This window comes from Pedococcus sp. P2_F6 (assembly GCF_056403675.1).
Map to the genome: position 1 here is coordinate 55,123 of NZ_JBFUEZ010000006.1, position 92,352 is coordinate 147,474.

The window sequence follows — 92,352 nt, forward strand, 5'->3', positions numbered from 1 at the left end:
TCGGTGCAGGTCAGGGCCGCGAGAGGGGCCTGCCAGGGGAGGGTCAGACGCCGAAGCCGACGCCGCGCTTGTCGGACTCACCGATCTGGACGTAGCCGAGGACCGCGGCCGGGACGAGGAGCTGGCGCCCCTTGTCGTCGACGAGCGTGAGGACGGTGCCCTTCTCGAGCGACTTGCTCACGGCGGCAGCGATGTCGGCTGCGTTCTCGGTCGACTCGAAGACGACCTCGCGCGAGACGTTCTGGACGCCGATGCGGACCTCCACGGTGGTTCCCTTCAGGGTTGGGTGGGCACGCGGCATACGAGCGCGTGCGGAACTCTCGACAAGGCTAACGAGCGGTGTGTCAGGAACCTTCCCCGCCCACCTTGGGGAACGACCCGAGGCCTCGCCAGGCGAGCGCACCCATGAGGAGGGCGGCCTCCTCCTTGGGGACGTCGGACCCCTGGGCGAGCCAGTGGCGGGCGCTGACCTGCGCGATCCCGGTGAGCGCCATACCCAGCAGCGAGGCGTCCTCGTCGGTCAGCCCGGTGTCCTCGGCGATGACCTCGGCCACGGCTTCGGCGCAGACCAGGCCGACGGCGTCGAGGCGGTTGCGGACCGCGGACTCGTTCGTGAGGTCGGACTCGAAGATCAGCCGGAAGGCCGCCCCGTCACGGGAGACGAAGTCGAAGTAGGCCGCGATGGTGGCGTAGACCCGTTCCCGGTTGTCCTGGGTGGACGCGAGGGCCTCGCGGACGAGTTGCTCGAGCGCCTCGCTGTGCTTGTCGAGCAGGGCGAGGTAGAGCTCGAGCTTGCCGGGGAAGTGCTGGTAGAGCACCGGCTTGGAGACGCCGGCGCGATCGGCGATGTCGTCCATCGCGGCCGCGTGGTAGCCGGACTCCACGAAGGCGGCCTGGGCCGCTTCGAGGAGCTGGGCGCGGCGGGCGGAGCGTGGGAGGCGTTGGCCCCGGGCGTTGTCGGTGCCTGGAACTGCTCGAAGGGACATGGGGACCTTCTGTTCGATGGTGCAGCGTTCGGCGGTGGTGCGGCCTGACTGCGGTGTCGTGAACATCGTACGGGTGGGTAACCTGCATCACATGGCCATCCCACCGCTGGTTGCGCCCGGACCAGAGCTGACGACCGAGCAGAAGGCCCGCTACGCCCGCCACATCCTGCTCCCCGAGGTCGGCCTGGAGGGTCAGCGAAGGCTGGCCAACGCCCGCGTACTGGTCGTCGGTGCAGGGGGGCTCGGCTCGCCCGCGCTGATGTACCTCGCGGCCGCTGGAGTGGGCACCATCGGGGTGGTCGACGACGACGTCGTGGACGCCTCCAACCTCCAGCGGCAGGTCGTGCACGGGGTCGCCGACGTCGGTCGTCCCAAGACCGAGTCCGCAGCCGAGACGGTGGCGGCCATCAACCCGCTCGTCACCGTCGTCCGCCACGACGTGCGGCTCACCTCCGAGAACGCGCTCGAGATCCTGGCCGACTACGACGTCGTCCTCGACGGGGCCGACAACTTCCCGACCCGCTACCTCGTCAACGACGCGTGCGTCTTGCTCGGTATGCCGCACGTGTGGGGTTCGATCTACCGCTTCGACGGCCAGGTGTCGGTCTGGTTCGCCGGCCGCGGCCCCTGCTACCGCTGCGTCTTCCCCGAACCCCCGCCGCCCGATGCCGTTCCCTCCTGCGCGACGGGCGGTGTGCTCGGCGTGCTGTGCGCGGCCATCGGGTCCGTCCAAGTGGCTGAGGCAGTGAAACTCATTGTGGGACAAGGTGATCCGCTCGTAGGACGCCTGCTCGTGCACGACGCCCTGCGCCAGACCTGGGACTCGCTCACCGTCCGCGCCGACCCCGACTGCCCCGTGTGCGGCGAGTCGCCGACCGTGACCTCGCTGGTGGACTACGAGCAGTTCTGCGGTATGCCGGGTGCTTCCGTGTCGGGGTCCGTCCAGGCTGAGGGCGAGGGCAGCCGCGCGCCGGCTGCCGCGTTCGCCGAGGTGTCGGCGACGGACCTGGCCGCCATGCTGGCGGAGCGGGACATCGGGGACCGGGAGTTCGAGCTGGTCGACGTCCGCGAACCGGGGGAGCGTGCGGTCGTGTCGATCCCCGGCGCCCGGGCCCTGCACCTCGACCGGTTCCGCGACGGGACGGCCGCCGACGAGCTGCCACCCGGCATACCGGTCGTGGTCATGTGCAAGTCCGGGGTGCGGTCAGCGGAGGCTGCCGGGCTGCTCGCCGCGAGGGGCCGTGCCGACGTCGCCAACCTGACCGGGGGCGTGCTGGCCTGGGTGAAGGACGTCGACCCGAGCCTGCCGGTCTACTGAAGGGGCTGGCATGGTCACGCAGCCAGGGCGGGTCGGTGGTGCCCCGAGCGACTTCGCCGACGACGTGCTCGAGGTGGTGGACACGATTCCCGAGGGCAAGGTGATGACGTACGGCGACATCGCCGAGCTGCTCGGGCGTGGCGGCCCCCGCGGTGTCGGAACCGTCATGGCGAGGTACGGCTCGGATGTGCCCTGGTGGCGGGTGATCCGGTCCGGCGGCTACTTTCCGCAAGGCCTCGAGGCCGAGGCGCTGGCGCACTACCGCGAGGAGGGCACCCCTCTCGTCCGCGGTCAGGTCGAGGGGCGACGGGTCGACCTGGCGCGCGCCCGGTGGCTGGAGGCGAAGGTCCCTGTCCCGCCGCCGGACTCCTGAGCTCCGCAGGGCGTGGCGGCCGGTCGACTGTCGGTCGCGGATGGTGGGATGAGCGGATGCTGACCTTGCGCCGCGCTCCGAGCGTGGTGGCCGAGGCGCCCCCGCTCGACGACGTCCAGCTGGCTGCCCTGGCTCACCGCCGTGGTGTGCTGCGCGTGCTCGGAGGTCCGGGCACGGGCAAGACGACCACGGCGATCGAGGCCGTCGTCGCCCGGGTCGAGTCGGGTGAGGCGACGCCCGACCAGTGCCTCATCCTCACGTCCTCGCGGGTCGCGGCCGGCAGCCTGCGCGAGCGGGTGACGGCCCGGCTCGGCGGCACGTCGACGGAGCCGCTCGCCAGGACGCACCAGGCCCTCGGTTTCGGCATCCTGCGCCAGGCGGCCGCCTTGCGAGGGGATCCCACGCCCCGGTTGCTGAGCGGACCCGAGCAGGACGTCATCCTGCGCGAGCTGCTGGCCGGCCACGTGGAGGAGGGCACCGGCCCGGCGTGGCCCGAGCGGGTCCACCTGGCGTTGGGCACCCGCGGCTTCAGGGGTGAGCTGCGCGACCTGCTGATGCGCGCGGTCGAGCACGACCTCGAGCCGGCCGACCTCGTCCGGCTGGGGCGCGAGCACGACCGGCCGGAGTGGGTCGCCGCGGCGGAGGTGCTGGCCGAGTACGACGAGGTCACCGCGCTGTCCGCACCGGGTGCCTACGACCCGGCGTGGATCCTCGGGGCCGCGGCTGACCTGCTCGAGGAGGACCCGGCGGCCCGCGCGCGGCTCGTCGACGGGCTGCGCCTGGTGGTGGTCGACGACGCCCAGGAGCTCACGTCGGCCGCAGCCCGCCTGCTGCGCACCATGGCGACCCCGGGCCTCGACCTGGTCCTGCTCGGCGACCCCGACGCTGCGGTGCAGACCTTCCGCGGGGCGGACCCGCGCCACCTCAGCGACGGCTGGACGCAACTGGTCGCGACAGCGGAGCACACGGTGGGTGCGACCGGCGTCGAAGCACGCTCCGGTGGGCCCCGCACGCTGGTGCTGCCCACGGCATACCGGCTCCCGCAGGCGGTCGTCGACGCGGCGGCCAGGGTTGCCCCCAAGATCGGCGCCCTCGGGGGTGGCCTCCAGCGCGGCGCCGCCGCGGGGCGTCCCGGTGGCCAGGTCGACGTGCGGTTGCTGCGCGCCGTGAGCCAGGAGGCCAGCCACGTCGCCGCCGAGCTGCGCGAGTCGCACCTGAGGTTCGGCATCCCGTGGTCGGAGATGGCCGTCATCGTCCGCGGCCAGGGGCGCACCGCGACCCTGCGCCGTGTGCTGATGGCGGCAGGGGTGCCCGTCGCCGGGACGGCCACCGACCTGCCCGTGCGCGACGAGGTGGCGGTCCGGCCGTTGCTGGCGCTGCTCGACGTGGTCCTCGACCTGGCCCGCGGTGCCACCGAGGCGCTCCACCCCGAGGTAGCCGTCGACACCCTCTTGTCCCCCATCGGTGGTGCCGACGCGGTCGGGCTGCGACGGCTCCGCCGGGCACTGCGCAGGTTCGAGCTCGAGAACGGCGGGGGGCGCACGAGTGACGAGCTGCTCGCCGAAGCCCTCGTCATGCCCGGTGCCCTGATCGAGCTCGGGCCCGAGGCCAACCCTGCTCGGCGGGTCGCCGCGACGATCGCCGCCGGGATCAAGGCGGCGCGGGGCGTCCTGGAGGGCGAGGGGGACGGCGCGGTCTGGCGCTGGGAGGGCGGCGTCAGCGCGGAGTCGGTGCTCTGGGCGATGTGGGCCGCGACCGGGCTCGGAGCCGAGTGGCAGGCGACCGCCCTCGGCGGTGGTGCGGGTGCAGCGCGGGCGGACCGTGACCTCGACGCCGTCGTGGGGCTGTTCGACGCGGCGGCGAAGTTCGTCGACCGGCTTCCGCAGGCCGGACCCGAGGAGTTCCTCACGCACATCGGCAGCCAGGACATCCCGGGCGACACCCTGGTCGCCCGGTCGCCGGTGGGAGAGTCCGTCACCGTCACGACACCCCAGGCGGCTGCCGGGCGTCAGTGGCACCTCGTGGTCGTGGCGGGGGTGCAGGAAGGCGTCTGGCCAGACCTGCGACTGCGAGGTTCGCTGCTGGGTTCGGAGCACCTGGTCGACGTGGTGGCGGGGCGGGCGACGACGTTCCGGGCGGCGCAGGCGGCCGTCCGCTACGACGAGACGAGGTCGTTCCTCGTCGCGCTCACCCGGGCGAGCGATCGCGTCATCGTGACCGCGGTGCGCTCCGACGACGAGCAGCCCTCGGTCTACCTCGACGTCGTCGACCCCGAAACCATTGCCATTCAAGGAGATCGACGGTTCGCCGAGGTCGCACGCACGATGACCTTGCCCACCCTCGTGGGTGAGCTGCGCCGCCAGCTCGTCTCGGAGGACCCTGCGGTGCGCGCCACTGCGGTGGCCGCGCTGTCCCGGCTCACCCGCGAGGGTGTGCCGGGGGCCGACCCCGGCCAGTGGTGGGCGCTGCGCGAGGTGTCCGACGACCGTCCACTGCGGTCCGACGACCAGGAGGTCAGGGTCTCGCCGAGCAAGGTCGAGTCGTTCGGCAACTGCGGGCTGCGCTGGCTGCTCGGCTCCGTCGGCGGGGACGGGCCGTCCGTCGGCGCCGCCGACATCGGCACGCTCGTCCACGACATCGCCGCCGAGCTGGGTGACGTCGATGCCGACACCCTGGTCGCCGAGGTGGATGCCCGCTGGGGCCGCCTCGGTATGCCGGCCGGCTGGGTCTCCGACCGCAAGCGCCTGGATGCGCACGGCATGGTCCGCAGGCTGGCGACCTACTTCGACGAGGCGCGAGCGGGCGGCTGGGTGCGGCTCGGTGCCGAGATCGACATGAAGGTCGTCCTCGGCAGGGCCGTCCTCAGCGGCAAGGTCGACCGCATCGAGAGGACGCCGGACGGCACGGCGCTGCGCGTCGTGGACTACAAGACGGGCAGCAGCAAGCCCCGCGCCGAGGAGCTCGCGCGTCACCCGCAGCTCGGTGCCTACCAGCTCGGCGTCGAGAGCGGCGCGTTCGGCGAGCTGGGCGACCGGTCTGCCGGCGCCGCCCTGCTCCAGGTCGGCAAGGCCGCGTTGGTCAAGACGACCCTGCAGACGCAGGGCCCGCTCCGCGACGACGCGGATCCGCAGTGGGCCGCCGACCTCGTGACGTCGACGGCCGAGGGGATGGCCGGCTCGACCTTCAAGGCGACGGTCGGGGACTGGTGCAAGCTGTGCCAGCTCAGGGCCTCCTGCCCGGCGCAGCCCGAGGGGCGGGTGCTCTGATGGCGCACAACCCGACGACGCAGGACCTGGCAGCGCTGGACCTGGCAACGCAGGTGCCGATGGCGCGAGATCTGTTGTCCGCCAAGGAGATTGCCCATGCTCTCGGCCAACCTGAGCCCACGGCTCAGCAGGTCGAGGTGATCGAGGCGCCGATGTCGCCGCTGCTCGTCGTGGCCGGGGCCGGGTCGGGCAAGACCGAGACGATGACCGGCCGCGTGGTGTGGCTGGTCGCCAACGGCTTCGTCGAGCCCGACCAGGTCCTCGGCCTCACCTTCACCCGCAAGGCCGCGACCGAGCTGTCCGAGCGCATCGGCGCCCGCCTGCGGCTGCTCCAGCAGCGCGACGTGTGGCACCCTCGCACCGACGACGCCGAGACGGGGGCCGAGGTCCTGGGCGGGACGCCGACCGTGTCGACCTACCACTCCTATGCAGGGCGGCTGGTGCGCGAGCACGCGCTGCGGCTGGGCTACGAGTCCGAGTCACGGTTGCTGTCCGAGGCCGCCGCGTGGCAGTACGCGTCCGAGGTGGTCGCCGCCTACGACGGGCCGATGGACGACGTGCAGTTCGCCGAGTCCACCGTGACGGCAGCCGTCGTCGACCTGGCCGGCGAGATGGCCGAGCACCTGGTCGGCGTCGGTGACGTCGCGGCATACCTCGACCGGGTCCTGGATGCACTGGCCGCGCTGCCCCCGCACGCCGGGGCACGTGGCAAGGACCTGCCCGGCGAGGTCAAGAAGATGCGCGAGCAGCTGCGGGCGCGGGCCGGCGTGCTGCCGATGGTCGAGCGCTACCTCGCGCTCAAGCGCACACGTGACGCGATGGACTTCGCCGACCAGATGGCGCTGGCCGCCCGACTGGCCATGACCTTCCCCGACATCGGCGCCATCGAGCGGCAGCGCTTCGGCGCTGTCCTGCTCGACGAGTTCCAGGACACCTCGGCCGCCCAGCTCGAGCTGCTGCGGTCGCTGTTCGTCGCGCCGGGGGAGCCGTCGCCGGTGACCGCCGTGGGCGACCCGCACCAGTCGATCTACGGCTGGCGAGGGGCCAGCGCGACCACCCTGAGCGAGTTCCGCAGCGCGTTCGGTACCGACGGCGGGCTGGCTCCCGTACTGCCCCTGGCGACCAGCTGGCGCAACGACGTGGGGGTGCTCCGGGTGGCCAACGCGGTGGCCGGTCCCCTGCGGGCGGGGTCCAAGGTCCCCGTCGACGAGCTCGTCTCGCGTGCGGGCGCAGGGCCCGGACGGGTGGTGGCTGCCCGTGTCGAGACGGCGGGCGACGAGGCTGCCCTGGTTGCCACGTGGCTGCAGGACCGTCGAGCGGCCGGGGCCACGTCGTGCGCGGTGTTGTGCCGCAAGCGGTCCCAGTTCGCTGCCCTGATCGACGCGCTCGACTCACGGGGGATCCCGCACGAGGTCGTCGGCCTCGGCGGGCTGCTGCTCACCCCCGAGGTCGAGGACATCACCGCCCTGCTGCACGTCGTCAACGACCCGAGTCGGGGGGACCAGCTCATGCGGCTGCTCACCGGCCCACTGAGTCGACTGGGGGCGGCTGACCTCGACGGACTGATGGCGTGGGCCCGCCACCAGCAGGACCTGAGGCTGGGCGTCGACGACCGCGACGCGCCACAGGACGACGACGACGCCGAAGGGGCGGTGGCAGGGCCAGCCGCTCGCACGACCCGTGACCAGGCGCCCGACAGCTCCGACCGGGTCAGCATCGTCGAGGCCGTCGACGACCCGCCTCGTCCCGGCTGGACCAGCTGGGACGGCAAGGGCGTCAGCGAGGTGGGGCTGGGTCGGCTGCGTGGCCTCCAGCAGGCGATCCGCCGGCTTCGGTCCCTGTCGGCGCTGCCGCTGGCCGATCTCGTGGGAGAGGCGGAACGCGCCCTGGGCCTCGACATCGAGGTGCTGGCTCGAGAGGGCTACACGCCGGCCGCCGCTCGCGCCCACCTCGACGCCTTCGCCGACGTCGCAGCGACCTTCACCGTCAGCGCTGACCGACCCAACCTCGGCGGGTTCCTCGCCTGGCTGGCCGCCGCCCTCAAGGAGGAGCGAGGGCTCGACAAGGGCTATATCGAGGCCTCCTCCGACGCGGTCCAGATCCTGACGGTGCACGCGGCAAAGGGCCTGGAGTGGGACGCAGTCGCCGTCCCCGGGCTCGTGGAGGGCTCGTTCCCGGCGCTGTCCTCGGCGGCCAGTCGCTCCGACGGCGAGCAGTGGCGGATGTCGCCGCCCAAGCAGCGCGGGTGGATCGGTGGGTTGTCCGACGGCGGCATCCCCTACGCCCTGCGTGGCGACCGTGACGGGCTCCCACTGCTCGACTGGCAGGCAGCGTCGGACTGGAAGGACATGGACACGCGGGTCGAGGACTTCCTGCGCGCCGGGGGAGACCACGGTGTCGACGAGGAACGTCGGCTGGCCTACGTCGCCTTCACCCGGGCCCGGTCCGACATGCTGCTGACGGCGCCGGTCTGGACCGACGGCAAGACGCCCAAGGTCACTTCGCGGTTCCTCACGGAGGTCGTGGAGGCCGAGCAGGCTCTGCCTGTCGAGCGCCTCGCGTGGGTCGACCTTCCTGACCCCGCGCTGCCCGACGAGGCGGTAAACCCGTCGGCGGCCGAGGCGGTGTCCGTCCAGTGGCCGGCCGACCCGCTCGCCCAGCGCCGTGCCGCCCTGGCGACCGGTGCGGCTGCCGTCCGGTCCGCCGTACAGGCGCACGCCGAGGGGTCGAGCCAGCCCGGTGAGGCCGCCGAGCAAGGGATCCTGCCGATGCCCGGCGCCGCGCTGCCGGTGCTCGAGGAGCTCGACCTCCTGCTCGAAGAACGCCGCCGGCTGGCCCACCGTGGCGACGTCACCGTCCTCATGCCGCGGCACCTCTCCGCGTCTGCCGTGGTGTCACTGGCCCAGGATCCTGCCCGCTTCGCGTCGGCCCTGCGGCGCCCCATGCCCGAACCCCCTGCGCTGGCCGCTCGCCGCGGGACGGCCTTCCACGCCTGGGTGGAGCAGCACTTCGCCCAAGCCGCGATGGTCGACATCCTCGACCTGCCCGGCAGCGCCGACGACGACCCCGGTGATGATGACGACCTTCCCCTGATGAAGGAGCGGTTCCTCGCGAGCGACTGGGCACACCGCACCCCGGCCGAGATCGAGATCGCGGTCGAGACGGTCATCGACGGGATTGCGGTCCGGGGCCGCATCGACGCGGTCTTCCCCCGGCCGGGCGGTGGCTTCACCATCGTCGACTGGAAGACCGGTGCCACGCCGCGGGGTGGTTCCGGGGCGGCACGTGCCCTGCAGGTCGCGGCCTACCGCGTCGCCTTTGCGCGCCTTCGCGGCCTCGAGCTGGACTCCGTCGATGCGGCGTTCTACTACGCCGCAACGGGCGAGACCGTCTGGCCGGACCTACCCGACGCCGACGCCCTGGCACAGCTGCTGGCAGGCGTGCCCGACTAGGAGTCGGCGTGCGCGGCTAGGAGTCGGCGTGCCCGACTGGGCCGCGCTGCGAGGACCGCGGGCTGTAGCCGGGCTCGAACTCCGGTCCGGGGTCCTCGCCCTCGATCGGCTCGGGAGCGCGCAGCTCGGACACGTCGATCTCCGCCGTGACGTCGTTCTCGGCCAGCCCGAGCTGGGGCGACCCGTCGTCCTCGAGATCGCTGTCCTCCTCGTCCGGCGCCGCCAGCGCTTCGTCGTCGCTGTCGCGGCTGTCCTCGCCGTCTCCAGGGCCCGGGTCAGGGTCAGCGTCAGCGTCAGCGGTCCGGCCGAACATCACCTCGACGTCGTCCTCTTCGTCGTCCTCGTCGTCGACGACCGTCGGCGGCACCAGCACCGGGCTCTTGGGCCGAGCAGGCGTCAGACCCGCGCGCCGGTAGTCGTTGGCTTCCTCTTCCTCGGCATGCACCCGCGCGTCCAGTCGGCGCAGCGCCGAGGCGTGGCGCTCGACCTCCAACCGGTCGCCTCCGGTCACGGCGGACATGAGCTGTGACAGGGTCCGCATCTGGGCGCACAGCCGGGCCCGGGTCAACAGGTGGACGTCAGGGCGTTCGGCGCGGGCGTGGGCATAGGCCTCCATCAACGTCTCCATGGCCCTCGGCGACGCCTGGGTGACCAGTGCGAAGAAGTCGTCCGCGGGATCCGCGACCTTGGCGTCCTCCCAGCCGGTGAGCGCCTTGACCCGGCCGGTCGAGGCGTCGTCCTCGTCGTCGAAGACCACCAGCACCTGGTCGCCGGTGAGGTCCCCGTGGGTCGGGGTCGGCGCGAACCGCCACAGGGTGACGTCCTCCAGCAGCTTCTCCCAGCGCGCCAGGAGCCCCGTCGGCACGTGTCCGGTGGCCGCCGCCCGGTCCAGCTCGCTGAGTCGCCGAGTGCGGTAGGTGTCGGCGTCGTAGGCCGGGAGCCCGGCTTCGTCGAACAGCCCGTGGTCAGCGTTGTGCAGGGCCGCGATGGCCCGCCCGAGCTCGGCGGCGAGCCCGGGACCGCCCGACAGCTGGGAGAAGTCGATGTTCTGCCCCGGCAGGTAGGGGTAGATCGCGGCCCGACCGCCCTCCTTCAGCGCGGCGAAACCCTTGGGCGTCGGCACGCTGAACGGCAGCCGTCGCGCCAGCAGGGCCAGCAGCCCGAAGGTCGACTCCATCTGGGCGGCGGCCGCCTGGCTGCGCGGCACGCGCACGACCCACCGTCGGTGCTGGGTGTCCTGCACGAACGCCACGTCGTAGCTGTTGGCGCGCTCGGGGTGCTCGTGCGCACCGGGGAGGGCCTCGACGCTCGCGGGGTCGAGGCCCGGCACGGCAGCACTCGCGAGAGCGGCGAGGAAGAGGGGGCTGCGGTCCACACCGTCACCGTATGCCGTGCGGGCGCGCCTAGGGTGGAGGCGTGGGCCTCCTGACCGAAACTCTCGCGAATGTCTCGCTCGCCCGTCCCGGCCTGGACCGTCACGCGGAGCGCCGGGCTGATCCGGACCTCGTTCCACGGCTGCTGGCCCAGCCCGCCACCCGGGTGCTCGTGGTCCGCGGTGACAAGGTCCCCGTGGTCACCTCCGTGGTCGGCTCGGGTGACGCGGCCTCGGACGATCCGGCACTGCTGCTGCGACCTCCCATGGCGTCAGACTCGGCCGCGCTGGTCCTCTACCTGGGGCAGGACGGTGACGGCACGGCATACCTCGCGGTGGCGGAGCCGGTCCCTGCGGAGGGAGAGGTGCCGGAGGGTGAGGGGCCGGAGGGTGAGGGCGACCACTGGCGCTCGCTGCGTCAGGTCGGCGCGGACCTGTCCGACCGCGACGCCACGATCTTCGCCACCGCGCTGGCGCTGGCGAACTGGCACGCCACCCACACCCACTGTCCGCGCTGCGGCGCCCCGACCGCGCCTGTCCAGGGAGGGTGGCTGCGCCGGTGCGAGCGGGACGGCAGCGAGCACTACCCGCGGACCGATGTCGCGGTCATCATGTCCGTCATCGACGACCGCGACCGGATCCTGCTGGCCCGGGGCGCGGGCTGGGGGACAGGGCGGTTCTCGGTGCTGGCGGGCTTCCTCGAGCCGGGCGAGAGCCTGGCCGCGGCGGTCGCGCGAGAGGTGTACGAGGAGGTCGGCCTGGTGGTCAGCGACGTCGAGTACCTGGGGGACCAGCCGTGGCCGTTCCCGAACTCGATCATGGTGGGGTTCACCGCGCGCGCGGCGTCCAGCGAGCTGCGGCTGCAGGAGTCCGAGATCGCCGAGGCCCGGTGGTTCACCCGGGACGAGTACCGCGAGATCCTGGCCGCGGGTCACGTCAGCGCGTCGACCCGGTTGTCGATCGCCCGCCGGATCATCGAGCGTTGGCTGGGCCACGACCTCGAGGACGTGACACCCGGCTGAGGGGTGTCCGGGGGGCTCAGCGCGTCAGGACGCGAGCTTCTTCTTGACCTCGTGGATCGAGGGGTTGGTTGCCGAGGAGCCGTCCGGGAAGAGCAGCGTGGGGACCGTCTGGTTGCCGTCGTTGGCGTCCATCACGAACTTCACGGCCTCCGGCACGTCCTCGATGTTCACCTCGGTGAAGGCAATGCCCTCGCGACCCATCTGGGCCTTGAGGCGGTTGCAGTACCCGCACCAGGACGTGCTGAACATCGTCACGGAGCCGGGGGCAGGGGACTTCAGGGCGGTGGCGCTCATGCGTCGCGTCGTCTCTTTCGAAGGTGGGGTCGCAGGTGGGGGCGGTCGTACGGACCGGGGGGTCTACGCGTTGGTCAACACCAACCGGGCCGCTGACCTTCCGTGCCGGAGTGTGATCTCTGTGACCATGATGTCCCATGCCGCAGACTTCCGCGCACGACCCCGCCCTGCTCGCCCTGGCTGCGGGGCGCAACCTGGGCACCCTCGCCGCCCTCAAGCGGGACGGCCGGCCCCAGCTCTCGATGGTCAACTTCGCCCTGGACCAGGCCCAGCGCAGTAGCCCCACCAGCCCTGCCGACCTCACCAGCCCCACCGGTCCCACCGTTCGGGTGTCCGTGGTCGACGGCCGGGCCAAGGTGGCGAACCTGCTGCGCGACCCGAGGGGTTCGCTCCTGGTCACCTCACCCGACGGCTGGTCGTATGCCGTGCTCGAGGGTGACGTCGAGTTCTCGCCCGTGGCGAGGGCGCGGGACGACGAGACCGTGGAGGAGCTGGTCGAGCTGTTCCGCACGATCCGGGGAGAGGAGCACTCGGACTGGGACGACTACCGGCGCGCGATGGTGCAGGACCACCGGCGGATCCTGCGGCTGCATGTGACCCGGGTCTACGGCCTGATCCAGTGACGACGGGCGTCGGTTGCCCATGACAGGATCGCGCCGATGCCTATCCAGCCCCGCGGCATACCCGTGCACGCCTCCGCAGACGACATCCTCGACGCCCTCGACCCCGAGCAGCGCGAGGTGGCCGCGCATCCCCTGGGGCCCATGGTGGTGCTGGCCGGTGCCGGCACGGGCAAGACGCGGGCGATCACCCACCGCATCGCCTACGGCGTGCACTCCGGCGCCTACCAGGGCCAGCGCGTGCTGGCGGTGACGTTCACCGCGCGCGCAGCCGGTGAGATGCGCACCCGCCTTCGCACGCTCGGCGTCGCCGGCGTGCAGGCACGTACCTTCCACGCGGCCGCCCTGCGGCAGCTGCACTACTTCTGGCCGCAGGCAATCGGCGGCGCAGCTCCCGAGGTGATGAGCCAGAAGGCCGCGGCAGTGGCCCAGGCCGCCGCGTCGCTGCGGCTCGACCTTGCCCGCGACCGCACCGCCATCCGCGACCTCGCCGCCGAGGTGGAGTGGGCCAAGGTCTCGATGCTCACCCCGGAGACGTATGCCGCGGGGGCGCGTGCCGCGCGCCGCGAGCCTCCCGGTCTGGATGCGACCGCGATGGCACGGGTGCTCGAGGCCTACGAGCAGGTGAAGACCCAGCGCGGCGTGATCGACTTCGAGGACGTGCTCCTGCTGACGGTCGGGATCCTCGCGGAGCGCGAGGACATCGCCCGAGCGGTGCGCTCGCAGTACCGCCACTTCGTGGTGGACGAGTACCAGGACGTCAACGCGCTGCAGCAACGGCTGCTCGACCTGTGGGTGGGACAGCGCGACGACCTGTGCGTCGTGGGCGACCCGGCACAGACGATCTACTCCTTCACCGGGGCGAGCCCGGCGCACCTGCTGGGCTTCCAGGCCCGGCACCCCAAGGCCCAGGTGGTCCGACTGGTCCGCAACTACCGGTCGACCCCCCAGATCGTGGGGCTGGCCAACCTCGTCGTGCGTGGGCCGTCGGGCTCGATGCGGAGCAACGCCGTGCAGCTGCAGGCCCAGGGCGCCGACGGCCCGACACCGGTGCTGAGCTCCCATCCGGACGACCCGGCCGAGGCGGCGGCGGTGGCCGGCGAGATCGCCAAGCGGGTGGCCGACGGAGTGTCCCCGGCCGAGATCGCCGTGCTCTTTCGCACCAATGGGCAGTCCGAGGCGTTCGAGTCAGCGCTGGCCGAGCAGGAGATCCCCTACCTCGTCCGGGGAGGGGAACGGTTCTTCTCGCGCAGGGAGGTCCGCGACGCGATCCTGCTGCTGCGCGGGGCGGCCCGCTCGGACGACGCGTCGAAGCCGCTGCCCGAGCTGGTCCGCGACGTGCTGCTCGGGGCTGGCTGGACCCGCGAGGCGCCGGCTTCGGGTGGCGCCGGCCGCGAGCGGTGGGAGTCGCTGAGTGCGCTCGCCGCCCTGTCCGACGACCTGGTGGTGGCGACGCCCGAAGCCCGCCTGCCCGACTTCGTGCGTGAGCTCGACGAGCGCGCCTCTGCCCAGCACGCACCGGCTGTCCAGGGCGTCACGCTGGCCTCCCTGCACGCGGCGAAGGGGCTGGAGTGGGACGTCGTCTTCCTCGCCGGAGTCTCGGACGGTTACCTGCCGATCATGATGGCCGAGACCCCTGAGGCGATCGAGGAGGAGCGGCGCCTCACCTACGTCGGGGTGACCCGTGCCCGGCGCGAGCTGCGGCTGTCCTGGTCGGGCGCGCGGACGCCGGGGGCCCGGGCAAGCCGCCGCCCGTCCCGGTTCCTCGACGGTGCGGCGAGCATCCTCGGCGACGGCGCCCGGTCGACCCCCAAGGGCTCCGGAAAGGTCGGCGCGTCCGGGTCGGGCGGGTCCGGCAGGGGAGGCCGGGGCAAGCAGCTCAAGGCCGCCCTCCCAGTGCACTGCCGCACGTGCGGCACCGAGCTGACGACGGCCGCACAGCGCAAGACCGGCCGGTGTGACACCTGCCCACCGACCTACTCCGAGGAGACGTTCGAGCGCCTGCGTGCCTGGCGACTGGCCGTCGCGCGCGAGACCAGCGTGCCGGCATACGTCGTCTTCACCGACGCCACGCTCACGGCGATCGCGGAGCGCGAACCCACCTCCGAGGGGGAACTGACCCAGATCTCGGGTGTCGGCGCCCGCAAGCTCGGACTCTACGGCGCGCAGGTGCTGGCCCTCATCGGTGGCGAGGACGTCGAATCTGTGCTCGAAAGTCGTTCTACCGCAACGGATTCCGACGACTAGGCGTTCGTTCACCAATTCTTTGCGGGAAATCTCGTTAAATGCGTTGCTGGCGCCGCAGCGCGTCCCCTACTCTGGATGAACACACCAGCCCAGGGGGTCGCGCGCGATGCGCCGGCGTCCACGAGCAGCCGAAGGAGGGAAGGTCCCAATGGAGAACATCACGATGACGATCGACGCGACTCACATGTCCCGCGTCCGTTCCGTGTGCCCCGAGGTCGGCCGTGTCCTCCTCGCAGGCAACCGTGGATGGGTCCAGGGGACCACTGTGCCCGCGCCCGTCGCCGCCCGTGTGATCACCGATGCCCCGGTTCCGACGTTCTACGTCGGCAGCTTCGGCGCCACCACCAAGGATCTCGAGTTCCGTCCCTTCGGAGAACCACCTGTCTAGGCCACCAGCCAGCAGGCCCTCTCCAAGGCCGCGGAACCCGATATCCGGGATCCGCGGCCTTTCTGTTTGTCCCGACGGCTGGTCGCCCAGCCGGTCAGGCAGCAGCACAGATTTCTTCCGCACCACCGCAAGCAGGAAGAAGCACCACCAGATGAAGTTCGACACCGAAGAGAACGGGTCGGCCCCCCACCGGGGACCAGCCGGCCAGACGGAACCAGAACTCGCCACCACCGTGGCGGGACGACGAGAGGGAGGTGACACCCGATGCATCTGAGCGCACTCCACGACCTGAACGAGCAGGCCGCGAGCGTTGGCGCCGGCATCCCGTGTCGAGACAACGACGCCGAGATGTGGTTCGCCGAGAGCCCGGCCGACGTCGAGTTCGCCAAGGCGCTGTGCCACACGTGTCCGGCCCTGGCCGCCTGCCTTGCGGGTGCCCTCGAGCGGTCGGAGCCGTGGGGCGTGTGGGGCGGTGAGCTCTTCGTCCAGGGAGCTGTCGTCGCACGCAAGCGGCCGCGGGGCCGGCCGCGGAAGAACCCGGTCGCCGCCTGATGTCGTCCACGACGCACGGTGCCGACCACATCACCCATTTCCAGTTCTCACCCACCAGGAGCTTCACCATGTTCCAGGCCTTGTACGCCGACCTGGCGCGCGCTCATCGAAAGCGCCGTCAACGGGAGTACCAGCGCCGGCTCGAGGCGCAGGCGCAGCACGACATGCTGCTCGCCCTGCCTCGCATGCTGGCCCGGTGACCCCCGTGCCCGAACCCGCCGGGACCTTCCGCTCTGGAGGTCGTCCCGGCGGGTTCTTCATGTCCGGGGGCCGTCGAGAGTGCACGACACGCTGACGGCCGACCCGCGTCGTCAGCGTGTCGTGCACTCTCGACTCGTTATCGTCCGGGCATGTCCCGCGAAGCCGTCGTCACGGCGCTGACCGCCCCCGAACTGTCCGCCGTGGTCGACCTCGTTCTCTGGGTGGACGAGGGGGTCGCCCACGCCGCCAACCACCTGGGAGTGGTGCGGTTGCACGAGGACGGCAGCCACGAGGTGCTGGCGGGCCTCGATCCCGTGGCGAGCGAGGACCCGATGGCGTTCCTGCCCTACGACGCGGAGATCGCGGCCGCCGGTCCGCGGGTGTCCACCGACAACGCCTACCCGTATGCCGCGCAACGGATCCTGTCGTTGTTCGGCGACGCTGACCGCAGTCCCGACGTCGCGATCGTGCACTCACCGAGGCACTACTTCCCCGACGAGGGCGGCCACCTCGGCGAGCACGGTTCGCTCGACGTGATCCAGTCACGAGCGCCGTTGGTCATGTCCGGACCAGGCGTCGCACGACTCGGTCTCGTCGACGACCACGCCCGGCTGGTCGACGTGGCCCCGACCCTGGCCGTGATGTCCGGGGTGCCGGAGGCGGACCTGCGCGACGGCCGAGGTGAGGCACTGGACGGTCGGCCGCTCACGGCATACCTCGAACCACTGCCCGCAGGGCAGCGGCGCAGGGTCGTGGGGATCCTGTGGGACGGTGCGCACTGCGGCGACCTGCTGCAGCTCGCCCAGGCCGGCGACTTGCCCGGGGTGGCCAGACTTGTGTCTCGCGGACTGGCACTGCGGGGCGGTGCGGTGGCGGAGTTCCCCAGCGTGACCCTCACCAACCACACGTCGATCCTGACCGGAGTCGGACCGGGGCGGCACGGCGTGCTGGGGAACGTCTACTACGACCGAGCGTTGGACGAGCAGGTCGTGCCGAACAATGCCGAGACCTGGCACCGCAGTGCAGAGTGGCTGCGCCCGGGTGTGCGCACGGTGTTCGAGATGGTGAACGACCATGTGCAGCAAGGGGACTCGCCGCGAACGGCGAGTGTGGACGAGGCGATCGACCGGGGAGCCGACTACGGCACGATGGCGTTGTTGCGGGCGGCGGGCGGGTTCGAGGCGGCGACGAACGGCATGGGCGACCTCCTTCCGGACCCGGATGCTTCGCCGTTCGTGCAGCGCGCCGAGGACCTCGAGGACGCCTACTTCCGCTGGGGGGTGCAGGTCGACGACATGGGGCTGCAACAGATGCTCCAGCTCTGGGAGGACGCCGAAGGGGCGCCGACCCTGACCTGGTGGGCGCACGTCGTGACCGACGCAGGGCACCACGCGGGCGGCCCGCGCTCGCAGATGGCGCGCGACTCGTTGCGGCAGAGCGATGCCCGGCTGGTGGCGTTCCTCGACCACCTGGAGTCCTTGGGGGTGCTCGACGAGGTGACCTTCCTGTTGACTGCCGACCACGGGTTCGAGGGGGCTGACCAGAGCGTCACCGGTTCGTGGAAACCCGCGCTGGACGCGCTCGGCATCCCCTATCGGGACGAGGGCCCCGGCTTCGTCTACCTCCTCTGAGCATCGCCCAGTTAGGCTGGCGCGCATGGCTACGCAGATCCGGATCGCCCAGGACGAGGCCGCTGACGAGGTCCTCAGCAACGACCCCTTCGCCCTGCTGGTCGGCATGCTGCTCGACCAGCAGTACCCGATGGAGCACGCGTTCCGGGGGCCGTGGAAGATCCTCGACCGGTTCGGCACGCTGGCGCCCGATGCGATCGCAGCGGCCGAGGCCGAGGCCTTCGCCGACCTGTGCGCGACGCCGCCTGCCATCCACCGCTACGGCCGGTCGATGGCGGGGCGCGTCCAGCAGCTGGCGACCGTCGTGCGCGACCAGTACGACGGCCGCGCCGAGACGATCTGGACCGACGCCAAGGATGCCCGCGACCTGCTGGACCGGCTCAAGGCGCTGCCCGGTTTCGGCGACCAGAAGGCCCGCATCTTTGCGGCACTGGTGGCCAAGCAGCTCGACGTGCGACCGGCGGGCTGGCAGGAGGCGATCGGCCCGTACGCCGAGGACGGCTCCTACCGGTCGGTGGCCGACGTCGTCGACGCGTCGTCCCTGGCCAAGGTGCGCGAGTTCAAGCAGGCCGCCAAGGCATCGGCCAAGGCCAAAGCCGCCACCGTCACGAAGAAGTAGTAGCCGTGGCCGAGTCCGCGGGACCGACCCTGCAGCCACCGGTCTGCGCGACCTGCGGCACGGTGGCGCCCGACGCGTCGCTCGCCGCGATCACCTGGACCCGCGGCGTCGAGAACGGCAGGGACACCTGGACCTGCGACCGTTGCAGTCGCGAGCACCTGCGCAGCATCGAGGGCAAGCTCGACTCCGCCTGGTGGTGAACCGCGTTGCCCTCAGAGCCGAGCGGCGCGCGACGTGTCGCCTTCTGGTGGTCACGGAGCCCCCCAAACAGGCGGTCCGTGACGATCTGCCGGCAACAAGTCGCAGAGGGGTCGCAGGGTCAGGAGACGGGCGGGGGGAGGTGACGCAGCTGCATACCGGGCATGTGGTCGACCACGATCTGGCGGGCCGGCACGGTCCCCCCGAGCTGGCACAGCACACCGATCCCGCCCAGCCAGACCCGGTGGATCAGCAGGTAGGACGGCGGCAGGTTGAGCTTCATCCCGACGAGGAACTCGGGCCGCCGGATGTCGTTGACGTGCGCCGCGACCCCTCGCAGCCAGGGCCGGCTGAAGGTGAACTCCGCGTGCGTCAGGGGCTCGATGAACGGCTGGAGGTACTCGAGCAGGGCCTCGGCGTCCAGCGACATCGACGGCTTGATGAACCCCTCGGACCGCAGGCCCTTCTCCAGCTCCGCTGCCTCCGACCGCAGGGCCGCGCCCACGAGCGAACCCATCGCCGGGGGCAGGCCTGCGGGCAGCCGGTTGACCGCGCCGTAGTCGATGACGCCGAGCCGCCCGTCGTCCAGCAACCGGAAGTTGCCCGGGTGCGGGTCGGCGTGCAGCAGCCCCGCGCGCGCCGGTCCCACCAGGAGGAACGCCATGTAGCGCGCGGAGGCTGCATTGCGCTCCTCCGGGGTGCCTGACGCCACGATCCGGGACAAGGGTGTCCCATCCATCCACTCCGAGACGATGACGTGCTCGCTGTTGACCAGGACGTCTGGCACCGCGAAGTGGGGGTCGCCGCGGAACGCCTTGGCGAAGGTGCGCTGGTTGGCCGCCTCGAGGTTGTAGTCGAGCTCCTCGCTCATCCGCGACTTGAGCTCGTCGGTGATGGGTTTGATGTCCATGCCGGGGATCCAGCCCCCGGCGAGGCGAGCCACGCGGGCGAGCTGGTTGAGGTCGGACAGCAGAGCCTTGCCGGCCCCGGGGTACTGGATCTTGACGGCGACCTCGCGGCCGTCCCGCCAGACCGCCTTGTGCACCTGACCGATCGAGGCGGCAGCTGAGGGCGTGTCCTCGAAGGACTGGAACTTCGCCGTCCGCCAGCGCGGCCCCAGCTCCTCGGCGAGCACCTTGTGGACGGTGGCTGCGGGCAGCGGGGGTGCCGCCTCCTGCAGCTTGGTCAGGGTCGCGCGGTAGGGCCCGGCCATCTCCTCGGGCAGCGCCGCCTCCATGACCGACATCGCCTGCCCGAACTTCATCGCCCCGCCCTTGAGCTCGCCGAGCACCTTGAACAGCTGCTCGGCCGTGCGCGCCTGGAGCTCGGCGGCGACGGCCTCGGCGGGCTTGCCCCCGACCCGCTTGCCGAACCCCATGGCGGTGCGCCCGGCGAACCCGAGGGGCAGGCTTGCCAGGCGGGCCGTGCGGGTGACGGCGCGGCGGGGGAGTTCGTTCACCCGGCCATTCTCGCCTGTACGCGGGTGTCGACGTGGGCGGGTCGCCCAGACGCGTCGGATCCGGCCCCGCAGCCGCACCGCGGGTGCACCTCCCACTGCCGCTGTCGCACGCGTGGCCACGGCAGCGAGACCTCCAGGGAGCGCCCCAGCGGGAGCACCTGTCCGTCGAGCACCGCGAGGGCCACCATCGCGGTCATCGACGTGGCCAGCCCCACGAGGGTGGTCTCGCCGCTGACCTCGGCGCCGGCGCCGACCCGGGCAGGAAGGAGCTGGCCGAGCAGGGCCGGCCACCCGGGGTCGCGGTCCGCGCGCGCGAGGTCCAGGCACCGCAGGCAGGGACCGTGCGGCACGACGACCGGCCCCACCACGGCCTCCAGGCCATGCAGCACCACGGGCACGACGGGTATGCCGCGGGCTCGCCACGGTCCCGCGGCCGCCGGGTCGAGGGCGCAGCTGCCGACGAGGACGACGAGCGCGGGCCCCGCCAGGCCGTTCCGCTCGGCGAGCGACTGCTCCCAGTCGTCGGCCACCTCGAAACCTTGTCGCACGGTCCCCACTCCGGCGTGGCGCAGCTCGGCAGCGACCGCTGCCGGGAGCTCTCCGCGACCCACGACGAACAGGTGGGCGGCGCGGCGCCTGGCCAGCGCGGCATACCCCTGCAGTGGTGGCGTGGCCGTGCGCAGCAGCGCCTGGGCGTCGTGGGCGAGCAAGGCACGGACCGGTGGCGGCAACGAGATCGGGTCACCGGCCTCGACGACCAGCCCGTGCCCGAGGAGCAGGTCGAGCAGGTCCTGCCCTGCCGGCGAGCGCAGCGCGGCAGGCACCTCGCGAGTCCCGTCGAGTGACTCGAGGGCGGACACCTCGTCCTCGCGCAGCCCGTCGAGGACGACCGCGTGGTCCGGGTCCGTGCCGAACTGCACGCATCCGCCGCCCCGCCGCAAGACAGGCCACAGGGTCTTGAGGAGGGGTCGTCCGGTCACGCGGCCCAATCTCGCACAGCCGCCGGGGCCGTCTGCCGGTCATCCACAGGGCTGCCCGACGTGCGGAGCAGGGCTGGACGTCTCAGCCGGGCACGCCGCGAGGGGCGGACCCGACCGAAGTCGGGCCCGCCCCTCGCGATGGAAAGCCTGGGTGGTGCTGGTGTCAGGCCTTGCCGAGAATGCGGTTCAGGTTGGTGCCGCACACGGGGCAGACGCCCTTGGCCATGCGACGGCCGTTCGTCTCCACGACACGGCCCTCGGCCTCGCGCTTCTCCTTGCACTTCACGCAGTAGAACTCGCCCTTGTAGGTCTCTTCAGCCATCGCCATGTCTCCTCTTGTTCACGGCACACGGTGCGCCGTCGGACTTCGGCCAACTTAGACCATGCTGAGCACAAAATGGCGCAAGGGGGGCCTGTGCGTCGTGCTCAGGGCCCACCCCTAGTCTTCGCCCCATGAGCGCACAGCCGTGGTGGGAGACCGAGCTCGAGGACCTGCGGGCCGAGCTGCGAGAGGCCTCGGGCCGTCGGATCGCGGTGGTGACGTTGAACCTGCCGGAACGTCGGAACTCGATGAGCACCGCCATGACGGCGTCATGGGTGAGGCTGATGGGGCTGCTGCGCACTGATGAGGCGCTCGCGGCGGTGGTGGTGACCGGCGCGGCCCCGGCCTTCAGCGGCGGTGGTGACCTGTCGTGGATCGTCAAGGACCCTGACGCGTCGGTGAGCGAGCTTCGCGACCGGATGCTCACCTTCTACCGCTCGTGGCTCTCGATCCGCGACCTTGAGGTGCCCACGATCGCGGCCGTGAACGGCGCCGCGATCGGTGCGGGTTGCGCCGTCGCGCTCGCCTGCGACATCCGGTATGCCGCCGCGGACGCCAGCCTGGGCGTGCCGTTCACCTCCCTGGGGCTGCACCCGGGCATGGCGACGACGTGGTCGCTGCCCAACATCGCCGGGCATGCGGTGGCCCGCGACCTGCTGCTCACCGGTCGCCTGGTCAAGGGCACCGAAGCCGTCGGGCTGGGCCTGGTGTCGCAGGCACTGCCGACCGACGAGGTGCTGCCGGCAGCGATCGCGGCAGCCGAGCGGGTCGCCGGCGCTGCACCGGTTGCCACGCGGCTGACGTTGCAGGCCCTGCGCGACGGCGGGCACGCGAGCTTCGACGACGCGCTCCAGTGGGAAGCGCTGGCCCAGGCGGTCACGCTCGCCACCGAGGACCTGCACGAGGGGATCGCAGCGGCTGCGGCCAAGCGGCGACCGACCTTCCACGGTCGCTGAGCACCCGAGGCTAGGGTCGAGCGCATGGACTTCTCCCTGTCACCGCGTGCCACCGACCTGCGCGACCGCGTCCGGGCGTTCGTCGACACGGAGGTCGAGCCCGTCGAGGCCGACGTGCACGCCGAGATCCAGCGCCGCCGTGAGAGCGGCGGCGACCCGTGGACGCCCCTGCCAGTGGTCAAGGAGCTCCAGGCCAAGGCACGGGCCCAGGGACTGTGGAACCTGTTCCTGCCCAAGGAGCATGCGGGACGGTATGCCGCCGACTTCGGCACCGACGGCGGCGAAGGACTGTCCAACGTCGACTACGCCCCCGTGGCCGAGGTGATGGGCCGCTCGGCCCTGGCGCCACTCGTCTTCAACAGCAACGCCCCCGACACCGGCAACATGGAGGTGCTGCTGCGGTACGGCTCGCCCGACCAGCAGCGCGAATGGCTGGAGCCGTTGCTCGACGCGCGGATCCGCAGCGCGTTCTGCATGACCGAGCCGGATGTCGCCTCCTCCGACGCGACCAACATGGCCGCCACCGCGGTGATCGACGGTGATGAGGTCGTCGTCAACGGGCGCAAGTGGTTCTCCACGGGGGTGGGCAACCCCGAGTGCAAGATCCTCGTCTTCATGGGGCTGTCCGACCCGGACGCCGACCGCCACTCGCGCCACACCATGGTCCTCGTGCCGCGCGACGCCCCCGGCGTCAGGGTCGAGCGGATGCTCTCGACGATGGGCTACTACGACGAGCCGCTGGGTCACGGCGAGGTGTCCTTCACCGACGTCCGCGTCCCGGCGGGCAACATCCTGCTCGGGCCTGGCCGTGCCTACGAGATCGCCCAGGGACGCCTCGGACCGGGCCGCGTTCACCACTGCATGCGGACCATCGGCCTGGCAGAGCGATCCCTCGAGCTGGCCTGTCAGCGAGCCCTGTCGCGCACCGCGTTCGGCAAGCCGATCGCCAGGCTCGGCGGCAACCTCGAACGCATCGCGGACGCCCGCATCGCCATCAACCGCTCGCGGCTGCTGGTCATGCACGCCGCCTGGCTGCTCGACCAGGGCCTGTCGACCGAGGCGTTGTCGGCCGTCAGCGAGATCAAGGTCGAGGTGCCCGCCATGGCGCTCGACGTGATCGACCTCGCCGTCCAGCTGCACGGCGGCGGGGGCATGACCACGGACTTCCCGCTGGCCGCGGCCTGGGTGGGGGCGCGCTCGCTGCGCCTCGCCGACGGCCCCGACGAGGTGCACCGCAGCGTCGTCGGTCGGATCGAGCTGGGCAAGCACCGGTGAGTGCCGTGGCCGGCGCAAGGCCGGTGCGCTCCGAGGACGCCTTCGACGTCGACGCGGCGGCCGCGTGGCTGCGCACCCACACAGACCCCCGGTATGCCGCGGGGCTGGCCGGCCGGCCGGAGGTTCTCCAGTTCTCCGGGGGTGCGTCCAACCTGACGTACCTGCTGCGGTTCGCCGACCTCGACCTCGTGCTCCGTCGAGGCCCGAGCGGCACCAAGGCCAGGGGCGCCCACGACATGGGTCGCGAGCACCACATCCAGTCGGCGCTCCGTCCCGTATTTCCTTATGTGGCAACGATGGTCGCGTTCTGTGACTCGCCCGAGGTCATGGGGGCCGACTTCTACGTGATGGAGCGACTCGTCGGCACGGTGCCGCGACGCGAGATGCCGGTGGAGCTGTCGCCCGACCAGGCCGGTCGGCTGTGCGAGTCCATGCTCGACGTCCTCGTGGAGCTGCACTCCGTCGATGCCGCGGCGTGCGGACTGGACACCCTCGGCAAGGGCGAGGGCTACGTCCGTCGCCAGGTCGAGGGCTGGTCGGCCCGCTACCGCAGGGCGCGCACCACCGGTCAGCCCGACCTCGAGCACGCCATGGCCTGGCTCGACGAGCACCAGCCCGCAGACGTGCGCAGCGGCGTGATCCACAACGACTACAAGCTCGACAACCTCGTGCTCGCCCCCGACGACCCGACCCGGATCGTGGGCATCTTCGACTGGGAGATGGCCACGGTCGGCGATCCCCTCATGGACCTCGGCGCGGCCCTTGCGTACTGGGTGCAGGCCGACGACGACGAGGACCACCAGGCCTTCCGTCGGGTGCCGACCCACCTGCCCGGCATGCTGACGCGCGAGCAGATGATCGCCGGCTACTGCGAGCGGATCGGGGTCGAGGTCAGCGCGCGGCAGGCACTGTTCTACCAGGCCTACGGCGTCTTCCGCCTCGCCGTCATCGCCCAGCAGATCTACTACCGCTACGCGAACGGCCAGACCACCAACGAGGCCTACGCCGTGTTCGGTCCGGCCGTCCAGATCCTCGATCGACGGCTTCGCAAGCTCCTCGCCTGAGGGGCACCATCCGGAGGGCGCGATCAGATCCCACGGAGGTGTTGCGTCCTGGTGGTCACCGGGCGCCTAGAACGCCTGTCGGTGACGATCTGCGGGCAACAAGTCGGGTGCCCGCCGAAGACCGCGGCGCACCGTGCGACGTTGCAGATCACGGGTGTTGTCGGCGGGCTCGCCTATCGTGGTGGGCATGGGGAGCACCGACATCGAGGTCCGTCGCAGCCGCAAGCGCCGTCGCACCGTGAGTGCCTACCGCGAGGACGGGCGCACCATCGTGCTGATCCCCGCCCGGTTCACCAAGGCCGAAGAGCAGCAGTGGGTCGCCACCATGCTCGACAAGCTGGCCAAAGGCGACAAGCGCCGACGCCCGAGTGACGCCCAGCTGCGCACCCGCTCGGTCGAGCTCTCCCAGCGCTATCTGGGCGGCCAGGCGCGACCGAGCAGCATCCGCTGGGTCACCAACCAGAACTCCCGCTGGGGTTCCTGCACCCCGTCCGACGGCACCATCCGGATCTCCACCCGCGTCAAGGGCATGCCGGGCTTCGTCCTCGACTACGTGATCCTCCACGAGCTGGCCCACCTGCTCTCACCCGGCCACGGCCCGGACTTCTGGGCGCTGCTCGAGGGCTACCCGCGGCTGGAGCGCGCGCGGGGCTACCTCGAGGGCGTGGCGGCGACAGCCGGGCTCGACCTGTCCGACGGCGAGACCGACAGCGACGAGCTGGGCCAGGCCGCCCTGGACTTCGGTCCCAGCGACTGACCCCACGACCCCACAGGGACTGATCCCACAGCGACTGACCCGACCGCGACTGACCCACCGGCTCAGCCCAGGAGCACCGCCTAGGCGTCCAGCACCCGTCTGGCTGCCTCGACCAGCGGCCTGATCTCTCCAGCGCTGGCTGCAGGGAGCCCGTCCACCGGCCACCAGGCCACGTCGAGGGATTCCTCGCTCACGGCATACGCGTCCTCGTCGCGGGCGACGCCGGCGTACCTCAGGTCGAGGTGCTCGCTGCACCGCCCGAAACCCGTGGCCAGCAGCGCGTGACGGTCGAGGTGGACCAGCTGCGGATGCAGCGCGAGGTCGGCGATGCCCGACTCCTCCTGCGCCTCCCGGGTCGCGGCGGCGAGCATGGTGGTGTCGCCGGGCTCGAAGTGACCACCGAACTGCAGCCAGAGACCGGCCTTGGCGTGCAGGGTGAGCAGCACCTTGTCGAGAGAAGCGTTGAGCACCAGCGCACTCGCGGTGAGGTGCGCCGGCGGTCCCTGCTTCCACAAGGCGTCCGGGTGCGCCTCGCAGTGGCCCAGCAGCTCCACCCGCAGCCGCTCCTGCTGGGCGTCCGGCGCCTTCCACTCCTCCAGCACGCTCTGGGCGTCAGCCCGGAGCGCGAGGTATGCCGTGGGCACGTCCGTCGGCGGCGCCGTCACCGTCCGTCCTCGTCGGGGGAGTCCGGACCAGCGTGGGAGTCCGGACCAGCGTGGGAGTCCGGACCAGCGTGGGGTTCGTCGTTCGTCGGCGCGCCGTCGGTCGGCTGCGAGACGCCGCTGGCCCCACCCTCGCTGAGGAGCTCGTCGAGGGCTGCGTCGAGGTCGGCGCTGTCGGACGTGCCGTAGCGCTCGACGTAGCCGAGGGGGTCGTCGAGGTCGGCGCCGGTGGGTGCGACATCGGGGTGTCCCCAGGCTCCGTCACGACCGGCGGCCCCGTGCCTGGCCTCGAGGGCGGCCCACAGGTTGGCGGCGTCGCGCAGCCGCCGTGGTCGCAGCTCCAGTCCGACCAGGCCCGCGAAGGCCTTCTCCGCCGGACCCCCGGTGGCCCGTCGGCGTCGCACGGCTTCGCCCAGGGCGGCCGCCTGCGGCAGGTGATCGCGGGTCGTGCGGTCGGCGACGACGTCGACCCAGCCCTCGACGAGCGCGAGGTAGGTCTCGAGCCGGGCCAGCGCCGCGCGTTGCGCGGGACTGGGGTCCGGGCGGAAGAGCTGGTCCTGCAGCGCCGCCTGCAGCGCGTTCGCGTCGCTGGCGTCGACCGACTCCAACGCCGTCTCGATCCGGTCGGTGTCGATGCTGATGTCGCGGGCGTAGTCGCGCACCGCCGCCACCAGCTGTGGCCCGATCCACGGCACCTCGGAGAACAACCGGACCCGCGCTGCCTCACGGACGGCGAGGTAGATGCGGACCTGGTCGAGGTCCACGCCGAGTCCGTCGGCGAAGGCCTCGACGTTGACGGGGAGCAGGGCCACAGACCGGTCCGGCACGAGCGGCAGACCGACTTCGGTGCCGCTGACGGTCTCGGTCGCGAGGGTGCCGACGGCCTGGCCGACCTGCAGCCCGAACATCGCCCCGCTCATCTTGGCCAGCATCGGCTCCATCTGGCCGAGCATCGCGGCGGGGTCGATCCCTGCGGGCAGGATCCCCTCGGGCAGGCCGCCCTCACCGAGCTGCTGGAGCTGGGTGCGCATGGCGTCCCCGACGGCTCGTCCCACGCCTTCGGCGACCGGCTCGACCAGCGTGCGCCAGGTCGGCATGGTCGCCTCGACCCATTCGGCGCGGCTCCACGCGTGGGTCGTGATGCCGGGTGCCTCGAAGGCGGTCACCTCGTCGAGCCAGAGCTCGGCGACCTGGACCGCCTGGTCGAGCTGGCGACGGGCGGCGTCGCCGACCACCGCGTCGCCCGCCTCTGACACCGTCTTGCGGGCCGTGTCGGTCGCGAGGGTGAGGTTGAAGGCGTCGGTGTCGGTGCTCGCGAACATGGACTGCATCTGGCCGACCATCATCTGGAGCATGGCGGGGTCGACCTGGTCGATGCCCATGTCCTTGAGGGCCTTGGCCATGTCAGGGTCGACCTCACCGCCGGTGAGCCGGGCGAGGACCGCCTCGATCTCCGGCGAGAGCCCGGAACCCCCGGAGGAGTCGTCGGAGGAGTCGTCGAGGGACTCGCCCGGGTCGTCGCGAGGGTCGTAGGGGTCACTCGGGTCACTGGGGTCACGCGGGTCGTGGGGGTCACGGGGTAGGTCGGGCACAACTGCTCCTCAGCGGTCCTGAGAGGATGGACTCTCACTAGACAACCACGCGGAGGCCACAGTGAGTTCCCCCGGGCGGGCTGGACGGGACGCCGTTCGCTCGCGGCGTAGCGTCATCGACGTCGCGGTGATCGGCACGGCCGGTCCCGCCGGTCGAGCGTTGTTGCGCGCGCTGGTCTCGGCCGCTGCCCGAGGGTCCACCACGGCACGACCCGGCGGTGCCGTCGACGAGGCGCGCATCGGTGCCGTCGTGGCGATCGACACCGAGCCGACTCCGGTGGGTGGGGTGCAGTTCCGCTACGCCGACCCCGGTGACCCGAGCCTGGTGAAGGCGCTCGCGGGGGTCCACGCCGCGGCATACGTGGCGGCGAGCACCAACCTCGCTCGGGACCTGGCGATGGGCACGCGGGCGCGTCGCGAACGCAGCCTCCGCATCGCCCAGACCGTCATCACCGCCGCGGCGGCTGCGGGCGTCCGCCACCTGGTGGTCGTGACGTCGGCGCAGACCTTCGGGGCGCTCGCCGACAACCCCGTGCCCCTCGAGGACGACGCACCCCTGCGCGCGCCCGCGGACGGCGGGCACGTCGGTGACCTGATGGACGTCGAGCAGCTCATTCGGGTGGCCCGCGACGTGCACCCGGGACTGGTCATCACGGCGGTGCGGCCCGCGGCCCTCGTGGGAGAGGGCGTGGACACCGTCGTCACCCGCCACTTCGAGGCGCCCCGGCTGCTCATGCTGCGAGGCGCCGAACCCGCGTGGCAGTTCTGCCACGTCGACGACCTGGGCTCGGCCGTCGCCCTGGTGATGGCGCAGGGAGTCGCCGGAGAGGTCTCGGTCGGCGCGCCCGGCCACCTCACCCAGTCCGACCTCGAACGGCTCACCGGCATGCGCAGGGTCGAGCTCGGCATGGTGGCGGCGATGGGAACTGCGGACCGCCTCCACCGCGTTGGGGTGTTGCCGGCACCCGCCAGCGACCTGGCCTTCGTGGCCTTTCCCTGGGCAGTCTCTGCTCGCACACTGCTGGGTCGCGGCTGGGTGCCGGTCCACGACAACGAGACCTGCCTCGGCGTGCTGCTGGACACGATCCGGGGTTCACACGCGGTGGCGGCCCGCAGGGTGGACCGCAAGGATGCGGCTCTGGGGGCGGCCAGCGCCGCGGTGGCCCTGGTGGGCACGGCAGCAATCATGCGGCGACGCCGCAGGAAAGGTTCGACGGCATGAGCGATCCGGTCACCGAGCTCGACAGCGAGCCCACCGTGGTGCTCTGCGACGTCCGCGACGAACCACTGAGCGTCGACGAGGTGCTCGCCCTGGTGCAGCACCCCCGGTGTGGGGGCATCGCCCTGTTCGTGGGCGTCGTGCGCGACCACGACCACGGAGCGCCGGTGTCGGCGCTCGACTACTCCGCCCACCCCAGCGTGGTCGAGACCCTGGAGCGGGTATGCCGCGAGGTCGCCGCGCGCCACCACGTCGCCCGCCTCGCAGCGGTGCACCGCGTGGGTCACCTCGAGATCGGTGACCGCGCGGTGGTGGCGGCAGTCTCGGCTCCGCACCGTGGCGAGGCGTTCGAGGCCTGCCGTGACCTCATCGACACGCTGAAGGGGACGGTGCCGATCTGGAAGCACCAGCTGTTCACCGACGGCAGCGATGAGTGGGTGGGGCTGCCGTGAGCGGGCCGTTCCAGAAGCACGCCTCGGACCAGCACCTCACGGATGACACCGGCCGGGCCCCGCACACGCCGGACCAGGGTGCGCTCGCGGAGGACCCCTACCGGCTCAGCCGGCGGTCCACCGTGGCCCTGGTCGGCTTCTTCCTGCTGATCGCCCTCGGGGCCCTGTCGACCATGGTCGGACTGCCGTATGTCGTGATGAAGCCCGGACCGATCACCAACACCCTGGGCACCCTCGACGGCAAGCAGCTGATCACCGTCTCGGGCGCCCAGACCTTCCCGACCGAGGGAGCGCTCGACTTCACCACCGTCCGCATCGCCGGTGGCCCCGGCTACCGCGTGACCATGTGGAGCCTGCTCGCGGCCGCGATCGACCCCAGCGAGGACGTCGTCGACGAGGAGCTGTACTTCCCCAAGGGCGTGACGGACAAGCAGGTCGAGGAGGAGAGCACCGCCGAGATGATCGACTCCCAGCAGGAGGCCGTGGCTGTGGCGTTGAAGGCCCTCGGCAAGAAGGTCGTCGAGCACGTCGTCATCGGACAGGTCGCCAAGGACGCACCGTCGGCGGCGCTGCTGAAGGCGGGCGACGAGATCGTCACCATCGACGGCAAGCCGGTGGCCGACTCCAACGCGGTGCGTGCCGGCGTCGGCGCCCACAAGCCGGGGGAGCGGGTGGCCCTCGGGCTGGTCCGGGGCGGCAAGCCACTCACGGTCACGGCCCAGACACGCGAGGCCGATGGTCGCGCCACGGTGGGCGTCTTCCTCGGCATCCGGTTCGAGTTCCCGATCGACGTCAAGATCAACGCCGGCAACGTCGGAGGCCCGTCGGCCGGGACGATGTTCTCCCTGGCCGTCTACGACACGCTCACACCCGGCCCGCTCACCGGTGGGCAGAAGATCGCCGGCACCGGCACGATCAACGCGGCCGGCCGGGTGGGACCGATCGGCGGCATCCAGCAGAAGCTGGTCGGCGCCCACGACGGCGGTGCCACGTGGTTCCTCGCTCCCGCGGACAACTGCGACGAGGTCGTGGGCCACGTCCCCGACGGACTGCGCGTGGTCAGGATCGCGACCTTCGACGAGGCCAGGAAGGCCGTCGAGGCGATCGCCGACAAGCGCGCCGGCTCGTTGCCCACCTGCACGAAGTAGCCCCTGAACGCGGCACCACCGTGCACGGAGGCGACACCGAGGAGTGGTTCAGCCCTGCAGGGTCGCCTTCAGCGCGTGGACGAGGCCCGGTGCGATCTCGTCCCCGAGGGCGACCTTGTCGTCGCGGTCGTTGGCGCGCTGGCGAAGCAGGCAGCGGCTCTGGCCGTCACGGGTGACGGCCACGAGCAGCCGGACGTCCTGGCGGTCCGGGTGGGACGCCAGCGCGTCGACGGCCGACTCGGTGTGCGCGGGCAGGTCGCGCTCGGCCTCCGGCGGGACGACGATGCGCTCGACGGCCAGGGCGGCGCCCACGACGCTGTCCGGCCACGCGATCCCCCCGAGCAGGCTCTCGAGGTTGGAGGTCGGCGGCAGGTCCTCCTGCTCGATCGCGCTCAGGGCGCCCTCGGCCAGGTCGGAGCCCCGCATCTGGGCGCGCAGGTGCGGCTCGCGCTCGAGGAGCTCAGCCGTGGGGACGAGCGCGAACAGCCGCGGGTTCTGGTCCCACCCGGAGGCTGCGACGTGGCGTTCGGTGTCCAGTGCGGCGATGGACAACGGGTCGGCGACGGGTTGGGAGTTCTGGGTCACGCGCCCATGGTGCCCCATGGCGAGTGGTCGCCGGCCACGCGGCATACCCAGGGCTTGCACAGCTGGTGCCGACACGTGTCCGACGTGCGCGTGGGAACCACCTGGGCGGTCGGTAAGTTGGACCACTACAGCAGGCGGCCTCGCTGGGCGGTCGCACGGCAGATCGGGCGTGGCGTGAGTTCATCTGAGTGGTTCGGCCAGGGCGATTCGGGCGCCGAGGGCGCCCGTCCCGAGGGCACTCCGCGCGGGTCAGGGTCGGGAGCAGGTGGCCGCCGTCCTCCGTCGCTGTCCTTCAACCGGCGCCGTGGGCCGTTGGTCCCGACGGTCGTGATCCTCGTCGTCCTCGGCTTCCTGGTGTCGATCATGGCGTCCGTGTGGACCGAGGTCCTGTGGTTCCACTCGGTGGGCTACGAGGGTGTCTTCGTCACGCAGCTCACGACCAAGATCCTGCTGTTCGTCGTGGGGTTCGTGCTCACGGCGGGAGTGGTGGCGTCGAGCCTGCTCGTCGGCTACCGCACCCGACCGATCTATGCGCCGGTGACGCCGCAGCAGCAGAGCCTCGACCAGTACCGCGAGGCCATCGAGCCGTTGCGGCGAATCGCCATGTTCGCCATTCCCGGCATCCTGGGCCTGCTGGCGGGGACCGGTGCGGCGGGGCAGTGGAAGACGTTCCTGTTGTGGCGCAACGGCGTCTCGTTCGGCAGCAGCGACGCACAGTTCCACCTCGACCTGTCGTTCTTCGTCTTCACCCTGCCGTGGGTGCAGTTCCTGCTCGGTTTCCTCACGATGGTGCTGGTGATGGCCACCCTCGCCGCGGCCTTCACGCACTACGTCTACGGCGGGCTCCAGATCCAGGCCCGAGCGGAGCGCACGTCGCGGGCTGCCAGGACCCATCTCGCAATCCTCGTCGCGGCCCTGGTCCTGGTCCGGGCGGCGACCTACTGGTTCGACCGCTATGCGCTCGCGACCAAGGACTCACCCCTGCTGACGGGCATCCGCTACACCGATGCCCACGCGGTGTTGCCGACCAAGGCGATCCTCGCGGTGGCCGCGCTGATGACCGTCGGTCTGTTCATCGCCTCCATCTGGACCCGCTCCTGGCGGCTCCCCGTGGTCGGCGTCGCCCTGCTGCTGATCACCTCGATCGTCGTCGGCAGCATCTACCCGGCGCTCTACCAGCGGTTCAAGGTCCGCCCGTCGGAGAAATCCCTCGAACAGGTCTACATCGACCGCAACATCAAGGCGACGCGTGCTGCCTACGGCATCGCGAACGTCGACACCAAGGGCTACACCGCGACGACCGAGGCGAGCCCGGGTCAGCTGCGTGACGACGCGGAGACGATCCCGGGCATCCGTCTGGTCGACCCCATCGTGGTCTCCCCGACGTTCAAGCAGCTCCAGTCGGTCAAGTCCTACTACGCCTTCCCCGACGCCCTCGACGTCGACCGCTACAACATCAACGGCAAGATCAACGACACCGTCGTGGCGGTCCGTGAGCTGGACCTCGACGGCCTGCCGCAGAACCAGCGCAACTGGCTCAACGACCACACGGTCTACACGCACGGGTTCGGTGTGGTCGCGGCCTACGGCAACCAGCGTGGCGCCGACGGTCAGCCGGTCTTCTACGAGCAGAACATCCCCCAGATGGGTCCGCTGGGACAGTTCGAACCCCGGGTCTACTTCGGCGAGCAGTCGCCCACGTACTCCATCGTCGGAGGTGCGACGGGATCGCGGGCGCGTGAGTTCGACTACCCCGACGGCAGTGCAGCCGGACAGAAGAACAACACCTACACCGGCAAGGGCGGGGTGCCCCTCACGTCCTTCCTGCGCAAGGCCGCCTATGCGCTGAAGTACCGCGAGCTCAACTTCATGCTCTCCGACGCCGTCAACGACAGGAGCCGGCTGCTCGACCACCGCGAGCCGATCGAGCGCGTCCAGCGGGTCGCCCCCTGGCTGACCCTCGACGGCAACCCCTATCCCGCCGTGGTCGACGGGCGCGTCCAGTGGATCGTCGACGGCTACACCACCACGGCCGACTACCCCTACTCACGGCTCACCGAGATCGACAGCGCGACGTCGGACTCGACCACCGCGAACTCGCAGTCGGTGCGCCCCATCGGCACCGGTCAGGTCAACTACATCCGCAACTCGGTGAAGGCCACCGTGGACGCGTACGACGGCTCGGTGAAGCTGTACTCGTGGGACGACAAGGACCCGCTGCTCAAGGCGTGGTCCAACGCGTTCAAGAACACCGTGCTGCCGATGAGCGAGATCAGCGGCGACCTGATGTCGCACCTGCGCTACCCCGAGGACCTCTTCAAGGTGCAGCGCACGATGCTCAACCGCTACCACGTGACCGATGCCGACTCGTTCTACGGCGCCGGTGACTTCTGGGAGGTGCCGGAGGACCCCGCCCAGGAGGGCAACGTCGACCAGCCGCCCTACTACCTCACGCTCAAGATGCCCGACCAGACCGGCGCACGCTTCTCCCTGACGACGACCTTCAAGCCCATCGGCGACCGGCAGGTGCTGTCCGGCTTCCTGGCGGTCGACGCGGATGCCGGGTCCACCGACGGCAAGCGCAGCGACGACTACGGCACGCTGCGACTGCTCACGCTGCCCAAGGACAGCCAGGTGCGAGGGCCGGGCCAGGTGCAGAACGACATCAACTCGTCGAACGTCACCTCGCCCGACTCGACCCTCAACCTCAGCCAGTTCCTCAACAACGCGCGGCAGACCGGGTCCCAGGTCACCCTGGGCAACCTGCTCACCCTCCCTGTCGGCGGTGGGCTGTTGTACGTGCAGCCGATCTACGTGCGGGCCCAGGGCACGTCGGCGTTCCCACTCCAACGGGCCACGGTCGCGGCCTTCGGCGACAAGCTCGCCTGGGCCTACACCCTGGACGGCGCGCTGGACGGCCTGTTCGGCGGCAACTCTGGCGCCAGCGCCGGCGACTCCGGCTCCACGCCGACCACGCCCCCCACCACAGGAGGCGGCACGCCGACGACACCGACCACGCCCCCGCCGGCCGACGCAGCCGCGCTGGCCAAGGCGCTGGCCGACATCCAGGCGGCCTACGACGCGGGTCAGAAGGCGCTCAAGGCAGGTGACTTCGCGGCATACGGAACGGCCCAGAAGCAGCTCGCCGACGCCATCGGGCGCGCTGTGGCCGCCGCCCCGAAGGGCGGGTCGGTGACGGTCACGCCCACACCGTCATCGAGCACCACCACCCCGGCGCCCACCGCGACCTCGACTCCCTAGGGGCCTTGTCCGGACCCTGCGCCGCCCGATTTGGTTCCGGCGCAGGAGCTCCCGTAAGGTGGTGTCTACCGACGCGGGGTGGAGCAGCTCGGTAGCTCGCCGGGCTCATAACCCGGAGGTCGCAGGTTCAAATCCTGCCCCCGCTACTCAAGAAGTAGCAGGTCAGAGGCCCCTTCCAATCAGGAAGGGGCCTCTTGCTGTCGTCGTTTACCCCCGCCTGTAGCCAAAAGTGTAGCCAGCGGCAACAGGCGGCCCATGTGTCTCACTGCGTCTCACCGTGCCCAAAGCAGCTCGACGGCGAGGGTGACCGATGACCACAGTGGGTCCGAGGCCGTCCCAGCCGTCCGAGCGGCCGCGGCCGTAGGCGTGTGCGATGGAGTGGCCCCGCGCCCGCCGCGGTCCGGGACTTGGCGCGATGAGATGGGAGCGCGGCCGTGCCTTTGCGGCGGTAGGACGCAGGTCCGATCCGCCCTCAATGCGGCAAAGAGTGCTACCAAGCAGGCAGCATGGCCGTGGGTGTCTGGATTACAGACAAAACGAACGGAGAACTCCATGTCGCCAAGCGCGCCCGGGAACCATGGAGAAAACTGCGACGAAACCATTGCCCGGTTCATCGTCGAGAAGACCCTCGGCGTACGCGTCTGCTCCTACGACGACCGACGTGGCAAGAGCCTCCCCGACGCCATCATTCACCGAGCTGGCGGTGTGCCGCTCGAGATCGTGTCCGATCCGAACAAGGCAGACAATCAACTCGCCAATGCGCTAGAGAAGTTCGGCCGGCGCAAGCAGTACGCCGGGCTCCAGCACGGCTATTGGGTCTCGCTGACGTCCAAGGCCAGAGTCAAGGACCTGACATGGCTCGAGAACACGTTGCGTGATTTTGGGGACCCCGCCAAGCGCGACGAGGTGCCGAGGAGGACTGAGCAGTACGAGTTCATCGCGCCGTTCGACAAGTTCGCACCCGGTGAGGTCCGGTTCACGATCGGTTCCGGTGGAGGGCGACCCATCGCGGACGGCCCCAGCGTCGTAGCCGCAGCCTGCGCAGTCCTTGCCCGCCCCGGGTACGCGGACGTGCCAAAGAAGCTTGAGGAGTTCGGTGGCCCTGAGCGGCACGCCGTACTGACAGTCGACAGCGAGAACGACCCCGTCTTCGAGTGGCTTCGGGACGCAACGCCCGACGACGTTGCCCGACTGCCGCCGCCGCAGCTGGACCTCAAGATAACGCACCTATGGATAACGCCACGGTGGCTACCCGCGCTCACCCTCCATTGGGACCCGGCAACCGCGTGGCGAGGAACCGAGTGGGAGTGGGGCCACGTCTCCGAAGTACTCGACACATGGGACGACCCCTGGTGTGCCGAGGTCCACGCACCGCAGTGACTCAACGTCGGATCCCGTATGCCCCTCTACCCAAATCCGTTGCTCGGTGATCGACTCATGTCTGGACTGGGGTCGGGACCGAACTTCGCCCCGATCCATCGAGGGTCCATCGGTGGATCGGGGTTTAGAGATCGTGTTTGCATGGCCGCAGAGCATCTCGATGTGCCAGATGTAGGTGTTCGATCTGTCGCCCTTGCACAGGACTGTGAAGAACGGTTCTTTCCGCTTGTCGCTCAACCTGTCGGTCGCGTCGGGGAGACTGTAGTCGTGACGACCTGTTCCCAGTCGAAATCGACGAGGTGCGCAGATGCACGACGTAGGGGGAGTTGTATGGGTGAGCGCGATTCAGGTGCGAGCGCAGAGATGATGCGCGCATGACGGGCAAGAAGAGCACTGCGAAGCTCCATCACTATGTGCCGCAGGGGTATCTTCGGGGATTCGCGACGAGCCAAGAGCGCATCAGGGTCATGCCCCTTGACTGCTCCCGGGCGCCATACACGCCGAGCGTGAAAAACGTGGCTGCGCAGAACCACTTCCACACGGTCGGCGAGTTCGAAGAGCCAGATGCGTTCGAGAAGGTGCTTAGCGAAGTCGAGGCTCAGGCCCTCGGTATCATCAGGGGCTTTGCCAACGGCGAGTTTCCTCCTTCCGAGGAGAACAGGTGGGCCTTTGCCCACTACGTGGCCTTGCAAAGCGTGCGCGGGCCAGATACCCGGAGGACAACCGAGCACGTCCGCGCGACCATGGTTCGGCTGGAGGTAGGCGTCGGTGGTCGCAAGAACGTTGGTACTTGGATCCGTAAGAACCTTGGGTTCGATCCGTCGCAGGAGCAAGAGGATCGAATCTGGGACGAGGCCACCCAGCCCGGTGGACCGCCGATCGGATTCTCCAACCTGGCTCACATCCAGAACACAGTCGAGACCGCAGTCGAGCTGACGCCCTACCTTGCGATCCGTCCCTGGACACTCGTTCGCTTCGACCGACGCTCCCTCATAACATCGGATGCTCCAGTCAGCCTGGTGCGCCGACCGGATGACGAGCCATGGGAAGGAGTCGGCTTCGGGACGGCATGGGGCGTCACCTTCCCGCTCACTCGCAAGCTGGGGCTACTCATGAGTGATCCCATGGCGATGTTGGAGGGTGCCGGAGCGGAAGATCCGCGTGTCCAGCAGCTACGCGAGATGGTGCTTGCCGGACGGATCGACCGAATCCAGTCCGGGACCACAGCAATGGAGAAACTGTTCAACCTGCACACCGCGGAATCGGCTAGGGAGTATGTCTTTCACCACCCCGAGGACGAGCGGTACGTGCCTGTCAATCTGCCCGAGCCGGACCTGGTCAACATCAAGCCGATGGGTGGTCTCGTTGATATGGATTTTGACGGTGAGCCGCTGTTCGCATCCGATTGACGTGAGATCAATCTGACGGAAGTTGGCGTGCGGAGCACCGGGTTGGCCTCGCCCTTCACCCAGACCGACCTCCGACACGACCACTACACCCTCATATGTGATGAGCCCAATTATCGGCGGATCGAACCCGCGTCGATCTGGGCGCCAAGCAGCAGCATCGGGGCACGCCCGCGATGTGCGGAGAGACGCTCATCCGTCCTGATCGGCGCTTCGGGTCCTTGGGGAGCCATTCTGATGGCACTGGCGTGACCCCTTCGGAGTGGTCCACCCGTTGTGAGAGTCCAAGAGCCCACACTGTGGGCGAGGAGGACGATCACGATGAAGCGACACCGGCACACCCCCGAGCAGGTGGTCCGCAAGCTGCGTGAGGGCGAGCGGATTCTCAACGACGGCAAGGACTTGACCGAGGTGCTGCGCACCCTGGAGATCTCCGAGGCGACCTGGAACAGGTGGCGGTCCCAGTACGGAGGGATGAAGGCGTCCGAGGCGAAACGCCTGAAGGAGCTTGAGTCCGAGAACGCCCGGCTCAAGAAGCTGGTGGCCAACCAGGCCCTGGACATCGACATGCTCAAGGAGCTGGCCGAGGGAAACTTCTGACCCCGGACCGTCGCCGCCGTGCCGTGGGGCATGTGCGGAATCGGTTCGGGGTTTCCGAGCGTCGGGCCTGCCGGGTCGTCGGCGCGCACCGGTCCACCCACCGGCTGCCCCGGCGAGCCCGGCCCGATGAGGAATCTCGGCTGCGGGCCGAGCTGCGCCGGATCGCCCRGGCGCACCCGCGGTGGGGGTGGCGGATGGCGTACCGGCTGCTGCGCCGCGACGTCACCAAGGCGTGGACGTCGGTGAACCACAAGCGAATCCAACGACTGTGGCGGCAGGAGGGCCTGCGCCGCCCGGTCCGCACGAGGAAACGCCGCCGCGTCAGCCCCGACAACGGTGAGCGGCTGCGCGCCGAGCGTCCGAACCAGGTCTGGGCGCTGGACTTCCAGTTCGACGAGACCACCGACCGGCGCCGCCTGAAGTCGCTGCACGTCGTCGACGAACACACCCGCGAAGCGCTGGCGATGCGAGTCGGGCGCACCGGCACCTCCGACGAGGTCGTCGAGGTGCTCATCGACCTCGTCGCGGTCCGCGGCGCACCCGAGCACCTGCGGATGGACAACGGCCCGGAGATGATCGCCTGGGCCCTGCGCGACTACTGCCGCCTGGCCGGCACCAGAACCGCCTTCATCGAGCCCGGCTCACCGTGGGAGAACCCGTTCGTCGAGTCCTTCAACAGCCGGGCCCGCGACGAACTGTTCAACATCGAGGAGTTCGCCACGCTGCTCGAGGCCCAGGTCGTTGTCGAAGCCTGGCGGATCGAGTACAACACCTACAGGCCGCACTCCTCCCTCGGGGACCTGACCCCGGCGGAGTACGCGGCCAGCTGGACCAGCACCACCCAACCAGCACTCTCATAGCGGTTGGACCACATCACGGGGTCCCGTCAGCACATTGACGCCCACGCTAGGACTCGAGAGCCCGTTCGATCAGCTCGGAAACAGATCGTGCTAGCTCGCGGTCCTTGCCAACCGACCGGTGGGTGTAGATCTGGAGGGTGATCGAGGTGTTGGCGTGGCCCATCCGATCGCTGAGCATCTTGGGATCGACGCCGGCGTCCATGGCAAGGGTCGCGTAGGTATGGCGGACGTCGTGCAGCCTGATCCGAGGAACGCCGGCGCGGTCCACTAGTCGGTTGAAGCGACGCGTCAGCGTGTCTGGATGGAGACGTACGCCGTCCGGCCGCACGGTGATGAAGTCATGGTCTGGGTAGCTGGCCCCGAAGGCCTCGCGTTCGGTGTCGATCAGCTCCAAGTGGCCGAGTAGGTGCTTCATGGTGAAGTCGTCAAGCGACAGCGTGCGCCTCGCCGCTGCCGTCTTGCCGTCTGAGTCGGCGGCTCGTCCATCCACCACGACGCGGGTGTCGGCCACCACGAGGGTCTCCTCCTCGAGGTCTAGCCAACGTCGACGGATCCCGGCCAGCTCGGAACGACGCATTCCGGTGGTGGCGGCTAGAACCCACAGCCCGGCATACCGGTCCTGGAGCGCGACGCGGAGCCAAGCGGCGAGTTCATCGGTGGTCCAGGGCGCGGCTGTGCGCTCGATCTGAGGGGTCGGCCGGGGAAGCACAGCGTGATGCGTCGGGTTCGCTGTCAGGTAGCCCCATGCCACCGCATCGTTGAAGGCTCGGTGAAGCATCCTGTGAATGTTGCGGACGGTCTTCGGTGCCAGGCCGCTGCCTCGGCCCTTGGGGACCCTGCCGCGACGGAACCGCATGAGCGCGGACCGCGCGGCGTCTCGGGAGACGCCACATCGGTCGGCGATTTCGGTCGGACGAGGACCAAGGCCGCCCCGTTCGTCCATGTGGGCCGACCAGTACTCGTAGACCCGAAGACTCGTGTCCTTGCGCTTGCGACCGCTCTCACTCAGGTGCCGATAGAACGCGTTGAGGACCTGAACCGTGACATCGCCCAACCACCGCTGGCCGATGGTGGGAGCCACGTAGTCCTCGACCATGTCTCGGTAGCTGGCGAACGTCGATGGCTTCAGTGATGGTCGCACTGAGTCAAGCCACTCCTGAAGGAACACCTCGGCTCTCACTCGCTTGGCATGGGGAGCACGGCCGACGTCAAGTTGCTTCTTGGCCTCCACGGCCGCAGTCCAGGCTTCCTGCTCGGTCGGGAAGCCACCCTTGTATGACCGCTTCCGGCTCCCGTCGAGCGTCGCCCGATCCCGCTCCACCTGGTAGGCCCAGGCCTTGCCGCGCTTGTACACGGCGACGCCGGGAAGGGTGCGACGGCTCATGCAGCCTCCCCGCCGTCGAGGAACGCCTTGAGCTTGTGGGTTACCACGAATACGCGACCGCCTAGATGACGCGTCGGCAACTCGCCAGCAGCGGCGAAGCGGTAGGCGCTGGCTCTGCTCAGCCCTAGGATCTTTGCAGCCTTGGGTACCGAGATCAGTGCTGGTAGTTGCTCCAAGTCCATCATGGTGTTCTCCATGTGAGTGTTCCGCGGGTTGACCTTGCAGCCGCCTTGTCGGGGCTCGCTCTCCCCCCGTGTACCGGGGAGTGGATACACCATCTGAATGGAATGGGCACGACCGTCGACGCCCGCGACTTACAGCTCAGGGGCAAGACCGAGGGAGGTCGTCACCGCGGGAGCCCTCGTCCAGCGGGGGAGCCTCTGCAACTCGGGAGGGACCGTGCTGACCACGGTGGCAGCCGCGTTCGCGGCGTCGTGAGCGACCGACCTCAGATCCTGGATCTCCTTTGGTAGCACGGGAACGAACCGGCCCAACTGTCTTGCCTGGAGACGTTCAGCGGCACTGGGCAGGATCCTGGCGGGGGCGTAGAGAAGCTCCGATCTCGTGAGCGAATAAGGGAGGTGTCGCGCTTCGTGTGTGATGTCGGCGATCTCGCCCAATGCATTGGCCAGCTCGTTGCAGGCGGCAATCCGCTCACCGGCTGTGAGGTCGCACTCGGACCCTCCGTCGACCAACCTCTGGTCGAGCACCTCCAAGACGCCGTGGACATTCCGGGTGGCTGAAGCGAACTCCCGTCCGGGCTTCACGGCTGTTGTCACGTTGCCCCATTTCTCTTGGAGCCGACGCTGGCTCACGGCAGCCTCGCGAAGGCAGTCCTGGGCCTCGTGGTGCTCGACCGTCCCCGCCTGAATGGAGCCGAGCATCCTCGCGGACACGGCGTAGATGTGCAGGCTCTGATTGGCGATGGCTCGAAGCGAGTCTGCGCTGGGGATACCGCGCCGGACCTCGGCGCGCGCGCAATCAGCCCACGAGCGAAGGGCAGACTGCAGCTCGTCGTTGAGGCCGGGACTCGTCGGCCCAGCGATGAAACTCGCGACGCGGCTGAGGCTGTCGCTCTCCACTCGCTGGCTTAGCTGGTCTAGGGAGCGCTCGGCGTACTTGGCCAGCTCGAGGGCCTGGTCAGCGGTCGCAGTCGGAAGGCGCGACACAGAGTCACGAGCTGCCATCACCGTGACGGTCAGGAGCCTGGCCATGACAGGGCTGAGCTGCGCGTCGGTGCCCAGAGGATCGTCCTGGACGCCGAAACTCTGGCGTCGCCGGTGCAGTGTGATCAGGTCCGCGGTTGTTCCCAACATGGTGCTCAGGCGATCCAGCGGGTGGGTGCTTGTCGCATTGGCGGGCACGACTTCCGCCGCGTCGAAGAGGTCCGCGGCCCCGATCACGTAGGCGCCGGTGTCGAGGACCCCAGGGAGCTGTGATCGGTGCAGACGCCCTAGCACGGTGTCAACGCCGACTCCGAGCTGTGTGGCCGCCTCCCTCACCGTGTACCTGGTCTCGGGCGCGGCGAACTGTGGCGCCCTCGGGAGGTTGCGCGCTATCTCGCGTGGGCGCGAGGCGATTGTGTTGCTGACTCGACGGCCAACCAGTAAGGGATTGGCCAATTCGCGCATCAGCCGATGAGTGGTGGCCTCGAATGTGGTCCATTGCTCGGTGGTCGTGGGTTGGTCGGAGAAACGCAGGCCCCGGGCCAGGGACTCGGCCCGGGCGATGAGATCAGGGAGCGTCGTGACGGTCATCGCGCCGCGTCCTTCGATGCGATCCCCGCGCGAAGGGCTTGCAGGTCGCCGATCCACTCAAGGACATCGGGAAGCTGAGCCCCGTTGACCGTCTCGAGGAGGGCGAGGGCGGCGTCGAGGTGCTTAGTCACGTCCAGGTCGTCTGGTTCCGCGGCGGCGCGAATCGAAGGGTCGAGACCTCCCCTGATGAGGTGCAGCTGGCCAGCCAACGGGAGCCAGGGCGAGAACACGTCGTCTCCGGCCCGCCGTTCCAACTCGCAGGCCGCTAGGTCGATGTGGACACAGGCCCGCGCGATGACAACCGATGCGGGCTGCGCGTCAACGTGGTCTGATTCGATGCGACTGGGCATGCGAACTCCTTCTTGGTCAGGTGTGCCGAGAATGTGACTGGGACTTCGACCATCGACCCACGAGGTCTCCGTCGCGCCGTCAGCTCAGAGATCTGGGGACAACTGCGGCGGCCTCATGTCCGGGACGGCCGTGAGCCGCGTCGTTGGGCCGCGCAGACGAGCGCTACTGATGAAGCCCTCGAGGACCGGTCCAAACGTGGCTTCGTGATTCCAACCCCGGACGGTCATCTCATGCGATGCCTGACTCACGAAGTCATGCAAGTCGTGACCAGTGAGGTCCTTGCCGATCGCAGCAAGGATCTTGATCGCTTCCCTAGGGGCACGCGGGTCGCCTTCGAGGAACAGCCTCACCAGGTCTCGAGCGGGGACCCGCGGACACACCTCAGCAGGATCGCTGCGGCGGTCGGTTCGTGGATCGAATGCGGCGAGCCCGGCGGTGCCGTGTTCTGAAAGCCAGTCCGCAGGGTCGATCCCCTCGGGCAGTTTCACCGTCAGCGCAGGTTTCCCAGCGTCGAGGCACAAGGCCTTGAGCCAGCGATCCGTTCCCTCGCGCCCTGCACGGTCCCCGTCAAGGGCGATGACAGGGGGAGAAGGGTGCAGCGCGATCACGGACTCTGCTTGCGACGCGGACACGGTCACCCCGCTGGTCGTGAAGGGAGCAAACAAGTGGGTATGCCGGGCGGCCGCCGCCGCGGCGACCGCCAGCGCATCCAGCGGTCCCTCCACGATGACGACCGTCGCGTCAGCGGACAGGGGGCCGCTCCACGGCGCGTAAAGCGCCGCACCCTTGTCAAAGATCGGCGTGCGGCGAAGGTTGAGGTACTTGGGAATCTCGGCTCGGCCGGTCGTGTCGCGCCCGATAAACCCATCGATGCGCGTCCCCTGCGACCGCACCGGAACAACCAGTCGGTCGCGGTAGGTGTCGATGTGGCCGCCGGATCTGGTGGGGCGGGCGAGGTCGAGTTCCTCGAGCTCGGCGATCGAGACTCCCCGGGCGATGAGGTACGTCGTGAGTCCCGTCCAGCGGTTCCCCGTATGGCCGACAACTGGCTCGCCAGCTCGACGGGCAAGCGCGCGTACCTCGATGCCGCGCGTGCCCAGGTAATGCGTGGCTCGGGCCTCGCGGGCAGGAGCGGTGAAGTATTCCCACGCCATCCGATTCACTGCGTGAGCTCGGGCCGTCCCCGTTACGAAGGCAGGTCGCGTTGATCCGGACGCTGCCCGGTGAGCAGTCGCCGCGGTCGGCGGTGCCGTCGGCTGTCCTTCTAGACGTTCGACCGCCTGCACGAAGGAGATGCCGTGCAACTGTTGGACGAAGTCGATTACGTCGCCATGGGCTCCGCAGCCGAAGCAGTGGAATCGGTCGGCGACCCCGCCGACGGAGAGGGATGGCCGGCTGTCCTCGTGGAAGGGACAACATCCGATGAAGCCGCTTCCTTGTCGACGGAGTTCAACTCCGCTGGCCGCAACGACCTGTTCGATCGGGTGGGAGCGACGCATCGCGTCGAGGTCCCACCTGGCCGTGGTGCTCACAGCTCCGGGCCAGCGCTGGGGGCGTCCGCCGACGGACCAATCTGCAGGGTGACCAGCCGGGCGAACTCGGCGGCGGACATGTGGATGTCCGAGTCCAGGGCCCGACGGAAGGCAGCCTCGACAGCGGCCGTGGGGACGTCGAGCCCGATGAGCGCGTACTCGTCCCAGGTTGCGTCGTAGGCGTAGAGGGCGCCAGCTGGCGCCTCCTCGATCCTGCGGTGCGAGATGCGCTGGTCGCTTCGTGGCCCCCACCGCATGCCGTAGTCGTGATCGGTCCCCGGGGTCGCGGCATACCGAGCCTTGAAGGCGTGTGCGCCGAGCCAGTCGAGCTCAGGAGCCTTCTGGTCCAGGCTGCGGGGCGCGTCCGTCGATGCCAGCCGAGCTAGTGCCGGGACCTCGACGCGGCCTTCCTCGAGGGCCCGCCCGAGGCGATCGGCCACCTCCAAGACCGGAGTGCCGTGGTTCAGGCAGGTCAGTTGAGCAGCGGACTGAAGGTAGGCGTTTCTCTGGCCGAGGCGATACCAGTAGTCGACGTCGTCGGCGCGATCGACGTTCTGGTGGGCGCGAACGGCGAGGTGAAGCAGGATCTCTACGGCGTCACGAGCGTTGTACGTCGCGGGCGCCCCCGAAGGCTGAACTCTGTTGGGGTGGCTGGGATGCAGACTCATCACCGATCTGCCTTTCGCAGCCGCGCGGGCCGATCCCGCGCTGTGATCCGGCTACGGGCCTACCGGTACAGAGTCAGCGCCGTCACCCGTCGCCGTGCTCCAGTTCGCCGGTCAGAGTCGTCCAACGCCTTCCGGTGTCAGCGTCGACGAACGCCGACCAGGCTTGGTCATCGACGACCAACGCCTGTGTGGGCGGCGTCCGGTGTTCGTGGACCGAGCACTGTGTCTTGGCGTTCAACTCGACGAGTCGGTGCTCGGTCTCTCTCAGGGCACGTGCAAAGTCCAGCGATCCGCTTGGTGACGCGCTGGGGTCAAAGGAGATCCGCTCGAAGTCGTGCAGTGCGGACAGGGTTTCGACAATCGAGTTGTGGTGGTACCAGCACGGCGGGATCGTCCTCGTGTCGAAGTCATAGCGGCCCGCCAATGCCTCAACCCACCCACGAAGGTCCGCCCAAGCGGATGGCGCGACATCGGGGAGCAGTGACGGCCAATGAACTGGGCCAGGGCCCTGCTCAGTCGGATCTGCTGGCACCCTGGATCACCGTCTCGAGTCGCCGGCGTGCGGCCTGAAGGTCCGTGGCGTCGTCTCGCTGGTGCCAGGGGCGCATCCTCAACACGATCGGTCGGGCTGACCGGTAGATGAGGACGGCCGTGCCGAATGGAAGCATCCTGAGTTGAGAGGAGTCGAGGATTGGCACCTGTCGTGTCGATGAGCTCCGTGACCTGCGCCCATCTGTTCCGGTGGACTCGCTGTACTGCCGTTCGTCCCGTTGGCCGATCAGACGGGAGAGGTCATCCAGGTCTCGCGCGTTGGAGCCTCCACCGAGGATGACCTTCAGAATGGCGGCGTCCCAGATCGCCGATGCCTCGTGCTCTCCCCAGACCGCGCGGGCCTGGGCGAGGGACTGCAGGACGACGGTGGTGGAGATGCCGGTACCGCCGCCTTCGGACATCAGCGAGGTCAGCGACGGCAAGGGATAGTTCGCCGCCTCGTCGAGGATCATGGACAGAGGTGGGTCGATCCGCGCTCCGGAGGACCGTGCTGCCATTCGTCTTGCGACCTCAGCCACATCCTCGACGAAGGCGCCGACGATCCCAGCCGTCGCGGACGCACCCGTCGATGTGCCGACCAGGAACACGGTGCCACGCCTGCGCAGGAAGACTTCCGGGTCGAACTGCTCGCCCGGGCCTGGGGTGAGCGCATTGAGCACCCGAGGGTCCGCAAGTGACGAGAACGCGATCGAGACCATGGCCCAGACGGAATCTCTCTGTCGTTGGTCCGCGGTCACGATCGACTCCAGTGCCTGGTGCCAAGAGGTGGCGGCACGGGGATCCGACGCCAGGATCATGACCGCCTCGTGGGCCTGAAGGGCAGACAGGGACCAGCGGTAGAGGTCTGCCGCCCCCAACCGAGCCAATGCCGCCGCATGCAGGAGGCATCGCACGGCCTGCTCAGCAGAGGCCTGCCAGAAGTTGGCGTCGGTAGTGCCAGAAGCCGCACCGGATGTCAGCGCCTTCGCTCTCACCATGGCCACGTGCGGGTCCTCACAGCCACGGACCGGGGACCACCGGGTCGCCGAGTCGATGCCGGGCGCGAGCCCCTGCGGGTCGAAAACGGCAACGGGTCCCACCATTGCCCTGGCCTCGAGGCAGGCTGTGAGGTTGTCTGGGCGGGTCGAGGTGGTGATGACCCCTCCGGGCGCATCGAGGATTGCGTTGATGACCAGGTGTAGCCCCTTTCCCGACCGCGGAGGGCCGAGGACCACGATCGAATCCTCAACAGTGGCAAAGCACGTCACTCCACGCGCTTCACCCAGGGCATGCCCCAGGTCCTCGATGCGGGGCGTACTCAGGCCGGGCCGCAGCTGCCCCGCGCGGGTCTTGAGAGCGCGACGCCCCGCCACCTTGTCGCACTCAGCTCGAGACGCCAGGCCCTCGGCGTGCCTCGGGTCCTGTTTGCCGTCGGCGTTGGTGCGCATGAGCCGCCAAGCCGCTGTGAGCACGGCGGCAACGACGACGAGGACCAGCCCCACGCAAGTCCAATAGAGCCCGGGGGGCCCGACGCCGTCACCCCAGGCGGCTGACGGATGGGCAGCCGCTGGGCCGAGCACCTGAATGGCCGCCTGCAGACTGAGCGAGGGTGGCTGACGGCGCCGGATGAGGGCGCTCAGGGCAGCGCCAAGCCACAGGACCACGACAAGCGCGCCCACGGTTAGGGTCGCCATGGCGACGAGCCTGTCGGAGCTTCCCAAGTTTGCACGACGTGAAGAGGTGGTGAACATGGGTGGTCACCGACGTCCCGGTTCAGGCATGGGTTGGCCCATTCGAGAATTTGTGTCGAAGAGCTCCAGCTCGCCGTCCGTGACGAGGTGGCGAATAACAAAAGCCCTTTGGCCCACTCGCCAAAGTGCTTCTCCCCGTTGCAGTTCCGGCAGTTCGTTGCGCTCTGTTGCCGATAGGCCGAGGACCGATGCCGTCCGCGGCGCCTCCGAGGTCTCCTGCTGGTAGATGATCTTCGTTGAGCAGTCGGCAAGCAGGCCTCGGGCCAGCGCACGCGACTCGGAGTCCTCACTGCCGACGGCTTCGAGGTCGGAGAGTCGGTGGATGATCATGAGGTTGGCGATGCCAAGGCCGCGCGACAGCTTCCACTGCGACTGCATCCGGCTCAGCAGCGCGGGCTGCCTGATGAGTCGCCAGGCTTCGTCGTAGATGACCCAGCGCTGGCCACCGAGAGGGTCGGACAGCGCGGCCTCCATCCATGCGGACGCGCAGGCCATCACCATGGCGATGAGCTGGTCGGAACCGGAGATCCGCGAGAGGTCGAGAGTCACCATCGGAAGACTCGGGTCGAAACGGACGGTCGACTCACCGTCGAACAGCCCAGCCAGGTCGCCGGAGACCAGCCGACGCAGCGCATGCCCGATGTCGCGACCGTCTGTGAGGAGCTGCTCAACCGTCGCGCCAGCCTCTCCCCGCGTTGGGTTAAAGAGCGCCTCCACCACCGCGGGAAGGGTGGGCGCGTTCGCGCCATCGACGACCGTTCGGAGTGCATGGTCCAGCGCGGTGTGCTCGACGGCCCCCATTGGCCTGTTGAGAGCGGACTCGACAAGCGCGCCGAGAAGTGCCCGACGACGAGTCGCCACGAGAGCGCGCCATCCCGCGTCCTGGATGTCTAACGGGCGAGGCCCTTCGTCCAAGGGGTTGAGGCGGTTGCCGGTGCCGTTGCCGAGTTCGATGGCGACGCCGCCCACGGCCTTCGCGACTACTGTCCATTCGCCCTTGGGGTCGCCCGGCACGTAGACCTTGCGACCGGTGGCGATCGAACGTGTTGCCAAGGACTTGGCCAGCATGGACTTGCCACGACCTACGACACCGGCCAGGAGGCAGTTGGGATTGGTGAGCGTCCCGTCCTGGTAGAGCACCCAAGGGTCGAAGCAGAAGCCACCGCCCGACCAGGCGTCCTGTCCCACGAAAGTGCCCTGACTGCCAAGGCCGCCTTCGGCGAGGAAGGGATAGGCGCCGGCGAGGACCTCCGATGTCGCCCGGTGCGCGGGCAGCCTCAGGTGCTTGTGGGATCGCAATGACTCAGCGAAGGGCTCACCCTTCCGGCCAAGGGTCTCGGGGCCCGTCCCGTCCTTTCCGCTTCGCGACCTTTGGGAACGTCGACGAGCGCGCCGCCTTGCCTGCTTCTCCATCTCGCGTGCTCTGCGAGACTGCATGCGCCTCTCGCGTCGCGGATGGCGGGGCGGGGTGAAGAACGTCGCCGCGTGGACGCGGTGCCGGCTGGACATTTCAGTGCACCTTTCGTGCGAGGGGCAGGGCGGCCGTTGCGAACGCTCGAGCCTGTTGGCCAACGAGGAGTCGGGTCTCGCAGAGGGCCTGGGTTGCGGCCCGCTGCATCTGGCTGACGGCGGCATCGAGTTCGTCCTTGGTGGGTGCGGTGACTGCGATCAGGCCGGTGAATTTCATGTCGGCATGGCCGCTGATCAGGGCCCTCTCGCGCTCGTTCACGTCGGCGAGCTCTTGGACATCGGCAAGGTCCTCGATGAAGCCGACGCGCGCCTTCTGGGCCGAGTCGGTGGCGTACTCGACCTTTGCCTTGCGGATGTCGCGCATGGCTGCGGCTGTCGAGAGAGGGGTCGCCGTGAGCGAGATGGTCTTGCGAATCCCAGGAGCGAAGACAAGTGCGTGCAGGAATTGCGGTGGCACGTCGGTCCGCGGCCACTCGCTGATCCAGAGGACGGCCGAGAATCCGGTGTCGTGGCGGAGGTGGTCCCAGTGCTCTTCGACCGCGATCGGCCCGGCCGTCGAGGGATTCCTTCCGAGGTCTGTGCCCGCAATGGCGTCCCAGCCTGTCGGGTCGTACGCGCTGCGGAGCACGCCGGCCAGCTCCGACGGCCCGAGCCAGCCCGCCAGCCGCAGCTCCGCTGCTCGGAGGCTCGAGTCGAATGCGCTCATGTCCTGCGCAAGGACGGCAGCAGCCCCGCGCACGCCGCGGCCGGCATCCTTCACGGCCTTGCCGGCTCGCTTCATGTCCAACGAGACTGCGACGAGAGTGCGGTGGGTCGACGCCGCTGGTGCTTTGGTCTTCATCAGTTCGTCGTACTGAGCGACGGCCCACTCGGACCGGCCATCGCTTCGGTGGCCTTCCCACCAGTCGCACATGCCCTTGCCGCTGTCCGGCCGAGTGGTCTCGAGAATCTGGATGCGTGCGCATGATCCCGAGGACGCCAACCCCCCAAGGGCCCGGCCCCAGCCGTGGACCCGATGAGCTTGCTCGTCCGGGGAGAGGAGGACGTATGCCGGGTGGGTCACCTGGGCGACCGCCGTCAGGGTGCGCTCGTGCGGGTCGTGCACCATCACCGCCCCGGTGCCCGGGTCCTCCAACCAGCGCAGGGCGGCTGCGTCGCCTGGGAGGGCAAGCGTTCCGGCCGGGCGTGGCGCTCCCGGTCGCGCGGCATACGTCGTCTGACGCTCGAGGCGACGGGCCAGGAAGTGCGCAGCAGTGGGAGCCGTCTCGGCCGCAGGCCGCCCGGCCCACGGAACGAAGGCCGCCCCGAGCAAGGTCGCCCAAACGGTGGCGGTCGATAAAACTCCGAGGAACCCGCCGATCAACAGGGAGGGCACGAACACCAACGCACTGCCGGCGATGCAGGTGACTCGGATGCCTGAGAAGCCGAGGAAGAGCCCTCGGGATGGGAGGCGTCCAAAGCGCACGGATCTTGTTGGTGAGGAAGCGATGTCAGTCACGGTTTCTCCTGAGCTCGGCGGTCACTGAGGCTTGGGCCGGTCCGGCCATTGGGTTGGGTCGTTCGGGGTGGCCTTCTGCACGCTGTTGATTGCCTTGTTCGTTGTGCCCTTGGCGCCCATCGCGGCACCGGTCGCGACCGCAGCGGTCAAGACCACGGGGTTCGCTGCCCCGGTCGCTGCCGTCCCCTTGACGAGCTGGGAGCCCTGATTGCCGCTGCCGCCGACGGCCTCTGGAGGCCGCCCCTTCTCAGTCAGGGCGCCAGCACCCTGGGATCCATTGGAGGCGGCGGGAGCCCTCTGGAACTTGCCGGCTGTGTGGTGCGCCTGGGTGTGCAGGTTGTTGACCTTTTGGGGCGCGGCAAGGGCCACGCGTGCGCCGCTGGGCGCCTGTGCGGCGACCGCGTGAGCGGAGTGGAGGCTGTCCCCGGCGAAGTGGAACATCTTGATCGCCACCCACGGAGCGAAGCCACCCATGAGCAGGATCAGCGCACCCGTCGCTACCTGGGTCAGTTCCTGCCCCGCGCCGGAGTGCGAGGCAAGGCCCGCTCCCTCTGTGACGGATACGCCGATCATCAGGATGACGACGAGCAGGAGTTTCGAGGCAATCATGGCCGACATGAACTCGACCCATTTGCGCACCCAGCCGCGAGTGATGTCGGCTGTCGCCCCGGAGAAGGCCAAGGGTGTGAGCACGGCCGCGATGATGATCATCATCTTTCGGACCATCATCGCGCCCCAGACAACCACGACGGCCGCGAGCACGACGAGTGAGAACAGGAGGACCAGCGCTGGGTTGCTGATGCTGGAAAGGTTGGCAATCGCGAGCCGGGCCCCGAGACCAGAAGCGTTGGTATCCATGGCGTAGCGGACAACGCCGTCGCTCAAGGAATCGACGGCGGCCAGGAGAACGCGGGTCGCTGTGAGTGCGAAGGCTGAGGCCACTAGTGAGATGAAGAGGCCATGCAGCGCGCGCCCCAGCCCGCCGGGCTCTCGGCGGAGAACTGACTTGATGATCTGGATGAGGAAGAGTCCGAGGCTGAGGACAACGGCTATGGCCGAGGTGGCCATCAGGTCCGTCCGAAGATGAGCGGAGTCGAGGTTGACCGTGGTCGCGGCGTCGATCTCCGTCCAGAGCCAGTTCGTCGCCTCGTTCGCCGCCTTGCTGAACCAGGCGGCAATGTTGGCGAAGGCGTCGTTGCTCGCCTGCTCGGCGAGGTCCCTGACGCGACAGGCGGGGTTGAGGGCGTTGGGGCCGGTGCAGCTCACGGTCAGCTCACCCGAGTGGACGTGTAGTTGACCAACGTGACGAAGCCGTACCCGGCGCGGGTGGGGGGACCCTCGAGATTGAGCAGGACGCTCACGCTGTACGTCGAGGTCTCGTCGGCTCCGTGGATCACGGTGACTTCCGCATCGACCTGACGGGCCGTGATGCCGGGATCGGTGATCTCGCCATTGGCCACCGCCATGCTCCACTCGTAGGGCTCTGACACCTTGACGATCGAGGCGGTTGAACTCGCGCCTCGCTTCGCCAGTGACTTCCAGCTGTCAGCGGAGGGAACAGGTGCCCGGCCGTTCACGCCGTCCTGGACTGATGCCACCGCGAGCCGCGACCGGAGAGTCGGAGGCAGCAGCCCGACGACAAGGGGCTCACTCGTGGTGGCTGCCTCGGACTGGATCCAGCGAAGACACTCGTCGCGAGGCCGTCGGTAGTCCTGGGTCAATAGCCGCTGCACGAATGCAGCGGCGTAGAGGTCCGGCTGCAGCTTCGCCGTGTCGGAGACAGGCGGATAGGCGGACGATGTCGCGGCGGGGGGCGGGACTACCGAGGCAATACGCGCCAGCGCGATGTCCAGGTCGGACTCCGCACGGGACGCAGCCGAGAGAGTTGCACGGTCCTGCATAGCGGTGCGCGGCGCTGGCTGAACCCCCACGTCCGACGGTGGCCGTGGCGTCGAGCCGTCCGCAATGAATAGACCCGCGCACGCAAGCAGGGTTGCGGTGGCGAACAGTCCAACTATCGCGACGAAGCGGTAGCGATGGATCGGGAGCCGAGGAGTCATGACAGGTGGCTGCCCTGTGCGTTGAAGAAGTTCACGAGGAAGGTGGCACCGCCGACGAGGAAGGAAGCGGCGAGCGCGACGAGAACGCCTGACTTGCCCTTGCCTGCGACGTGGGGGTTGCCCGAGTGGGCTCCGATGGCCCAGGCGATCGCGGAGATCGCGATCCCTGCGACGGAAGCCACGAGCCCGAAGGTCAGGAGCGCGCCCACGATGTTCTCGAGGGCGGCAATGCCCGGCAGCCCTGAGCGGTTCGGCTTGATGTCGATGTAAGGGAACATGTTGTCCTTCGCTGTCGTGACCGAAGTGGTAGTTCTCTGCCGAAGTGGTAACCGCTGGGCGGGTACACCATGAGTTGCGGGGAGACGGCTCGTCCCGATCAGGCAATGTGCCGCAGCGCGGAGACGCCGCCACGCGTCAGGGACGCGTACGTCACGACCTTCACGACATCGCCGGTCTTCGGCGCCTGAACCACCAATCCGTGGCCGATGTACATACCCACGTGGCCCGGCGCGCTGATGGTTCCGTCGGAGCCGGGGATGAGGACAAGGTCCCCAGGGGCGAGCCGGCCCTCTGTGACCGGGGTGCCCTCGTGCATCTGCGTGTATGTCGTGCGCGTCAGGCGTCGACCACCGGAAGCCCACGCGGCGACCATGAGACTTGAGCAGTCGTATGCCGCAGGCCCGTTCGCGCCGTACACGTACGGCTTCCCAACCTCCGTGAGGGCGAAGGCGACAGCCGCAGCGGCAGCGGCCGATGTCTCAGCGGGAATCGCGTAGTCCTTCGGGAGGCCATGTCGTCCGAGGCTGCCCGCGGCGGGGGTGCCAGTAACGGAGCCGCCACAGTTCTCGCGCCGCGCGTCGATCTCGACCTGGTCGGCTATGCGCCGTGCGAGGGGGAGCTGAGAGCGATAGTTCGAGCCGTCGGCGAAGGCTGACACCTGGACCGCCTGCGCGACCTCCCACGGGAGGCGGCGCTCCCAATTGCGCTGTGCGAGGAGACGATCGAGGAAGAGGTTGGTTGACGCGATCGGGTCCATCCGCTGGCTCGCCCGACCCCATGATCGACGTTGCTGGAAGATCCCGAGGGAGTCATGGTCTGATCCCACTCCGTCATGTGCGTATGCCGCACCCTCCGGATCGTGGGGGTTGGCCAGTACCCGCAGTCCCGACTCCGCGAGCCCCGACATGACGGCTATGACGGCGGCGTCATGACCGCCTCGGGCAGAGGCTGTTGCGGCCACCACTCGCGCGTTGGCTGCGGATGCGGCTGAGAGTCCCGTGATGGTCCCTGTGGTTGAGCAGAGTGACCCGGCCAGGGTGCCGCGCTGAGGCGGGATCTCGCTGCTGACGCTGACGAGGGCGATGCCGCCGGTGGCGCCCATCAGTGACGTGACGGTTGCAACGGCCACCAAGACTGGGGAGAAGTTCATGGTCGGACTAGCCGAGATCGGATACACGATCGGCCGGTGGTCGCCTGCCGCCGTCCCTCATTCACCAGCCGCCACGGTCTGACGCAGCGCGGCCAACTGCCGTGCCTGCCGCAACACGTAGCGCCGTTCCCCTGAAGTCAAGGCAGAGTCCGTCGCGAATAGCAGGAGAAGGCCCCGCCACCCCGACGTCGATCCGGCCATGAGCCTGTGCATGATCCGCCGCTGGGCGGGGGAGTAGCCCAGCGCCTCGAGCATCGCGTGGGTCACGGCCCGCGAGTTGGGGCCGGCCTTGCTCGTCGAAACCGTCAACATGGGATCCGCAGCTCCGGCGGCCTTGGCCGCGTCGATGCGTGACACGAGCACTTCAAACGCGGCCTGAATATGGCTCGGGTCCAAGGGATCCCAGATGACCTGGTTCCGGCACCAGGCTTCGAAAGTCATCATCACGCGACCTCGCTATCAACGAAGTTCACGGGCTCGCCGGCGACGACGCCTGTCATCCCGTGCAGGGCATCCTCTTGCGCCCTTCTTGCTGACCCGTGCTTGCCGCGAACAGCGACACCGCGAAGCATGCGGAAGAGCTCGACCTTGTCCAACTCGCGTGCTTCGCGTTCGTGCTCACCGAGCCAGGACATGGCAGCCAGGAGTTCGTCCTGACGGGCGTCCTCGCCCCCAACCTCCTGCGGGGTCAGTGATCCCATGGGGCAGGCGACTGCACGACCGCGTGTGCAGATTGAATCCTGGACGACCAGCCAGAGGCTGTCGCGTTCGGAGCTGGGCCACCGCAATGGTGGTGTGGCCTCGAGAGCTCGCTGGAGAGCTGTGGCGGCGTTGTCGGTTGCATTCGTGGATCTCATGACCCCTCCATCTAGAGACTGGAACACTGAGATAGTGAGTGAAACTATGACGCAAGGCTAGAGTTTGGATATGACACTGTGGATAACTGAGGCGAAGCGCTGGGCTCTGGGATAGAGCCTCTGTCTGCCCTTGACCCCCTATCCTTGGCGGGTGGCCAGAGATGAGGTCGAGGAGCTGACACTGCTGGTGTCCCGAGAGGTCCGGGCTTGGATGGCCCGTCGAGACGTCAAGCAGGAAGCGTTGGCGAAGGCTCTTGGGATCACGCAGCCCTCCCTCTCAATGCGGCTTCGGGGGCGGACCCGATGGACGGTCCAGGACTTGGCGACCGTCTCCCGAGTCCTCGACGTTCCGGTGTCCGAGCTTCTGTCCACGCTGGATCGCTGACTCTGCCTGCCGGACAACGCGCTCGACGGGGCGTCCCCGTCGGCGGTGGCAAAGCGCGTCGAGGTCCTGAAGGCTCATCGCGCTCAGTCTGTTGGCGTCCGTCTCAAGGATTTCGGCCAAGGTCGCAATGAATTGCCTGGGATCCTTCGGCATCGCTCCTCCTCCCTGCTGGCTGTTTGGACAGCCTGCGGCGGGGGAGACGCCTTGCTACGCAATGGAGTACTACCCGCACAAAAGTGCGGGTGGCTTCCTGGCGGCGACTTGGCCCAAGCGGGCCGCGGGATCGGCTCGCCCAGGGGGATGGGGGCGCAGAGGCCGGACCTGCGCATGAGTGAGCGCGTCCCTTGGCCCACCTTTGGCGCGTCCCCGAGCTGCTGCCTACCGCCCACAATGGGCGTAACTCGCTCTGACAGGGGCGGTGTTCTGCCATCGTCTCCTCCACCGCTGGCGATAGCCTGCCATCCGGACCGGCGCCTCGGCGCGATGATCACCACGCAGGGGCATTGATCAGTGGACTACAACCTCACCAACCTTGGAAGCCTCGACTTCGAGAACATGGTCGCTGCCCTGTTCGAGAAGCAGCTCGGAGTCCGAGTGGGCCAATTCGGGATAGGTCCCGACGCCGGACGCGAGGCTACATTCACGGGGCGGATCACCGACTTGGCCGGCGATTCGTTGGACTGGGATGGCTTTGTGGTCCTGCAGGCCAAGTATCGCGCGCGACCGCTAGGCACGTCCGACGACCAGGACTGGTTGATCAAGCAGGTAGAAAGCGAGTTGCGAGAGTGGGCGAGCACTACATCGGCTAGGCGTGAGGTAGGCGAGATTCCTGACTACCTAGTGATCGCGAGCAATGTGGTACTGACTCCCGCAGCACACGGTGGAGTGAATCGCCTAACTGCAATCCTCAATGCGTTGACCCCCAAGCTCGGAATCAAGGGTTGGCTCGTGTGGCATCACGACAAAATCTGCCGGATGCTGGACAACGCGTCGGACATCCGGCGAGCGTACGCGTCGCTACTAACGAGTGGCGATGTCCTGTCGCAGCTTCAGAACTACCTCGAAGGCGATGCGGCGCTGCTTGGGGACACTGTGCGGACGTTCACGGCCCAGACATTGATCCACCAACGGCACGTTCGCCTGACAGAGTCTGGTGGTTCAGGGAATCTCACGCTCGAGCAGGTGGCGGTGGACCTCCCCTGCGAGCAGGGCACGGGCATGGCCGTGGAGACCTTGCTACAAATCGGGGAGATGGATCTCCGAGCAGGCGCTCATGGAGGCAACACCAACCCAACGCTTCTATTGATGGGTGGGCCCGGACAGGGAAAGTCCACACTGTCCAATCTCTTGGCGCAGGTCTACAGAGTCGCGATGCTGAGGGACGAGCCCGGCCGAAATGGTGCTCAAGCCGCTGAGATCCTCGAGGAAACCCTCAAATGGGCCGGGGCAGCGGGCGTACCCCTTCCCCGGAAACGTCGTTGGCCGATTCGGATCGATCTTGCACAGGAGGAAATTGACGGGTCACTTTTCAAGAACATCACCGCCACGGTTCGACGCCGAACTGGCGTGAAGGTCACGGCGCCCCAACTCCAATCGTGGTTCAAACAGTGGCCGTGGGTGCTTGTTCTGGATGGATTCGACGAGGTTGCCTCAGCCGAGGCGCGGCGGCGGGTGTATGAGAGCGTCACCGACTTCTTGGCGCAGGCCGCTTCAAACGGGTGTGACCTGTTGACGGTCATCACGACTCGGCCGCAGGGTTACGACAACGAGTTCGAAATCCCAGGTGTCTCCCAGATAGTTCTGAAGCCTCTCAACACAGAACAGGCGCTGGGGTACGCACGGAAGTTCGCCAGGCATCACTTCGGCGATGCCGATGAAGATCGGGAATTGGTCCTGCGGCGCCTGAGCTCAACGAGCCGAGATCCGAACGTATCGCGGCTCTTGCAGTCGCCACTCCAAGTCACGATCATGACTCTCCTTCTGGAGGATCATGGGCACGCACCCCGTGATCGCTTCCTTCTCTTCGACGCGTATTACCAGACGATCTACAAGCGGGAGGCAGCTAAGCCGGGCGAGCTCGCAAGAATCCTGAGTGAGCACCGCTCGGACATCGCCAACTTGCATGAACAGAGTGGTCTCGAACTACAGCGGCTAAGCGAAGCCACGGGCAGTTTCGATGCTGCCCTTCCGTCAAAGGAACTACAGGCCCTAGCCAAACGAAGGCTTGTTGAGGCAGGACACGAAGACCAGGAAGCCGAAGGGCTGGCCGCCAAACTTTGGGACGCCGCGAGCAATCGACTAGTCCTTCTCGTCCCCCAGGGCGATGGCGTGGGCTTTGAGGTTCGTAGCCTCCAGGAGTACATGGCGGCACGTGCTCTCACCGGTGGCGCCGAGAGTGACGTTGCCCGTCGGCTACATGCGGTGGCCCGCTCGGCGCATTGGCGAAACACGTGGCTGTTTGCTCTGGCGCGCGTCCTCCAAGAGCGCGAACACATGCTCCCCCAAGTAGTCGCCGTCATCCGAGAACCTGGCGATGATCCGCTGGCGCGCCAGCTCGGGATCGGCGTCGAGCTTGCAGCGGCTCTAGCGCTGGAGGGTACCGGCGCCCACCTCCCGCGGTTTCGCCGCGAATTGCTCGAGACCCTCCTCGAGGCTTTCGAGCTGCCGCCTCTGCCGTTTCCAGTCTCTGTTGCCCTCAGTCAGCTAGCTGGCGAAAGTGCCGTGTACAAGACGAAAATCTTCAACGTCTTGGCCCGGGCAGAGGCTGGCCTGCCGGCGGACAAGGCAGCCGCACTGCAACACGTGCTTGGGCCTCTCACCGTAGGCAACGGCCCTCTCGCAGTTTCCGCGAGACACACTCTCTCCCGGCTCACGCTCGACTCTGCCCAGAAGGAGGCGATCGCGCAGCTAAGAGTGCGATACGACAAGCAACTTAGTGCCTGCGCCTTAGAGGAGCTCGCTGCGTTCCTCCGCATCAAGCCGGAGGACCTCGTCGATTCGAGCGAAAGCCGCCGCGTAGAGGCCTGGATGCGCCAACTAAGGCGACACCGCGTTCAGGTCCTAAAGGCAGCTCCCGCAGTAGTCATCGGCACGTGGACTGGAGGGGAGAATCGTCGAGAACTGCCGTATCCGGAGGGATCGGAATCACGGCTGGCTATCCAGACTTCCCTCGAGAGCATCTCGCCTGAAGGTTGGGGCGCTGCAATACAGATCACGGATTCCCTTTGGCGCGCGCTGCGTCGAGCACCGGTGGGTGGCTTGGTGTAGACCCGCGCGTCTCGATTGCGTGGTTGGGCCGCACGCCGCACGCTAGGTGCCATCTGTACTGCCAGCGATCCGGTCGTACCAGTGCGCGCACGCCGGACGTTGCATCACCACGGGACGACACGCCCACCAGCGGAACAACATGTCGCTGGGCGCGTCATGATGGCACCATGCTGCTCTCGTGGGGACGACGATCCATCGAGCTCCGGCCAGTGGGGTATCAGTTCCCTGACCCTCCAGGGGATGGGGGCGAGTGGAACTGGGATGCCAACTGGCTCCTGATCCGCGGCGAGGTACATGACGGAGACGTCGCGTGGCATTTCGTGGACCCCTGCCTAACTACGCGAGATGCTCGTGAAGTGCTCGACTGGCTGCTGGCGATCGCCGACGGCCGACCCGCCAGCCAGCATCTCGCCTTCCTCGAGCCGAACGTTCATTTCGAGGTGTTGTCTTCGACCGAACGGGAAGTCGCCTTGGCGGTGTACTTTGCCCAGGAGTCCTCGCCTCCTGGCTCCGTCGGAGAGAGCCGGCTCGGCGAGGGTCACCGGGTACCAATTTGGCTCGATCCGAATGCGCTGCACCGCGCCGCTGATCAGTGGCGAGATGAGATCGCCGCCTACCCCGAGAGGTGACGTAGCCCGCATGCATGTCCTCGATGGGGCCACACGCAAGACTTTGTGGGAGTATCACCTCCCGTGAGGCCGGCTGCTCAGAGCTGGCGGCTATCGATCAAGCGGGAAAGCCGCCGCGAAGGCGTCCTGCGCCGCAGCCTCGGCCGCGTCAACGTTGATGGCGTAGTCACCGACTCGGACCGTGTACTCCGATCCTTTGCGGGAGAACCACGGGACGGGCCTCTCGCCAGCCGTGGCATGGTTCTTACCGAACCCCACCAGATACTCGTCGAGGTGCGCAACCACGTCGCGGGCATCCTGGGTGTCGCTCGCGGTGGCCGCCAGGTTCGCGATCGCCTCATCGAGTGGCTCAAGGTCCTCCGGCCTTGCGAGCTGTCTTGCCAAGCTGAGCAACTGCATCAGCCGTTGCAGGCCGAGGAGGAAGAAGATCCCATCCGACTGGTGCTCCGTGTGCACAACAGAATGGCTCTTGCGGAGCCGGTCGGCTTGTAAGGCCACACCCTCGACAGCCAGATACAGCTGCCCAATCACAGTCGAAAGAGCTTCGCGGCGCTCTACATCCGACAGTCCATCGAGGTGCTCCCGGAACTGCTCGCTGCGGCTCTTCTGGCTCATACGACCAGTCTCCACGAACCGAGCAGCCAGCCGGGCGCGTATCCGCCGACGGTCGACGAAGGCTTCGAATCGGCTGCCCGACAAGGCTTATCGGTCCACCGCATCAGACGCGACTCGGCTGAGCTGCCCGACTAGGTCCCGCCGATTTTGGTAGTGCCGACGGGCGAGTCATTTCGCCGCCAGTCGCCCCGCCCCGGATTCCCCGTTGTCAGGCGCGTGTTGTGCGGCGTCTACCAGACTTTCGGACGAGTTCGTCCAGCTAACGGGTGAATACAGGTCTCCCCTGCGTCCAGTGTGCGAGCGAGAGCTGCACTCTGGCTTTTCGTTGCTCCCCGTCGTTTGAAGGAACACCTATGAGCCGCACTTGGTCCACATCAATCCCAGCCTGGGTGCTGGTTGGCATGGTCTTGACTGGGTGCTCATCTGGGGAGCCGCAGACGGCAGGCAGTCGCGCGCCATCTGCCGACGCACGGGCGCTGGCGAGTGAGGGGTGTCGGACAGTCGACGGTTCTGCCCACGTGGAGCTCCAAGGAAACTTGGGGGCTCAATTTGATGCTCAAGCGGCTGACAGAGGCTCTGGATCGGAGAAACTCGCGAGGGCCGCCAAGCAGGACCCGAGGTACAACGAGGCGGCCACGAAGCTCAAGGCACTTGCCGAGCAGTCCGCACGGAACGCGGCGAACTACAAGTCGAATCCCGAGGCATTGGCGCAGGAAGCATTGCAAGGAGGCGTTGAAAACTCCCCAGTCGTGAGGTCGATCGTCGAGGCACGCTCGGCCTGCGCAACTCTGGGGCTGCCTACCAAGCCGTAGCGGCTGGCGCTCACGTGCGTCATACCGCCGCGAGATGACCACAGGCAGGAGCCGATCTATGAGCCGCCCGCGTGATTGGTCGAATGTGCCTCTCCTCTTGAGAGTTCGGCTCGCCACCAAGCGCCGCCCTCGATTCGCTCGACCCGGCGCAGGATGAGGTCGCCGTGGGCAAAGTCCTCCAGCTCTACACGGGACAGCGGCCACGGCGGTCCCTTCACCTCGGCCCCTTCGTCCCGGGTGGTCGCAAGGACCAGCAGCGTGCCTTCTGGTGCCACTAGCGAGCCGATCTTCTGCGCAGCTTCCGTGTGCTGCTCTGGCGGCATCGATTGCACGGTGAGACTTTCTACGACCAGGTCGAACCGACGCTGCCACTCACCAGGAAGGTCCAGGACATCGGCAACGAGGTACTTCACCTCGCTGGCGGGATACTTCCGCCGCGCTGCAGCGATCGCGGTCGGCGCGAAGTCGAACCCGGTGGTGCGATATCCCAGCGAGGCAAGGTACTCGCCGTCAGCTCCGTAGCCACACCCGACGACCAACGCCTCGCGGCCACCCCCGGCCAGGTTCTGCGCCTCAGCCCACGCCACGAGCTGTGGACGAGGGGCGCCGTAGTCCCAGGGCGGCTTGGCCCCACCCGCCTCCGCGCCGGCGTATATCCCCTCGAACATGCCGAATGGCTCGGTCGTCACCGCTCGAGACTACCGACCACGTTGTTTCAAGGCACCAGTACAGACCAGAGAGGAGGCATGAGGGACTGATCCACCAATCGGTGTCGACTCGTGCCTGTCCCATTCCGCCGCCAGCGAGGTACGTGCCTACTCGCGGATGCGGTACACCGGATTGCCGGTATTGATCTCAACCACGCGGTCGTCGCGGATCCGGTAAACCGGTGTTCCCGTATTGATCTCAACCACGCGGTCGTCGCGGATCCGGAACACCGGTGTCCCCGTGTTGATCTCAACCACGCGGTCGTCGCGGATCCGGAACACCGGTGTCCCCGTGTTGATCTCAACCCAACGCGTCATGCATCGATCATCGCTTCAATGGACCGGGAGGTCGAACCGGGCGCGTCACTTCGTCGCCTTTGCGTCTGATCGCCGCGAGTCGTGTGACCATGGGCGCTCAGCCGTGTTGGATCGCCTCTGTTTCGGGGATGCGAACCCGTACTTCGCCCTTCCTCCCGGAGATAGCTTCCTTAGTCCCGGACCCGACCGGGAACTCCGAAGCAAGTGCGGTAAGTCCCTCGGCGAGAATCACGGCTGGCTCGAGATACCCGCGCCAACTCACTGGCTCGAGAGCCAACCGTTCAGCAAACTCAGAAATCTCGGCTACCACCCAGTGGCTCGAAGCAAAAATGATCTCATCTCGTTCCGATAGCTTGCCCAATTCACCAGCAATCTGGGTTCGGCGGCTTTTCGGCACCTTTTGTGCGAGCCGCTCGTCGGAAATCGGAAGAGTGTTGAATCCCTTGACCAGGGCCAGTAGATGGGAGGCTGCACGCAACAACTCAGTGCGGGCATCGAGATCCGGCGGCTTGGAGAGATCGTCAGGAAAGTCCACATCCCCCCCAAGCCGGGCGCGCCCGATCGGTTCGAATCGTCCCACGATTCTGTTTGACAGGGAATGCTCCGCTCGAAGATTGGGGTCCCGGGCCTCAAGAAGGGCTTCGACGCCGGGCTACGGACGCAATCAGTCGATCCCTTGCGCATCGCGACGGCGTCCAGACGACGCCCTACTCTGGAGACATGCCGTCACAGTCCGAGAGCCAAGGTCACACCAGCTCCGTGACGGTCGCCTTCTCGGCTGCCTTCGCTGCCTACCTCCTGATTCACATCTGGGCGGCCGCCGGCCCGTCGCTGATTGTCTTTGCCTTGACGTTCATCGTGGTGCGGGGGATGGCCGCTCGGACCGTAGCGTCTCCGGGCCGAACCTCCCATGGGAGCGGCATCCGGCCGCCGGTTGATCTAGGCAAGCCGTCGGAGGATTTGGCGCCCCACAACGAAGTCAGCAGTAGGCGGCCGCGGCGACAGGCTGAGCCGTAGCATGCCTGGCTTTCTGGACAAGGCTCTCGAAGGGGTCAGCACCGCGCGAGACTTCTCTCTTGTGCTTCTCAGCGGCGGAGCCATGTTCTTGGGCGACGGCGCAACCGACCTGATTCCGCACGTTGAGCCCAGCGCTGCCGCCCTCGGTGCTGCTGCTGTGTCACTAGGTGTCGCAAAGGCGGTCGACGCGGTCCGGTACCGGTCCACCAAACAGGATCGTGAGGCGAACGCGAGTGCCGCCCGGGCGGAGGTGCTCCTTGCACGAGCCCGGCGACTCCTCGTCTTCTTCGAGGAAGAACAGGACTACGTCCCGACCCAGCAGTTGCGTAGGTCGATTGCCCTGTATGAAGTGGGTGCATGGACTGAGGCCCAATTGACGTCCACTGTGGAGATGTTGACTCTGGGCCTCGCCGAGGCTGAGGAGGGATTGGGCCCACTTGCATAGGCGGGGCCTCCGAAATCCGCCGCCCCGGGCGGATCTATCAAATGTCCCATGGCGCTCATGCCGATGGAACTTCCGCCAGCGCGCACTCGGCAGTGCTGTCGCACGCCGGCAGCACGCGCATTCTGACCTAGTGGAGACGCGTCATTCCGCCGCGTGCTGGGCACCGCTGACCTACTCGGTATTGGAGGCGACTTTCGGGCGCTCACGTCCGCTGCGGCAATAGTCCGGATTTCGCCACTAACCGCCGACCTCTCGGGCACCATGAGGTTGTGGGGATACTTGCGTATCGGGGCGCCGATGACTACGCGACCTTGCGCACAAGCACCGTAGAACGCGCTCTCGCTGAGCGGCCCTCGGGGTGGGCCCTAGGCGCATTGGCGCAGCGCTTGGGACCGCTATTCGACGTTGGCGACGTCCTGGTCGTTCTCCGCCGACGGCCGGACCTCTTTCTGAAGTGGGAGGGACGTTGGTTGAGCAGGGCCGCCTCTCTCGACCAGTCCCCGCGAACACTCCGATGGGACTTCGACAAGGGGCACGTGCCTGAAGAGTGGCATGTCTTCAGTAATCCCAGGGGCGCTGCAAAAGGATGGCGCGCTTGGTGCCAGGGCATTCAGGAGCTGGCATTCAACCCTCAGACATCACACCTCGCTCTAACTGTCGGCGAGGGCCGTCATCCCGAATTGCGACTTCACGTCGATCACACGGTGTTGTTGGGGCGGGCGGCGTGGGTGCTCTGGGCGGTCACAGATGACCGGGATGTAGCAGCAACCCTGAATGCTGAGGGCTTCTTCCTATGGCGCCAGTCAGACGTGGAGTCGATGGTTGATGTGACTCACCGGATCACACTGAGCACAGGGACACTCACAGGTCCGATGCTCGCAACGTGGACGCTGCACACGCCCCTCGACTTGGCTCAGAGCCTCACCCACGTTCTAGTCAGATGTCTTGGCATTCTGTCGCCGACTGCCGTCGACCAGCGTGTTGAGTCGGATCACCTCCCCACGAGTGACATGAGGGCGTTCGACGTAGCCCGACGATTATGGGCGCGGCGTCAGGCAGGCGAGACGATTGCACACTGCCTCAAGTGCGGCAACGCACTTTCCGATCCAAATTCGGCAGCCCTGGGCTACGGCCCAGAGTGTGCTGCTCGTCTTGGACTCGGAGTTGTCCGAGCACTAGCACGCGGGAAGGACGGGGTCCTCTTCATGGGGGCGAAACCTCTGGCGGTGGTACGTGACCGTATGCGAGCGGAGGTAGGAATCTAGCGGCTACGGCCTGAGTTGCCCCGACGGACCTGATCTCAGCACCTCGTGAGCTTGTGAGAGCGGGGCCGCGACCTGTGTTGACTGTGCGTCATTTCGCCGGCTGACGGCGTATGGCGACCTGTGGAGTCGTCCAGAGTTGGGCAACCGTCACGCAGTACCTCGGACGCAGCCTGGTGGCGTGGCGGGCGGCCGCTCGCTGCTGCCACGGCGGCCGCCCAAGGCCGACGACCTACAGATGCGGGAGAGGACACCGTCCCTGCGTGCCCCAGATCGGCCTGTCAGTCACGGTACGCCCGTTTCCAGCCGCGGAGAAGGATGAACTGGCGGTCGGATACGCGGGCGGGCGCGGCGCAACGCCGGCGGTACAGGGGGCTCGCCGGTTGCACTACACGCGCCCGCCCGCTGACCCTCGGAAGGGCTCTGCGAACGGTACTGCTGCAGCTGGGTGTTGCACAGGGACAGAACGGACGGCCGCTCCAACCCCCTGTTGGGGAGTGGCCGTCCTGGATCTGGACGTCGATCACTCAACAGACGGGGTCTGGGTCTGCGGGCCAACTATCGACCTGGCAAAAGACGGTACTCCCGAAGGGAGCCGCAGAATGGACGTTCCGGAGATCAGCCGCTGCTCGTTCGACAGCCCACCGCTGCCCGACTTCGGGCCGTGAGTCTTTCCGCCGCCTTGAGGACGGCTCTCGAGATGGCCGGCGACCGGCGGGCTAGGTCCCCGACTCGGGCAACGGTAGGAAGTGGAAACGCCGGGGCCGGTTTGTCCATCGACAGGCCCTCGGCTGGCGCGTAGCGTCGAAGAGGCCCCGCCGAGACTGTCCCGGGCCGCCCCTGTCTGGGCCGGGGCGGACCCGAGGAAGCGAGGGCAGCCGCATGAGTTATGGCGTCGTTCACCAGTTCAAGGGCGGCACGAAGGATCAGTACGAGGCATCGATCGCGGCGGTGCACCCGACCGACGGAAGCCTGCCGGCTGGGCAGGTGTACCACGCGGCCGGCCCGTCCGCAGACGGGTGGACCATCGTGGCCGTGCACGACACTAAGGAAAGCTGGGAGACCTTCCGCGACTCGACCCTGATGCCACGCATGCAGCAAGGAATCCCCGGTGGGTTCACCGAACCTCCGCAGGAGTCGGTGTTCGAAGTGGTCAACGAAGTCAGGGCACCTGCGCACGCCTGAACCGCACAGGACGCGATGACCGAACCCGAGCGAGTGCCAGAGTACGCACCGCCGTCCTGGGACCCGGACTGCCAGGCAGTCCGGGTCCGAGGCGTCCCCAGCTGGCCCGGCCAGGTCCGGCCCAAGAGGCGCGTCACGCCGCCGCCGATGGGTCGGTGAGTCAGTCCTCGAGTTTGGTGAGGACTCGCTGGACCGTGAGCCAGCTCCGTGTGGTGATGTCCTTGCTGTAGGTCTTTTCCAGCCACCTCATGAAGTCTGACCCTTCTCTGGGATTGCTGTTGTCGGTGACTGCTAGAAGGCTCGGGCTGCGGGGTCATATCTGGCGACGCTTGTGGGCCGATCTGGGTCCGAAGGCAGGACGTTGGGAAGGGCGGCAGCGGCTTTGAGAAACGTGGCCGTGAGGTAGGTGCGGCTTTCGTGGGTCAAGCCCGGGAAGGGGTCGCTCTGCACCAGTGAGCGCATCTCTGCGTGGGCGCGGATGATCGTGCAGCTCCTGACGCCGAGGAGGTCCCTGAGCGCATCCTCGACTCGTTGTTCGAGTGTCGGCACGTCCGTCGAGCCCGCGCGAAAAGTGATGTTGCCGCTTGCCAGGACCGACCGGACATCCTTCAACCCGAGCGCCAGGAAGGCCTCGCACAGCTTGTCGTTCGTCATGTTCTTGCCGCTGGGCGCAATACCCCGGAGGAACGCCACGTATCGCTGCATGACGCTGACCATACGGGCGACACGCGAGCGGCATTGACGCTCTGAGGTTGCTCTGGACAGTGCCAGAGGCAGCCGCATCCACCGCGAGCCCGATGGTCCTCGCTCCGCAAGCGGTCGAGAAATGACCGAGGCGGGCCGCCTACGGCTGGACGAGCAACGCTGCGACACCGTCAAGTACGACCTTGAGGCCGGCGTGGAACTCCTTGCCGTAGTCGTAGCCCGGCTTGAGGACGTGCTCGACGGTCAGCTCGAACAGGTACGGGAACTCGGAGGCAGGAAACGTCTCCATGATGGCTCCAGTCATGGCAGCCAGTTCCGACTCGTCCCGGAAGGGCAGGTTGACCTCTTGGAGCACGAAGCCGTGCACGTAGCTGTCGACCACCGAGATTGCGTGGGCCGCCTGGAGGACCGAAAAACCACCCTCGCGGAAGCACCGGATCCCCGTCTCCAGGAGCCCTAGAGTGGCTGGCCCTGGGCTGGTCCTTGACGCCATCAAGCTCACCGCCCAGGGGTGGCGGCGTAGGCCTGCTCGGGTGTGGTTGGCCCGCTCGCTGATCGCAGCCCGCCAGTCCGTGGACGGCATGGGGCGCTCGATCTCGGCGGCAACGAGCTCTACCAACCCGTCCAAGATCTGGTTCTTGCTCTTGACGTAGTGGTACAGAGAGGCCGCCTCGACGCCCAGCTCGCCGGCCAGCCGGCGCATCGTGACCGCTTCCAAGCCGTCGTCGTCGGCGACGGCCAGCGCGACCTGCAGCGCCCGTTCCAGGTTGAGCGGCGCCTTGGTGGCGACGTCGGTCGGCCTGCGTCCCACGGGTCCTGCCTCTCCTGGTGACCATTCCATGAACCTGCCGGCACCCGGCCCTCGACAATCTAACGCCGTTAGAGTAACGTCCCAACTCCAATCTAACACCGTTAGAAACGAGTTCTCGGACCCGCTCCTGACGCAATCGGAAGGTCACGCCGTGAGCACTACGAGAGCTCCGCTGTCCAGTACGACTGCTCCGCCGTCAAGGAGGGGAGTTGCGAGCGCGGTCGGGATCCTGTTCGTCGTTCAGATGGTCACCGCGATGTTCGGCACGACTTTGATCCAGGCGTTCGTCGACGGCGATCCCGATCGCGCGCCAATGACGGTCGGCGTCGCCCTGATGGGTGTTTCAGGCTTCGCCGTTGTCGGGATCGGCCTGCTGGTGTACCCAGTGCTGAAGCAGGTGAACCCAACCCTCGCCGTCTGGTACCCCATCCTCAGGGTTGTCGAGTGCCTCGTCTCAGCAGCCTGCGGCGTCTACCTTCTGGCTGCATCGCAGGTCGTCACGAACCACCTCCTGTGGGTCTACGTTCCGACCGGCATCGGCGGCATCGTCCTCTGCAACCTGCTCTTCGTCGGGCGGCTGGTCCCGCGACCCATCGCCCTGCTCGGTCTGGTGGGCTACGCCTCGCTGACGATCGGAGTCCCTCTCGACCTGTTCGGCGTCCTCGACATGGGCGCGGGAGTCGGAATGCTGCTTGTGGCCCCCGGCGGGCTGTTCGAGTTGGTGTTCCTTCCGATCTGGTTGATCGCCAAGGGGTTCAGGCAGCTGCCCTCCACCGCCGACCTCCGCTCCTCCACTCTGGTCACTGCCCACTGACCGTTCGCGGACACCAGCCGAACAGCTGGCCTGTCACGCATTGAGCAGCGAGGGACGATCTCGCCCGAACCGCAGGGCTCGGGCTCGACGTCCTTCTCCGCTGGAGAAGGTGCGTCACACCGCCGCCAGCGACGTGGTGTGAGCCCCCTGCGGGCCACGTCTTGGTCTCGCACTAGTGATACTGATCAATATGCCTCTTCGTCTGCACCACATCGTTGTCGACGCCCACGACCTACCCTCCCTCGCTCGGTTCTGGGCTGAGGCTCTCGGCTGGCGGGTCCTGTCCGTCCGCGAGCAAGAGGTGGTCGTTGGAGCGGCGCCTGATGCGCCCATCGGTTTGTGTTTCATGCCGGCCGGGTCGACTCGCAAGACCGTCAAGAACCGTGCGCACCTGGACTTGACGACGACAGCCGAGGATCGCGAAGCAGAGATCGCGAGATTGATCGCCCTCGGTGCCCGCCAGGTCGACATTGGCCAAACCGGTCGGGAGTCATGGGACGTGCTCGCCGACCCCGAAGGCAACGAGTTCTGCGTCGTGCGCCCGAGGATCTCGTTGGTGGGCTGACGGCCTCCGGAGCGCGGTTCAAGGCTGCGTCTTTTCGCCGCATGACGGCCAAGCTGGCGGATACATGGGCAGCACTCGTAGCGTGCACCCTTCACGTCATCGCCTTCGGGGCGCTCCACGCTCCCACCAATCGACCACCGGACGCTCAAGGATGATGTTCGCGGCCAGCTCGGGGTCACCAAGGTTGCAGAACTTCCATAGTTCCTTGGCCGCCCGTGAGTACTGGAACAGGACCTGATCAACGTCGAAGGCATCCAACTCGCGGCCGCGGAAGCGATCGATCGCGTCGCCCACGCGCTGTACCAGGAGAGCCAACTGGCTCTCGTGGTAACGCCCCACGGCCTCTCGAGCGGCTTGTCGGTCGGACTTGGTGGTCACTGATTGAGGCTAGTCCGAGACCTCGCAACCGCGCGACCTGCGGCAGATGCGGACGTGCTGCTTGTGGACTGCCCACCCTCGGGAACCGAGCCCAACGGTGGGATCGGATGCCCTATCGTTGGCCGGTGCCCAACCAACTCATGCCGTTCCTCGCGGTCATCTCGTTGCTCACGGTGACTCCCGGGCCAGACATGGCCTTGGTGCTTCGTAACGGGATTCGCGGAGGCGTCCGGACCGCTTGGTGGACGGGTCTTGGCTGCTGTGCGGGTATCGCGGTCTACGCGGCCGCTTCTGCGGTCGGGCTGGCGGCGGTGCTGGCCGCCTCCGCCGCCGCGTTCACGGTCATCAAGTTCGCTGGTGCGGCCTACCTCATCTATCTAGGGGTAACGGCGCTCGTGCACTCCCGAAAGGCGGCAGGCGCCGCCGGCCAAGTGGTGGCCCTAGGTGGCGTCCCCGAGGCGGTACTCGGACGCAAGCAGGCGTTCCGCCAGGGGCTCATGAGCAACCTCCTCAACCCAAAGATTGCGCTGATCTTCCTGACGCTCATTCCGCAGTTCATCTCGCGCGGAGAGGAGCCGTTCGCCACTACAGCAGTTCTCGCTGCGGCGTTCCTCGGCATGGGGATCGTGTGGTGGCGAATCTTCTCGCTTGCCGTCGGCGTTCTAGGGAGCATCATGGCGCGTGACAGAGTGCGCGTCGCTGTTGAGCGGGTCACGGGCCTCGTGCTCATCGCACTCGGTGTGAGGGTCGCCGTCGCCCATCACTGACGCGACCGCTCATCGGTGCGGGCTTAGGCGATCAACGCAACGCGCAGCCCTCGATCTTGGCGCCCGGCAGCATTTCCACGTAGACCAGTTGCACCCCGACCTCGGCGTACCGGGCGGGCAGATCGGCCGGTGAAGTCCTCCGGCACGTGGACAGCAGGCCCTGCCAAAAGGGGGGCGTTGGCAGGGCCGGCTGTTAGCGTTCGTCTCCTGGGTCCGAACCGACCCTGTGAGGGTGACGCAGGGTGAGCCTTGCTCAGTGTTCCGGGAGTGAAATTCGTATTCAGTTGTCCTTGCTGGGGGAGCTCAAACACTAAACAGGCCCTAGAGGCTCGACCATCGGCTGTTCGGGCGGACGGGTCTCCGTCGCCTGCTGTAGACGGCTTGCCGGGTCCTTTGGTACGCGCTGACCTGCTGACCATCCCTCCGGGTACGCGACCGCCTCACAGCGGGACCTTGCCGACCGACTGTGAGGCGATCACCCCTGCACCCCTGCGGTTCCCGCGCGCTCCCTTCAGGACAAGGTGAACAAGTGGCGGCGGTGCCGGCAAGGTGGCTGGATGTTGCCACGCTATGCGGGCGCTCGGCCGCTGAGACCCATCAAACCGCGTAGTCACACCTTCCTTGCGATCTCACCGATCTGCCCTGTGATTGCTGCCTGGATGCGGCGGTCAGGCAGCGCCGACGACATGATGAAGGTCGACGACTCCGGGTCCCACGGTGTGCTGCGTGGGGCGTACCACCCAAAGGGCGGCGTGGGTGTCCGCTCAGCGCAGTCCGGAACCCCTGGTGGTACTTCGCCGGATGAGCCGGCGGCATGTTATCGCCCGACCCGGAGGTTAGGTGAGCCTTCGGGAAAACTCTTGACACAATCCGCCGAAATCCTTAGCTATCCAGTCCACGAAACACCTGACCCTCGCACCGTAACGACACGTACTCACCCAGATTCGGCCAAATATGGCACGAAAACGACCTGGAGGGGGCGGGCGCGGATGACACCGGAGTCAGGGCGGCCGGACATGGCTGCTAGAACACAACTCGCCGCGATGACCGACTCAGAGCTCGTGTTCAGCCCGTCCGGCCTCCCGCTCAGGCAGACCCGCGGCAAACACCGACTCGACGAGTCCCATAGATCCGTCGTCGAAATCGTTCCCTCCGACCCCGACCCGCGCGCGACCCCATGGACGACGAACGTGTCGACCGTCGCCGCCACGTTGGCCGCGTTGAAGGAACTCTCGGTCACCCCTCCATCGCCGCATGCCGCGAAAAGTGGCGTGTTTCCGGTCGGGCGCACGCATGCAAACCCCGAAGCCGCGAAGCCGAGTACTCCGGCCCCGACCTCACCCGTGCGTAACTGGAGCAGCTCGACGGACACCGCGTCCGTAGAAGAGACGCCGCTGCCAACGCGACGTTCCCTACGCGAGGCCACGGAGCGAAGCCAGCCCACTGGAAGCCGCGCCAGCGCCGGTCTCTTCACCCGCATCCTGACCGTGCGCGCCTTCCGGGCCCACCAGAGCCAACTCAGGAGAACTAGCGCACCTGTCGCCGCCGTCGGCGAAGTCCTGCGCGCCGCAGCGGTTCACGGCGTCCTCACCCTCCACCACCGCCGGGTGCCGGGCCAACGTGGTCGGGTCGACTACCTGGCCGTCAGCGCATCGGGCGTGTACGTCATCGACGTCAAACACCACAAGAATGCCCCCATCGAGCTTCGCACTAAGGACCACAGAACCGACACCGGACCAGACCTCATCGTCAGCGGCCGGGTCATGACCACCGCAGCAATCGCAACTTCGAGACGGGTAAGTGCCGTCCGCACCGTCCTCAACAACGCTGGACTCGACAACGTGCCAGTGACAGGGGCCATCTGCTTCGTCGACGGACTTCTCCCGCTAGGGGTCGCAAACATCGAGGTGCGCGGAATCCACATCCTGCGTCAGAGCAGCCTCACCGCCTTCGTCTCCACAACAGGCTCCCTGGACCCGGAGCACCGCCGCACGATTCAGGAATACCTGGCAGAGCAGCTCCCCCGTGCGTCTTAGCAGACCAACTGAACCACCTGGGGGCGCCAAGCGGAGCCGGACGGCCCGCGTCCCCGCCGCGTGCGCGGACCTTTCCCAACTGGCTAGCTCAGGGCGAGCTCCGCGCGCACCCGACCCGCTCGGGCCGGACCCACAGCAAGAGCGCCCGAGACCCTTTCCTAGACGACGCCCTCAGCACCAAGCCGCCGACCTCCGCAACACGATCCGGCCTCCACGAGCACGCATCAAGCGGCAGCTCCACGTGCAACCGGGAGCATGTCCTCCCGGACAACCGGACCAAGACCAAGCGCGTCTAGATATACCGGGCCATGACGTTCGTTCCACCCCCTCGAGTGCGGTGCGTCTAACCGCCGCGAGTCGCGCGCGTGCGGCGATCCCGCGATGCGCGCCCCCTGCTTCCTTCGGTGCGCCCCTTCCACTCCACATCCCACCTCAAGCGGACGCAATGAGGTGAGGTTTTCTTAATCGTCCGCGTTGACTGGGCCGCTCGGACTGCGTGGCGTCAACTTGGCAGCGGCTAGCCCGAGCGCGTAAGCCGCCAGTGGAGGCAACAAGGTCCCGGGGCTGAGAGCGGTTTTGACCGGCTCGAACAACACGTTGAACATTGCCAACAGCACGTTGTCTTCGATCTCGACACAGTCCCGGCGAAAGACGGCGCAGTCGCGTTGTTTGGTTGCGAATTTATGCTGCGACACCGTACTGGCGAGGACGAAAGTAACCGCACCACTGGCAGTCTGAACGTGCCCAAGAAGCGTGTGCCCGGGATATGAATCGTGTTCAAGGAATGATCCGGCGAGCACGCATACCAAGCTGATCCACGCGAGCACGGTTGCAACCGATCCGAACATCGCGTACTCGTCCGCCGAGCGCAGCAGGGATGCCTCCACGAAAAGCACTGTCCTCGTCGCTGGTCGCATGCGTCAACGACCTCGCAGGTGTCCACGGACTGGAGTGGATGACGGGCGTACGCGGCGGTTGAGCACGTCAGCGTCCAACACCTGGCACGTGCGCACCCGTGAAAGGACGTGGTCAGTCGCGCTGAGGCAACCGTCGCCGGGTGACAGCGGCTTAGGCGGTCAGACTGCTCAACGTCGCAGACCGACCTGCGCGCGAGCGGAGTCGGAGTGCCCAAAGGTCGATGGCTAACAACCCATCTCGCCCGTCATCGAGGGTCGTTCGCCCTACTGTCATGGCCCCACGAGGCGAGGACCAGCACGACGTCGCCGGAGGTCGACGGCTGGTGTGGTGGCCTTCAGGCGCATCCAGGGCGGCTCGACGACCTGCTCCGCGAGCCCTTCACACTGTCCGCTTCAGTTCCGTATACGCACGTCAAGCGAACGGCCTGCCCGGCGTTGGCCACCTTGGCACACTCGAATGAGCGGGCGAATGGAGATGCGTCACTTCACCGCGTGTCGGACTCCGAGCGACTATTCGCTACGCCGAGGGCGGAGAGAGCAGCGTCGTGCCCACGGGGGTTTGGGTGCAGACAAGCGACACAAGGCGTGCCTGGTCGTAGGCTCCGGTGGTGGACAACCGCGACCCTTACTCTCCCGAGGAGAAGCGCTGGCGGCGACGCCAGACGGCCGCCACCATGAGCCGACTTGAGGAGCAGCAGGCGGAACTGACAGCGGCGGCAGGCCTCTACGCTCGCAAGGCCCGACTGTGGCGACGCTTCAATCTTGTCCTGGGTTTGCCCAGCGCCATCCTCGCTGCACTGGCGGGTGTGGCAGCGTTCTCAGATCTGTTCGGCTCAGTCGTGGTCGGCATTACTGCCCTTGTTTCGGCAGCGTTGACGGCGACCATTGCGTTCTTTCGACCTGAGGACAACCGCAGGGGCGGGGAGACCAAAGCCGCTGGCTACAGAACGCTGGCCAACGACGTTCGAGACTTCGTCCAGATCGAGTCCCTCAACCCCGAGGTGCTCGCAGACGCGCAATACTTTCTGCAGGATCTCGGTGATCGCCGCGCCGCGGTGGAGAAGGGGGATCTGGCTCCCGACCGATGGGTTCGCGGTAGGCCCATGGGACCGGGTGACATCGACTACAACTGGCTGCTCGATAAGAACAGCACCGAGTAGTGCGCACCCCAAGACGGCTGTGTGGCAGCCAGTCCTCACCTGACCGAGTCTCCCCTTAAGTGCAGACACGTGCCGGGATCAGGAAGTGCGTCACTCCGCCGCGATTGCCGACACCCGACTACCTCACCGCACTCGTCCCGCCAAATTCGCTGTGGCCCCTGCATCGGTTCGACGCCGGGGCGTGGGGGCAGGGCGCGCACACCGATGTCGTTTTGGAGGACTGCTTGCGCAGTGGTCCGCCAATGAGGGGCCGTCAGTCGTCGGACACCGCCGCAAGACCCAGCGCGGCGCTCGACCACCATGAGTATCAGGCGCCGCACGACCCTCGACGGAGCGATTGGCGGCTGGGACGATCTAGGGATGGCTGTCATCGGTTTGGAAGAGGGAGAGTCGTTCGGTCACCGGCACGATGAGGTCAGCTACACAATGCTGATCTCAGGGGCAGCGGACCTCGAAACGCCCTCGGGCGTCGTGAAACTCGTTGTCGGTGAACGTGTCCTGACCCCCGCGAATGAGCACCACTCTGTGGTTGCGCGCTCGACCGGAGTCGTCTTCGAGTGCTATCACAACCGGCCCAAACCGGGCGACCCTAATCCCTCGTGACATCCCTGTTTAGCGGCCGACGCGGCGCAATGCCTGACCGCCTCTCTGCGGGCGATTCCGACCCAACCGGCGGGCCTGTGCGGGTAGAACGTCACCGCGGACTCGATGTGTGGCCCGTGCGCCTTCTCGCCTTCCTGGTAGCGGTGCTCGTGTGGGCAATCCTGCGTGAGAACCTCCCACCATCTTGGGTCAGCCGTTGGCCGTGGAAGCTGACCCTGCTCGGCGCAGCCCCAGCAGCGGCATTAGTGGGGGGTCTCCTGGCCCTCATCGCAACCCGACGACAACTCACCTTGACCGTCGAACCACACTTGGGATGGGCGTCATCGCGTGACGCCAGCATCATCCTCGGCAAGGACACCGCATGGCGAGTGGTCGTCACCAACAGCGGTGGAGGACGAGCCATCGTCCAGCAGGTCCGCTACAGGGTGGCCAAGGTCGGGCAGGTAGTCGATGACCAGCCGTGGGTAACAGTGGACGCGGCGCGCGCAGAACTCGTGGCGCTCGGGCTAGTTGAAGATCAAGACTTCGCATTGCGCCGCATCGGCGCCGGCGCTGGCATGGGAGTCGGAAAGGACTACGGCGTCGAAGTGCTCGCGCTGAACGTCAAGGGGCTCGAGTGCGTCTGCGCGGTCGACGTGTGCGTTCGCTATCAGAGTGCCACCCGCGACACCTACGAAAGGGTTATGCCCCTGTTGCCCCGCGAGGGTGTGCCGGGGTCAATCGTGGCACGCACTGTCGGCGACGGCGCCGCCGAACTCCCCGGCTGAATCATCTTGCGTGTCGCCGCAGCCCGACGTCTTCACTAGCCGTGGCCCTTGCGGCCGACAAGCGGCCACCACTCAAGCCGCGTCATTCCGGCACCCCTCTGATGTCAAGGGGCGGGTTGGAGCGGCCTCGATAGGACTGTCTTCCGCGTCGGTGCGGGCGCGGGTAGCGTCGTGGTTGCGGGTCCGGGAAGTGGCTGATCCGAAGTGCCGGTGTGCGGGTGGAAGCCGGCCGCGCTGGATTTGTGTGTCGCCCCGCGGTGCCCTCCCGGGCCCGCGTCTACGCGTGTGGCGGCGTCGGCACGGAGCTGGCGGTACATCGCGTCGGAGATCCTTCTCTTGAGGCAGCGCATCGCTTCCCGGCGGGACTTGCCGGCGGCGATCTTGCGCCGGTAGTAGGCCCTCCCGTCGGTGTCGAGGCGGATCTGGGTGGCTGCGGCGATGTGGATCATGTGGTTCATCCGCCGATTCCCGGCGCGAGACAGGCGGTGCCTGACGACCTCGCCGCTGGAGGCTTCGAGGGGTGCGGTGCCGGTCCACGATGCGTACCGGTTGCGGTCGGCGAACCGGGCGACATCGCCGGTGTCGGCCAGCACCCGGGCGGCGACGACGGGGCCGACGCCGGGCAGCTCCATCAGCGCGGAGCCCGTGGCTAGGACCATCTCCTTGAGCTCTTTGGTGATGGTCTTAGCCTTCTTCTCAATCGCCACGAGCTCGGCTATCTGTTCGGCAGCCAGCCGTCGACGGGTCTTCCCGGCGACGTCGCGGGGCTTAACAGTGGCGAGAATTGTCTTGGCCTGGCCCGTGGTGATGTTCTTTTTCGACTGTCCCGGAACAAGTTCCGACAGCAGCCGGTGAACCCGGTTGACGCACTGGATCCGCGACCGGGTCAACTCCGCGCGCCGGTCGACCAGCAGTCGGAGCGCCTCGAGCTGCACGTCGTGCGCCAGTACCCGCAGGGCCGGTGTGCGGACCGCGACGACCGCCACTGCGTGGGCGTCGTGCGGGTCCGTCTTGCGGTTGTGCCCGGTATTCAACGCCCGAGCCCGAGCTGAGAGCTTCGCCGGCACATCGACGACGTGCTCGCCGTCGGCCAGGAGTCGCTGCGCCAGCGGCCGGCCGGCGCCGTTACTGCCCTCGACCGCCCACACCCGCTCCGGGAAGGGCGCCACGTGACGGCGCATCGCCGCGTACCCCGTTCTGTCGGTGGCGAACCGGCCCGTCGCGAGAACCCTTTCGCGGTCGTCGACAACCTCGATGGTCGCCGACAGCTTGTGGGGATCGACCCCGATGAACACCCTCGACATCACCTGCCCTACCTTCCGCCGTCGCTGTTTGGTTGACGCCGGGCGGGCATTGCTGCTGAGAGCGGGGCAGACCCCTCTGGAGCCACACACCGGCACGGTGCGCGGCGGGAACGCAAACCGAAAATGAGCCACACCCGCTACGAGGTGGGCAGCCGCAAGGAGAGCTTCCCGCCGAACACCTGGACCGAGTCTGGCCGGACATCGGACCTGCCGACAATCGTCAAGCAGCCGCGTGTCGGACGCAGCGGTCGTCCGCACATGCCGGCGGTCTCGGTGAGGCAACATCCAGCCGCTACTAGCCCATGACCAGGGCCGACTGATGACCGGTCGGCCAGGAGCTCGACCCGACGTTCAGCTGGGACTACCGCTTCGCGACGGTGAGAAGGGCAATCGGGTGCATGGAGTGCATGCGTGCGCATGTGTCACACCGGGGGCACAAGCCGAACGGCTGCATAGCAAGACACGGGCTGACGCGAGGAGTGGCAGCCCGGTGAACGGGCTTACTGACTCCAGATGCCGCCCAGCAGGAAGCCGAAAGCCAATAGAAGAACGAAGACGAGACCGGGCTACTCCCAGGACGGTCGGGACAACGGGCCAAGGCCCCCCTCAGGTGATCGCCTCACAGCCTCCACGCTACTCCCCGCCACAACAGCACCCCGCTCATATCTCGAGCTGAGGTGGTGATGTCCCGTAGTGAGCGGCCTCCAGCACAAGATAAAGCAAATGCGGTGGTACGAGCTGGGAGCTGAAGGCCCTGGCGCACATCTACTGCGACCGCCCTCGGGATGTGCCCCGGGGTGTCAGGTCTGGCCGGCGGGTGCGCGGGCTTGTGGTGTCATACCGTTCGCGCAGGGACAGATCGGACAATTGCGCGAGTCATCACCGGGCCTGCCCGGTGAAACTCAGAGCGTGGTGGGCAAGCACGAGAGTCCGCGGTCGCGCCGGGCGCACTGGGCGGCGTTCTGCGCGGTTGTCGCCATCGTGGTCGTGCTCCTGGCCTCTGGGGTTGCGTGGGCAGTCCTGAACGCCCAGTCGGGCACCGACGAGTCGACGGACTCGGGCAAGTCCACCGTATCGACGCGGACCACTTCGACCCGTTCCACGTCGTCAAGTCCCACCCACCCGGCGACGAAACCGCCGACCGCCCCATCCGACGCAGCGCTGACGAAGGCGCAGCGCGCACTGGTCACCTGCCGGGCCGACCTGGCGGCTCGCGAACGCTTGGCACAGGCGGCAGCGGCCTCCGCGCGCGACTGGGGAATGCACACCGGTGCCCAGATCAAGCTCGACAGCGGGGCGTGGACGCTTGCGCAGGCCAAGGCCGCCTGGGCCGCGTCGAAGGCACGTGGTGCCTCCGACATCCGGCAGTTCGCTGCGGCCATGACTGCTGTAACCAATGACTCCGGAGCGACGGGCTGCCGTTCGGTGATGGCAGACACCGCGCCGACGGAGTTGGCCGCACAGGGGAGATCGTGCGCCTCCAGGGACAGGGCGCTCTCTGCCGTGGCATCGACAGGGGGCGTAGTGCACTCGCAATGGGCCGCGCACCTCGCCATGATGGCCGACAAGACTCACACCGATGCGGGCGCGTACCACAACCGCTGGGTGACGATGGTGGCACAGGCCCAGACTCCGCTCCAGCGGTATGCCGCGGCGGCAACGGCCCTTTCGCGCGCCCCCCTCTGCTCGGCCTGAGCTGCAACATCCCAGCCGAGCCGGGCACGGGGTGAAGCAGGGCGTTCATGATTCCAGCCGTGGGGTCTGGACGCTCGGATCTGCGGCGATCCGCCCGCGCTGACTTGCGTCACAACGCCGCCAGGCGGGCGCGGACTGGCGCGGCTCTGGTTTGATGCACCTGTGCTTCTCGCATCTGCCGCGGTCAGAGCAGTCTGACTTCCGCCGCCCAGCCGGATTTGAGGATCGCTCGCGTGGTCGGGCCGGGGGAGAAAACTTGCTCCGCCTCGCGTGGAGACGAGTACCGTTTGCATTGTTGGGTCACGCCGCGCAGCGGAGTGTCCTCGCTGCCCAAGGGAGTCCACGATGCCAAAGGTGGAACTGGACGTCGAGACGAGTGCGTCGCCAGAGGCTGTGCGGGCGGCCCTGCTTGACTTCTCCCACCGCCGGCCGGAGATCTGGCCGGGGATCGACCCGGGCCAGTATGAGGTCTACGCGATGGGGGACACCTTCGCCGACGTGCGTGAGGGCAGCAAGTTGCCCGGAACGACCATCTGGGCAAAGGAGCACTACGACTGGTCGAGCAGTGACGTGGTCACCTGGACCGTCCAGGAGAGCAACTTCTGCGCCCCGGGGAGCTATGTCTCAGCCGCTCTGTCGCCCCGGGGGGACGGCGGTAGCCGGATCCACGTGATTTGGAACCGTACACCGACCTCGATGCTCGGGCGGTTGGCGACGGTGCTGATCCAGCTGACCGGCGGGAAACCTGTCGCCGCTTCCCTTCGCAAAGCACTGGGCAAACTCGAGCCGCCGTCAAGCCCTGAGGAGGAGTGATGGTCAAGTCTGCAGAAAGCGTCGTGGTGGAGCGCACACCAGAGGAGGTCTACGGGTACGTCGCGGATCTGCGCAACGAGCCGAACTGGCACGTCGATATCGCATCCGTGCCCGCCGAGACCGATCCGATTCCAGTGGTAGGCAAAACTTCTGCGGTTCAGTTCAAACCGTTCATGGGCAAGACCGAGGGCACCTTCACGGTCGTCGAGGCCGAGCCTGGAGCGCGCGTGGTATACCGCGCAGACTTCGCCGGGCTCCAACCTAGGATCACGTACACCGTTGAGCCCGTGGGTGACGGGACGCGGTTCACGCGCTCCGTCGAAATGCGGCCCACCGGACTGAGCGTGCTCATGGCTCCGCTCATGGCCCTCATGGTTCCGCGTCGGAACAAGGTGTTCGTGGAGAATCTCAAGCGAGCCCTCGAAACCTAAGTAGCGTTGCTCATCCGTCTGCGGGTGGATAGAGGGTCGCTCGGGCCGCGAAGGGTGCGGCATTCCGCCGCGAGGTGGGCTAGGACATCAGGGTCGGGTTGGCAGGCCTGCGGCATTCAGGTCGAGTCGAGCGTGTCATTAGTCTCAGGCGTCGCGAGCAGTTCGGGCTGCCCCGATGATGTCTGCCCGCGTTGCATCGTCAGCGAGGTCGAGATCCGAGAGGGCGTCGATTTCGAACCATTGGATCGCATCGTGTTCGTCCGGTGCCGCGTTGCGTGGTTCGCCGTCCCATGACTGGACCATGAAGGCATGAGTCTCCAGAAGGGGATCGCTGCAGGCCATCGGAACGGCGCGAAGGCCGCGAACTATCACTCCGATTTCCTCTAGGCACTCTCGTTTGGCGGCGTCCGCCGGAGCCTCCCCGCCCTCAACGTGTCCGCCCGGCAAGTCCCAGCAGTTGGGGTAGAACTGCCGCTCGGGATGCCGGTGAACCATGAGCACCTGGCCGTGCCGCACGAGCAGAGCCATCGCGATCCGTTGTAGGGCAGGGTCCATCACTGAAGACTAAAGGGCGCTTGCAGCAGAGCGCCCTACTCATGGCGCGATCAGCAGGTCCGCCGTCGTCAGTCGTGGCGAAGGTCGAGTTCTTGGCCCTTTCACCAGGACCCGACACAACTCAGCCCGGTAAGGGTGTTTGCCCTGGGTACCGGTTGGCGGCCGTCTTGCAGGTGAGCCACGACGCACGCTAGCGCCGCGACGCGCGATGTGCGTCTCTCCGCCGCCAATCGGCCCCGTGCGTTCGGTGTGGAGCGCGTCAAGCTGCGGTTTGCCGGCTTCTCCACCAGCGGACGGCCGATGCGCTGCCGATCATGGCGGGCCACAGCCACCAGCCGAACAGTGGAAGAAGGAAGGGGTCGAGCTGGATGGAGGGGATCATGAGGAGGACGGCCGTGACGGCGCCGACCGTTGCCATCGTGAAGCCGGCCCAGCAGATCCAGCGGGCAAGGAGGCGGCCCCTGATCGCCAGCCAGGAGTAGGTGGCGACTAGTGCCATGCAGGGGACCAGGACGGTGAGGGTATAGAGCCACTGCGCCACGGCCGTCAGCTCGTAGAGGGTGACGACTGCCTGGTCCGTGACAGCGGCGAGCTGGTTTGGCAGGGCGAAGATGGATGACGTTGCGGTGACGAACAGGCTTTGCATTGCGACGATGCCGACCAGGCAGACCATCACGGAGGGCCCGACTGACCATGGCCGCACCTGCCGCACGTGTTTGGCCAAGACAGCCACGAACGTGACCAGGAGCGGGATTGAAGCCAGGGCTGCCAGAGTGTTGACCTGGATTGTTCCGGCGTTGTCGATGGCGAAGCGTCGGATGTCCGCGGCCGACGCAGTACCGGGGTCGGGCGCCGATTCCGGTGCGAAGGTGCCGATGCTGACCAGGAACAGGGCCAGGCTCAGAAGGGCTGTGTGTCCGACTGCCCGGCGGTTGCGCGTGGCATCGTCCTGCACTGCGAGAACGGGTGGCGGGTTCGTGGTCATAGCCGTGTCCTCTCGTTGAGTCTTCAGCCCACGGTGCTCCCCGCCCGCACCGGGACGCGTCCACCAAGAGTCGCGACGCGGTCAGCCTGAGGTCGCGGTGACCGTCAGGTCTCTACACCCCGCAGTGGCGCGTGAGTACCGTCGTTGGGGTGAACGGTCTGGGCGATCTTCGTCCCACGCGCGGCGAGTCCGTGCTGGCGGTGGTGCTGCTCTGCGTGGCGCTGACAGAGGCGGTGTTCTCGGATGAGCAACCGGCTCCCACGCTCGTGCGCCTGCTCGCCGCGACGATGCCACCGATCGCTGTGGCGTTCAGCCGGACCCGGCCGGAGGCTGCCGCGGGCGCGGTGGTGGCCGTGTTCCTTCTTGGGTCTCTTGAACCGTCCCCATCTGGGACGCTGGGAGCCGGGCTGGCTTGGTTGGCCGTGGTGTTCGCCGTGGCGGCCTGGTCACGTCAGCGCTGGCCATGGCTGCTGACTCTGGTGCTTGCCGGCACGATGCGCGACCTTCGCACCACCGAGTTCGAGGCCTCGAACGTGCTGGTCGACTGGGTCTTCTTCGCCTTCGCAGCCGGTGTTGGCAACCTCGTGCGCCGCCGCACGACCAACGCGGAGATGCTGTCCGCTCAACTCGAGATCACCGCCGCCGAGCACGAGGCCCGGACCACGCAGGCCGTGACCCATGAGCGAGCCGCAATCGCCCGTGAGCTGCACGACGTCGTGGCACATGCCGTGAGCCTCATGGTCGTGCAAGCGGGCACAGCGCGGCCGATGGCGCAGCAGGTCAACCAAGAGCTCGCAGACGTCCTGGCAACCATCGAGACCACCGGACGTGGCGCACTCACCGAGCTACGCGGACTCCTGCACGTCATCCGAGCCACAGACGAGACAGATCTGGCGCCACCACCAGACCTGAACCGGCTTCACGAGCTCGTCGACGGCATCCGCCGTGCTGGCGTCGACGTGCGCAGCACCTTCGCCTTCCCCGCCGATGTACCCGCCGGAATCGGACTGTGCGCCTACCGGACGGTCCAGGAAGGACTGACCAACGCGATGCGCCATGCCGACGGGTCACCAGTCGACCTCGAAGTGACCAGTGACCGGTCGACTCTGAGAGTGCGAGTCCACACCAGCGGCGGCTCCGGTAGGAAAGCGGCGCCCGGCACAGGCACCGGTCTGATCGGACTACGCGAACGGGTGCTGCTGTCCGGTGGGCGCCTGACCGCCGGACCCGACGCCACCGGGTACCTGCTCGATGTCGCCCTACCACTGACTGTGGACCCAAACGCGACGGACGACCCGCAGAGTCCCCCCGAAGGTGCGCCTTCATGATTCGGGTACTGCTGGTCGACGACCAGCACTTGGTCCGAGAGGGCATCGCCCGGCTGCTGCGCGACGTCCCCGACATCGAGGTCGTCGGGCAAGCCGCGGACGGCACCTCGGCGGTGGAACTGTCCCGGCGCACCCTGCCGGACCTGGTCCTGATGGACGTGCGCATGCCTGGAATGGATGGAGTCGACGCCACCGCGCACATCGTCCGCGACCGGCCCCTTGCGCGAGTGCTCATCCTCACCACGTTCGACTTCGATGAGGCCGTGAACCGCGCCCTCCAAGCTGGAGCCAGCGGGTTCCTGCTCAAGGACACCCCCTATGACCAACTACTCCACGCCATCCGAGTCGTGGCCGCAGGCGACTCTGTTCTTGCCCCGTCCGTTACCCGTCGCCTGATCGAGCACTTCGCCCCCCACCCCACGCCTACGGCGGCGGACCTTGCACTCCTTGATCGGCTCACCGACCGCGAGGGTGAAGTCCTGGGCCTCATCGCGCAGGGGCTGTCGAACGCCGAGATCGGTCGAGCCATCTTCCTTAGCGAGGCCACGGTCAAGACCCACGTCGGGCGAGTCCTGACCAAACTTGGCTGCCGAGACCGAGTCCAAGCCGCCATCTTCGCCCTTCGCACCGGCTTCACGGCACGAACCTGAAACCGCCTGACGTCCCACCGCGGCTTGTGGCTGCTACTTCCACGCTCCGACCACTCACCGACCGCTCGCGGAACCGACCCCGGCCCAAGGAGAGCTTGAACGTGCGTCACTTCGCCGCCAATGCCCGCAGTGCAGTACTCCTCCAACGTCCACTCACAGCGCGGCGCACGCCTCGCGGCCGGGCCGCGCCTCTACGTGCCGCTCGTCAGGCTGAGAAGACGAGCCACGATCCAGGATGGATCAAAGCGCTCGACAACTTCGTCGCCCGTGCCAGAGCTGACGGCCCTTGGTTCAGGTCCGCCGGACTGGCAGTCCACCAAAGCGACGCCCGCCTCGCACAACCTGTCCAGATGCCCGGAGAGAGCTGGGTGGCCCCAGAGCTTGTTGTTGATCATGGGCACAAGCACCATCGGGATCCGCTGTCCGAGTGCCTCGCACAATCGGCTGTGCGCGTACGTATCAGCAATACCGGCCGCCAGTTTGGCCACCGTGTTGAACGTCGCCGGCGCGACGACGACCACGTCGGGCTCGGCCGAACTCGTCTCGCCATGACCAAGGGCCGAGTTGAGGTGCGAGACGGTCGCTTCGTCGACCCAAGCGCCGGCGGACGGGGTGGTGACCACCTCGATCTGCCAGCCGGCCTCGCTCAGGGCCTCGGCAATATCGGAGCAGCGGCTCGCCAGGGGGGCGCCGGTGACGACGAGCAGGCAGGTAGACACATCCCTAGTGGAGCAGACCGGCCCGCGTGGCGAGGTCAGTCAGCGATCGTGTCTGCGCCTTCTTTCCTCGCGCGAGCATCTCCCGGACCAGCTCCTGGGCGATGACGTTGTGCCGGATGACCTCTGGCGCCACCCGCTCGGCATCCAGCAGATGCAGGGTCGCTTCGGCATCGCGCTTGCGTTGAGCCTGTGCCCAAGCCAGGTCCAGCTGCACCTGGGCGCGCCGGCTCGCCAGGCCGGATGGAAGCCGCTCTGTGTCGACGGTTGCGGCTGCGCGCAGCGCCTCGCCTGGATCGCCCAACTCGGCCGCGACCGAAACCCGGTGAATCGCAACGTTGGTCGGGCCGAACGCTGTCCAGGCGTGATTGCCGTCTTCACCCAACATGTTGGCCATTCGCTGCGCGCGCTCGAGCCGTTCCCATGCGGTCCACTGTTCGGTCTGCCGCGCGGCGATGACCGCGGCGATCAGCCAAAGTGCGCCGCACAAGGAGACGATGACGGGGGAGTCGGATCGCGCTGTGCGTTCCAGCCGCTCAGCCATGCCGACGGCCAGGTGTTCGGCGTCCTGCGGCTGCTCCGCTCGCAGCACGGCGCACGCCACCTGGTAGGCCGCCATCCCCGATGCCACGTCGGACTCAGCGGTGTAAGCAGCAGTTGCGGCGCGGTCGGCGGCGAGGAGCGCGAGATCACCAGCTCCCAGCTTGGTGACCAACTTTGCCGCCGCCGCATACGCCGACACGTAGATCAGGTGGCCTTCGCGTTCCTCCGGAGTCTGCGCCAGTTCTAGGCGCAGCCGCTCGGCTTGCCCGAGCAGTGCGGGCAACTCACTGACCACCTGCTCGTAGTGCGCGGCCTGGTAGCTGCGATGGACCCCCACCACCTGAGCCTGCAGCTGAGCAAGAGTCAGGACCGCGGGCGTCGAGTCGCCGAGCATGTGGTCGTAGCGCGTCATGCAGGTGCGCAGTTCGGCCAGGCCGGCGCCGAAGGCCCCGCCGTTCGGCTGGACCTGCCACGGACGGCCCGAGAGCGACTCCATATCAACGTGCAGCACACGCGCCAGGTCCAGGAGAACCGACAAACGGTCGACCGAACGCACACCGCGTTCGACCTGCGACAGCCAGGACTCTGACCGCCCGACCAGGCCCGCCAACGCGGCCTGACTGAGGCCGCGACGACGCCGGTACGCCGCGATCCGTTCTCCCACCGCCCCGCTTGCCATGCTGCGACCCTTCGAAGTCTCTGAGGACACGCCCTTGAAATATAGCCAAAAGAGGACAAAGAACCACCGGAGTCCGCTTGGTTGTGGACAACTTCGCGCTAGGACGGCGATTCCGTATGCCGCGTGGCCGGCTCGGGCGCGCGTGTCACGTTGGTGGCGCGGGCAGCTGCCCGAAGCACGCTCACCGGCTGGTCCAGCAGGGTGGCGGCCCGTTCGATGCCTGATACGGACACCAGCTCCGCTCTGGCGAGGTTGAGCCGTTCCTCAGCTGTCTCGATTCGGGCCTGGTGCTGACGAACGAGCGCGTCCAGCTTCGCCTGTGCAGCCTCCTTGGCTGTGTCGGCGGCGTGGACCGCAGCAACTGCCTGGCTCTCCATCTGCTGCGCCTCACGAAGTCGGTGGCGAGCTCGTTCGTCCAAAGGCCTTCGGCTGGGACGGGACATGGCAGCGCTCCTGGGGTTTCGACTGGTCTCACCTGATGCGTCGTCTACCGCTCGACCGGTACAGCCCTGCCTCCCACCCCCGACCCGAACCTGCCCGGCTCCGTGTCACCGGTCCTCGGCCCGCCCTCGGCACACCGTCCGCCACGCGACCCGCCGCTTCCTCCCATCGGCACCACCGCCCTTTCCATCAGCACACCTCTGGCATCCGAGGCCTCTTCAATTCTCGTCGTGTATCGCGGCGGCGGTAGCCGGTGCGACAGAACACCCGCATACGGCGCCCACCGAGACGACGGAATGGACTGCTCACATGACGATGTCGATCCGCCGGATGACGCTCGGCAGTGGCTACAAGTACCTGATGAGTTCCGTCGCGCAGAGCGACGGGGCCTCGCAGCAGGCGTCCGCGTTGACTCGCTACTACGCGGAGTCGGGCACCCCACCGGGACGGTTCCTCGGCGAAGGTCTCGCGGGCCTCGATCGAGGGAACGGGGTTAGGCGAGGCAGCCGGGTGACCGAGGAGCACCTCTTCCGGATGCTCGGCATGCTGCAGGATCCCCTGACGGGTGAGCAACTTGGCCGGCCGCCGCGGCGACCCGCCGCCTCATTCAGCGATCGGGTGGCTAGCCGGATCGCTCGCGAGATTACGGGGCTCAGCGGCGAGACTCGCGAGGAGGCGGTCCTCAACATCAAGCGCGAGGAGCGGATCGCGGAGACCAGATTGGCCCGCGCTGTCGCGGGGTTCGACCTCACCTTCAGTGCGCCCAAGAGCGTGAGCGTCGCGTGGGCTCTCGCCGACGCAGGGACGCAGGGGGTTATCTACGACGCCCATCAGAGGGCGCTTGCCTACGTGGTGGCCTTTGCCGAGCGAAGCGTCTTCAGCTCCCGGTCAGGGAAGAACGGCGTCGTCCAGGAGGACATCCGCGGGATCGTCGGCGCGGCGTTCGACCACTGGGACTCACGGGCCGGCGACCCGCAGATGCACACTCACGTCGCCGTGATGAACCGTGTGCAGAGCCACGACGGCGTGTGGCGAACCCTGGACTCTCGCGCGCTGTTTCGCTCCGCGGTCGGGCTCTCCGAGATGTACAACGGCGTCCTCTCCGATCTGCTGACCGAGGCTCTGGGCTGGGGATGGGACCCCGCGCGCCGAGCCCATTCTGCGGTTCCTAAGTACGAGGTGGCTGGCGTTTCGGAAGCACTGCAACGGGAGTTCTCCAGGCGTTCGTCGGCCATCGAGACCGCCACCGAGAAGCTCGTCCCTGCCTTCGTGGAGGCCCACGGGCGCGGACCCAGCAGTCGGGAGATGCTGCGGCTCCGGCAACGCGCCACCTTGGAGACCCGTCCGGACAAGCACGTCAAACCCTTGGCCGACCTCGTCGAGGTATGGCGCACACGGGCCCAGAGCGTCCTACGGGACGAGCCCGTCGCGTGGGTCAAAGGCTTGGGGGAGAGGAACGACTTGCCACTCCTTCGCGCCGACGACCTCACCACCGAGATGCTCGCCGAGGTTGCCTCCATCGCCGTCGACACGGTCGCTACAAAGCGGGCGACCTTCTCCCTGGCCAACGTCTTCGCCGAGGTCCTGCGGCAGGTACACGGCGTGCGATTCGTCAGCGCCGACGACCGAATGGCCGTCGTCGAGCGCACCCTGGACCTCGCGTTGCAGGAGTCCCTGTCCCTCAGTGCCCCGGAGCTGGCGCACACGCCGAAGCCCTTCACACGGGCCGATGGGACTTCGCGATTCCGCGCTCGCGGGCACGAGGTCTACACGACGCAGGCGTTGCTAGAGGCGGAGGCGAGACTTCTGGAGGCGAGCCGGCGCACCGATGGACCACGCACCGGCATACAGGAAGTCGCCGATGTGGCTGAAGCCGAGCTGCCTGGTCGGGCGCACCAGCTTGCCGCCGATCAGGTCCGGGCGATCGAGCAGATCGCGACCTCTGGCCGCCCTCTCGACCTCCTCGTTGGACCTGCGGGCACCGGCAAGTCCACTAGCATGTCCGGACTGCGGACCGTGTGGGAGAAGGTATTCGGCGCTGGCTCCGTGATCGGCCTTGCCCCCTCCGCGGCGGCGGCGAAAGTCTTGGCGCACGAGTGTGGGATCCCCACGGAGAATACGAGCAAGTGGCTCACCGAGCATTCCCGTGAGCCCGAACGGCTTGCGGAGATCGACCGTCTCCGCGCCCAGATGCGCCGTCAGGGACCATCGATGCGCACCGCGCTCCTGCGCAGGCGCATCGAGGAGCTCACCGCTGAGGTCAACCAGTGGCGGCTGCATCCCGGCCAGCTCGTGATCGTGGACGAGGCGTCACTCGCGGGCACCTTCGGACTCGACGGTCTCACAGAGTCGGCGCAGAACGCCGGCGCGAAAGTCGTTCTGGTGGGCGATTGGGCCCAGCTCAGCCCCGTCGAGGCAGGCGGAGCATTCCACCTGCTCGCCCGCGACCGCGACGTGGTGCCCGAGCTCACCGACGTTCGCAGGTTCGTCAACCATTGGGAGAAGACGGCATCAGTGAACCTGAGGATCGGACGCGTGGAGGCCGTGGACGACTACCAATCGCAGGGCCGTGTCGAGGGCGGCGACCGCGAGTCGATGCTCGATCTGATGTATGCCGGGTGGCGCGAGGACGTCGAGGGTGGTCGCCGCTCGTTGATGATTGCATCCGACAAGGAGACCGTGGCAGCCCTAAACGAACGGGCACGAGCAGATCTCGTGGCGGCAGGTCGGGTCGCGCGAAGCGGCATACAGACGAGCAACAGCGAACACATCGCTGTTGGGGACCTCGTGGTCACTAGGGAGAACAACAGGCGCCTCTCCTGCGGCCGGGGGTGGGTCAAGAACGGCGACCAGTGGGTCGTGGTCGCCGTCGCCGCAGACGGAGCAGTGACCGTCTCGCGCACTACCGGGATGGGTATGCCGGGCGGCCGGCAGGTGGTCCTCCCCGCCAATTACGCGCGTGAGCACCTCGAGCTGGGCTACGCCACCACGGCTCACCGAGCGCAGGGCAGGACAGTCGACACCGCTCATGCGTTCGTATCGGTGACGACCCAGCGAGAGGTCCTCTACGTATCTGCCACACGGGGACGCGAGTCCAACAGGCTCTATGTCGACACGATGTACGACCCGGACATGGATACCCAGCACGGCATTCCGACGGAACGCGACGCCGGTGACGTGCTCCGAACGGTCCTCCAGACGCGCGGAGCCGACCTGTCGGCAACTGAGACCATGAGAGCCGAGTGGGCGGAGCAGGACTCCATAACTCGCTTGTGGGCGGAGTACGAGACGATTGCTGGTCTCGCGCAGCGCGAGCGGTACGACGCCCTGGTGCGCGGCTGCCTTGGCAACGGTGAGGACACCCTGGGTGTGACCGAGTCTGAGGCGTACGGCCCGCTGCTCGTCGCGCTGCGTGAGGCGGAGTCACTGGGACTAAACGTCGGGCATCACCTGCCGGCTCTGGTGGGGGGTCGGACACTGGCCTCCGCCGATGACCCGGCGGCCGTGCTCCATGGTCGAGTGGACCGCTGGATTCAGGGTGCTGATCGCACGCGCCAGGTGAATGTGGGGCGCATTGCTGGCCTCTTCATGAAGCAGGTCTTCGCGGCCCAGTCGGACCTGCAGGACGGTCTCGACGACCGCGCTCGCCTCATCGAGGAGCGAGCCCGAGCCGCTGCGGAGGCTGCTGTCAGGAACGGGCAGGCGTGGGCGGCGCAGCTGGGCCGGCGCCCCGCCGACCCACTGCGCGGCGAAGAGTGGATGCTGAGAGTGGCCACCGTGGCTGCCTATCGGGAGCGTTGGGGGATCACCGACCGCTCTGTCCTCGGAACCACCGAGCCACCATCCGTTGAGCAAGAGACGCAGAGGCGCCTGGCTCAAGCCGCCGTCGAAGCGGCGCTCGCAATCACACGCGCTGAACGGGCGAATGTCGGCACCCTGGGGCACTCTGTTGAGCAGGGCGTCACGAGGGAAGGTGTGCAGATGTGAGCCTACGGAGCGGAGCGGCTGCCCCAGCGCAGCTGGCGCACGAACGGAGCGCTGCCTACGACGACGCGCGATCCCTGGCTATCGAACTGGGCCGAGGCTCGCCTTCACGTGCCTTCGACGCCTTGAACGCCGGGATTGTCCTGGCACCCGATGAAACCGTCTATCGGTCAACCGAAGCATGGCTTCGGATGCAGAGCTCGGGGAGCTGGGGCGAAGCCCGCCCCGCCAACGTCCTGATCAGCGACCAGAGACTTCTCTGCAGACTGCTCGATGGAGGCTGGACCTCCCTTTGGTGGAACGGCGTTGTGGGGCTGCAGGTCGACATCGCCGCAGACCACGTCATTCTGGACTACGGAGACGGTGAGCCAGTAGCCCTCTCCGGCCTTCACGCGGCCGGTATTGGCGTCGCTGCCATCGCATCCGTGTACGGCGTCGAGGCGCTAATCGTCCACCCCTCGCTCGTGCCAATTCGAACTCAGCAGCCTGTCGATCGTTAGCCGCTCGGAGTCCCGGCCTCGTTTCGTCCGGCCGACCGGTTTACCCCGGGGTCGTTCGTGCCCGCGATTCAATCCCGCGTTAGAGCTCAGTTGAACTCTTCGTCCCGCGAAGGGCTGCCTGCGTCCTTTTCGAGGGCTGGCTGAGGATCGACATCGTCGTGCGACAACTTGTGCGACATCTCTTGGCCAAAGAGGGCGACCCACGGTCACTCGCGGTCGATGACCCCCGTGGGATGCAGCCTCGTTGAAACCACACAGCGACAGGTCAGTCAGTTTCTGACCTGCGGCTTTTTCTTGGGGGGCGGGGCGGGTCGAACCCCGACCTTCCGATTTTCAGACAGAGACGAACGCCCATGGCAGCAGCCACTTTTGGCTCGACGTGCGACATCTCGTGCAACATCTCAGCCGGCGCCCGGTCGGGACAATCCATCCTGTCACCTACCCGCTGGCAGACCACCAGTTGCTACGCATGCGCGGCAGCCCTCTGCAGTACTGCTGACGACCCAAAAGAGTGTTGTCTGACGAGTAGGTCACCGACCGTTACGCGCAGAGGCTGGGTTGCGTCGGCCAAGGGGTGCGAAGCGACGAGAGGCCGGCCAGTAGCCGGCGCAGTCTCAGAGATTTTGCGGCTGATCATGCCGACGGTGCAGTCGGACAAAATATACCGTTGCAACGGTGCTTCCTATACGCATGCGCGAACTTTTCATCCTGAGCAGCTGATCGTCTGGATCTGCCGTATATCTCTGGATCGACATTCCGCCATCGCTCTACGATCCTCCGCATGAGCAGATTGATAAGCGCAGCGCCCAGGGGGCGCGCAGAGGTCGGCCACACCCACGCGGACGTTTCTGGTGGTGCCCTTCGGGCGTCGGTTTTTGGCGCCATGGATGGACTGGTTACCAACATCGCCTTGGTTGCGGGTGTTGGTGGCGCCGGGGCCAATCCCCACTACATCGTCCTCACCGGTCTTGCCGGGCTGGTGGCTGGGGCGTTTTCGATGGCGATGGGCGAGTTCACGTCCGTGAAGACCCAGAACGAGCAGGTCGACCGCGAGTGGGCGAAGGAGCGTGCGGAGATCGCCGCGAACGGCCCGGCTGAGGAGCGAGAACTGGTTGAGATGTTCGCCGAGATGGGAATGTCCCATGCCACGGCGGAGGATGCTGCGCGTCAGGTCCATGCCGACCCAGAGCAGGCCGCGCTGCTTCACGTGACGCAGGAGCTGGGTCTTGACCCCCAGGACAAGCCCTCGCCGCAGGTGGCGGCGGTGTCGTCGTTCTTCACCTTCTCCGCCGGTGCGCTGGTTCCGCTGATCCCATTCCTGCTCGGCTTCACCTCACTCACCCTCGGCCTCGCTGTGGGTGGCGTGGGTCTGCTCGTCGCCGGTGGTGTCGCGGCGCTGGCCACGGGTGTCCCGTGGTGGCTGAGCGCTATCCGGCAGCTGGCGTTCGGTGCCATCGCTGCGGGCGCGACCTACCTGGTCGGTTGGGCGATGGGCGTCGGGGTCGTGGGGTAGGCGGTGGCGTCGTGGCGCTTCGCCTTCGTCGGGAGCCGGTGCCGTCAGGCATCGTGACTTGGAAACCCGATGTACGTCAGGGGTGTCCTCGTATGCCGTCGCACCGGTACGCAGCCCTTCAGGGTGGTCGGCCCGCGTCGGGTCTCTGACTTGGGGTCGTGGTGGTGTCAGCTTCATCGACCAGCGCTGGCTGGTCCAACCGAATCGAAAGAATGTCCGTAATGAAGGGAGCGCGAGATGTCATCTGACCGTTTGAAGTCATCACTGGTGGGGGAGACGAGTACTCCTCGGTGCGGGGGCGGGGTGATGAGGGCTCGGCTTCGTTGGGTGGTTGGTCCGGCGCTGGTCGCGGTGACCGCTGCCGGCTGCGGCATGGGCGGTGGGGATGGGCAGGCGAACGGTACCGGCGCTGGTGGTGGCCACCTGGTGTACGACGAGTTCTCTGCGCCGGTGGCGGCGTGGGCGCTGGAGAGCGACGATGCCCAGCTGCTCTCGCGGGCGGGGTGTTCGGAAACGCTGACCCGCAACGCGGCCGACGGGGCATTGAACCCGGCTTTGGCCGAGTCGTGGGCCCGGGTCAGCCCGACGGAGTGGAAGTTCACGCTGCGCAAGGGTGTGAAGTTCCAGGACGGCACGGCCATGGATGCCCAGGCGGTCGCGGGTGCGCTGAACCACCTGCTGCAGGCCAAGGTGCCGGCCCGGTCGTTCAACCCCAAGTCGGTGTCCGCGGTTCAGGCGGTGGATGCCGGGACGGTGCAGATCACGACCCCGGCGCCCGATGTGCTGCTGCCGTTGCGGACGGCCAGCCCCAACACGGCCATCCTGTCCCCGAAGGCCTACCAGGGTGCCCAGCTCAACATCCAGGGCACCTGCACGGGCCCGTTCAAGGTCGCCAAGGAAGTGGCCGGCCAGTCGCTGCAGGTGGTCCGCAACGACGGCTACTGGGGTGGCAAGCCCGGCTTGGCCAGCGTCGAGATCCGCTTCATCGGGTCCGGTCCGACCCGGGTGACGCAGGTGCGCACCGGTGAGGCGGACATCGCCGCGGTGGTCCCGGCGGTGTCGGTGCCGGAGCTGCAGGGCGACTCCACGGTCAAGGTGGAGAAGATCCAGTCACCGCGTACCGCGGTCATGTTGCTGAACAACTCCCGGCCGCCGTTCAACAACCCGGCGGTGCGCAAGGCGTTCCAGTCGGCGCTGGACACCAGCGCGATCGCCAAGAGCATCTATCACGATGTGGCGATCCCCGCCGTCGGCCCGTTCGCGCCGACGGACCCGTGGGCGCCGCAGGGTGCTCAGCCCATCACGGCGAGCCTGGACCAGGCCAAGAGCATGTTGGCGCAGGCCGGAGTCAAGCCCGGTTCGCTGACCGTCACCCTCGTCGCCTACACCGACCGGCCGGAGTTCGCGGACCTGGCAGCGGTGATTCAGGACCAGCTGGCCAAGCTCGGGGTCAAGGTCAAGATCAGGACGGGAACCAACGCTGCGGTGCAGCCGGACCTGCTGGCCGGCAACTTCGATGCGGCGCTGTTCTCCCGTGGCTACCTGATCGATGCCTTTGACCCGCTCAGCTACCTGCGTTCGGACTGGAGCTGCAAGGGCACCTTCAACATCGCCCACTACTGCGACCCGCAGACCGACGCCCTGATCGACAAGGCCGCCGGGACCGAGGATGCCAACGCCCGGCACCAGATCGAAGGCCAGATCGCGCAGAAGCTCCAGGCCGACGCAGGCGGGGTGTTCCTGGTGCACGAATCGCTGGTCACCGCGCTGCGCCCCCGCGTCCAGGGCTTCAAACCAGACCCGCGCAACCTCTATGTCCTCACCAAGGACCTCACCATCCGCTGACCAGCCGGGAACCATCAGCCCGGACCAGCCAGCGTTCGCTGACCCACCAGCCCGGACCCACCTGCCCGGACCCACCTGCCCGGACCCGCCAAGGTCCCGCAGGTAGGTGGACCACCAAGGACATCCGCCGCGCCCATGGAGCCCCCTTTCCCATGGGCGCGGCGGAGCCAGTGAGGACACCGCCGATGCCCGGTGACATGAGACGAATCATCATCGTCGGGGCCTCGCTGGCCGGGCACCAGATAGCCACCCGGTTGCGCGGTCTCGGGTACGACGGCGAGCTCACCGTGTTCGGCGCCGAGACCCACCGACCCTATGACCGCTACCCCCTGTCGAAGGGGTTCCTCTCCGGGGACGTCAACGAAGGGGGCCTCGCGATCGAGCCCGGCCAGCTCGACAT

General features: G+C 67.9%; 85 protein-coding genes, 1 tRNA gene and 1 pseudogene. 46 read left to right on the forward strand and 41 right to left on the reverse strand.

Features of this window, described 5'->3' with window-relative positions:
* Window positions 1-43 precede the first annotated feature (43 nt).
* Window positions 44-265, reverse strand: a complete 222-nt coding sequence (locus AC1DWP_RS17025) for a DUF3107 domain-containing protein (protein ID WP_477615674.1) — start codon at window positions 263-265, stop codon at window positions 44-46.
* Between the two features lie 79 nt (window positions 266-344).
* The gene (locus AC1DWP_RS17030; protein ID WP_477615675.1) at window positions 345-986 is read right to left on the reverse strand and encodes a TetR/AcrR family transcriptional regulator; all 642 of its coding nucleotides are present in this window, start codon (window positions 984-986) and stop codon (window positions 345-347) included.
* Window positions 987-1,077: 91 nt separating this feature from the next.
* On the opposite strand from AC1DWP_RS17030, the gene moeB reads away from it, so the two are divergent.
* Genes moeB through AC1DWP_RS17050 form a run of 4 tightly spaced genes read left to right on the forward strand, consistent with a single transcriptional unit; the run spans window position 1,078 to window position 9,395 of the window.
* Complete coding sequence (gene moeB / locus AC1DWP_RS17035) at window positions 1,078-2,304, forward strand: molybdopterin-synthase adenylyltransferase MoeB (RefSeq protein WP_477615676.1); 1,227 nt, start codon at window positions 1,078-1,080, stop codon at window positions 2,302-2,304.
* Between the two features lie 10 nt (window positions 2,305-2,314).
* The gene (locus AC1DWP_RS17040) at window positions 2,315-2,677 is read left to right on the forward strand and encodes an MGMT family protein (protein ID WP_477615677.1); all 363 of its coding nucleotides are present in this window, start codon (window positions 2,315-2,317) and stop codon (window positions 2,675-2,677) included.
* A 56-nt stretch (window positions 2,678-2,733) separates the two neighbouring features.
* A complete protein-coding gene (locus tag AC1DWP_RS17045) occupies window positions 2,734-5,943 on the forward strand; it encodes a PD-(D/E)XK nuclease family protein (RefSeq protein WP_477615678.1) in 3,210 nt (1,069 codons plus the stop codon).
* The gene (locus AC1DWP_RS17050) at window positions 5,943-9,395 is read left to right on the forward strand and encodes an ATP-dependent helicase (RefSeq protein WP_477615679.1); all 3,453 of its coding nucleotides are present in this window, start codon (window positions 5,943-5,945) and stop codon (window positions 9,393-9,395) included. Before AC1DWP_RS17045 ends, AC1DWP_RS17050 begins: the two co-directional genes overlap by 1 nt.
* A gap of 16 nt (window positions 9,396-9,411) precedes the next feature.
* On the opposite strand, the gene AC1DWP_RS17055 is transcribed toward AC1DWP_RS17050, so the two are convergent.
* A complete protein-coding gene (locus AC1DWP_RS17055) occupies window positions 9,412-10,770 on the reverse strand; it encodes a phosphotransferase (protein WP_477615680.1) in 1,359 nt (452 codons plus the stop codon).
* Between the two features lie 41 nt (window positions 10,771-10,811).
* On the opposite strand from AC1DWP_RS17055, the gene nudC reads away from it, so the two are divergent.
* Complete coding sequence (gene nudC, locus AC1DWP_RS17060; RefSeq protein WP_477615681.1) at window positions 10,812-11,789, forward strand: NAD(+) diphosphatase; 978 nt, start codon at window positions 10,812-10,814, stop codon at window positions 11,787-11,789.
* 24 nt (window positions 11,790-11,813) lie between these two features.
* On the opposite strand, the gene AC1DWP_RS17065 is transcribed toward nudC, so the two are convergent.
* The gene (locus AC1DWP_RS17065; RefSeq protein ID WP_477615682.1) at window positions 11,814-12,083 is read right to left on the reverse strand and encodes a glutaredoxin domain-containing protein; all 270 of its coding nucleotides are present in this window, start codon (window positions 12,081-12,083) and stop codon (window positions 11,814-11,816) included.
* Window positions 12,084-12,220: 137 nt separating this feature from the next.
* Between AC1DWP_RS17065 and AC1DWP_RS17070 the strand changes: the two genes are divergently transcribed.
* The 8 genes from AC1DWP_RS17070 to AC1DWP_RS17105 all read left to right on the forward strand — a co-directional run bounded on the left by AC1DWP_RS17070 (window position 12,221) and on the right by AC1DWP_RS17105 (window position 18,541).
* Window positions 12,221-12,706, forward strand: a complete 486-nt coding sequence (locus tag AC1DWP_RS17070; RefSeq protein WP_477615683.1) for a PPOX class F420-dependent oxidoreductase — start codon at window positions 12,221-12,223, stop codon at window positions 12,704-12,706.
* A 36-nt stretch (window positions 12,707-12,742) separates the two neighbouring features.
* A complete protein-coding gene (locus tag AC1DWP_RS17075; RefSeq protein WP_477615684.1) occupies window positions 12,743-14,950 on the forward strand; it encodes an ATP-dependent DNA helicase UvrD2 in 2,208 nt (735 codons plus the stop codon).
* 148 nt (window positions 14,951-15,098) lie between these two features.
* Entirely contained in the window at window positions 15,099-15,338 is a 240-nt protein-coding gene (locus AC1DWP_RS17080; protein WP_477615685.1) for a hypothetical protein, read from the forward strand.
* A 264-nt stretch (window positions 15,339-15,602) separates the two neighbouring features.
* A complete protein-coding gene (locus AC1DWP_RS17085) occupies window positions 15,603-15,890 on the forward strand; it encodes a WhiB family transcriptional regulator (RefSeq protein WP_477615686.1) in 288 nt (95 codons plus the stop codon).
* A 68-nt stretch (window positions 15,891-15,958) separates the two neighbouring features.
* Window positions 15,959-16,090 carry a hypothetical protein gene (locus AC1DWP_RS17090; RefSeq protein WP_477615687.1) on the forward strand — a complete coding sequence of 44 codons (132 nt, stop codon included), beginning with the start codon at window positions 15,959-15,961 and terminating at the stop codon, window positions 16,088-16,090.
* A 150-nt stretch (window positions 16,091-16,240) separates the two neighbouring features.
* Complete coding sequence (locus tag AC1DWP_RS17095; RefSeq protein ID WP_477615688.1) at window positions 16,241-17,722, forward strand: alkaline phosphatase family protein; 1,482 nt, start codon at window positions 16,241-16,243, stop codon at window positions 17,720-17,722.
* 25 nt (window positions 17,723-17,747) lie between these two features.
* Window positions 17,748-18,341 (forward strand): HhH-GPD-type base excision DNA repair protein, encoded by a 594-nt coding sequence (locus AC1DWP_RS17100; protein WP_477615689.1) that lies wholly within the window; start codon window positions 17,748-17,750, stop codon window positions 18,339-18,341.
* A 5-nt stretch (window positions 18,342-18,346) separates the two neighbouring features.
* The gene (locus AC1DWP_RS17105; protein ID WP_477615690.1) at window positions 18,347-18,541 is read left to right on the forward strand and encodes a hypothetical protein; all 195 of its coding nucleotides are present in this window, start codon (window positions 18,347-18,349) and stop codon (window positions 18,539-18,541) included.
* Window positions 18,542-18,660: 119 nt separating this feature from the next.
* Here AC1DWP_RS17105 and AC1DWP_RS17110 read toward each other — a convergent pair whose 3' ends face one another.
* From AC1DWP_RS17110 to AC1DWP_RS17120, 3 genes are all read right to left on the reverse strand, one after another.
* Window positions 18,661-19,998 carry an ABC1 kinase family protein gene (locus AC1DWP_RS17110; RefSeq protein ID WP_477615691.1) on the reverse strand — a complete coding sequence of 446 codons (1,338 nt, stop codon included), beginning with the start codon at window positions 19,996-19,998 and terminating at the stop codon, window positions 18,661-18,663.
* Entirely contained in the window at window positions 19,995-20,978 is a 984-nt protein-coding gene (locus tag AC1DWP_RS17115; RefSeq protein ID WP_477615692.1) for a hypothetical protein, read from the reverse strand. The genes AC1DWP_RS17110 and AC1DWP_RS17115 overlap by 4 nt, the downstream gene beginning before the upstream one ends.
* A gap of 163 nt (window positions 20,979-21,141) precedes the next feature.
* Window positions 21,142-21,300: a DUF5679 domain-containing protein gene (locus tag AC1DWP_RS17120; protein WP_091788997.1), complete on the reverse strand. Its 159-nt coding sequence runs from the start codon at window positions 21,298-21,300 to the stop codon at window positions 21,142-21,144.
* Window positions 21,301-21,431: 131 nt separating this feature from the next.
* On the opposite strand from AC1DWP_RS17120, the gene AC1DWP_RS17125 reads away from it, so the two are divergent.
* The 4 genes from AC1DWP_RS17125 (at window position 21,432) to AC1DWP_RS17140 (ending at window position 25,352) form a co-directional block, all read left to right on the forward strand.
* Entirely contained in the window at window positions 21,432-22,256 is an 825-nt protein-coding gene (locus AC1DWP_RS17125; RefSeq protein ID WP_477615693.1) for an enoyl-CoA hydratase/isomerase family protein, read from the forward strand.
* Window positions 22,257-22,280: 24 nt separating this feature from the next.
* Window positions 22,281-23,531 (forward strand): acyl-CoA dehydrogenase family protein, encoded by a 1,251-nt coding sequence (locus AC1DWP_RS17130; protein ID WP_477615694.1) that lies wholly within the window; start codon window positions 22,281-22,283, stop codon window positions 23,529-23,531.
* A complete protein-coding gene (locus AC1DWP_RS17135) occupies window positions 23,528-24,595 on the forward strand; it encodes a phosphotransferase family protein (protein ID WP_477615695.1) in 1,068 nt (355 codons plus the stop codon). Before AC1DWP_RS17130 ends, AC1DWP_RS17135 begins: the two co-directional genes overlap by 4 nt.
* Window positions 24,596-24,782: 187 nt before the next feature.
* A complete protein-coding gene (locus tag AC1DWP_RS17140) occupies window positions 24,783-25,352 on the forward strand; it encodes a M48 metallopeptidase family protein (RefSeq protein ID WP_477615696.1) in 570 nt (189 codons plus the stop codon).
* Window positions 25,353-25,432: 80 nt separating this feature from the next.
* Here AC1DWP_RS17140 and AC1DWP_RS17145 read toward each other — a convergent pair whose 3' ends face one another.
* Both AC1DWP_RS17145 and AC1DWP_RS17150 read right to left on the reverse strand, forming a co-directional pair.
* Window positions 25,433-26,017, reverse strand: a complete 585-nt coding sequence (locus AC1DWP_RS17145; protein ID WP_477615697.1) for an NUDIX hydrolase — start codon at window positions 26,015-26,017, stop codon at window positions 25,433-25,435.
* Window positions 26,014-27,606, reverse strand: coding sequence for a zinc-dependent metalloprotease (locus AC1DWP_RS17150; RefSeq protein WP_477615698.1), 1,593 nt, complete (start codon window positions 27,604-27,606; stop codon window positions 26,014-26,016). Before AC1DWP_RS17150 ends, AC1DWP_RS17145 begins: the two co-directional genes overlap by 4 nt.
* A 61-nt stretch (window positions 27,607-27,667) precedes the next feature.
* Here AC1DWP_RS17150 and AC1DWP_RS17155 point away from each other — a divergent pair, with 61 nt between their 5' ends.
* From AC1DWP_RS17155 to AC1DWP_RS17165, 3 genes are read left to right on the forward strand one after another with little or no spacing between them, the layout of a single operon-like run.
* Entirely contained in the window at window positions 27,668-28,828 is a 1,161-nt protein-coding gene (locus AC1DWP_RS17155; RefSeq protein ID WP_477615699.1) for an NAD-dependent epimerase/dehydratase family protein, read from the forward strand.
* On the forward strand, window positions 28,825-29,277 hold the full coding sequence (locus tag AC1DWP_RS17160; RefSeq protein WP_477615700.1) for a molybdenum cofactor biosynthesis protein MoaE: 453 nt from the start codon (window positions 28,825-28,827) through the stop codon (window positions 29,275-29,277). The genes AC1DWP_RS17155 and AC1DWP_RS17160 overlap by 4 nt, the downstream gene beginning before the upstream one ends.
* A complete protein-coding gene (locus AC1DWP_RS17165) occupies window positions 29,274-30,425 on the forward strand; it encodes a YlbL family protein (protein ID WP_477615701.1) in 1,152 nt (383 codons plus the stop codon). The genes AC1DWP_RS17160 and AC1DWP_RS17165 overlap by 4 nt, the downstream gene beginning before the upstream one ends.
* A gap of 48 nt (window positions 30,426-30,473) precedes the next feature.
* Here AC1DWP_RS17165 and AC1DWP_RS17170 read toward each other — a convergent pair whose 3' ends face one another.
* Window positions 30,474-31,028 carry a PPA1309 family protein gene (locus AC1DWP_RS17170; protein ID WP_477615756.1) on the reverse strand — a complete coding sequence of 185 codons (555 nt, stop codon included), beginning with the start codon at window positions 31,026-31,028 and terminating at the stop codon, window positions 30,474-30,476.
* A gap of 156 nt (window positions 31,029-31,184) precedes the next feature.
* Between AC1DWP_RS17170 and AC1DWP_RS17175 the strand changes: the two genes are divergently transcribed.
* The 5 genes from AC1DWP_RS17175 to AC1DWP_RS17195 all read left to right on the forward strand — a co-directional run bounded on the left by AC1DWP_RS17175 (window position 31,185) and on the right by AC1DWP_RS17195 (window position 38,517).
* Window positions 31,185-34,271, forward strand: coding sequence for a UPF0182 family membrane protein (locus tag AC1DWP_RS17175; protein WP_477615702.1), 3,087 nt, complete (start codon window positions 31,185-31,187; stop codon window positions 34,269-34,271).
* A gap of 72 nt (window positions 34,272-34,343) precedes the next feature.
* A tRNA-Met gene (locus tag AC1DWP_RS17180) sits at window positions 34,344-34,417 on the forward strand.
* A 406-nt stretch (window positions 34,418-34,823) separates the two neighbouring features.
* Window positions 34,824-35,651, forward strand: a complete 828-nt coding sequence (locus AC1DWP_RS17185; RefSeq protein ID WP_477615703.1) for a hypothetical protein — start codon at window positions 34,824-34,826, stop codon at window positions 35,649-35,651.
* 374 nt (window positions 35,652-36,025) lie between these two features.
* Entirely contained in the window at window positions 36,026-37,060 is a 1,035-nt protein-coding gene (locus AC1DWP_RS17190) for a DUF4238 domain-containing protein (protein ID WP_477615704.1), read from the forward strand.
* A gap of 318 nt (window positions 37,061-37,378) precedes the next feature.
* A protein-coding gene (locus AC1DWP_RS17195; protein ID WP_477615705.1) for an IS3 family transposase occupies window positions 37,379-38,517 on the forward strand; the annotation gives its coding sequence in 2 pieces (ribosomal slippage) (window positions 37,379-37,640 and window positions 37,640-38,517; 1,140 coding nt in all).
* Window positions 38,518-38,563: 46 nt separating this feature from the next.
* Here the strand turns inward: AC1DWP_RS17195 and AC1DWP_RS17200 are convergent.
* The 17 genes and pseudogenes from AC1DWP_RS17200 to AC1DWP_RS17280 all read right to left on the reverse strand — a co-directional run bounded on the left by AC1DWP_RS17200 (window position 38,564) and on the right by AC1DWP_RS17280 (window position 53,649).
* Entirely contained in the window at window positions 38,564-39,901 is a 1,338-nt protein-coding gene (locus AC1DWP_RS17200; protein WP_477615706.1) for a tyrosine-type recombinase/integrase, read from the reverse strand.
* Window positions 39,898-40,098, reverse strand: a complete 201-nt coding sequence (locus tag AC1DWP_RS17205; RefSeq protein WP_477615707.1) for a helix-turn-helix transcriptional regulator — start codon at window positions 40,096-40,098, stop codon at window positions 39,898-39,900. Before AC1DWP_RS17205 ends, AC1DWP_RS17200 begins: the two co-directional genes overlap by 4 nt.
* A gap of 117 nt (window positions 40,099-40,215) precedes the next feature.
* On the reverse strand, window positions 40,216-41,403 hold the full coding sequence (locus tag AC1DWP_RS17210; RefSeq protein ID WP_477615708.1) for a hypothetical protein: 1,188 nt from the start codon (window positions 41,401-41,403) through the stop codon (window positions 40,216-40,218).
* Between the two features lie 251 nt (window positions 41,404-41,654).
* Window positions 41,655-42,008, reverse strand: a complete 354-nt coding sequence (locus AC1DWP_RS17215) for a hypothetical protein (RefSeq protein ID WP_477615709.1) — start codon at window positions 42,006-42,008, stop codon at window positions 41,655-41,657.
* Window positions 42,009-42,092: 84 nt separating this feature from the next.
* Window positions 42,093-43,163, reverse strand: coding sequence for a toprim domain-containing protein (locus tag AC1DWP_RS17220; protein WP_477615757.1), 1,071 nt, complete (start codon window positions 43,161-43,163; stop codon window positions 42,093-42,095).
* A gap of 123 nt (window positions 43,164-43,286) precedes the next feature.
* Window positions 43,287-43,508, reverse strand: a pseudogene (locus tag AC1DWP_RS17225) (CHC2 zinc finger domain-containing protein); the annotation flags it as partial.
* A 29-nt stretch (window positions 43,509-43,537) separates the two neighbouring features.
* Window positions 43,538-44,209, reverse strand: coding sequence for a hypothetical protein (locus AC1DWP_RS17230; RefSeq protein WP_477615710.1), 672 nt, complete (start codon window positions 44,207-44,209; stop codon window positions 43,538-43,540).
* An 82-nt stretch (window positions 44,210-44,291) separates the two neighbouring features.
* Window positions 44,292-44,633 (reverse strand): hypothetical protein, encoded by a 342-nt coding sequence (locus AC1DWP_RS17235; RefSeq protein ID WP_477615711.1) that lies wholly within the window; start codon window positions 44,631-44,633, stop codon window positions 44,292-44,294.
* Window positions 44,634-44,721: 88 nt separating this feature from the next.
* A complete protein-coding gene (locus AC1DWP_RS17240) occupies window positions 44,722-46,434 on the reverse strand; it encodes a type IV secretory system conjugative DNA transfer family protein (RefSeq protein WP_477615712.1) in 1,713 nt (570 codons plus the stop codon).
* A gap of 63 nt (window positions 46,435-46,497) precedes the next feature.
* Window positions 46,498-47,559: an ATP-binding protein gene (locus AC1DWP_RS17245; RefSeq protein WP_477615713.1), complete on the reverse strand. Its 1,062-nt coding sequence runs from the start codon at window positions 47,557-47,559 to the stop codon at window positions 46,498-46,500.
* A gap of 442 nt (window positions 47,560-48,001) precedes the next feature.
* Entirely contained in the window at window positions 48,002-49,459 is a 1,458-nt protein-coding gene (locus AC1DWP_RS17250) for an SCO6880 family protein (RefSeq protein ID WP_477615714.1), read from the reverse strand.
* Between the two features lie 21 nt (window positions 49,460-49,480).
* Window positions 49,481-50,527, reverse strand: a complete 1,047-nt coding sequence (locus AC1DWP_RS17255; RefSeq protein WP_477615715.1) for a hypothetical protein — start codon at window positions 50,525-50,527, stop codon at window positions 49,481-49,483.
* 200 nt (window positions 50,528-50,727) lie between these two features.
* Window positions 50,728-50,949: a hypothetical protein gene (locus AC1DWP_RS17260; protein ID WP_477615716.1), complete on the reverse strand. Its 222-nt coding sequence runs from the start codon at window positions 50,947-50,949 to the stop codon at window positions 50,728-50,730.
* A gap of 566 nt (window positions 50,950-51,515) precedes the next feature.
* The gene (locus AC1DWP_RS17265; protein WP_477615717.1) at window positions 51,516-51,797 is read right to left on the reverse strand and encodes a DUF6112 family protein; all 282 of its coding nucleotides are present in this window, start codon (window positions 51,795-51,797) and stop codon (window positions 51,516-51,518) included.
* 98 nt (window positions 51,798-51,895) lie between these two features.
* The gene (locus AC1DWP_RS17270; RefSeq protein WP_477615718.1) at window positions 51,896-52,948 is read right to left on the reverse strand and encodes a C40 family peptidase; all 1,053 of its coding nucleotides are present in this window, start codon (window positions 52,946-52,948) and stop codon (window positions 51,896-51,898) included.
* A 57-nt stretch (window positions 52,949-53,005) separates the two neighbouring features.
* On the reverse strand, window positions 53,006-53,395 hold the full coding sequence (locus tag AC1DWP_RS17275) for a hypothetical protein (protein WP_477615719.1): 390 nt from the start codon (window positions 53,393-53,395) through the stop codon (window positions 53,006-53,008).
* Window positions 53,392-53,649, reverse strand: a complete 258-nt coding sequence (locus tag AC1DWP_RS17280; RefSeq protein ID WP_477615720.1) for a hypothetical protein — start codon at window positions 53,647-53,649, stop codon at window positions 53,392-53,394. Before AC1DWP_RS17280 ends, AC1DWP_RS17275 begins: the two co-directional genes overlap by 4 nt.
* Before the next feature lie 307 nt (window positions 53,650-53,956).
* On the opposite strand from AC1DWP_RS17280, the gene AC1DWP_RS17285 reads away from it, so the two are divergent.
* From AC1DWP_RS17285 to AC1DWP_RS17295, 3 genes are all read left to right on the forward strand, one after another.
* Window positions 53,957-54,190: a helix-turn-helix domain-containing protein gene (locus AC1DWP_RS17285; protein ID WP_477615721.1), complete on the forward strand. Its 234-nt coding sequence runs from the start codon at window positions 53,957-53,959 to the stop codon at window positions 54,188-54,190.
* A gap of 510 nt (window positions 54,191-54,700) precedes the next feature.
* Entirely contained in the window at window positions 54,701-57,457 is a 2,757-nt protein-coding gene (locus AC1DWP_RS17290; protein WP_477615722.1) for an NACHT domain-containing protein, read from the forward strand.
* Between the two features lie 167 nt (window positions 57,458-57,624).
* A complete protein-coding gene (locus AC1DWP_RS17295) occupies window positions 57,625-58,086 on the forward strand; it encodes a WapI family immunity protein (RefSeq protein WP_477615723.1) in 462 nt (153 codons plus the stop codon).
* 90 nt (window positions 58,087-58,176) lie between these two features.
* Here the strand turns inward: AC1DWP_RS17295 and AC1DWP_RS17300 are convergent, their stop codons facing one another.
* The 4 genes from AC1DWP_RS17300 to AC1DWP_RS17315 all read right to left on the reverse strand — a co-directional run bounded on the left by AC1DWP_RS17300 (window position 58,177) and on the right by AC1DWP_RS17315 (window position 61,073).
* Window positions 58,177-58,701 (reverse strand): hypothetical protein, encoded by a 525-nt coding sequence (locus AC1DWP_RS17300; RefSeq protein WP_477615724.1) that lies wholly within the window; start codon window positions 58,699-58,701, stop codon window positions 58,177-58,179.
* A gap of 868 nt (window positions 58,702-59,569) precedes the next feature.
* A complete protein-coding gene (locus tag AC1DWP_RS17305; protein ID WP_477615725.1) occupies window positions 59,570-60,202 on the reverse strand; it encodes a class I SAM-dependent methyltransferase in 633 nt (210 codons plus the stop codon).
* Between the two features lie 126 nt (window positions 60,203-60,328).
* Window positions 60,329-60,538, reverse strand: coding sequence for a hypothetical protein (locus AC1DWP_RS17310; RefSeq protein ID WP_477615726.1), 210 nt, complete (start codon window positions 60,536-60,538; stop codon window positions 60,329-60,331).
* A 97-nt stretch (window positions 60,539-60,635) separates the two neighbouring features.
* Window positions 60,636-61,073 carry a hypothetical protein gene (locus tag AC1DWP_RS17315; protein WP_477615727.1) on the reverse strand — a complete coding sequence of 146 codons (438 nt, stop codon included), beginning with the start codon at window positions 61,071-61,073 and terminating at the stop codon, window positions 60,636-60,638.
* Window positions 61,074-61,556: 483 nt separating this feature from the next.
* Here AC1DWP_RS17315 and AC1DWP_RS17320 point away from each other — a divergent pair, with 483 nt between their 5' ends.
* From AC1DWP_RS17320 to AC1DWP_RS17330, 3 genes are all read left to right on the forward strand, one after another.
* Window positions 61,557-62,000, forward strand: a complete 444-nt coding sequence (locus AC1DWP_RS17320; RefSeq protein ID WP_477615728.1) for a hypothetical protein — start codon at window positions 61,557-61,559, stop codon at window positions 61,998-62,000.
* Window positions 62,001-63,010: 1,010 nt separating this feature from the next.
* Window positions 63,011-63,265: a DUF6011 domain-containing protein gene (locus AC1DWP_RS17325; RefSeq protein WP_477615758.1), complete on the forward strand. Its 255-nt coding sequence runs from the start codon at window positions 63,011-63,013 to the stop codon at window positions 63,263-63,265.
* Window positions 63,266-64,144: 879 nt separating this feature from the next.
* Window positions 64,145-64,447 (forward strand): hypothetical protein, encoded by a 303-nt coding sequence (locus tag AC1DWP_RS17330; protein ID WP_477615729.1) that lies wholly within the window; start codon window positions 64,145-64,147, stop codon window positions 64,445-64,447.
* Between the two features lie 291 nt (window positions 64,448-64,738).
* Here AC1DWP_RS17330 and AC1DWP_RS17335 read toward each other — a convergent pair whose 3' ends face one another.
* The gene (locus AC1DWP_RS17335; protein ID WP_477615730.1) at window positions 64,739-65,152 is read right to left on the reverse strand and encodes a DUF1697 domain-containing protein; all 414 of its coding nucleotides are present in this window, start codon (window positions 65,150-65,152) and stop codon (window positions 64,739-64,741) included.
* A gap of 139 nt (window positions 65,153-65,291) precedes the next feature.
* A complete protein-coding gene (locus tag AC1DWP_RS17340) occupies window positions 65,292-65,963 on the reverse strand; it encodes a TetR/AcrR family transcriptional regulator (RefSeq protein WP_477615731.1) in 672 nt (223 codons plus the stop codon).
* Between the two features lie 28 nt (window positions 65,964-65,991).
* Here AC1DWP_RS17340 and AC1DWP_RS17345 point away from each other — a divergent pair, with 28 nt between their 5' ends.
* Together AC1DWP_RS17345 and AC1DWP_RS17350 are read left to right on the forward strand one after the other, a co-directional pair.
* Window positions 65,992-66,777, forward strand: a complete 786-nt coding sequence (locus AC1DWP_RS17345) for a DUF4386 domain-containing protein (RefSeq protein WP_477615732.1) — start codon at window positions 65,992-65,994, stop codon at window positions 66,775-66,777.
* A 190-nt stretch (window positions 66,778-66,967) separates the two neighbouring features.
* Entirely contained in the window at window positions 66,968-67,342 is a 375-nt protein-coding gene (locus AC1DWP_RS17350) for a VOC family protein (RefSeq protein WP_477615733.1), read from the forward strand.
* Between the two features lie 96 nt (window positions 67,343-67,438).
* On the opposite strand, the gene AC1DWP_RS17355 is transcribed toward AC1DWP_RS17350, so the two are convergent.
* Window positions 67,439-67,720 (reverse strand): hypothetical protein, encoded by a 282-nt coding sequence (locus AC1DWP_RS17355; RefSeq protein WP_477615734.1) that lies wholly within the window; start codon window positions 67,718-67,720, stop codon window positions 67,439-67,441.
* Window positions 67,721-67,845: 125 nt separating this feature from the next.
* Between AC1DWP_RS17355 and AC1DWP_RS17360 the strand changes: the two genes are divergently transcribed.
* Entirely contained in the window at window positions 67,846-68,487 is a 642-nt protein-coding gene (locus AC1DWP_RS17360; protein ID WP_477615735.1) for a LysE family translocator, read from the forward strand.
* Between the two features lie 1,043 nt (window positions 68,488-69,530).
* Entirely contained in the window at window positions 69,531-70,523 is a 993-nt protein-coding gene (locus tag AC1DWP_RS17365; protein WP_477615736.1) for a nuclease-related domain-containing protein, read from the forward strand.
* Window positions 70,524-70,984: 461 nt separating this feature from the next.
* On the opposite strand, the gene AC1DWP_RS17370 is transcribed toward AC1DWP_RS17365, so the two are convergent.
* Entirely contained in the window at window positions 70,985-71,410 is a 426-nt protein-coding gene (locus tag AC1DWP_RS17370) for a hypothetical protein (RefSeq protein WP_477615737.1), read from the reverse strand.
* Window positions 71,411-72,048: 638 nt separating this feature from the next.
* On the opposite strand from AC1DWP_RS17370, the gene AC1DWP_RS17375 reads away from it, so the two are divergent.
* Window positions 72,049-72,600, forward strand: coding sequence for a hypothetical protein (locus AC1DWP_RS17375; RefSeq protein ID WP_477615738.1), 552 nt, complete (start codon window positions 72,049-72,051; stop codon window positions 72,598-72,600).
* 719 nt (window positions 72,601-73,319) lie between these two features.
* Window positions 73,320-73,970 (forward strand): hypothetical protein, encoded by a 651-nt coding sequence (locus AC1DWP_RS17380; RefSeq protein WP_477615739.1) that lies wholly within the window; start codon window positions 73,320-73,322, stop codon window positions 73,968-73,970.
* Between the two features lie 104 nt (window positions 73,971-74,074).
* Here AC1DWP_RS17380 and AC1DWP_RS17385 read toward each other — a convergent pair whose 3' ends face one another.
* On the reverse strand, window positions 74,075-75,274 hold the full coding sequence (locus tag AC1DWP_RS17385) for an IS110 family RNA-guided transposase (RefSeq protein WP_477615740.1): 1,200 nt from the start codon (window positions 75,272-75,274) through the stop codon (window positions 74,075-74,077).
* 909 nt (window positions 75,275-76,183) lie between these two features.
* Here AC1DWP_RS17385 and AC1DWP_RS17390 point away from each other — a divergent pair.
* The 3 genes from AC1DWP_RS17390 (at window position 76,184) to AC1DWP_RS17400 (ending at window position 78,213) form a co-directional block, all read left to right on the forward strand.
* Window positions 76,184-76,969, forward strand: a complete 786-nt coding sequence (locus AC1DWP_RS17390; RefSeq protein WP_477615741.1) for a hypothetical protein — start codon at window positions 76,184-76,186, stop codon at window positions 76,967-76,969.
* Between the two features lie 354 nt (window positions 76,970-77,323).
* A complete protein-coding gene (locus AC1DWP_RS17395) occupies window positions 77,324-77,782 on the forward strand; it encodes an SRPBCC family protein (RefSeq protein WP_477615742.1) in 459 nt (152 codons plus the stop codon).
* Window positions 77,782-78,213 (forward strand): SRPBCC family protein, encoded by a 432-nt coding sequence (locus tag AC1DWP_RS17400; RefSeq protein ID WP_477615743.1) that lies wholly within the window; start codon window positions 77,782-77,784, stop codon window positions 78,211-78,213. The genes AC1DWP_RS17395 and AC1DWP_RS17400 overlap by 1 nt, the downstream gene beginning before the upstream one ends.
* 144 nt (window positions 78,214-78,357) lie before the next feature.
* On the opposite strand, the gene AC1DWP_RS17405 is transcribed toward AC1DWP_RS17400, so the two are convergent.
* Complete coding sequence (locus AC1DWP_RS17405; protein ID WP_477615744.1) at window positions 78,358-78,768, reverse strand: NUDIX hydrolase; 411 nt, start codon at window positions 78,766-78,768, stop codon at window positions 78,358-78,360.
* 259 nt (window positions 78,769-79,027) lie between these two features.
* Window positions 79,028-79,753: a hypothetical protein gene (locus AC1DWP_RS17410; RefSeq protein WP_477615745.1), complete on the reverse strand. Its 726-nt coding sequence runs from the start codon at window positions 79,751-79,753 to the stop codon at window positions 79,028-79,030.
* A 149-nt stretch (window positions 79,754-79,902) separates the two neighbouring features.
* On the opposite strand from AC1DWP_RS17410, the gene AC1DWP_RS17415 reads away from it, so the two are divergent.
* Window positions 79,903-81,081, forward strand: a complete 1,179-nt coding sequence (locus AC1DWP_RS17415; protein WP_477615746.1) for a sensor histidine kinase — start codon at window positions 79,903-79,905, stop codon at window positions 81,079-81,081.
* Window positions 81,078-81,731 (forward strand): response regulator, encoded by a 654-nt coding sequence (locus tag AC1DWP_RS17420; RefSeq protein WP_477615747.1) that lies wholly within the window; start codon window positions 81,078-81,080, stop codon window positions 81,729-81,731. The genes AC1DWP_RS17415 and AC1DWP_RS17420 overlap by 4 nt, the downstream gene beginning before the upstream one ends.
* A gap of 191 nt (window positions 81,732-81,922) precedes the next feature.
* Here AC1DWP_RS17420 and AC1DWP_RS17425 read toward each other — a convergent pair whose 3' ends face one another.
* The 3 genes from AC1DWP_RS17425 to AC1DWP_RS17435 form a co-directional block, all read right to left on the reverse strand.
* Window positions 81,923-82,450 (reverse strand): flavoprotein, encoded by a 528-nt coding sequence (locus AC1DWP_RS17425; RefSeq protein WP_477615748.1) that lies wholly within the window; start codon window positions 82,448-82,450, stop codon window positions 81,923-81,925.
* Between the two features lie 4 nt (window positions 82,451-82,454).
* The gene (locus AC1DWP_RS17430) at window positions 82,455-83,669 is read right to left on the reverse strand and encodes a helix-turn-helix domain-containing protein (protein ID WP_477615749.1); all 1,215 of its coding nucleotides are present in this window, start codon (window positions 83,667-83,669) and stop codon (window positions 82,455-82,457) included.
* Window positions 83,670-83,767: 98 nt separating this feature from the next.
* Complete coding sequence (locus AC1DWP_RS17435; RefSeq protein WP_477615750.1) at window positions 83,768-84,046, reverse strand: hypothetical protein; 279 nt, start codon at window positions 84,044-84,046, stop codon at window positions 83,768-83,770.
* A gap of 64 nt (window positions 84,047-84,110) precedes the next feature.
* Between AC1DWP_RS17435 and mobF the strand changes: the two genes are divergently transcribed.
* From mobF to AC1DWP_RS17455, 4 genes are all read left to right on the forward strand, one after another.
* Complete coding sequence (mobF, locus tag AC1DWP_RS17440) at window positions 84,111-88,097, forward strand: MobF family relaxase (RefSeq protein WP_477615751.1); 3,987 nt, start codon at window positions 84,111-84,113, stop codon at window positions 88,095-88,097.
* A gap of 1,278 nt (window positions 88,098-89,375) precedes the next feature.
* Entirely contained in the window at window positions 89,376-90,107 is a 732-nt protein-coding gene (locus AC1DWP_RS17445; RefSeq protein ID WP_477615752.1) for a VIT1/CCC1 transporter family protein, read from the forward strand.
* Window positions 90,108-90,434: 327 nt separating this feature from the next.
* Window positions 90,435-91,952, forward strand: a complete 1,518-nt coding sequence (locus AC1DWP_RS17450; protein WP_477615753.1) for an ABC transporter substrate-binding protein — start codon at window positions 90,435-90,437, stop codon at window positions 91,950-91,952.
* A gap of 197 nt (window positions 91,953-92,149) precedes the next feature.
* Window positions 92,150-92,352 (forward strand): FAD-dependent oxidoreductase (locus tag AC1DWP_RS17455; RefSeq protein WP_477615754.1); only part of this gene is annotated, 203 nt, incomplete at its 3' end.

Bases quoted from the DNA above. Each gene is read 5' to 3' on its own strand.
- mobF (WP_477615751.1), top strand. From the start codon at position 84,111: ATGGCAGCGCTCCTGGGGTTTCGACTGGTCTCACCTGATGCGTCGTCT.
- AC1DWP_RS17245 (WP_477615713.1), bottom strand. From the start codon at position 47,559: ATGCTGGCCAAGTCCTTGGCAACACGTTCGATCGCCACCGGTCGCAAG.
- AC1DWP_RS17295 (WP_477615723.1), top strand. From the start codon at position 57,625: ATGCTGCTCTCGTGGGGACGACGATCCATCGAGCTCCGGCCAGTGGGG.
- AC1DWP_RS17445 (WP_477615752.1), top strand. From the start codon at position 89,376: ATGAGCAGATTGATAAGCGCAGCGCCCAGGGGGCGCGCAGAGGTCGGC.
- AC1DWP_RS17420 (WP_477615747.1), top strand. From the start codon at position 81,078: ATGATTCGGGTACTGCTGGTCGACGACCAGCACTTGGTCCGAGAGGGC.
- AC1DWP_RS17300 (WP_477615724.1), bottom strand. From the start codon at position 58,701: ATGAGCCAGAAGAGCCGCAGCGAGCAGTTCCGGGAGCACCTCGATGGA.
- AC1DWP_RS17160 (WP_477615700.1), top strand. From the start codon at position 28,825: ATGAGCGATCCGGTCACCGAGCTCGACAGCGAGCCCACCGTGGTGCTC.
- AC1DWP_RS17100 (WP_477615689.1), top strand. From the start codon at position 17,748: ATGGCTACGCAGATCCGGATCGCCCAGGACGAGGCCGCTGACGAGGTC.
- AC1DWP_RS17335 (WP_477615730.1), bottom strand. From the start codon at position 65,152: ATGCAGCGATACGTGGCGTTCCTCCGGGGTATTGCGCCCAGCGGCAAG.
- AC1DWP_RS17400 (WP_477615743.1), top strand. From the start codon at position 77,782: ATGGTCAAGTCTGCAGAAAGCGTCGTGGTGGAGCGCACACCAGAGGAG.
- AC1DWP_RS17095 (WP_477615688.1), top strand. From the start codon at position 16,241: ATGTCCCGCGAAGCCGTCGTCACGGCGCTGACCGCCCCCGAACTGTCC.
- AC1DWP_RS17130 (WP_477615694.1), top strand. From the start codon at position 22,281: ATGGACTTCTCCCTGTCACCGCGTGCCACCGACCTGCGCGACCGCGTC.
- AC1DWP_RS17345 (WP_477615732.1), top strand. From the start codon at position 65,992: ATGAACCTGCCGGCACCCGGCCCTCGACAATCTAACGCCGTTAGAGTA.
- AC1DWP_RS17080 (WP_477615685.1), top strand. From the start codon at position 15,099: ATGGAGAACATCACGATGACGATCGACGCGACTCACATGTCCCGCGTC.
- AC1DWP_RS17065 (WP_477615682.1), bottom strand. From the start codon at position 12,083: ATGAGCGCCACCGCCCTGAAGTCCCCTGCCCCCGGCTCCGTGACGATG.
- AC1DWP_RS17320 (WP_477615728.1), top strand. From the start codon at position 61,557: ATGCCTGGCTTTCTGGACAAGGCTCTCGAAGGGGTCAGCACCGCGCGA.
- AC1DWP_RS17385 (WP_477615740.1), bottom strand. From the start codon at position 75,274: ATGTCGAGGGTGTTCATCGGGGTCGATCCCCACAAGCTGTCGGCGACC.
- AC1DWP_RS17405 (WP_477615744.1), bottom strand. From the start codon at position 78,768: ATGGACCCTGCCCTACAACGGATCGCGATGGCTCTGCTCGTGCGGCAC.
- AC1DWP_RS17050 (WP_477615679.1), top strand. From the start codon at position 5,943: ATGGCGCACAACCCGACGACGCAGGACCTGGCAGCGCTGGACCTGGCA.
- AC1DWP_RS17120 (WP_091788997.1), bottom strand. From the start codon at position 21,300: ATGGCTGAAGAGACCTACAAGGGCGAGTTCTACTGCGTGAAGTGCAAG.
- AC1DWP_RS17240 (WP_477615712.1), bottom strand. From the start codon at position 46,434: ATGGCGACCCTAACCGTGGGCGCGCTTGTCGTGGTCCTGTGGCTTGGC.
- AC1DWP_RS17330 (WP_477615729.1), top strand. From the start codon at position 64,145: ATGAGTTATGGCGTCGTTCACCAGTTCAAGGGCGGCACGAAGGATCAG.
- AC1DWP_RS17280 (WP_477615720.1), bottom strand. From the start codon at position 53,649: ATGGGATCACTGACCCCGCAGGAGGTTGGGGGCGAGGACGCCCGTCAG.
- AC1DWP_RS17265 (WP_477615717.1), bottom strand. From the start codon at position 51,797: ATGTTCCCTTACATCGACATCAAGCCGAACCGCTCAGGGCTGCCGGGC.
- AC1DWP_RS17040 (WP_477615677.1), top strand. From the start codon at position 2,315: ATGGTCACGCAGCCAGGGCGGGTCGGTGGTGCCCCGAGCGACTTCGCC.
- AC1DWP_RS17205 (WP_477615707.1), bottom strand. From the start codon at position 40,098: ATGGAGAACACCATGATGGACTTGGAGCAACTACCAGCACTGATCTCG.
- AC1DWP_RS17090 (WP_477615687.1), top strand. From the start codon at position 15,959: ATGTTCCAGGCCTTGTACGCCGACCTGGCGCGCGCTCATCGAAAGCGC.
- AC1DWP_RS17140 (WP_477615696.1), top strand. From the start codon at position 24,783: ATGGGGAGCACCGACATCGAGGTCCGTCGCAGCCGCAAGCGCCGTCGC.
- AC1DWP_RS17070 (WP_477615683.1), top strand. From the start codon at position 12,221: ATGCCGCAGACTTCCGCGCACGACCCCGCCCTGCTCGCCCTGGCTGCG.
- AC1DWP_RS17215 (WP_477615709.1), bottom strand. From the start codon at position 42,008: ATGCCCAGTCGCATCGAATCAGACCACGTTGACGCGCAGCCCGCATCG.
- AC1DWP_RS17085 (WP_477615686.1), top strand. From the start codon at position 15,603: ATGCATCTGAGCGCACTCCACGACCTGAACGAGCAGGCCGCGAGCGTT.
- AC1DWP_RS17310 (WP_477615726.1), bottom strand. From the start codon at position 60,538: ATGACGCGTTGGGTTGAGATCAACACGGGGACACCGGTGTTCCGGATC.
- AC1DWP_RS17220 (WP_477615757.1), bottom strand. From the start codon at position 43,163: ATGGCGTGGGAATACTTCACCGCTCCTGCCCGCGAGGCCCGAGCCACG.
- AC1DWP_RS17325 (WP_477615758.1), top strand. From the start codon at position 63,011: ATGAGGGCGTTCGACGTAGCCCGACGATTATGGGCGCGGCGTCAGGCA.
- AC1DWP_RS17365 (WP_477615736.1), top strand. From the start codon at position 69,531: ATGACCGACTCAGAGCTCGTGTTCAGCCCGTCCGGCCTCCCGCTCAGG.
- AC1DWP_RS17270 (WP_477615718.1), bottom strand. From the start codon at position 52,948: ATGAACTTCTCCCCAGTCTTGGTGGCCGTTGCAACCGTCACGTCACTG.
- AC1DWP_RS17350 (WP_477615733.1), top strand. From the start codon at position 66,968: ATGCCTCTTCGTCTGCACCACATCGTTGTCGACGCCCACGACCTACCC.
- AC1DWP_RS17045 (WP_477615678.1), top strand. From the start codon at position 2,734: ATGCTGACCTTGCGCCGCGCTCCGAGCGTGGTGGCCGAGGCGCCCCCG.
- AC1DWP_RS17170 (WP_477615756.1), bottom strand. From the start codon at position 31,028: ATGGGGCACCATGGGCGCGTGACCCAGAACTCCCAACCCGTCGCCGAC.
- AC1DWP_RS17435 (WP_477615750.1), bottom strand. From the start codon at position 84,046: ATGGAGAGCCAGGCAGTTGCTGCGGTCCACGCCGCCGACACAGCCAAG.
- AC1DWP_RS17230 (WP_477615710.1), bottom strand. From the start codon at position 44,209: ATGAGTCTGCATCCCAGCCACCCCAACAGAGTTCAGCCTTCGGGGGCG.
- moeB (WP_477615676.1), top strand. From the start codon at position 1,078: ATGGCCATCCCACCGCTGGTTGCGCCCGGACCAGAGCTGACGACCGAG.
- AC1DWP_RS17430 (WP_477615749.1), bottom strand. From the start codon at position 83,669: ATGGCAAGCGGGGCGGTGGGAGAACGGATCGCGGCGTACCGGCGTCGT.
- AC1DWP_RS17125 (WP_477615693.1), top strand. From the start codon at position 21,432: ATGAGCGCACAGCCGTGGTGGGAGACCGAGCTCGAGGACCTGCGGGCC.
- AC1DWP_RS17410 (WP_477615745.1), bottom strand. From the start codon at position 79,753: ATGACCACGAACCCGCCACCCGTTCTCGCAGTGCAGGACGATGCCACG.
- AC1DWP_RS17075 (WP_477615684.1), top strand. From the start codon at position 12,743: ATGCCTATCCAGCCCCGCGGCATACCCGTGCACGCCTCCGCAGACGAC.
- AC1DWP_RS17185 (WP_477615703.1), top strand. From the start codon at position 34,824: ATGTCGCCAAGCGCGCCCGGGAACCATGGAGAAAACTGCGACGAAACC.
- AC1DWP_RS17255 (WP_477615715.1), bottom strand. From the start codon at position 50,527: ATGGCCACCTCGGCCATAGCCGTTGTCCTCAGCCTCGGACTCTTCCTC.
- AC1DWP_RS17030 (WP_477615675.1), bottom strand. From the start codon at position 986: ATGTCCCTTCGAGCAGTTCCAGGCACCGACAACGCCCGGGGCCAACGC.
- AC1DWP_RS17190 (WP_477615704.1), top strand. From the start codon at position 36,026: ATGACGGGCAAGAAGAGCACTGCGAAGCTCCATCACTATGTGCCGCAG.
- AC1DWP_RS17200 (WP_477615706.1), bottom strand. From the start codon at position 39,901: ATGAGCCGTCGCACCCTTCCCGGCGTCGCCGTGTACAAGCGCGGCAAG.